Source organism: Tepidibacter mesophilus, from assembly GCF_002724055.1.
GTDB classification, from domain to species: domain Bacteria; phylum Bacillota; class Clostridia; order Peptostreptococcales; family Peptostreptococcaceae; genus Tepidibacter_A; species Tepidibacter_A mesophilus.
On record NZ_BDQY01000008.1, the window covers coordinates 1 to 109398 of the forward strand.

Sequence of the window (109398 nt, forward strand, 5' to 3'; positions counted from 1 at the left end):
AACCTCCTTTGTAATGGTTTTGGTCGGCAAACCTAATTCCATTTTACATTGGAGGTTCTATTTTTTTCTACTCATAGCTATAAGCTTTTTTGAACCACGGGTATAACCCGTGGTATTCCTTATACAACTAAAATATAGGGTTTCAATATTAAAACCCTATATTTATTCCTGTATTTAAATTTATTTCATCATTTATTATTCCAGTTCCCTTAACCTTAGTTGCTTCCTCTAACTTAGGTTGTGTAGATGGATTTTTAGGATAAGTAGTTCCATCATACTTCATAACAGCACAAAATGGATTAATTCCTCCGCCTGATACATACATTATCAAATCATTATATCCATTAGTCTTATTATCACTTACCACTACAGGTGTATTAACCAATGTAAATTGTGAAACAATCTCATATTCCCCATTAGATTCTTTGAATATAGCTGCACTACATCCTCCGCTTCCACATGTAGCTGATCCTACTACATATACAAATACTTCAGGTACCCCATCAGAATCAAAATCTATTCTGTTATAGTAGTACCTAGTATTATCTGATTCTTTTAGTTTATACAACTTTATGATAGCCTTTTCCAGCTTTTCATCTTTGATATTTTCAGAATATATATATTTTACTTGTGAAAAATCCGATCCACAAACCTTCTTAACTTCATCTTTTTTTTGCGATCCAAATATACCGATAGTTTGAAAAAACGGCGAAAAATTACTACCATTCCACTCAAGAGATGTTTGCACATACCCTATCCCATCTGCATTATATCTTCCAGCGATTCTCTGCTCAGCATATAAGCCATATACTCCATTTCTGTTAAAATCTATTGGATACAATCCTCCAAGAGGATTTACCCATCCGCTAATGCTCTCTTTCAATGTTCCATCTTCATTATATATCTCAGATAAATATTCTTCTCCCTTGTATTCAAGATTTATTATATATCTCTCTTTGTCACTCTCTTCTATAACTTCAGCCTCATAATAATCCATATAATTTACTTCATACTCATTATCTTTATTGAATTTTTCAAAATCAAATATCAGCTTGGGTTTGTTCTTTAGAAATGAATATATATAATAAAAAGCATATCCTCCACTTCCACCAGAATCTATAGCTACAAAGATGTTATTTACTCCGTCATTCGTAAAGTCTCCTAAAAATATAGTCGGATTATATCCGGCATTTTCTTGAAGTGGAATTATATATTGGCGCCCTGTTTTCCCATCTACTATTTTTATTCGTATATTATCTCTGAATGGGCTTCCATCTCCATAAGGTTTATCTCCTATTAGATATACATTATCAACCACTTCATCTCCATTCACATCTCCCTTTTCAAAATCTAGTATATAACTTTTATTGTTGTTTTTTCTCATAGGTTGTGGAAAAAACATAGGATGAAAATACATTATATCCCCCCTTAAATATTTCACTTTATTCATATAATATGCAAAATACTTAATTAGGTTTACATTACCAAGCCTTTTAAATAATAAATATAAACTATAAAAAATAGGTTGATGTCAATACAATTGACATCAACCTATTTTTTACACATCAGAAACTATATGATTTTGAATCTATAGATAGCATTGCCTGAAGAGCTACACTTGCAACTATTTTTAAGCAACGGAGCCCATTAGGGATCGTTGGCGATATGAGTCAGCGCGTAGCGACTAGACGAATTTTTTTATAAATCTTTTTTCATAAGTATAGTATATTTTAACTCCCTATAATTAGGAGCTTCTTTAAAGCCTCTTTTTTTATGAAATTCTATGGTTTTAGGATACTTCAAAGACTCTATATATATTTCCGTTTCTCCTATACTTCTAAGAAAATTTTCGCGCAAATCACATATTTTTTGAGCATATCCAGATCCTCTATAATCATGTCTTATATGTAAGGTCTTTGCAAAATATCGCCCATCTTGTTTAACCACCATACCGCATCCTATTATCTCGTTTTTTTCATTTGTTAAATATACTAAATAAGACTTATTTATTAATTCTTTCATCGATTGAGCAGTCTTATTTGTTCCTAATTTTTGTATTTCATCTTTTGAGTAAGTATCAGTGCTGTTTTCATATTTCATATTCGAGTTTACCAACTCAGCTATTTTAAAGCTCAATTCATCTTTATCATCTATCTCAGACAATGAATCTAAATTATTTATTTCATGTATTTTTATCATACGGCTCTCTCCTCGAATAAAATAAAGTTAGTTGTATATACCAAATCTTATTTTCAAATACTTAAAAATTTCTTTAGCTACATTTATATCACAGCATGATTCAATTCCTCTAAACCCAGGTGATGAATTAATTTCACATATTTGATAGTGATCACCATCAAACAATAAATCTACTCCCGCTATCTCAAGCCCCGTAACTTTACACGCTTCCGTAGCCAACCATTCTATTTCAGGAGTTAATTCATATTCTTTAACAGTTCCTCCATCAGAAAAATTAGATTTAAACCCTTCAGCTGGAGCTGTTCTCTCCATACATGCAATAGCACGCCCTCCTACTATTAATACCCTCAAATCTCTTCCATAGCTATCTTTTACAAATTCTTGAATTATTATATTTAATTTAGAATTAGTTATCTCTATTAATTGCATTAAATCCTTAAAAGAAGATTTTGTATTAGTTAAAAATACACCTTTCCCTTGAGTTCCTGATAATGTTTTTATAACAGCTGGAAATCCAATATTTTTTTCTATTAAATCAATATTTATTGGAAACTTAGCCAACATAGTTTTGGGAACAGGGAAATTTTTTTCAGCTAATATCTGTTGTGTATACAACTTGTCCTTTACTATCTCTATCGGATGAGATGAATTTATACATGGCACACCAAGTCTCTCTAAGTGTCTAATAACAGCTAAAGCAAAATATGTAGTACCAGCCCCCATCCTAGGTAGCACAAAATCTGGTAGTGTTGTTATCTCTCCATCTACCAATATACTTTTCCTATTTTGACTAGTTACAAACAAGTCTATTTGTTCTGGTCTTAAAACGGTAAGTTGAATTCCCTCAACTTCAGCCTCCTCAACAAATCTATTGACTTCATTTCTTTCTGAAACAATTTCTGTCTCATTTTCACTATAAATAATCCAGCCTTTCATCGATCTTCTCCTCTATACACTAATATAGCAAGCTCAATTTAAATAATCTTTGTTATTCATGCTTATTCTTTAAAATACTCGCTATACCTATTATATACAATAAATTAATTTTTATCTATATAATATTTATAACAGTATTATATTTTTCTATTAAAAAAATAGATATTACAGTTAATATTATTACTTAATATAGTAATTCTTAACCTTAATATCTATTTTTATTCTTATAAGCTACAGATTCAGTTGGATTAAGATACCCAACTAAATTGAGCTCGCTTTATATAATTTTATAAATGGTCTAATTATCTAAGCTTTTACTTTAGAATAGAACTCAACAACAAGATGATCACTTACCTCTATAGGTATACTCTTTCTATCAGGTAACTTTGTAAGCTTGCCGCTAAAATTGTTATTATCGATTTCTATATAATCTAATTGAGAGGTATTAAATTTATTAAAATTTTCTACAAACATCTCATTTTTTCTAGACTTTTCTTTAAGAGTTATAACATCCCCCGGAGTTACCTCATAAGAAGGTATGTCCACCCTTTCCCCATTAACTAGTATATGTCTGTGGGTTACCATCTGTCTTGCTTGTCTAATAGAAGATGCCATCCCAATCCTATACACTATATTATCAAGTCTACATTCTAGCATTTGAGCTAATGCCGTACCTGTTAATTCAGTAGATTTAACGGCTCTCTTAATATATCTTAAAAACTGCTTTTCTAAAACTCCATAATAAGCTTTTAATTTTTGCTTTTCGTTAAGTTGTAGTCCATAATCAGACATTTTCTTTTTTCTAATATTCTTATCTTGACGATTCATAGCTTTAGGATGGCCATATAAATTAACTCCGAATCTTCTGCATAGCTTAAATCGTGGTCTTCTATCTTTTGCCATAAACTTTCCCTCCATATATTTTAATTATCTTTGCAGCCGCGATAATATTTCGTTTATCTTTCACAAAAACAGCCTCTCTTAGTGGTGCAGACCAAGAGAGACTGTTAGCCCAAGAGTGCAAAACAATGGCATTAATATACAGATAATGTGTATGTATCAATAATGTGCAGTGTTATCGATATCAATATTCATTATCAATTAAATTATACCCTACTTGATTTTGATTGTAAATACTTTTTGTGAAAATTATTATCAATTAGAATTTTGCTACAAAAGAAGTTGAGGCTATTATTGATGAAATGTATAAGCAAATGTAAACTATAGAATTAAATATTCAAAAATCAAATATACTAGTACATGAAACAAGTAATTCTTTTGAAGATGTAGTTAAATCATTTAATAGAATTGACGATAGATTTAGATTTTAATCAACGAAATTTCATATAAAAAACTCGTCTAATAGCTACGCGCTGACTCATGTCGCCAAGCAAGTGTAGTTATTTCATCAATGTTCTCCACAGATTTAAAACGATATACTTCCTATAGAATAAAAAATAACGCTTATTAAATTTAATAAGCGTTATTTTTATATTATGATATTATCAATGCCATCTCTCTTAATATCTTACATGCAACCGCATTTGAAACTCCACTCGTATCGTACTGTGGTGCAAGTTCTACAATATCAGCTCCAACTATATTTAACGAACTCATAGTTTTTATAGCTTTCATCATTTCATTAAAAGTAATTCCTCCAGGCTCAGGAGTCCCAGTTCCTGAAAAAATAGATGGATCTAAAATATCTAAATCTATTGTTATATAAACAGGTTTATCTCCTATTTTTTCAACCGCTTCTTCAAGGCCTTCACAAGAAAATTTAGTCAAATTAGTATGTTTCTTTGCCCATTCAAACTCTGTTTTTTCTCCAGATCTTATGCCGAATTGATATATTTTATTATCACCCATGAAATCCCAACATCTTCTTATTACCGATGCATGAGATAATGGTTCTCCTAAATAATCATCTCTAAGATCTGTGTGTGCATCAAAGTGGATTAGGTACATATCATTATACTTTTCGTATACTGCTTTTATACTTCCCAATGATACTAAATGCTCTCCTCCTATCATTATAGGAGTTTTATCATCTTTTAATATTTTTGATGTGAAATTATATATCTCATCTAATACCTTTTGTGTGTTCCCAAATGGGAACTCTAAATCGCCTGCATCAAATGCTTTAACATCTTCTAAATCTTTATCTAAATAAGGACTGTATGTTTCAAGTCCATATGATTCGTTTCTCATTACATTACAAGCAAATCTAGTTCCAGGTCTAAATGAAGTAGTCCCATCAAATGGACTTCCAAATAAGACTAACTTAGATTCTTCATATTCATTATCGAAACCTAAAAAAGTAGATACATTCTTAAATAGATTCATCTTCCAGCATCTCCTTAACGTATGTTGGAAGAGCAAATGCTCCTATGTGAATATCTGTGTTATAGTATTTAGTCTTTATTCCAAGACTATTCCACTTTTCTTGATCTAAATCTTTTATAGGATCTAATTGTTTTGATGCAAATCCAAATAACCAATGGCCAGATGGATACGTAGGCATATGATATTGATATGCCTTTGCTATTGGAAATATCTTTTTAATCTTTTTATGAGCTCTACTCATTTCTCTTGCATTCTCTGAGTAGTATGGACTTTCATTTTGATTTATTAGTATACCTTTTTCCGTTAAGGCTTTATAGCAATTGGTATAAAATTCTGTTGTAAAAAGACCTTCTCCAGGTCCTATCGGGTCTGTAGAATCCACGATTATCAAATCATAAGTATTCTCTTTACCCTCTACAAACTTAATTCCATCTTCAAAGTACAGGTTGACTCTAGGGTCATCTAATTTACAAGCTGTTATAGGTAAATATTCTTTTGACGCTGTAACTACTAGTTCATCTATTTCAACCATATCTATTTTCTCTATACTTTTATATCTTGTAAGTTCTCTTACTGTTCCTCCATCACCAGCTCCTATTACAAGAACATTTTTAATGTCTAAATTAGTAGCCATGGCAACATGAGTTATCATATCATGATATATAAACTCATCTTTTTCTGTAACCATTACAAGCCCATCTATAGTAAGCAATCTTCCAAATTCGTGTGTATCAAAAACATCTACTTGCTGAAATTCACTCGCCTCTGAAAAAAGGTGTCTTTTTACTTTTATTGAAAATTTTACGTTATCTGTTTGTTCTTCCGTATACCATAATTGCATTTTTTGCCTCCTTTATTTATTTCGTATTTTTTACTCTGCGTCTGGCTTAAATTTAATCTCTTCAAATTTTTCTTTTGAATTATGTCTTATTCTATCTACAAGTCCTCTTGCAACTTCCGATGCTTCACTTTTTTCTGCTTTAAGATTCTTTTCAAGATAATCAAATGCTACCCAAGGATTTACAGAATCACCACAAGTAAACAAGTCAACAGAAGCATATCCATACTCTGGCCAAGTGTGTATTGTCAGGTGAGACTCTTGAATTATAACAGCTCCACTAACTCCCCATGGATTGAACATATGAAAACAGCTAGTAACTACAGTAGCATTTGCCTCTTTAGCTGCCTCAACCATATACTTCTCAACTAAAGCATGATTATTTAAAATTTCCTTATCACAATCATAAAATTCAACCAAAATGTGTCTTCCTAATTGTTCTATTTTCATATATATCTCTCCTTTTCATGTCAAGTTTAAAATCTTTAAAATATATAAATTCCGTTTACTATTTGTAAACTCAAAGTTTATTTTTGTTCTAAAGTTTATTATTTGTAAACTTAAAATTGATTTACATTACTGTTTACTATTTGTAAACTTAAAATTGATTTATAGTAAATACATTATCTACTATACTCTTTTTTTTGAGTTTGTCAATAATTTTTTAAAAACTTTTATAGTTTTGTAACTCAGAAAAATAATCCAATAAATATTGTGTAAATTAGTTATTTAATATTTTAGCTAATTTTTAATCATCATCCAAAATATAGAAATTTTATAACTTATTCATGCATAAAAAAAGAGCCTATATTTAAATATAGTCTCTTTTTTCTTATAATTATATTCCTAAAACTTTTATATTTTCAACATACGGATCCTCAGTATCAGTCATCATACTATGTTGATTTTTAATAAATTTTATATATTCTATAATTTCTCTACTTATTCTTTCGCCTGGTGTAATTATAGGTATTCCAGGCGGATATGCCATTATAGATTCACCACTTACTTCACCTTCTGAATCTTCGAGTTTTATTATTCTTTTTCTAGTATAAAAAGCATCTCTTGGTGATACTACAATTTGAGGATTATCTAATACAACTCTATCAAAATTAAGCTTATCTTTTCCATATTTATCCTTCATATCTTTAAGAGCATCTATAAGTTTTTTTATAGAATAATTATCATCTCCAACACTTATAATTGCTAATATATTATATACATCTCCAAGTTCAACTTGTATATTATATTCATCTCTCAATGTATCATACGCCTCAAATCCAGTCATTCCAATACCTTTTACACATACACCTAGCTTAGTTTCGTCAAAATTATGCACGCCATCTTGCCCTATTAATTCATTACCAAAAGCATATAGTCCTTCAATTTTATTTATTTCATTTCTAGCTTTTCTTGAAATTCCCAATACTCTTGTAAGCACTTCTTCTCCTTGAGTTGCAAGCATTTTTCTGGCTACGTCAAGGCTAGACATCAGCAAGTATGATGCACTAGTAGTTTGAGTAAGATTTAATATTGTTTTTACTCTATTTTTATCTATAAACCCTTCATTTAACAATAAAGCTGAACTTTGAGTTAAGGACCCTCCTGTTTTATGGATACTAACAGCAGACATATCTGCTCCTAGCTCCATAGCCCCCATCGGAAGCTCCTTATGAAATCTAAAATGAGCTCCATGAGCTTCATCAACTATAACTGCAATATCGTTTTCATGTGCTATTTCAATTATTCGTTTTAAATCTGATGTTGCACCGTAATAAGTTGGATTTATTATAAATACAGCTTTAACATCAGGGTTTTCTTCAATAGCTTCTTCAATACTTTCAACAGAAACTCCCATTGCTATTCCAAGTTCATCATTAGTCTGTGGCTGAACATATACAGGTATTCCTCCACTTAATATAAGTCCATTTATAGCAGATTTATGTGCATTTCTTGGAATTATAATTTTATCACCAGGATTACATACGCTCATTATCATAGCTTGAACTCCAGATGATGTCCCATTAACTAAGAAAAATGCATGATCTGCACAATATGCTTGAGCCATAAGTTCTTCTGATTCTTTGATAACACCCACAGGATTACTTATATTATCCAAACACTTCATAGAATTCACATCAACTTGCAAAACTGTTTCACCTAGATAATTTGCAAGTTCAGGCAATCCTCTTCCATGCTTATGCCCAGGCACATCAAAAGGAACTACTTCCTTTTTTTGGTACTCTTTTAAAGCATCAAATAATGGAGTTACATTTTGATTTCTTATCATTTTCAACCACCTTTTCTAGGAAAATTAGCATTAATGCTTATAATAACTGATATATTACTATTTAATATTCATTTTTGTCAATAAGATATTTTTTGAATCTATTTATATTCTTCTATTTATAATAGTGTCTCATTCTTATATTTTAAAGAAATTAATCTCATCCCTTTTATGAAATAAATCAATTGTTAAATTTCATAATTAGTTTTATTCAAATTTTAGTATCATTTATTAATAATATAAATAATCTTAAAATTTATGCCAATAATTAATATTATATTGTAAATATATCAAAATATATATTAAAAAAATCTAAACTTTCTTGTTAACATACAGTGCTTTCACTCACTGTATACTGATTCACTCTAAAATTCAAAAATAATAACCATAGGATTTTTTACCACAATATAATTATTTGTATAATCATTCTATGTCTGTAAATAAACAAAAAAATGCAATTTTAATAATTTAAAATTGCATTCTTGTTTATTTTATATTTTTTTATTTTTTGAAAATTATTCTATGACAAATTCTTGTTCATCCATATACCCAGGTGCTATTTCATACTTGTCAAATACAATTACTACTTTTCCATCCTTATTTATATAAAAATTAGGCACTTCTTTTATTCCATTAAATCCCATATCACCCTCAAAGAAAATGTTATTTTCATCTTTTTTTCTTTCTTCTATTTGAAAATATACGCTCTCATCTATTGTTTTTTTATAGTCTTTTCCTAGTATATTGTCTATGCTTATTATTTTATTATTTGTAATATCTATATTGTAATAATAAGTCTGCGCGTATGAACTGGCCAATGATTCGTACTGATATACAATAAAAGATATCGTATTATCATTAACTGATTTAAGCTCATAATCTACCTTAACTATTATCGGTCTATAGTCTTCTTCTGTTCCTCCAGTCGCTATATATGCCTCCTTATATTCCAATGCTCTTTCTTCTGCTTCTTTTACTCTTAACTTCATTTTTTCATATATTTCATCGTTTATTTTTTGCTCAAGTTTTTTATCTGATAACCCCTCAACCTTAGGTATTTTAATTTCGGCATCTATTAAATCACTATGAATTTCATAATCTTTAAATGTCAATAATTTAGCTATACTTCCTATAATAGGAACCTTGCTGATGCTTTGGGCAAAAGATTTATTAGTATTTAAAGTTGCTATAAATATTCCTGTAAACACAATAAATACAGAGGCTGCCATTACAAGCTTTCTTGTATAAAATGATTTATTTTTACTATTTTTTTCATGATTTTTTATAGTAGAATTAACTATATTCTCTAGTTCATCAGGTATTTGTATAGAATCATACTTTTGTTTTAAATCTCTAAGTTTATTATCCATATTTACACCCCTTCGTTCATAATTATTTTAAGCTTATCTAAAGCACTGTATAATCTAGATTTAACAGTGCTTATATTACAATCTATAGTTTTAGCTATGTCTTCTATTTTCATATCTTCAAAGTACCTTAATACTACTATTGTTTTTTGATTTTCATCCAGTTTATCTATCGCTTCATATAAATCTATATTGCTATCTAGGTCATCTTCTTTACATTCATATTTATCATTTAATTCATCTATAACTATTACTCTTTTAGTTTTTCTTATATGGTTTATACTAGTGTTTATTATTATTTTGTACAGCCAAGATTTCATATAATCTATATTTTTCAATGTATTGATTGAGGATAATGCCTTGTATATAGATTCCTGAACTATATCTAATGCCTCTTGCTGATTCTTTACATACGTATATGCAAATTTGTATAAACGCTCTTGGTTATCAGTTATATACTTTACAAGTTCATTGTAATTCTTGTTTTTGCGTCTTATCATAACCATATTCCTCTCTATATTTTTATTATTTATTCTCACTATAATACTTAGACGTTTTACCAACTTAAAAAGTTTAAATTTATATATATATTTAATTTTTCATTTTTTATAATTTATAATTTATAATAGCAAAAAAAATTATAGTACCCCATATATGGAGTACTATAATTCTATTTTAATATAAGTTCAACTGGACAGTGATCTGATCCCACAACTTCTGTATGTATATTAGCTGAAATCAACCTATTTTCTAGATCTTTAGATGCTAAGAAATAATCTATACGCCAACCGGCATTATTAGCTCTAGCATTGAATCTATAACTCCACCAAGAATATACCTCTGCTTTATCAGGATTAAAATATCTATAAGTATCTATAAAACCACACTCTAAAAGATTAGTCATCTTTTCTCTTTCTTCATCTGAAAAACCTGCATTTTTTCTATTCGACTTAGGATTTTTAAGATCTATTTCTTTGTGAGCTACATTTAAATCTCCACAAACTACAACAGGCTTGGATTTTTCTAGGTTTTTAAGATAATCCTTAAAAGCATCTTCCCACTTCATTCTATAATCAAGTCTTGCAAGCTTAGTTTGAGAATTTGGAGTATATACAGTTACAACATAATAGTCTTCAAGCTCTATAGTTATAACACGCCCTTCTTTATCATGTTCCTCTATTCCTATTCCGTATTCTATAGATATAGGCTTATATTTGGTAAATATAGCCGTTCCTGAGTATCCCTTTTTTTCAGCATAATTAAAGTATTGTTCATACCCTTCAAGCTCAAGATCTATTTGCCCTTCTTGTAGCTTTATTTCTTGTAGACAAAATATATCTGCATCTATTTCTTCAAAAAACTCCATAAAATTCTTTTTAACTATAGCTCTTAAGCCATTTACATTCCAAGATATAAGCTTCATAATAATCTCCTTTTCTAAAAATTGTTTTTAATTATATATAGATTATACCAAATATTATTGTATCCAAAACAAATCAAATTTTATAAATAAAAAATGAAGCACTATATCCATAAAGGATTAGTGCTTCATTTTTATTTATTTATAATAATTCTTATCGTCTCAATTGCAATTACTGATTCTAATACCATCAATGTATAAGCATATATGTTTAATTCCTTAATATAAGGAATATGGAATGCTAAAATTAAAACAATGCCATATACACTAAACATAATCATACTTATTTTTCTATTAGAACTTACTCTTTTCTTGCATATTATTAATAATACTATAAGCAAAATTAATAATATCATAGAATGCATCATCATTGCATCTTGAGTATATACTTTAGCTAGATACTCCATTTTTTTGAAATATAAATGTTTCATAACACCAGCTTTATATCCCGATAAATACTCTAAAACAAATAGTGCTATAAATAATATAAGCTCAATTCCATATAATATAATATTAAAAATCTTATTTTTCAAAAGTCTTTCCACCTACTTTTTAGGCTCTCCTGTTTCAATTGGATTGCTAGGATCATTACTCCATCCGATCCATCCATCACTAAATATAGATATATCGTCAAGTCCAACAACATCAGCATAAGTATATATCTCAGCAACTCTCCATCCACTACCACACATGAACGATAAGTGCTTAGTTGTATCTATACCTTGTTTTTTCCAAAGATCAAGGAATTCATTTGCATTTCTCATAGTCTTGTCTATATTTCTATAATAATCTAGAGAGATAGAATCTGTTTTCCCTGCATATCCAAATATTGATCCAGGTACTCTACCCATTTTATCATGGTATGAATATCCACTTATCTTACCTATATGCTCATCCCAAGTACGATTGTCCACTAATGTGAATTTATCAGGTGTCTTTAATCCTTTTCTAGTTTCTTCCATTGTATCTATAACATCTGGATTTCCAGGTATAACTCCACCAAAATCTTCAACTGGTATAGCTTTGTTACTTGTAGTTTCTAATTCATATCCTGCCATAGTCCAAGACATTGTTCCACCATTTAAAACTCTTACATCATTAACTCCTATATATCTAAGTACTGTAGCTACTCTATATGCAGCCATCTGTTCTTCTCCTGTAATTATTACAGTATCATCTTTTGTAAATCCATATTTAAGAGCAACTTTTTTAAGAGTTTCATCATCCGCTAACATCCACATTGGAGGAGGTTCAATTTCATCTGTATCTATATGGAATGAAGTAGGAATATGTCCCTTAGCATAAGAAGTTTTTCCTTCTCCCCAACTAGCTTCAACAATTTTTATATTTTTACTATTCTCAAACGATTCTGGTTTCTTTCCATCAATAATATCTTTTGTAATTGATGCTGGTACTATCAATTGATAATTTTTATATTTTTCCATTGGTAATTTTTCATCATCTGACCATTTATTAACATCATATAAATATAAATTATTGTATCCTTTTCCTTTTAAATAATCAGCCACTTCTTTAGAATCTTTTCCATTTGCATCGTATAAAACTATATTTTTATCTTTAGTTATTCCCTTTGTTTCAAGTGCTTCATTTAAAACCTCTTCTTTATTAACCTTTTCTTTATCAACTTCAACTTTTAACCAATTAGCAGAGAAATCTACAGCACCTTTAATTCTTCCACCTCTGCTAATACCATCTAATTTCCATCCATTAAAAGCATCATTTAAGCGTGTATCTACAACTACCCAAGAATCATCTTTAAGTGCATCTTCAACCTTTTTAGTATCAACAATATTATATTTACCTTCAGAATTATTATTTACCTCTTTTTTCTTATCCTCATTCGAACATCCAACAAGCCCTAATATAAGCATCATCAGGGATAGTATAATTATAAGTGCTTTTCTCATGATAGTTCCAACTCCTCTGACTGTTTTTTGCACTAGTATATCATTATATGTTAGTTAGTGTAAATCTTTATAGTTTTTTTTTATAATCAAAATTTTTGTATAATTTTTTTTAATGATAGATATAGACAATTTATCAAGTGAAACTTATCTTCAGCTGGAGTTTGTAACTCCATCTGAAGGTTAGTTGAACTTATCCAGAAGTTGTAGAGTTCTTATCTCCAACCTGAAGAGGGTGGAGTGTTAGAACTCTTAGCTTTCGGATAAAAGATTACTAAATATTAAATTAGTAAATACACACTCATTATTATTATCCCATATATTAGTATTGTAAAAATAAATTTAGCTTACTGGAGGTAGTACAATGTTATCTAATTATGAATATGTTAAACAATCTTTAGATATAAACTTATTTTTCTTACGTATATTAAAGGAGCATGCCATATTTATTGAAGCTTCCTTACCACCTAAAAATCATGATATTGCTGAACAAGCACGTATAATTACTAGAAATCTTGAATTTCTACTTAGTGAAACAGCAAATCTATCTTATGGTATTGTATCTCTAAACAATGATATGCTTACTCAGTATACTTATGAAGCTGAAAAAGCAACATCATTTTTAACCGGTATCCCTATTAATACAAATATTACTAAGGCTGAAATGTCTCTAGATAATAAATATAATTCCCATAATATAAACCCTAAAATAGTTAATTATGTCTGCAATCTAAATAATAGTGCTATTAAAGTAGCACAAGATATAATTAAACTTAAAACTTATATACTAGACAATGTGTTATCCTGTAGACTTTTTACCGCAAATTATCCATTACTCATTGAGCATATTCTTAGGGAAGCCAAATTTTACGTAAACATCCTTAGAAAATTACAAACTAGAACTAATCCTAACACGGTAGAAACCGCTCTTAAACAAGAAGCATTTTGGAATCAGATTATGGCTGAACACTCCAAGTTCATTCGCGGTCTTTTAGATCCTTCTGAGGAAGAACTATTTAATATATCTAATGATTTTGGCAATGAGTTTGATGAATTAACGAAAGACGCATTAAATGCTGTAAACAATATATCTAAACTTCCAACACTAACAAAAGAAACTAAAGAAGCTACTGAAAAATTAAGGGATTTTAAAGCACAAGGCACAAAGGGAATACTTGACTGTAAGATAAAATCAATTATACTTCCTCTATTAGGAGATCATGTTTTAAGAGAGGCGAATCACTATCTAATATTATTAGATTCATATACACAAAACTTTAAATAAATAACAAATTTATAAAAATTCGCTTTATGCTAACGCATAGCTCATGTCGCCAACGAGTCCTACGGGCTCCGTTGCTCAAAATAGTTGCGACTTCAGTTCACTTATCAATATTATACACAAGTCGAAAACTATATAATTCCTTGTTTATAAATAAGTATCTAATTAAAAATGTGCAAATTTTATATTTTAATCTAAATATAAAATTTACACATTTTAATAGATAGGTACCTTTATGTCTATGTCCAGCATATATCTGCTTTTTTTCTTGGTACAGTTCTTAAATATTTTACATTAGGATATCCTATAACCATGCATGTTACAATTTTTTTACCATCTTTGACTCCAAGAAGATCCATAATTTTTTTGTTTTCCTCAGCTGCTTTTACAAAAAATCCACTAAAAAATGTTCCAAGACCTAAAGCATTAGTCATAAGTTCCATATTCGAAGAAGCTAAGGCTCCATTTAATGGTGAATTAGCTGTAACTATTATTACTGCTGGAGCATTAAAAAATAGTTTGTCATTTTCAATAGGATTTTTTTTATACTCTTCATACATTTTTATCCACATCTGTCCGTATTTCTTAAATGGCATAGTTTCTGGGGTTAAATTATCTAATAAGTTCTTTCCAACATTGCTCAAAGTTTGAAATGTTAAAGACTTTAATTCATCCAATCCTTCTCTTACTACTATATAAGACACATCCTGAAGATTAATACCTGTTTGAGTAAATCTTCCACTCTCTATAATTTTAGTAATTTTCTCTTCTTCTACTTCTTTATTTGTGAATTGCCTTACACTCCTTCTGAATTTTATAAGATTTAATAAATTATCAGCATCCACTGTAAATTCTTCTTTGTTATAATCCTTTACATCCTTCATATTGTACTCATCTGTTGATACAGCACCTTTGGGACATACGGCAATACAGTGTCCACACTTAATACATGTTATATTATTAACTTTTGCTTTACCATTAATCATTTGTATATCATTTGGAAAACAATCTTTAACACATTGCATACATCCTATGCATTTTCCGGAATCTACCTTAATCATATAATAATCTACTCCTTATATTTTTGACATATACATAAATAAAATTTATAATAATTTTATCTAATTGTATAATTTAATTGTTATTTATTCTGATTATATCACCATATAATTAATCGAGTCCAATTAATATTATTCATGCAATTATAACTTTTAGTTATATATAATAAGCTATAAATAACTTAATCAACAAGGAGGACAGTTATGAATTTACAACAATTACAGTATTTTAGAAAGCTAGCTGAAACTAAAAATTTTACTGCTGCAGCAGATTCAGTTTCAGTTACTCAACCAGCTTTAAGTAAAGCTATCTCTAACTTAGAGGCTGAATTGAATGTACCTTTATTTGAAAGAAATGGCCGTAATAATATTGAGATCACCTCTTTTGGCAAAGTATTTTTAAAGCATACTAACCTAGCTCTAATAGAAATCGAAAAAGGGATCAATGAATTAAAAAATATGTTAAATCCTGATGAAGCAATTATCTCAATTGCATCTACCCACTGTATTGGTACCTATTTCATGCCTTTTATAATTAGTGATTTTTTAAACTGCTACCCTGATACAAAATTTCAATTTAATCATGAATCTACACAAGAAATATTAAGAGATTTAAAACATGGCAAAATCAATTTAGGCTTTTACGATAGTATTGCTGATATTCATAACCATCCTGAGATTGAGTCCATCCCAGTAAAGAAAGAGGAGTATGTTTTAATTGTTCCCAAAAATCATCATCTTTCAAGTGAGACAGAGGTCTCTTTAAAAGACTTGAAAGATGAATCGTTTATTGTATTTTATGAAGGAAATAAAGATAAAAAGCTTTCTTATTCTGAATTCATAAACTATGCTCCAAAGATTTCTATACACCCTAACGAAGCTAGTATGCTTGGAGGGTTAGTAACTGCTGGTGCTGGTATTGCCATAGTTCCCAATACTCCATTTATTAATACAAATACTCTTTCTATTGTAAAAATAAGTGATAACATTGGATATAAAACCATTTACATGGGATGGGCTAAGGATTCTTATATGTCTGTTAGTACAAAAAAATTTAGAGATTATGCGAAATCATTAAATAAAATATAATTCTTATAATACTTTGATAAAGAATAGTTATTTATATAAATAAGACTATTGATATTTTTCAATAGCCTTATTTTATGAAATTCACTGCTAAATTCAAGTTAGCATCTATTTTTCAAGTATATCTTTAAGCTCCATTAAATTAGAAATTTCATAAGTAGGTTTTATTCCTGTTTTGTTCTCAACCTTATTAGGATTAAACCAGCACGTATCTATACCGAAATTTATCCCCCCCTGTATATCAGACGTTAAACTATCTCCTACTATTAATACCTTGCTTTTGTCAGTATATTTTATATTATTTAGAGCATGTTCAAATATTTTGGAGTCAGGCTTTGACACCTTAACCTCCTCAGATACTACTATATCCTCAAAATATTTTGCTATAATAGATTTTCTTATTCTATTATCTTGAACATCTTTAAGACCATTGGTTATTATAGTAAGTCTATAATGTTTATTTAGGCTCTCTACAAGGTCTATACTATTATCATATAAAAATGATCCTAAAGATAAATGTTTCATATATGATTTAGCAAATTCAAATTCATCAAATTCAACATTTAATTTTTCTGATAGCCTTTTGAATCTTTCAGTTTTTAACTTTTTTTGAGTAATAAGTCCCTTCTCAAGGTCTTTCCATATAACATCATTTATTTCTTTGTATACTTTCAAATGATGATTTTCATCATATTCTATATCAAATTCCAGTATAGTATTTTTAAGAGCCTCTCTCTCAGATTTCTTAAAATCAAATAAAGTCTCATCTGCATCAAATATTATAATTTCGTACTTCATAGTAATCCTCCTAATGTAGTTAATTCCTTTTATAGTAACATAAAAAATTTTTATAAATTTCCGCGTTCTGAATAATTTAACATGTTTTAATATTCTAGGTTAATTTAAGATTTCCTAGTTCATACTTGTTATCAACTTTTGCATTAATTATAAGCCCTATAAGAAATATGACTCCACCTATCATCTTTCCTTTAGAAAAAATATCTAAGTATATATAATCTATAATAGCACTTGTAAGTATTTGTCCTATAAATCGAAGTATAACTATATAAACCGCTGGTACTCTAGGAACTATAATATTAGACATATATGTTGTTAAAACTCCTATAAAACCTCCTATAAAATACGGTAGTGGAATAGATTTTATATTCAAGAAAGATGGCATAGACTCCATCATAATACCACACAATATAATAGAAGATATTATACCCATTAAATAATTTATAATAACTCCATTTATCATGCCTTCCCTTTTAGCAAGATTTCCATTTAACATCATATTTATAACTATTGTTATCCCAGCTAGAAACGATAATAATATATATCTCATCTTACTCCCCCTTACATAATAACCATAACTATTATTCCAAGTGAGATTATCAAAAATCCTAATAGTTTTTCTTTCTTCACTCTATTGACTGGCATTCCAAATAATCCAAAATGCTCCACCAAGCTAGACATTACAAGTTGCCCAAATAAACTCACTCCTATAGCAAGTGTTATTCCTATTTGAGGTATACTTATATTGTTTAAAAGTATAGTTATAACACCTAATATCCCTGGTATCAAAAGTATAAGCGGTACTTTCTTTATATTTGGAAGTCTATTTTTCTTTATTATAGATATAGTTATAATCAATACAAATGCTATTACATTAAATATTAAAGTGCTCATATAAGGCCCTGTTATATTAGCTAGCATACCATTAAAAAAAACCATTATAGCAAGTACAACTCCATTTATAATAGCTAAGTTTTTATACATATATAACTTCCTCCTTTGCTTTACAATAATTTATAAATATGATAACTTATTTATATTAATCGATACATGACATATGTCATTTTTAGGAGGTTTTATGAAAAAAATTTTAAATAATGACCTTTTAAACAATTATATTACTAAGCATAATTTAGAAACTATATTTAATGAAGATTTATTAAAACACGCGCAACTTCATTTTTATCTAAAAGGGGAATATATATTAAATACAGACTTTAATCTTGAATACTACTATTTGATTGTCGATGGAAAAACAACAGTATCTTACCTTTTAGAAAACGGTAAATCTATACTTTTAAAGTTTTATGATGCATTTAATACTTTAGGTGATATAGAACTTTTAAAAAATATTCCTATATGCTGCAACGTCCAAGCAATAGAAGATTCATATTTGATAGCAATCCCGATAGATATAATCAAAAACGAATATTTTCACAATACAAAATTTTTACACCACCTAATAGATTCTTTAAGCGAAAAGCTTTACGCAACCTTAAATAATAGTTCATACAATCTTACCTATCCCCTTATAAATAGACTGTCTAGCTATTTGGTTGAGTATATAACTGATAAAAATTATATAATTTTAAGTTCATCATTCAATGAAATTGCTCAATTCTTGGGAACAACTTATAGGCATTTAAATAGAACTTTCAAAGAGCTTGAATCAAGGTCAATTATAAAGTGTGAAAATAAAACAGTATATATATTAGACAAGGATACACTTCTAGAATTATCTAAAAATGATTATATAAAATCACTTTAATCCTAAAAAAGTTAACGCATATAAAAAAAGCCTACCGTTCCTTGTGAATCAAGGAAAAGTAGGATTTTATATATTTACGCCTTTTTAACAACACTAGACTTTAATTTCATAGCTCCAAAACCATCAATCTTACACTCGATATCATGCTCTCCATCAGATGGGTCATGAATTAAACGTATATTTTTTACTTTTGTACCTATCTTTATACTTGATGAACTTCCTTTTACTTTAAGGTCTCTGATTACTGTTACAGAATCACCATCGTTTAAGATATTTCCATTTGAATCTTTAATAACTTTTGTATCTTCATTTTCTGATTCTAAAGTCCATTCATGAGCACATTCTGGACAAACAAGAAGACTTCCATCTTCATAAGTATATTCTGAATTACATTTTGGGCAATTTGGTAAACTAAGCATTATTTATTCCTCCATTCATTATTGTTAATTCTAATATATAAACATTATTTTCAGTTTCTTTTTTATAAAAACATATATCAGTTCCTTATCGGATTATATACTATCATAGTTTTCTAGTATTGACAAACCTTTAATATCTAATTTGATTCCGCCCATTTTCCTTTGCCTCGTAAAGTTTTTTGTCCGCTTCAATGATTGCATTCGATATCCTATCTATATCATATTTAGCCATACCCGCCGAAAATGTAAAGTTTAAATCATGTTCATTATCGGCTATCTTCTTCCTGAATGCCTCCAACTTTATAAATACCTTATTCAAATCATCATCCTGAATAAACATGGCGAACTCCTCTCCTCCATATCTACATACCATATGATCTTTAAAAAAAGATTTAAATTCAGCTCCAAAATAGCTCAGTACCTTATCACCTTCAACATGACCAAATTTATCATTAATCTCCTTGAAATTGTCAATATCGATTATTACAAAAACTCCGCCAATTACATTGCTTTCAATTTTCTCCATAAAATACCGTCTATTATAAATCCCAGTCAACTTATCCGTAGTTGCTAGAATTTCAAGCTGTTTTTTTGCCTGTTCCGATTCTGTTATATCATTTACAACATAAATTCTACCTCTGTTACTTTTCATTTCTATAACCTTGAAACTGTATATCTTGTCATATATTTCGTACTTACTTCTATTTAGCTCAAAATCATAATCATTCAATTCTCTAATCAAGTGAATAGATTCTCCAGCCATTATGTTTTCAAGAGATGGAAAAAACTGTTTTGACGCTTTATTAAAACTTATAAGCATACCCTTCCTGTCGACAACTAAAACAGCTTCATCTACAGCATTAAATACCATTTCATGAGTAATAGGTGTTAAAAAAAGTATATCATACCTAAAAAGTCCAACTCCAATTAAAAGACCCATAAATATATATGAGAATGGCAGTAAGTCAATATATGCTGGTCCCAATCCCAAAATATAAACAATAAAAACCACCGCCGGTATTGTGACTCCTATAAGCATAAAAAAAGCCCTTTTTCTATAGTCTCCTTTTGACCTTTGAGATTTTGCAACAAAAACCACAATGCTGTATATATGTGAAAAGCATAATGCAGCCACCTGAACAGAATACCAAATGCCTTTTTCCAATTTCAAAACATTAAATCCTAATGAAGACTCAATGCTAACTGAAGTATAATAAAGCAAGTGATAAAAATTTGTGCTTACAAAAACTAAAGTTGCAGTATTAACCGTAATCATCAAGCTCAATACATATCTATTAGCCAGTTTTCTCTCATCTGTATACTCACTTGCAAACAACATAATAAAAAATTCGTCTACTCGCTAACGCGGTGACTCATGTCGCCAACGATCCTTCCAGGCTCCGTTGCTCAAAAATAGTTGCAAGTGTAGCTTTCTCAATAAGTTATCCACAAAACAAAAAATGATATAATTTCCTATAGAATAAGAAAAGGATAAAAAGCTACTCCTATATATTCAATTCTTACCCAAAAATACATCTTTTCTACAGTATCACTTAATAACTCAAACGTATAACCTAAAGAATGCAATGTCATGGCCATTAAAATAATAGAAAACGCAAAAGCTCCCGGTATTTTTTTTCTTTTAATTGCATAAATAGCTAGATTGCTAAGAAATATTGAAGACATAATTAGCAGAATACTTAATAAAGCTTGGTTCATCAATCATTCTCCTTTAGACTCATTTTAAAGAAATATTTGAGTCCATTATATCAAAACTTTCTAACTATTTTATTGTAAATTTAGTTAAATTTGTATCTATAGTACGTTTCAGTGTAATAGCTATAACTATATTCTTTATTTGTAATATAATTTTTAAGATAACAAAGCAACCGCCTTTTATTCATTTATAATTAACGATGTAATATAGTAATACCCTGATGGTGATTTTTCTTCTTCTTCTTTATCAAAGGTATATTTTAAGTCTTTCTCAAAATGTCTTGCAGCTACCCATAAATGGCAGATTGCAATACCCATATCAATTTGATTCATCTTCTTGTACATTATAGCTTTAATGAAATTTGATTTCACACAATAAACATTGATTTTATAATTATCTATACTAAAAAACCACGGTTGGCTATTGGTTGCAGATGGAGCAAGACGAGCTAATTCTATAAGTTGATCTTTTCCATTAGTATCTCTAATTTCTTCAATACTCTTTCTTTTAAATTGTGATATGTCTTTTCTATGTAGGGTCTCTGCTGGATTTCCAAAGGCTAAAGCAATTACATATTCTAATTCAGATTCATTTACTATTCCTTTCTTAGGTTGTGCCATCCCAACCCAACAACTTCCTATTCCATTAGCCGAAAGAAATAAATCTACTTGTTGAATCATAAAACCTGCATTTGTTAGGTATCCTTCTTTATTTTCAGATGATACTAAAATATAATAAGGGGCTTTAATAGGAAGTAAGCTTTTAACAGACTCCTGTGTCACAATTTTCATTTCAATTTTAATATTTTCATACATAGGTTTTACTGTATTCATATAAGTTGAAATATCTTCAATTGTCTTTTCATCAACTGGTGTTAAATCATATTTTCTAACAGACTTTCTTTTAAATATAACATCGTAAAAATCATTATGTTTCATTTTTTATCTCCTTTATTTTGGATTTAAATAAATTGATAGCATATTATACCATTATTATTGCCTTAGTTATAAAAATAATTACTTCAAATTATATCAATTACATAAGTTTACCGCTCTTGTTTCTTTCAAAGATTGTACCTGATTACATTATTTTAAGAATGAGAAAAGAAGTCAAAAACGTTCCTTTTGACTTCTGCTATACACACATCATAACAATCCTCAACAATATGATAAATTGAGAAAATTTAATATTATAATTTTATTTTTTACTTTCTTAATCTATATCTGGCATAATATAGACAATTTGTTGTATACGTACAAAGAAAGTTGTGTCATTACCATGAGGTTTTACAACAATATGATCAGGCTTCACATCTACTAATATTCCCTGCAAATTTCCTCTAACGGTCTCAATAACTACTGAACGATCTATAACCATTTTTAATGCTTCAATAACAAAGGGATCTATTACTGTAGTATAATTTGTCGTCATTATATTATGTTTTTGCATCATTGGATTCCTATATGGCTGATAATACATTTTTTATACCTCCTATTTGTGGAGTTTTACTTCATTACATATTATGATTATATTAGAGGTAGGGTTACCGTTTTAAAGTAGTCTCGTATGTCGCTAATAGAACCACTTAGGTCAGCCTCCTTTGTTGTACGTTGTGTGGACGGAGAATCATAATCTTTTTCTGCTTCCTTTGCAAGCCTATTTGCCTCTTCGTCACTTATATCTTGGTTTGATCTTATTTCAACTGTAATCTATTAAATTTTATCTATTTACCAATCTATCTGAAATGATATAACGAATAAAAAAAGAACCTGATTATATCAAGTTCTAATTGTTATATTTCATATGATTTTTATACGAACTAGTATTTAACACTTAATAAACAAAGTGCTCCTGCACTAGCTTTATGACCTACATCATTCATATCCTTAGATTTAAAAGCTTTCTCAATTGTATTTATAGGTAATTGACCAAGACCCACTTGAATCAGTGTACCTACTATTACTCTTTCCATATTTAATAAAAATCCATTTGCTGTCATAGTAATAATAATTTCATTTTTAGTTTCTCTTATATCAAGAGAAACTATTTTTTTATTTGATTTTCTTGTTTTCTTATTAGTAGTAAAAGCTAAGAAATCATGTTCTCCTACAAGGTCCTTTGCAACTTTTTTCATTTTATCTACATCTACTGTTTGATTCATTAAGTTAACGTATTGTCTCTCAAACAAAGGGCGATTAGGAGCATCTTTTTTCCATAAGCGATACTCATAAGTTAAGCTTTTCATTAAATATCTACTATGAAACCTTTCATCAGCAGTTTCTACTGATAATATAATAATATCATCAGTTAAATATTTTTCGAAATAATCAAAGATTTCTTTTTCATTTAAGCGACTATCTGGTGCTGTAAAATTAACAATTTGTCCTTTAGCATGTACCCCAGCATCAGTACTAACTGCACTAATAACTTCTACTTCTTCTTCATAAAGCTTTGATAATATTAATTCTAACTTTCCTTGAATACTCTTTTCTAATTTACCTTTTGATTTATTATACCCTATATAGTTTCTACCATCATAAGCTATCATCATCTTATAGTTTTGCATTTGAATCCTCCTTTTTCTAAATACCAATCAGTACATTTTATCATAGATTAAAATAGGTTTATATATGTAAATTTCATTATTAGAAATACTTTATACTATTTTCTCTCTTTAGAAAGAGATCACTTATTTCACCTAATTATACAGTCTCCTTGTTAAAATCATTCATTTGGCTTGTTTTCAAAGAAGACTCAGTTATTTGTGATACGGTTCTCCGTACATACTACAACATAGGTTTTTTATTTTAAATTTGTATTTTGCTTATAATAATTTACCACCTTACGCCGTTAATACGATTAACATATATTGTTTTATAAGATTTTGAAAAAAAGACTACTTCATACGCAAAGTTTTTGAACTCAGTTATAAAGTAGTCTCATATATAATTTATTTAATATAACCTCTTAGGTCAGCACTGTTAATCACTCTATGCATTTCTTCTTTATTAACTCCCGTGAAAATCAAATTATACGATATATTGTTAATATCGGTCGTAGCAATAATCCCTTCTTCTTCCTTTAATATTGTATATTTAGTACCATATGGAGTCGTATACTGCCCTTTACGAACTGCATCTGTTACTGTTACAACTGTGCTGTCTTCAGGCTGATCTTGTGTTGCTATTGTCACATCCAGCGATCGATTATTTTTCGCATTTGACTTATAGCTAATATAGATATTATGATTATTATTAAATGAGTTCTGAACCATTATATCTTTTTCCATTTGAAAATCTTTTGGGATATACAAAGGTAAAATAACTTTTATACCTATAGTTTCTTCAACCTCTTTTATGCTAGAGAATGTTCTTAGTTCAGCCTCCTCCGTTGTACCTTGTGTGGACGGAGAATCATAATCTTTTTCTGCTTCCTTTGCAAGCCTATTTGCCTCTTCTTCACTTATATCTTGGTTTGATCTTATTTCAACTGTTGTTTTTTGATTATAAAATTTGAAGTTTTTAAATATGCCTGTTCCATAAACTGCTGTTACACCTATAGTTAACATTAAACAAGCTGCTACGATTCCTGATTTCTTTATGTTCTTTCTCATACACCCTTGTCCTTTCTTATTCTGCTTTATAATCCTTTTTGCGAAAATCTTACTATCTTCTATTGCATAAGGTAATGGTTTTACCTCCGATAGTTTTTCAAGTTGTCTTTCAACTTCTGATATATCCATTTGGTCGATAGCCTCATCAAGTTTACTATTTATAGTTTGAAATTCTGGAGTCTTTTTTAAATTTTCTTTCATTAAACATCCTCCTTTTGATTAAGATTGAGCTCATATCCAATCACTTAATATATGTCATTAGTATTCATCTGTAACAAATTTTTCTTTAACTACATGATGTGTTACTTTTTTTATTTCACGTCTTAATCGCACATACCTCATACGTAAGCTTGCTTCATTTATATTGAGTATTTTAGCTATTTCTTTATAACTTTTATTTTCAACATAATACAGTTTATAAAGTTGCTGCTTTTCTTTTGAAAGCAGTAATAATACGTTATCTACATACTGACTTTCATCAATCTTGCTGTCATAAATCATTATGAGTTTTTCATATAAGTCTGTTTCTTTACTTGATATTTCTATATTAATGGAAGTTTCCTTTAATGTTTTTTTAAGATTTTTCCTTTTAAAATTAGCTCCTAAAAATTTTGCTGTTTGATAAATGAATCCACCTATATTTTCATGATTTTGCAATTCCTCTATACGATTGTAGACGATAACAAATACTTCTTGAGTAAGATCTTTAGCATCTTCTATATTTCCTATGGAATAATAGAGATATTTTAAAATTTTTGAATGATATCTTTCACATAATGTGATAAAAAGCTTATCCAGAATAGCTCACCCCTCTCTATTTTGTTTATGTTCATATTTGCTAATTGTAACATTTATTTAATAACAGTTTGATTAGTATTATTAATTAGTACAGTTATAAATTGATAGTCTCCCAATAAAATTCTCTTTTTATCGTTTTCTTTTTTTTAGCATAATTATGTTATAATTGTAATAAAAACACATTTATACTTAATAAAAGTGATATGTTTTAGTAGATTTAAGATAATTTATGTTACTTATAATAAGATATTTGCATGTAAAAAAAGAAAATCTCCTTGTGTTTAAATGAGGGTGACACGTAATAATTAACAAGGAGATTTTATTATGTTGTTTAATAAAAATAATAAACTAGTTTTATTCGATATATAACAAATTAACCGTATATGATTAATTAGCATTAAGGAGGAGATTATTATAGCTATTATTGGAATAGATTTAGGAACAACAAATAGTTTAGTTGCTATATGGAAAGATGGACAAGCACAAATTATACCAAATGTTCTAAAAAAACATTTAACACCATCGATTATAAGTGTTGATGAGAACAATGAAATTTTAATTGGAGATGTAGCAAAAGAAAGACTTATTACTCATCCTGAATCAACAGTATCTAACTTTAAAAGATTTATGGGATCATCGAAAAAGTTTAATCTAGGAACTTATACCTTTACACCCGAAGAATTATCTTCATTTATCTTAAAATCTTTAAAAGAAGATGCAGAAAAATATATATGTGAAGAAGTTATAGAAGCAGTTATCAGTGTTCCTGCTTATTTTAATGATGCTCAGCGAAAGGCGACTAAAAGAGCAGGTGAACTTGCAGGGCTCAAGGTTGAAAGGTTAATTAGTGAGCCAACAGCATCTGCTATAGCCTATGGACTTCATCAGGAAAATGAAGACACACAGTTCTTAGTATTTGATTTAGGTGGAGGAACCTTTGATATATCAATACTAGATCTTTTTGAAGGTGTAATGGAAGTAAAAGCTATCGCTGGAGACAATTATTTAGGTGGTGAAGATTTTAATAAACTGCTTGTTGATTATTTCCTACAAGAAAATGATTTAGATTTTAATGTATTAGATAAAAAGACGTTATCAGCTTTATGCAAACAGGCTGAGCTTTGCAAAAAAGCATTATCAGAACAAGAAAAAGCAAGTATGATTTTAACTATAAACGAGGAATCTTTTGAAACTGAAATCGATAGAAATAAATTTGCAAAAATATGTTCAGATATATTTTTAAGGTTACGTCATCCCGTAGAAAGAGCTCTTAGAGATGCTGACATATCACCAGCAGAAATTGATACAATTATCTTAATTGGCGGAAGTTCAAGGATGCCTTTGGTGAGATCCGTAGTTAGCAAAATGTTTAATAAATTACCATATTCTAATATAAATCCAGATGAGACAGTAGCCTTAGGGACAGCAATACAAGCAGCTCTAAAAGAAAGAAATTCTGATTTGAAAGAATTAGTATTAACAGATATATGTCCATATACTCTTGGAGTGGAAATAGTAAATAATTTAGGTAAAGATAATTACGAATCAGGATATTTTCTACCTATAATTGAAAGAAATTCGCCAATACCAATAAGTAAAGTTGAAAGCTTAGCAACTATTAGGGATAATCAAACCAAGATGGTAATCAAAGTATATCAAGGTGAAAGTAGACGAGTTGAAAATAATATAAAGCTTGGAGAATTAAAGATTTCAGTACCACGTGGAAAATCCGGAGAACAAATGGTAGATCTTAGGTATACATATGATATAAATGGGTTATTAGAAGTAGAAGCTACTTTGCTAAGTACAGGAGAAAAGAAATCATTAATAATTCAAAACTCCGAAAATTTAATGTCAGAGGAAGAAATAAAAAAGCGTATGTTAGAGCTTAAAGATATAAAAATTCATCCAAGAGATAAAATTGAAAATAGGTTGTTTTTAGCTAGAGGAGAAAGATTATATGAAGAATCACTTGGTGCGAAACGAGAATATATAGCAACTTTATTGGATAATTTCGAAAGAATTCTTTTGACCCAAGATCCTAAGCTTATAGAGAAAAACTTAAAGTTATTTTCTGAAAAATTAGATGAATTGGAGAAGTATTATTAATTATGAATTGGTGGGAAATTTTAGATATACCATATGATAGTGATTTAAAGACTATAAAAAAAGCCTATGCAAAATTATTAAAAATATACAATCCTGAAGATGATCCTGAAGGGTATCAAAGGCTTAGGGAAACATACGACACAGCTATAAAATATGTTAAGAATAATAAACAACAAGATTTGCATATTGGCTTAGTTGAAAATATTAATGATGAAGTAAGCATTGTGGAAGATAAAGCAAATATAGATAAAAAAATCATTGAAAGACAATATCAAAATATTAATAATAGTTATGACCAGCACACTAGTAATGATGTAAATCTACAAATAGAAGAATTTTTAGATAGGCTAAATGAACTTTATAATGATAATTCCTTAAAAAGTGATATTAATGCATGGGAAAAATTATTAAACAATAATGTAGTTTGGAATGTCTCTAGTTCACTTATTATAGAAGATTATATATTTGAATTTTTATTAAATCATGAAGATTTGCCTCTAAATATATGGTATATATTAAATTATCATTTTAATTGGACTAATAAAGAAAGAATGTTATATGAAAAATATGATGAACAATCAGTTGAAAAAGTTCTTAAAATCCTACAAAATATTGGTCAAATTAAATATGAATATATAAAAGAAATAGATCCAAATTTTATTGAAAAATATTTATCATTATATAGTCAAGGTTGTGAGGCATTAAAAACTAGAGATTATTACCAAGCTCAAGAATCATTACTTGAGGCTTATAAAATATTTAATCATGATGAAGAATTATTGAAAATATTAGGACAATTCTATTATCAGTTTAGAGATTTAGAAAAATCATTGGAATTCTTTGAATTAGCTTTTAAAATAGATTCATTTGATTTAAGGATGAATTTGTTTATTGGAAGTATTTTAACAAATATGGGGCGTTATTCAGAAGCATTACCATATATTGAACCATATTTAGCTTCTGCTCCTGATAATGAATTAGCATTAAATAATATAGGATACTGCTATTATTTTACGGACAACTTAGTAAAGGCGAGAGAACGATTTAAAAGACTTATAGAACTTCAACCTAATAATAGAGTAATAAAAAAATATCTAAGCAATATAGAGGCAAAGTTAGAAGGAAATAATGTTAAGACGTTAAAAGTAAGAAAGTATAACCCTAGGATGAAAAAGGCTATTAAGAAGAAAAAAGTTATAAAGAAGAAAAAACAAAAGCCAAGAACAGAAGCTTCTATGGAAAAAGCAAGATTCAAACTAATTATAATTTACCTAATAGCAGCAGTTATAGCCTTTAAATTATCTTTCATGTTTCAATCACCAGATAATAATAATGATACTAAAAAAAGTATAGAATTTCAAAATGATAATAAAAATGAACTTCTTAATGAAGATGAGACAGTTTTTAAAACAATAAGAACTATGGAAGATTTGCGTAAAGTAGACTACTATATTAATGTAAGGCTATATTTAGATGAGGTGAAACCAACAAAGTATTTTAAAATATCAGAGGAATTCAACGGTAAGAATATACTATCAAAAAAAGAAATTGAGGACAATAAGCTTCAGGAAAAGATTGAAAGTAGGATATATGTAGGAATTTTTGATACGGGTTTTATATTATTCGCGGATAAAAACTATGCTCTGAATAAAAAGATTAAATATAAATTAGAAGGAGCTATATGTGCAATTGATAGCAACACTTATGAAAACATTAAAACACAAAATAAAAATTACAAATTTGGGGAACACGGAATATATATAGATTGCTCCCAAAAAGAAGTTGAAAGGTTAAAAAAACATAATGAGTCTTTAGAGGTACATAATGGTACGAGGATTAAAGTTGTCAAGACATTAAAGGAACTTGAAGAAAGCAATTCTGTATTGTTACATCATATATATTTAAAAAATATTATACCTCTTAATATTTACGTTTATGTTGATGAAAATGGTAAATTCGATTTTCGTAAAAAAGAAGAACTTAATGAAAAGAATTCTAAGAACAAAACATATACTAAAGCATTTGTTGGCCAACTTGAAGGGAAAAATATTATGTTTATAGATAATAATTTTTCAATGAATAATGCAGATAGTAATATGGAATATACTATTGAAGGCTACCCGTACAGATTTACAGTAGAAGAAGTTATACATTTACCAACTGAGAAGGGACAAAATGTTGATTCAGTGGAGATTGAATCACATTTTATATATAATCCAAATTAAAAGAAATAATTATTAGCATATAAAAAGCAACTGAATTGTATACTATAGGGTGCTACCAACACCCTATTTTTATTTTGCTTATTTATTATACTTATATTGCATATGTTATTTCATTATTTTTGAGTATCTTAGATACTTGACTAATATTCTGCAGTCCATATCCAATTCAAGTAACTAATATAATAAAATATTTGATTTTATTTAAAAGATTTTATAAATTTTTGGATTTTACTTATGATCCCTTTCTCTTGTTCTTTATTTAATAAACTATCTATCCATTCTTCTACTTCTTTTTCTGTGAGCTTCTCTAAAATTTCTATATGAGGTGATAGTCCATCATGGCATTTAGAAGAAAAATTACTATCCCAGCTTCTACGTCCCTTTATGTTATCTTCCTTCATAACAATGATAGGACATCCTTTAAGCTTTGGAAGATACTCTGGAGGCATTTCTCCAAAGATCATGTTTCTTAAATTTGATTTTTCTTCTTGTCCTTTTATTGCAAGATAAGTTTGATAAGAACAATGAGCTTCTATTGTATATACTTTCTTAGGATAAAAAGTCCCTATAGCAGTATTATAAATTTCCTCATTAAAAATGTAATCTTTAAGTCCATAATCATTATGCCAGCCTTTTTTATATAACTCTGCTTCTAATAATGTAAAAAGATAAAAACAGTTATGAATGTCATGAACCTTCATCCAAAAACCTTTTTTTGTTTCTGGCGCTAATAATAATACCTTAAAATCATAACAAGCATCATGTACAAATGTTACATATACTATAGATCTTATATATGGCTCTAAAAGTTCTAATTTTTGATATAGTTTCTTTTCTCTCAAATAATAACGGCTTTCCGAAGTTCTTGTAATAACAGCCATAATTGCAAGTGTTAATAGCTCACTTCCATGATAAGCCTTAACTTCATTTGGGAAGTTTTTAAATAGTATATTCCAATCTACATTATTTATATCTGGCATTTTAGTTATACATTCTGCACTTAAATTAATCACTTTTTCAAATAAATCTATTAAATTATTTTCTATATCAAATACATTATTACTTTCAATTAATGCTCCACAAAAATGGGCAGTCGCACATGCCTTTGATATATCCATTTTGTTTAAAAAACTACCTAATATTTTTAATACATCCGCTACAACATTAGGATTTTCCTCAGTATATTTATATAATTTTTGAAACCTTTCATTTTCATAAAGATTCTTAATTTGTATAGCTTGATTTTCTTTGCAAGGCTCCTTACACCATTCAATATAATCGGATAAAACTTCGTTCAATCAAATCACCCCTAATTAATTTTCTTTTCATTGGTATCTATAATATATACATCGTCACCGACTCGAATATCTGAACCGTTTACTATACCAACTACAATACGGCTTACTGTTTTATTAGGCAAAAGCTTATCATCCTAGTTATATCAACAATTCAAAAAAAACACCTTTATTTATGGTACGGCTCACCGTACCTGCTACAACTACGATTTTTTATAACATTAAAATTTAGTCTCTTTTTAACCAATACCACTAGTTTTACAGATATTCTATAATCCTAAATTTACAAGGGGCATTTACTTCTAATTCAACTTTTCAACCCAATACAGTCTTGCTAAAATACACTTTCATTTTACAAGTTTACCTAGCTTGTACACACTTTCCACATTGAATAATGTTTCTATATTTACAATTGGATTTTCATTTAGTACTAATATATCTGCCTTTTTACCAACTTCAATACTTCCATATTCTTTTTCTATTACTAATAATATAGCAACTTCTGAAGTAGTAGTTTTAATTGCATCCATAGGAGTCATTCCATTTTCAATCATTAATTTAAGTTCATATGATGTTTTTCCATGAATGTTACAAGGTGTTCCAGCATCTGTTCCACATGCAATTTTCCCGCCTCTTTTGTATGCTTTAACAAAACTATTGCAATGACTTTCTAACACTCTTTCTGTTTTATCAAATACATCCTTTAAAACTCCACCTTCAATACCAGCTTGCTTTATAAAATGTAATGCTGAAAGTGTTGGCACTAAAAAAGTTCCTCTTTCAATCATTAAATCAATTATCTCGTCTGTTAAAAATATTCCATGTTCAATTGAATCTACACCTGCCATTACTGCATCTCTTATTCCGATTTCGCCTTGAGCATGAACTGCAACTTTTCTGACCGCCTTATGAGCTTCCTCTACTATTACTTTCATTCCTCAAAATTTCCAATTCCATTAATTAATGTGGCTCCTCTGAATAATGTTCTATTCATTTATCTATCTTCTCCTTTATAGTTAAATATGCATTTTAATGCTCATTGTTTATTCAAAAAGGAACCACACTCTTTTAATAAGACTATCTTCAATCTCATATATTGCAACTGCTTTCACTATTTCATCTGATATAAGTCCAGTTACATGCTCATGGTCAATTACTTTGTTTCCAATCACAATACGGTTTACAAGTTCTGCATGTACTTTTAAAACCTCAAACCTTTCATAATACTTTTCCTTTAATGTTTCTTTTCCCTTAAGCATAACAGTATTATCGATTAAATTATAAATGGTAATATCATCAGAATATGTAGATATAAAACCTTCTAAGTTATGTGCATTATAGAAGTCTAATTGATTTTGTACTATTTTTTCGCAATTCATTCCAATCCACTCCTTTTCATTAAACTAAATATATCTATTGCTCTCCTATAGTTTTATGGTAAAATAATATAATTAATTTATGTTTTATACAAGTACAAACATTTATGATATATAGTATCAAAAAACATACTATGGAGGTAAATATAAGAATGCGAGAAAAACTATTAACTACACATAATTGTCCCACTACCCTTGCTCAAAATTTAATCTCTGGAAAATGGAAAATATTAATCATATGGCATTTAAAAAGCGAAGTAAAAAGATTTAATCAGTTGCAAAAGGATATGCGTCAGGTAAGACAAGCCTATCTTACAAAGCAATTACGAGAGCTTGAACAAGATGGGCTTATTCATAGAGAGGTGTATAAGGTAGTTCCTCCAAAAGTTGAATATTCTTTAACCCCAATTGGTAAAAAATTATTACCTGTTTTAATGGAACTTAGAAAATGGGGTGTGGATTATATGGATTCTATCAATAATAAATGATATTTAAATAATCTTTAGTTTTTGGCAAAGATTATCTGATGAACTCTTTATCTTCTATTCTAAATTTGTATTTGAGTATACATTATTGCCGATTCATTTACTGCTGTATTTTCTAAAACAACTTACTTTGTTTCTAATATCTTGCTAATTCAAAAACCGCCGTTACTTATGGTATGGTTCACCGTAACCACTCTAAATGAGGTTTTTCCATTTTATTATTCTGTATGCATTCTACACAAATATGGCATAGTTCTAGAGTAATATTTTGAAATCCGTAGTATGACTGCGGAGGCTTTGAATGTTTTATCTCCCTGAAACTATTGGTGACATATCATCGTAGTTAAGTGGTGGTATTGGATATGCTAGAGTTGATTATGAAAAGCTTTGTTGCTATCTATATAATTAGATTAACTTTAAAACATAATCTTTTTATTCATTATTTAAAGATTTCAATAAAGTTAATTTGTCTTGATATTGAAATCAAAAGCAAACAAAAGGATGCCCCATCCTGCAAAGATTAGCATCATTTTGTTAATATCTTGGTTAAAATCCAATGGCCCTAAAACAAAATAAAAGTTACTTAATCATTAATAAGTATTGACTAAAAGTATAAACGGGTATATTATAGATAAATACAGTCTGTAATGTCTGATTAATGATACATGGAGGATTAGTATGAAATATACCAAAGCTACTAATTATGCATTACATATAGTTGCATATATGGTTAAGTATGATAAAAGAGATAATTTAAGTTTGCATCCTTTGGCAAGCCATTTAAATATTTCGCCCAGTTATTTGTCAAAGATTTTAACACAGTTAGTAAAAGCTAATATAATTCAATCAACCCCCGGTGTAAATGGTGGTTATGTTTTACGTAAAAACAAAGAAGATATTTCACTTTTTGATGTAATTCAGGCAACTGAAGGAAGTAGTCCTATGTTTACTTGTGAAATGGATGAAAATCACGCGTGCAAAATCCAAGAAGCAATGGAAGAAGCGGAGAATGCAATGGAAACTTATCTTAAAAATAAAAAACTATTTGATATTATATAAAAACACCTTAATTTCATAGGTGTTTTTATACTCTAATTATAGATAAGTACAGTCTGTAATGTATTTGATTTAAATAATTATATTCCTGTTATAAATAGCTTATTAACAGTATTTATTTTAAATTAAGATTTATGTTAATAATAAAATTATAAAAATTTTAAAGGAGATGTTTATATGTCAGAATTTTGGGAAAAAAGTTTTGCAGAAAAGCAAGCAATGTGGGGGGTTGAGCCATCAAGCACTGCAATTATAGTGGCAGATTACTTTGCTGAAAATAATCTAAAGGATATCTTAATACCAGGTATTGGATATGGAAGAAATGTAAAACCATTTATTGATAATAACATGGAAGTTACAGGAATTGAAATTTCTCAAACAGCAATTAATATAGCAACGCAAAATGGAATTAATAATAAAATTTATCATGGGTCAGTATCAGATATGCCTTTTGAAAATAAACTTTATGATGGTATAGCTAGCTTTTCGCTTATTCATTTGTTAAATGAAGATGAAAGAAAAAAATTTATTAATGATTGCTATAACCAATTAAAACCAGGTGGATATATGATTTTTACCTCCGTTTCGGAAAAAGCTCCAATGCACGGTAATGGCACAAAGCTTGCTGAAAATTATTATGAAACAGCGTATGGGGTAAAACTGTTTTTCTATGATTCTAAGTCTATAGAGAAAGAGTTTGGAAATTACGGGCTTGTAGATTTTGTAGAAATTGATGACATATATAAGGATAATCCAGATAAACCTCCGGTAAACTTTTTAATGATAAAATGTAGAAAAGAAATATAAAGCTGATAAAGTTCTCAAATAAAATCATAGAATATAAAACCTATGATAGATTAATCATGTAAGAAAATAATATACTATAATAAAATGAAAAATAGCCTTAGGCTAGTTATATAAATACCTAAGGCTATAAACCTCCGTTACTTATGATACGGTTCACCGTATCGATGTAACTGCGGTTTCTTTATCAATAACATATATTAAAAAAACTTGTCACAAGCTAAGCCCTATCTATTGATATTTTTTTAACCCAATTCTGTATCTTGTTTTCCCTTACAGTCCTATTTTGCACAAATGAAATTTATCTACTAGAACCTATATCACTGCTCTTATTAGTTAAACCTTTGTTCATACTTATTAAGTACATAATTTATAGATTCTTCTAAGTTAGTATGAGTTTCATTTGTTATACAAAAATGGGAACATAGCACATCCCCAACTTCAGATAATAAGTCAATTATTCTAACCTCTACCCTTGCATCTATTCATTTATCTTTTTTTAATTGTGTATAATTAAAGCATTAAAACCCAAGTTGTTCATCAATTAAAACAATTTCCATATCAATATCATTCATTTTTTTAAAGTGGATGATCATGCCATTACAAATCCGGTCTGGACTGGAACAATCATAACAGCGATTTCCCTTTTGAGCACAAGGTGTTCTTAGTTGTAATCTCATAGCATTTTGAGGCGCTACAATATTTCGAACACGCCAGATGGCATCTTCAAGTGTGGGAACAAGTTTATTAATTCCAGTAACAAAATAAACCTTTTTATGGCCAAATATAGATCCAGCCACACGATTACCAGTACCATCAATATTCACTATCTCCCCTGTTTCTGACAGAGCATTTATTGAAGTAATATATATTTCTGTTGTCAAACATTTCTTTGCAGTATCAATGAAGTTGGTACCAATCTGGCAATGTTGTGGATCGAAAACTTCATTATGAGAAGAAAGTCTTTCAAATAATTCCATACTCAGTAAAGTAGCTGAATCACCAAACCCAACTGATTTATTATCTATTATATTATCTAAGTATACAGCGGCCTCTTCTATATTTTTAAAGTAAGAAACGGTATAGCCTTTAAGTTTTAGTAATTCTATAACTTTTTTAATATCCATTTAAAAATTCCTCCCACAGCAAAATATAAATCATTTTATTTTTCATCATAATCCTACACAGTTATTGATATAACCCCTATTAATTGAAAGAATATAGATATATTGATACACTTATTATATAATTTCAATACTATTAAGCAAAAATGATTCTGAATTCTTTTTAACATGTTACTTAGACTATACATATTGGTATCACTTAATTCTAGAGAAAACCACAGTCATTTATGATACGGTTCACCCTTAATTATCCTAAAACTTCTATAAACCTGCTCAAGAAGTATAAGCCTCATAAGCTGGTGAGGAAACGTCATTTTTGAAAATGAAAGTTTAAAATCAGCTCTCTTTAACACTTCATCAGAAAGACCTAATGATCCTCCTATTATAAATGTCACATTGCTCTTTCCCATTATACTAAGGCTATTTAATTTATCAGCCAAGTCCTCTGAAGATAGATTCTTTCCATCAATAGCAAGTGCTATAGCATAAGTAGTATCCTTTACATGGGACAATATTTTCTTTCCCTCTTTATCCTTTATCATATCCATCTCTTTTTCACTTAAATTTTCAGGAGCCTTCTCATCGCTAAGTTCAACTATATCTAATTTACAGTACTTAGATAACCTCTTAGTAAACTCATCTATTCCAAGCTTTAAATATTTTTCCTTAATTTTTCCTACAGTAACTATTTTTATATTCATCTTTAAATCCTTTCTTTAAATAACTTAATTCTATTCACAAAAACAGGTCTATGTAAATGTTAGTGATTGCTTTTAGATATTTTGTCTAAGAAACTTCGCTTTTATCGTTTAATAATACGTTAAAAAGTTTCGTTGTTTGAGCATAGCGAGTTTAGAAACTTTAGTATTATTCATAAGATGAAAACTTAGTTTCTTCAAAATATCTATTGCATTAACGTTATTTTTATAGACCTGTTTTTATACCTTCTACATCTTGTATTTCATCATTACATATCCCTTAAGTTGCTCAAATTTTATCTTATTATATCCTTTTCTAATAGACTCTAATAAATAATCTCTAGCCTCTAATTCATTGTCATGTATAAGTTTTATTATTGCTAAATTATAATAAGGTATACAAAACAAATCATCTAGTTCTATGGCTTTGTTAAAGTAATTAGTAGCCTTTTTATAGGACTTTGATTCTAAATAGCATATTCCTATATTGTTATAGCACTGAGCTTGTAAGTTGTGAGTATATATTCCTATATTGAACATTCTAAGGTTGTTAAGCCATGGCTTTTCCTCCAACTCCTTTAAAAAAGCCTCGAAGCTTCCAGCAGCACTCTTAAACTGCTTCTTATAAAGCATCTTCTTTCCATCATAGAAAGTTTTCCAATATACTCTCTCAACTAACAACCACATTATAACAGGTATTGCTATGATATAGTACATATCGTTAATAGCTAAGAAAACTCCAATGACTATAAGTACCAGGTATGTAAGTCTATTTATTATAACTCGTTTCATATATATCCCTCCTAAATACAATCTATTAATATATTATCCTAAAACCTATTTTTTTTCAAAATACATATTTTATTTTTTAGTTGCTATGTACTAACTTATATCACCACATCTCAAGAAACTTCTATTTGCCAATGTATTTAAAGGCTAAGTTTTGGAAACCATCATATTATAATATTATAATTAAAAGGAGAGTATAAAATGACTGAAATAACAAAAGAAATTCTAACTGTTCTAGTAAGAATAATTACTATATTACCTATATTATTGTTTATTACAATCTTCATGGGTAAACGATCAATAGGTGAATTGCCAGTATTTGATTATTTAATTATCATCACTTTAGGATCAGTTACGGGGGCAGATATTGCAGATCATAATGTTAAACAGCTTCCTACTATTGTAGCAATAATTGCTATTGGAATTCTTCAACGTATAGTAGCGAATTTCAAAATTTCTAATCGTAAATTTGGAAAGTTAATAACATTTGAGCCAACTGTTGTTATTCAAGATGGGAAATTTATTAATAAAAACCTAAAAAAAGATCTCTATTCTATTGATAATATACTTAATATGCTTAGAGAAAAAGATATCTTTGATATTAGTGATGTTGAGACAGCAATTATAGAATCCAATGGTTCTTTAAGCGTTTTAAGAAAATCTGAAAAACACTTCGCAACTTTGGAAGATATAGGAGTTACAAAAAAGTCATCTTCTATTGCTTTTCCTATTATCATGGAAGGAACAATTTATTCAAATGTATTGAAAAAGTTCAATTTGAATGAAACATGGTTATACCAGCAGTTATCTCTACAAGGAATCAATGATATAAAAGATATTTTTTTTGCCTCTTTGAATTCTAATCTTCAACTACATATTTCTTTAAAAAATGATATTGGTATAATAATTCCACCTATAAAAAACTAATTTCTAACTTATACTACTTATCTACTATAAAAAAATTCGCTTTATGCTCCCGCATAGCTCATGTCGCCAACGAGTCCTACGGGCTCCGTTGCTCAAAATAGTTGATGCTGTAGTACTTTTATCAATGTTATCCACCGATTAAAAATTTTATAATTTCCTAGTAAGTAAAAAAATAATACTTGGATATAAATATCCAAGCATTACTTACTAAAAAGTTACCTTTAATACTTTTTCTTTTCCACCTCTATTAACCATAACATCAACAACATCACCTGGTCTATGCTTATAAAGCTCCCTAGTTAGATTACCCATTGTCTTTATATCAGTTTTCCCTATTTTAACTATTACATCTCCTGCTTCCATTCCTGCCTTTGATGCTGAGGAATCCATCATTATTTGATATACATATACACCTTGATCTGCAGCTAATTCTTCGCCCATTCTATCTTCAAAATACTTAGCATCTACAGCTTTTATTCCAAGAGAAACTCGCTTAAACTCACCTTTTTCTATAAATTGATCTACTATAGGTTTTGCAGTATTTATAGGTATAGAGAAGCCTAATCCCTCTCCAGTTTGAATCTTAGCTGTATTTATACCTATAACCTGTCCTTTAGAATTCAAAAGTGGTCCTCCACTATTACCAGGGTTTATAGATGCATCAGTTTGAATCATATCGTCTACAGACTCATACTCATTCACCCTAATACTTCTATTTAATCCACTTATAACACCTTGAGTTAAACTTCTTTCAAATTCAAGTCCAAGAGGATTACCTATAGCTATTGCTATATCTCCAACTTCTACCTGATCACTATTCCCTAGTTCTGCTACCGGAAGTCCTTTTTTATTGACTTTTATTATCGCTAAATCTAGAGTTGAATCATTCCAAAGAACCTCTGCCTTATCATTACTTCCATCATAAAAAAGTACATTAACCTCTTTTGCATTACCATCTCCTATAACATGAGAATTAGTAAGCACATAACCTCTTTCATCTACAATAACACCTGTTCCTACTCCACTTGACTGTCTTTCTATTCCAAAAAAACGGTCTTTTTGAACAGTTACTGTAGTTATACCTACAACAGATGGCATAGCTTTTTTGGCTACTGCCTTATATACACTTTCCTCTTTACTTGAATTTGCTACTATTTGAGTAGTATTTTGTGATTCATTGTTAGTTTTAATATCATCAAATATAAAGTTTGGAGCTATATATAAAGTAAGCAAACTTCCTATAATAGCGCCTATCAAACCTGTTATAAAATGTCCTCCTCGTTTCACCTAAATCACTCCTTACACTGCATATAAATTTGATATTGTACCTCTCCTTAAGACCTCAAGCTCTAGATTCTTTCCTATTGATATGTTTTTTTCTTTTAAAACACTTTTTACTGTTTCAAATGCAAGTTCGGGAAAATTATTTTCTTTGCTTAAATGGGCAAGTAATATCCTTTGCGTTCCTCTCTTTACAAGTTCCACGCAAAACTTACCCGCATCTTCATTAGATAAATGTCCTTTATTAGACATTACCCTTTGTTTAAGATAATAAGGATATGAACCCATCTTTAACATCTCTACATCATGGTTAGACTCAAGAACTACTAACTTTGACTCAAATAAATTATTCTTTATATTCTCACATACATGACCTAAATCTGTAGCTACACTTATCTTAGTAGTATTTCCATTGTCTAAAGTATAACCAACAGGGTCAGCTGCATCATGATGAATAGAAAATGCCTTTATACTAATATCCCCAATAATAAAAGGAATATCATTATCAAAAAATTTAACATTATCTTCTTTTAACTTTCCGAGTTTGTCTATCATACAGTCCCAAGTATTTTTATTTGCATATATAGGTATATTATATCTTCTAGACAAAATTCCCGCACCTTTTATATGATCCGTATGCTCGTGAGTAATCAGTATTCCTGAAGTATTTTCAAGGTTTTTGTCTAATTTTCTTAAATTTTCTTCGATTTTCTTACCACTAACACCTGCATCTATTAAAATTTTAGTATCTTTATACTCTACGTAATGACAATTGCCACAACTGCCACTAGCTACTGAAGCATAATTAAAACTCATCTTTAACCTCCAATTTATTATTTTAAAATATATTATATCATTAATATTTATGGAAATATAAAAAAGTCTTACTTTTGAATCTTTCAGAGGCAAACTTTTAAAAAATTGCATAGTGCCAACGAGTCTTATCAGACAAAAATTCGTAACGAAAATTATAAAAGCCCTCAATTATAAATCAAAGGCTTTTATATATATATATTCATTATTCACTTTTAGTCTCCAAACAGGACCTATATCACCTTGTTCTATATCCATATTATTAGATTCAAAATAATACCCCAATTTTATTTCATTTATAACAGAATCTTGTTCCATCTGATTATAAGCAGACATAATAGCTTCTACACTAGTTATGACTCTTTTTTTCTGTTTTTTTTCCTCTATTGGAAGTAACCATAATCTTTCAAATGAAAAATCTTTATTATCATAAAATACAAAAGTCATATAGCTTTCTTCTAGAAAATAATTTCTATATTTTCCAGTATATACAATCTCGATATGATCTGCTTTCTTAATTGTAGCCTTTAAATACGTATCCTCATCAAATTTGTATTTTTTAAGAAATTTTTTAGTAAATAATGTACATTCTTTTATATCAAGATTGTTGATATTAGACTTACCTTTATATATTATATTCTTATCCTCAATCTTGTATATTCCATTTCCTTTAAATAAATGGTCTAAATCAGATTTACTTAAATCTTCATACTTTATACTCAACTTGCTAAGACTAGGTGTCTCTTTAGGTATTTGAGTATTTATGGATATATTTTTAGTACTTAATAACTTGTTTAAATTATTTATAGAGCTATCACTAAAAATATCCTCATTATCATATCTAAATACATTTATATAAAGATTATATCCTAAAACTATATTAGTTAATATAAATCCAATAATTAGTATTGTTTTAGATTTTGACCAATCCATTTTATAAAACATCCCCTTTATAGGCATCAAATATATATACCTTACTGCCTATAGTCACTTCCCATGATGGAATAAAGTATTTATCCTTAGAAAAATATATAAGCTCTACACTCTCTATGTTTTTCCATACTTCTGCACCACTTTGATATTTAAGGTCTTGTTTTAACAAAGAAAAATTCATATTAAGTATTTGTTCAGGTGGTATTATATTCTTATCTTGATTACCATCTATAAATTCGTCTACCTTTTTTAAAACCCCTTTGTAGCTATACACATCTTCTCCAGCTATTTTTATTTGTATAGGATTAAATAAACTATTAGACTTTACCTTAAGATTATTTACTTTATAATAAAAATTAAATTCATACGAATTTACGTTATTTATAGAATTTTGTCTTACACTATACAATGATAAATTGTCTATATCTATATTCTGATTACCTAAAAAATTTAAAGCTATATTTAAAGATTGATCCAAGCTTATATTTTTATTTTCTATATCTTCATTCAAAAACTCTATATATCCATCATTATATACTCTTAATGTTTTTTCTCCATATCCATATATAAATGTATTATTTCCGTTTTTTTCTACAATTCTATTAGTAAAATCATATTTTTTTCCTAATATATTTTCTCCTATTTTTTGTACTGTCTTATCATCTTTAACCTCTATAATATTTTTTGAACTGATATTATTATATGAAATACCATCTGGTTTAATAGGAATTAACGTGTTGTTATCTATAGTAAATAAGTGATTTACAGTAAAGTATTCCGTATACCCCTTTTTCTCAAGCTTATCTACTAAATCTATATGCTTTATTTTATCTAAATCTACTTTATATACTTTTTGTTTATTATTCAAAAAATATATAGATTTATCATCTACCAATGGTATAAGTATCTCACAAATATCTCCAATACCACTTATAGCACTTTCATTTAAAAATATACTCTTATTTATTAACTCAACATCTAATCCTTTACCAAAATTAGCTTCTATAGCTTTGGTATTTTTTTTACTTAAATAATCGTCGTATCTTATCTCGCTTATCTTTCCTTGTTTTGACAATTCCTGTTTCAAAACTATTTTTATTTGATTCCAATATTCATCTTGTGTATCTAATACCTCTGTATTATTTTTCCCACCTCCAAAGTATACAAATACTCTATAGGGTCTTACAACTGAATAAATATTGTATTTTATATTTGAACTTCCATATATTTTTTTAAAATCAAATTTAAATCCCACTAGACTTATATTGAGCAATAAAAGAAAAGCTGACATAAAAAACAATATTACTAACGTAAATGTTTTAAATTTTTCTCTATTCACAATCTAACACTCCAAATTTATTTTTTTGGCGTAATTATATCTTTAAAAATATCCTTCATTCTCTTATCTGTTATTTTATCCATATTGTTTTGTATTTCTTTTTTACTTTCTATCTTTGTATATTTTACAACTTTAGTTTTTTCTTTATTATTGTTTTTTATAACTATTTTATTTTCACCAGGAGTTAATTTTATCTCAGTTAAAAAGAATCCCATAGCCCCTATTTTTAATGTTTTTGAATTTTCATTTTTTTTCAAAGCACCATCTTTATTATTTTTTGAATATACATCTAGATAAACAGTGCTACCTTCTTCTCCCGTTCCAGATACTACAACTTTATCACTAGTTGTAACTGTATAATCAGAAACAGGTTTCATTATCTCAATAGATTTTTGTTCTTGTTTCACATTATTTTCAGCTACTTGTTGAGTATTTACTTGACTATGTACATCTTTTGTATTACTTGTATCTGCAAAAGCAACAATATTACTTGAAGCTAACATTCCACAAATAATTAAAGATGTTCCTAACTTCTTCATTTCTAAGCCTCCTTAATATTCTATTTGTCCCAAAGGGCACTTGCATAACTATGAATTCAGTTAAAGTACAAACTCCATCTGAATTTAGTTTTACTTTTTATATGTATAATTTAATGTTATCCCCATATTAAACCTTTAATATAAATTATACACAAAGAATATTACAGAATCATTACATGTTAAGTAAATAATAATTATATATCCACAGATTTATCCACAGGCAATTTTATTTCAAATTCAGTTCCTTTTCCAACTTCGCTTTTAACAGATATATCGCCACCGTGCTGTTCTATTATATGCTTTGCTATAGAAAGACCCAGCCCAGTTCCTCCCATATCTCTAGATCTTGCTTTGTCCACCCTATAAAATCTTTCAAATATCCTATATATATCTTTTTTAGGAATACCGATTCCATTGTCTTTTATTAATATAATAGCTTGTTCATCTTCCTCTCTTATATCTACGCTTATGATTCCATTATCCGGTGTATATTTTATAGCATTAGTAAGTATATTTTGGATAACCTGTTCTATTCTATCTTTATCTCCATTTATTATTATATTTTTGTCGCAAAGTCCCATTTTTATTATATGATTTTTTTCTTTAAATGAAATATCTAGTTTATTTACTATATCCTTAATCAAATTATCTATATCAAATCTGGATGAATTAAAGTTGTTCTTTTTATGATCCATCCTTGATAATTGAAGCAAATCACTTACAAGTCTTGCCATCCTATCCGATTCTTTGTCTATTACACTTAAGAATGAATTACATATTTCATTGTCATCCATTGCTCCATCAAGTAAAGTCTCAGTATAACTTTTTATAGTTGTTATAGGCGTTTTTAATTCATGAGATACATTAGCTACAAACTCTTTTCTCATATTATCTAATTTTTCATGTTCTGTTATGTCTTGAAGAACTAATATAAGTCCTTTTACCTCTTCTTTCTCATTTTTAAGATATACAAAATTAGCTCTTAGTATATCTTTGTTTTCAATCTTTATTATCTCGCTTCCCTGAGATATGTTTTTATTTTTTATATACTTCAAAGTCAAATTCTTATTATATTTACTAACCATATCATCGTATACAGGTTTTGTAACATCTATTTCTTTTATTCTTAGCATTTGTATAAATGTTGGATTTACATGTATTATGTAACCCTCATTGTCAACAGCTATCAATCCATCACCCATTTGATTTATTATTGCGTTGAGTTTACTTTTTTCACTAGATATCTCCTCTAGTGTATTTTTAAGCCTAGCAGTTAAATAGTTGAACATCTCTCCTAATTGTCCTATTTCATCATCTGATTTTATATCTACCTTTTGATCAAAATCACCCTTTGCCATTTTAGAAGCTTTACTAGTTACATCCTTTATAGGGTTTGTTATTGTCTTAGATATTAAAAATCCAAGTATTATAGTTACTATTAAAGCCATTATTATAGCTTGTAAAAATATTTTCTTAGATTCATTTAAAACTTCATATATGTTTGCAAGATATGCTTTACCATATATTATTATCTTTTGGTTTTTTTCATTGGTATATATATATCCTATATTCTTTACAGTCTCTTCATCCTTCATATATCCATTCTTAGATGCATTCGATATTATCTCTTTATTAAGATTATTAAGAGCATCTTTTCCTATTAATCTACTATCATTTTTAGTAGAAGCTATTACTTTATACGTATTAGCATCTATCATCAGTATCCTATAATCTCCAGGAAGTACTGGTATTTTTTGAATTTCATATCTTAAATCCTCGTAGTTTGTAAAGTCTACATTACTAATTTCAGGTTTTATTATGTTATTCACTATTCTATTTAATGTATTTGTAGCAGTATTTATATGCAAAGTTTCAAACTGATTTATCATAAATATACCTACTAATGCCATGGCTATAAAAACCAACAAAAAATATATTACTATTATCTTCGATCTTATACTTTTAAACAAAATCTATTCCCCCTTAAAGTAATAACCTACTCCTCTTTTAGTTATTATATAATTAGGGTTTGATGAGTTATCTTCTATTTTCTCTCTTAGTCTTCTAACAGTAACGTCTACAGTCCTAATATCTCCATAGTATTCATATCCCCATACCTGTTCAAGCAATTGTTCTCTTGAGAATACTTGATTTTTTTGAGTTATCAAAAACTTTAATAATTCAAACTCTCTTACAGTCAGATCTATATTATCTTTATTTTTATTAACCTCATATTTAACTAAATCAACACTTAAACTTCCATATGTTATTATATCCCCGTTTTTATTATCTGTATTTAATACCTGGGTTCTTCTAAGATTAGCTTTAACTCTAGCCATAAGTTCTCTTACACTAAATGGCTTAGTTATGTAATCATCTGCTCCAAGTTCAAGGCCTAATACCTTATCTACTTCTTCTTCTTTAGCTGTAACCATTATTATAGGAGTTGATAAAGATTCTCTTATTTTTTTACACACTTGAAATCCATCATAAATTGGTATCATAACATCAAGAAGTATTAAATCTGGCTTAAAACTATAGGTTTTGTTTATTCCTTCCTCTCCATCAAATGCGGTATCAATCTCATAGCCTTCCTTCTTAAGGTTGAACTTTAATATATCAGATATAGGCTTCTCATCCTCTATTATTAATATCTTACTACTCATAAATTTACCTCCAAACTATTATTATAGGTAATACTTTATTTTAACCATATTATACAAAATTATTATATAACTAAATTATACATTCGCCAAATTTAAAAGTATATAATTTACTGTATATAAAAAATATGATATATTTTATAAATATAAATGTGCACAATGTACATAATAAAAAATAAATTTCAATATACTAGTATATTGAAATAAAATGAAAACTTGATTTATAAGAAGTTTTTATTGGAGGTGAATCAATGTACTCATATATGTTTCCAATTAAAGTAGCTTTTATAACATTTCCTTTTTTAGCTTTTTTATTTACATTTCCATTTGTAATATATCAGTACAGGAAACATGGATATATAAATAAGTTTAGAATTTTAATTTTATATTCTTTTTTACTATATTTGATGGTAGCTTATTATCTTGTAATACTTCCTCTTCCAAAAACACGTGATGTAAGGAGTCTACAAAGCCCTAATACAATTTATTATCAATTATTGCCTTTTAATTTTATTTTTGCTTTTTTAAGAGAAACAGAAGTTTCATTTTTAAATCCTTTAACTTTCAAAAACATACTAAAAGAAAGGGCATTTTTGCAAGCCGCATTTAATGCAATCTTACTCACTCCACTTGGAGTTTATTTAAGATATTATTTTAGAAAAAATTTAAAAGAGACTTTATTAATAACTTTTTTAGTCTCATTATTCTTCGAGATAACACAATTAACAGCCCTATATGGTCTATATAATGCTCCTTACAGGGTATTTGATTTAGATGATCTTATATTAAATACTTTTGGTGGTTTTATAGGTTATATTATAGCGCCTATATTTACTTTTTTTCTTCCTAAACCAAATGACCTTGATAAAGATATAAACTCTGAAGATATACAGGTAGGTTATTTTAGAAGACTTTTAGCTTTTTATATAGATTGGTTTATACTTGGATTAATTCCTTTTATAAAAAATGACATTTTTATAGAAGGTATAGCTGTATTTATATACTTTATTTTAATTGTTTATTTGACTAATGGTAAAACATTTGGCAAATCATTGTTGAGGATAAAGATAAAAGGTAAGAATAGTAAACTATCTTTCAAAGAAGTATTTATAAGATATGCGCTTTTGTATTATTGTATTTTCGGCTTTAATAAATTAATTTTTCAAGTTATAGAAATAAATAAAAATGAATTTTTTAATTATATTATTATTGCTATGATTATAACAGTAATAATAAATATAATTATATTTTCACACGTTGTTCTTTGTATATTGAAAAAAGATAAGCTACTATTTTATGAAAAAATAAGTAAAACAAAGAATGTTGCTATATCGCCTAAATAAAAAAGATTATGGATTAGTACTTACTAATCCATAATCTTTTTTATTTTATAATATAACCTCTATTTCAGTTCCTTGTCCAAGTTTACTATTTATTTTTATGTCTCCCCCATGTGCTTTTACTATCTCCTTAGCTATGGCCATCCCAAGACCTGAACCTTTATGTCTTTCTCCTGTGTTTGTTCCCCTATAATATCTATCAAATATATACTTAATATCTTCTGGTCCTATTCCTTTTCCATTATCTTTTACAAATATATGTACTTTTTCATCTTTAATTATTTTTACTTTTATATTAACTTTTGCATCATTGTGAATAAGAGAATTGTATAAAAGATTGTTAATTACCCTTTTTATTAAAATATTATCTACGTCCTTTAAAATAATATTTTCTTTACAAGAAAAATCAATATAGCTATCACTATATTTAGGGTCATTTAATATATCTATAATGCTTTCTCTAACAAGTTTGACTAAATTAATTTCTTTTTTATCTATCATAGATTTTTCATTTTTAAGCTTTGTACTTAAATTCAAATCATCTACAAGTTCATTTATATAATTAGATTTTTTATGAATTATATTTGCATAAGATGTAATCTCTTCTTTAGAAAATTCATACTCATCATCACTTAAAATTTCTGCATACCCTTTAATAGATGCCAAAGGCGTCTTTATATCATGCGATATATTTGCTATCCAGTCCTCCCTCATTTTGTCTAGTTTCTTACGTTCTATTTTATTGCTTTTAAGAGTCTGTGAGAGATTATTTAAGTTGTGGTAAACATCACTATATACTCCTTTAGGTGAATAATAAATATCATAATCTCCGTCTCCCAATTTTTCTACTCCACTAATAATGTTACCTATTGGATTTGTTAGTCTTCTACTAAACAAGTATCCAAAGAATAGAGCTATTATAGAATCAATTAAAAGTACAGTACCCGTAGCATTCTTCATGAATATACCTATCTCACCGTTATTATATATTAGTATTTGTTTTTCAACCTTTCGCATAGGAAATCCTATAATATAACTATACTGCTTATTCCCAACTATTTTTTCTCCTATAAATATAGTTGATGCACTACCTACTCCACCACTATACTTATATCCATGTACAATCTGAAACGGTGTATATTTAAATGGAACATTCTTTGGTCTTTTGTAATTATATATCTCTTTACCATTTCCATCTAAAATTTGTATCCAAGTTTGTTTACCATCAAGCTCCTTTTTTCCTTCATCATCTACATACATATTTTCTTTAGTTACTAATATATGATTATGAAAATTTCTTACGAATCTCTCTGTACCAAGTACTGTTGAAAACTTTTTATCTTTCTCATTTACATTTTGTCCTGCGAAAAAAACCATCACTAAAGCTATTATATTTATAATCATAACTATAATAACTACTGAAATTATAGTAGTTACAAATTTTAAGGTTAACTTCCATTTCATATATTACTCACCCTTTACTATTAACTTATAGCCAAGACCCTTAACATTTATTATATAATTAGGACTTGATGGATTGTCCTCTATTTTCTCCCTTAGTCTTCTTATATGTACCATTATTGTATTATCAAATCCTATGTAATCTTCGCCCCATACTTCATCACAAATTTTCTCTTTACTTATAATTTGATTCGGGTTATTTGCCATATATAAAAATAACTTAAGTTCTTTAGGTTTAAGTTCAATAATTTGTCCATTCTTTTTAATCTCTAATTTACTTTCATTTATTTTAAAAGGCCCAAATGATATATCTTTCTCGTTCTTTTTATCCTGTTCAAAATTAATACAACTTCTTCTTAATTGAGCTTTTACCCTGTACGATACTTCTTTAGGACTAAATGGTTTTGTTATATAATCATCTCCTCCTAAAGCAAATCCGATTATTCTATCCATCTCTTCTGATTTTGCAGACAAAAACAAAATAGGTACCATAGATGTTTCTCTAATTTTTTTACAAACCTCATATCCTTCCTTGTCTGGAAGCATTATATCCAAAAGAATAATATCAGGGTTTATAAATTCAAATAATTTAAGTCCTTCATTACCTGTTTCTGCTGTATATATATTTTCAAAACCTTCCTTAGTTAACACCGTCGATAGTAATTTCAATATATCTTCTTCATCATCTATAATTAATATTTTTTTTCTTTTTATTAAGCCTTCCACAGCCTCACGCTCCTATCACATTATATATATACTATCCTTCACTTTATAGTTAGTATAACAAAAAACCTGATATTTTTCAGATCAGGTTTTTTAGTAGCATTATAATCTTATTTCTTTTTTTATTGCTTTTGTAGGACATTCTTTAATACAATCACCGCATCTAATACACTCTGTACTATTAGGTTTTTTGTGGATTTCTATATTCATCTTACATTTTCGCATACAAGCATTACAGTTTATACATAAATTTTTATCTAATTTAAATTTATAAAAACTTATAGGATTAAACAATCCATAAAATGCTCCTAAAGGACAAATATATCTACAAAACGGTCTGTATATAAAAATTGCACCGACAGTAATTCCTAGTAAAATAAACATTTTCCATAAAAATAAAACCCCAATTGTTTCTCTTAAAGATTTATTTAATAAGACTAGTGGAATTCCTCCTTCTAAAGTACCTACAGGACAGATATACTCACAAAAATAAGGAGGACTCATTCCAAATTCATTTACCAAAAACATTGGTAATAATATTACAAATAAGATTAGTATAAGATACTTAAAATACCTTAATACACTATTTATTTTTTTACTAACTTCAATCTTTCTAGATGGTATTTTGTAAAGTAAGTCCTGAAATAATCCAAAAGGACATAACCATCCACAAATGAATCTCCCAAATATTATTCCAATTAGTGAAATAAGTCCTGTTATATATAGTGAAACATTGTATTTTATACTCCCTACAACAGCTTGTATAGATCCAATAGGACACGAACCTATAGCTCCAGGGCACGAATAACAATTAAGTCCTGGAACACATACTTTTTTTGTAGACCCTTTATATATGTTCTTTTCAATAAATCCATTTATATTTGCATTGGTAATTATAGTAGTAATTATTTGACTTAACCCTCTTTTATCCAATTCCTATGCACTCCAAACATATATTTATTGCTTTTCTAAAAACAACATCCACTTCTTTTCTATATAGACCTAAAAATATAAAACTTAAACTAGTAAGTAGTATTCCATACCTGTATAGTCTTTCTTTCATCCATATCACTCCAGTGCAGCAATAATAATTTATTTTAAACTCTCTAATATTTTATCTATTTCTTTCTTATATTCTTCTTTACTGCGACTACCTACTATAGGCTGTCCAACCATATTTCCTTTACTATCAATGAATATAGTTGTTGGAACCCCAGATATATCTTTTAATATTCCTTTACTTAATTTTTTATCTGGTATTATATTTGTATATTTCACACCTTTTTTATCAAGTATTTGTTTTGCAAGTACTTCATTTTCATCATCAGGTGTATCTGAAATAATACCAACTACATTTATATCTTCCTTTTTCACTTCTTCATAAAGAGATTGAATATCAGGCATTTCTGAAATACAAGGTCCGCAAAATGTTGCCCATACATTTACCATTGTTAGTTTATAATCTTTGAATATACTACTCTCTATTTTATCCCCTTCAATAGTTTTAGTTTCGAATTGTATGTTTTTGTTTTCTTCTATTTTCTTAGTTATATCAATTGGTGTAAATAATTTCAAACTACCCTTAAGATCCGCCATGCTCTCTCGAACTTCTTTGAATTCTTTCTTTTCTTCATTAGATAAATTGCTTTCATCATATTCATCATTATATAGTATATAACATTCTAAATTATCTGTTTCAGCTACCTTTTCCCTATGTTTATATTCTGAAAAAACTTTTTCTTTTCTTTCTATATCCTCACTTGGAGCATTTTTCTCTTTATTTTTATCAAGTACCATAATATCAAAGAAAACCTTTGACTTTTTTTGGTATTCTTGAAATACTCTTTTTTGTTCTTCTTCAGTTTTTGCATTTTCACTATCTTTAGTTAACTCATTAATGAATTGGGTTGATAAAAATTCATACGGAATTTCTCCTACTATATAAGCCTCTCCATATTTTCCTGGTATTGCACAAGTTGGAGATACACCATCTTTTTTAGCCCATGCCTGTGGTTCATAATATTCTAGGCCCATTTCTTCAAATTTCATCTTTTTCCCTTTTAAAGCTTCATCATTTTGTTCTGGTTTACTACATCCCACTATCGATGCACAAATAGCTATAATCATGAATATAGCTAAATATATTTTTTTCATATCAATTCCTCCATTTATATATTATTAATTTTTTATAAAAGCCTTATATGTCAACTTTGGAAATATAATCATTCCTACTGTAAAGATTCCTAAAAGAACAAAAATAGTTATACTTCCTGTCTCATATCTTATAAGCTGACAACTCATCATTCCCCAAAGGGGTGTAAATCCCAAATATTTTGTATATCCAATCCCTTTTAAAAACCCTTCTAATATATATGGAACTCCCATAATAAGTCCTCCAAATATAAAAGGAACTGTAGCTGATTTACTTATAGATGATAAAAATAATCCTAATTGTGCAAAGAAAAACGACCATATTGTGATGGTTAAAATCATAATTAAAATCATTTGAATAACAGTTATATTCGATCCACTTTTCCCAAAGTACCAAAGCTTTTTTAAAGGCATATCTAATCCAGCAAATTTATGCTTTGTCAACGCAGATAGACATACAGTTAAAAAAACTGAAAGATTTATTATAGCAGCACCTATCCCTGCTGCTATTGATTTGGCTAGTACAATTTTTTTCTTACCATTTTTAGTTGTTTTAATTAACCCTGATATATTTGAGCTATATTCTAAAGTATAAGACCCTGAAAACATAATAAACATCATAATTCCCATTAAAGGAACTAGTCCATAACCTTTACTAAATATATCCGCATAAGTTTCTTCTATTGAAAAAGCTCTTATTGAAATAAAGCTTAAAAATAATGATACTACGAGAATTATCAACATTCTTTTTTTTAAAAGTATTTTTCTAAGTTCCAAATTTATAAGCGTTCCCATTAATTACACCTCCCTAGTGTTTTCTAAGTCAAAGTAAAACATATAAACATCTTCAAATTTAGGTTCAATAGGTTGTACTCCTGAATATGGTGGCATCTTCTCACTTATGACTCTAAGTTCTACCTCATTAACACCACGTTGAATATTTACTACTTTATAATTATTTTGTATTTTGGAAACCTCATCTTCATCAGAAGATTTTATACTATACACTTTACCTTGCATTCCTAAAAGTATATCTCTATGGATTCCTTTCATAAGAACAGCTCCATCTTTTATCATAATAGTTTCCTTCGCTATAGATTCTATATCTGAAATTATATGAGTAGAAAGTATTATAATTTTGTCCTTAGAAATTTGTGAAATAAGATTCCTAAATCTTGCTCTTTCCTGTGGATCAAGCCCTGCTGTTGGTTCATCTAATACTAGTATCTTTGGATCATTCAATAAAGCTTGAGCGATTCCTACTCTTCTTTTCATTCCACCAGAGAATTTACCAACTGCCTTATTTCTTACTTCATATAAACCTACAAGATTTAAAAGCTCATCTATCTTTTTAGTAGCATCCTTTTCTGTTAATCCCTTTAATGCCGCTACATACTTTAAAAAATTCTTTGCTGAAAAGTTTTCGTAGACCCCGAACTCCTGAGGAAGATATCCAATTATATTTCTGTAATTCTCATCTAACTCTTTTATATTCTTTTCATTGTATATAATGTCTCCATCTGATGGCTCTATTAAGGTTGTTATCTGCTTCATAAGAGTTGTTTTCCCTGCTCCATTGGGCCCTAGTAGTCCATATACACCACTTTCAAGAGTAATATTTATATTATCATTTGCTCTTTTTCTACCATAAATTTTTGTTAAATTTTTTATTTCAAGTTTATTCATCAATTATCCCTCCTAAAATTATTTGTTTAAAATATTTTTAAACGTTAATATACAAAATGCTAATCCAGTAAATAACATTAATATTAAGATACTATTACATAAATTTATAACATCTAAACTTTTCCCTAAAAAATTAACATCTCCAGAGTATATCCCTATAAATCTATCAGGATAGAATATCAAATCTACGTAATTTACTTTACTTAATATAATTAATAATTGTTGTGGCAAAAATTTAATCAATATAAATGCTTTCCCTAGTACTAAGAACATTACTGTTCCACTTATAGATGTCAAAGAGTTCTTTGAAATAAACGAAAAGAAGCTTGAGAATACAGATATGCTAATAAATATTAATGCCATTGTTAAAATTTTGAGTATCAAATACTCATTGATAGTATAAGTTCTACTTAAAAATATGGCTCCACTATCAATAATTCTAAAAGCTTCTAATTCTCCATTTATTGGAGTTCCATATTGAACTAAAGTTACTAAAAATTCTATTCCTAAATACAATCCATAGATTATAAGAGGTAAAATTATAGCTAATGCTAGCTTCGAATATAAAGCCTTAAACTTATTTTTAGATGAAAGAATTATATTGTCTACACCTGAAATTTTTTCATCTGTATATATATTTGAAAATACTAAGATTAAAATAATAATCATAATGACTGATCCAAATGGATGGCTTGCTCTATGGTTAAAAACCTTATAAAAATCAATATTCTTATATTCTCTATATTTCATAAATCTTAAATTATCTCGTGATACCTCTATAATTTTGTTCATAAATTTATCATCTACATAGGTATTTGCTATTTGCTCTATTTGATTTATTTTTTCATCAAATTTTTCTTTTGCTATTTCATTTCCAGGTCTAGTATCCACTATTAGTTCATATTTATTATTTCTATATGAATTTTCTGTTTCTAGTGTAGGCTTTAAAAAACTCATACAACCAGAAAGAAAAACAAATAATACTAAAATTATTAATCCTATATTAGATTTAAATATTTTTTTCAATTCCCAAAAAATCATTATATTTATACCTCCTCTTCTTTTCTATACGTTTATTATACATACCTAAACTTACACCATTATAAATTGAACCTTAATTAAATCTTACAAAATAATATTAATATATGAATTTATTTTTATTCTTTGTTATTATTCGTTTTTTTTGTAAGATATTTCATAACATTGTATATATTCTTTGTATATCGTATAATTAAAGAAATAATATATATATTTTTTAGAGAGGAGTTTAAAAAAAGTTCGTATTTAAGTTATTAAAAATCAAATCGAAATAAACTAATAAAATGTATTATATTTTTATAAAAATTTAAAAAATGATGTACTTGAAAGGAGAATTTAAATTGAAAAAATGATGTACTTGAAAGGAGAATTTAAATTGAAAAAATTTAGAGACTTAAAAACAGGACATAAAATAATGACTTTAGCACTAATAACTATCTTATTAAGTACTTCTTTACATATAATTTCTCTTAGAGGCCTTAAAAGGATTACAGAACAACAAACCAAATATATTGTTCAAGAAACATCTACACTTGAAAAAGAGGATGTTAAAAGAGAACTAGATATAATAGATTCCTATGCAAGAGAAATATCAATAACTTTAGCTACCTTAGCAGAAAAGGACGATATTTCTAGAGAAACAGCCATTCAAATTATATCAGAAAGCTTAAAGGATAATAAAAACATTGTAGGTTCTGGAATGGTATGGGAAGCTAACTCATTTGATAGAAAAGATGCTGAATTCAAAAATTCTATAAATTTTGCAAGTGATGAAACAGGTAGGTTTCTTCCTTATATATTTAAAGATGAAAATGGAAATATAAGTGTAGAACTCATTACAGGATATGATATAGAAGGAGATGGAGACTGGTATTTGGTCCCTAAAAAAACTAAGAAACCTATACTTACTGAACCTTATCTGTATCCTATAGGTGGAAAAGACGTTCTTATGACAACAATATCATATCCTATTTTAAATTCAAGTAATGAATTTTTAGGAGTCGTTACTGCTGATATTAAATTAGATTATCTTCAAGAAAAAGTTATATCTATGGATAGAATTTTAGAGTTTAATGGAAATGGTATGATAGTTAGTAATGATGGATACTATGTTGCAAATGGGATGGATAAAGAACTGATAATGCAAAGTTCTCTCGAAAAAGGAATTATAGATGAAGATATCTTGCAAGAAATTAGAAATAATAATATAGGAACTACTTTGAAAAACATTGAAGGTCTTGGGAAAATATTAATCAGCTATACCCCTATGCATTTTGATAATTTAAATGCTACGTGGGGAGTAGTTACTTATGTTCCATTAACAAAAATATTAGAGGAATATTCTAATGAATTTAAAAGAACATCATTTATGGGATTAGCGGCTCTTATTATAATTATTTTACTTTCTATTAGAATTACTAAAAGTATCACTATACCTATAGGTAAGTTAGTTAAAGCAATGCAAAGTGGAGCTTCTGGAGATTTAAGATCAAAAGTAGATATAAATAGTAAAGATGAACTTGGATACTTATCTACAACTTATAATAATATGATGGAGAATATATGCAGTCTTGCTGTAGGAGTTAAACAATCCTCAGAAGCTAATTTATTTCAATCAGAAAATCTATCTGGGATATCTAATCAATCAAATATAGCATTATCTGAAATTGCTAATGCTATCGATCAAGTTGCCTCAAGTTCAAGTGAGCAAGCTAAAGAAGTTGAGATAGTTGCAGAGATAGCTCTTGAATTAGATCAAAATATTAAAGAATCGACTGGATTGATTAAAGGATTATTCCAAATAATTGAAGATACAAACTCCTTAAGTTTAAAAGGAACTGAGATGATGAAAGTTCTTAATGAAAAAACCAAAGAAAGTAGTTCAAAGGGAAATGAAGTTAATAGAATAATAAATACCGTAAATGAATACTCTAAAAATGCAGAATCGATAACAAATATAATAAATAATATAGCTGAACAAACAAACTTACTTGCGCTTAATGCTTCTATAGAGGCCGCAAGAGCAGGAGAAGCTGGAAAAGGCTTTGCAGTAGTTTCATCAGAAATAAGAAATCTTGCTGAACAAACAAGAAAATCTACTGAAGAAATAAAAACAATGATTTTGGATATACAAAAACAAGCTGAGGCGGCAGTTGAAAATTCCAATGAAATGACTGAAATTGGAAATGAACAAAATCAACTAATACAAAATACCGGAAATGTATTTAATCAAACAGCCTCTTCACTACAAAATATAGTTCAAAAATTAGATGCTGGAATATCAAAGAATGAAAACATTGAAAAAGGAAAAGATAAAATTATAGAAGCTATAGAAAATGTATCTGCAATAACTGAAGAAAATTCAGCTAGCTCTGAAGAAGTATCAGCTAGTACTCAGCAACAGTTATCTTCTATAAACGAACTATCTTCTTATGCAAAAGATATGAAAAATAATGCTGAAAATCTTATGAATCAAATAAATAAATTTAAGATGTAATAATAAATAGTCTGAACCTAATAGGTTCAGACTATTTATTTTAACTTTTCTTTAAAATCCTTTTTTATTAAAATTAATAATCTTGAACTAGTTTTGCAGATAAATTATTATTTTTAACTAAATATATTCCTATAATAAATGTCATAAATTCAGCAAATGGAACTGTAAGCCATACTCCTTTGATTCCTATAATCATAGGTAATATATATATACCTAACACTATAAATATTATCCCTCTACTAGCTGCTATTATAATAGAGGCTCTAGCATCTCCTATTGCTGTAAAGTATCCAGAATTAATTATATTAAATCCACTCAATAAAAATGCAAATGCATATATTCTTGATCCGCTTACTGCTAAATTTATAATGCTCTTATTTCCATTTGCAAATAATGATACTAATTGTTCTCCAAACTCAAATAATATAAAAAATAGAGCTACTCCAACAACTAAATTCACCTTTGATGCTAGTTTTAGTGTATCATCTAATCTATCATTATTTTTATTCCCATAATTATAACTAAGTATAGGTCCTATTCCATCTGATATACCAAACATTATCAGCGTTCCAAATTGTGATATATAGTTTATTGTTGTAAATGCAGCTATGCCAGCTTCACCAGCTACTTTCATAAACGTCATATTAAACAAATATGCAGTTGTAGCAGTTGCAATTGAAATAACTCCTTCTGATGAACCATTATATGCCATTGGTATTATTACTGATTTATCAAACTTACCACTAAATACATTCACTATATTATTCTTATTTAGCATAGGATGTGCTACTACAAATAATGCTGATATGTATGCTATTCCTGTAGCAAATGCTGCTCCCCTTATTCCTAAACTTAATTGTTTTATAAGTATATAATCTAAGCTTATATTAGCAATTACACTTAAAATCATACCTCTTAAATATAATTCTGGCTTTCCTACTACCCTATTAATAAATCCAAATAATAACATTAAAGAGATCACTGGAGCAAACATAGCTATAGTTCTCGTATACATTGATACCCCTTGTAATAATACATCATTTGCTCCTAATAGTACTGCAATTTTTTCACTAAATAATATTCCAAGTAGCATTATAGATGACGATATTATTGTAATAACTATAAATGCTGTTTTAAATATATTTTGAGATTCTTCTTTTTTACCTTCTCCTAAACACCTTCCAATAAAGCTTAAGGAACCAACGCTTATTATCATACAAAAACCTATTATGACTTGCATAAATGGCTGAACTATATTTACACTAGCTAATGCATTCGACCCAACAAAATTGCCTAAAAATATTCCATCTATTATAGTCTGTGCTCCTGCTATTACCATAGAAATAATTGCTGGGATTGAAAATTTAATGAATAATTTAGATATTTTTTCTGTTCCTAATATATTTTCGTTCATTTATTCTACCTCCAAAACATAACAAAATATACATTTACTATAAATTGTATATATTTTACTCTAATAGAATATATTATAAACCTTTGTGTTGCACAAAGGTCAATATTTTTTTACCTAAATTAAGTTCGCTTTATAGGTATTTGTATTTCGTATAATAACTCTTCTCTTTTATCTGTAACACTAATATCTATTTGAACTATTTGGAGGACGTCTCCACATACTTTATATCCATCTTTTTCAATATACTCAATCATTTTTTTTAAATTAACTTCTATATCCCAAATACTTCCTTTATAGTACATGCATGCGTAATTTCCTTCAGGAATCTTTTTTATATAATTTTCATCAATGTTTTCTTTCTCTTTAATAAATAAAAATAAAGCAACTGATTCTGTATACTTATTTGTTTTTATATCCTTTTCTTTTATAATTGCTCCAATACGATTACTTGCAAGTATAGGAGCTATTTCTTTTAATGAGTTCTCTAATTCAAGACATGCGTAACTTAGATCAATTTCATTTTTTATGTATTTGTCAAAAGTAATTATTTCTCTTTCTTTAATTTGTTTAATATCTATATTCTCAAAATCTAATACCTGAGAAATATCTTCTAGATGATTTAGTTTTTCCTTAATACTTTCTTCTAATTGTTGTAATTCTTTTATCCTATTTTTAAGTTCATAATATTTATCTTTTAATATATTGACCGATTGTTCTAAATTTCTATTGTTAAAATATTTCTTAATTTCATCAATACTCATACCTAGTTGTCGAAGCTCCTTTATTGTCCCTAACTCTTCATACTGTAAAATAGAATAATATCTATATCCCGTCTTAGTATCTACTTTAATAGGCTTGAGTAATCCGATTCTATCGTAGTGTCTTAATGTTTCAGTGGTAATATTTCTTAATCTTGCAAATTCACCAATTGATAATTTATCTTTCATTTTCTCTCTTCAACCCCTATCTATATATATTATATTTGTGTATTAAAAAAAGCTGTTGAATTTCAACAGCTTTAATACTTAACATATCCACTTGGATTTAATGGTACATTATTCTTCCTAACCTCAAAGTGTAAGTGATTTCCAGTAGACCTTCCTGTGCTGCCTACCTTAGCTATAATATCACCTTTAGCAACTTTTTGGCCCTTACTAGCTACTAGCGAACTGCAATGTCCATAATAAGTCTTGTACCCATTATTATGATCTATTATTATAAGTTTTCCATATCCATTTTGAGTACCAGAAAAAACTACAGTTCCACCATCAGAAGCTTTAATAGGCGTTCCTTTAGGAGCGGCTATATCTATGCCAGTATGATTTTTACCCCATCTTCTCCCATATTTTGAAGATAGTGTTCCCCTTGTAGGGTTAGAAAACGCTCCAGAAGCTATATAAGTAGGCTTATTCTTTGTTCCCTTTAATACTATCTTATCTTGAACATCTTCAACTATTTCTTCTTCTAATATATTAGTAGAGTCTACCTGTCCATTTATTCTAGTAACTTCTGCAATTACTTTCTTAGACCCCTCTTTACCTTCGGCCTTTACCTTTTTATCTCCTTTATAAAGAGACTCCGTCTCCTCATATATTGTATTATAAGGTATTCTTTCATCATAAGAAGCTAAATTGACTACTTTTACATTTAAGTATGATTTAGGAATAGTTATATTGATTTCTTGGTCTATATCTAATTTTTCTATATCTATTTCAGGATTAGCTTTTTCAATATCATCTATATTCAGATTGTATTTCCTAGATATGTTCCATAGATTATCTCCATCTTTTACTGTATATTTTCGTACATCATCTGTGCCTGTTAATAAGTATTCATAAGCAGATTCTTCATTCTTTAGCTTAGATATTTTTATATCTTTCTCTGCCAAATCTACTTTTTCTACAAATTTTATTTCCTTTACATCTTCTATTCCTTCTTTATGTTCTTCTTTAATTCTATTTAAGACATTTTCTGCAGACTTTTTATCTTTTACATATACTATTTCTTTTCCTTGTATCTTAATAGCATAAGCTTGTATGGTAAGATCTATAACCTCATTTAAGTTTTCATTAAATTGCTCTGGTGATGTTATCTTATCTTTTCCTACCCTACACTTAGTAAATACTATTTCTTGATCTATTTTAACGTCTTTTTGAAATTCTTTCTTTATATTAGATTTTTTCTTTTCTATTAATTGATACACATCTTTCTTACGTTCAACTATACCTATATCTTTTCCATCTATGCTTACTTCATATGATAAAGTCGCAAAATATAATACACTACAAGTCATTATAGTTATAGATAAAGCTATGTAATGAAGTAAGTATTTTTTCTTAAGTATATTGTTTAGCTTATTCATAAGTAGGCTCCTTTCAAGACAGTTACCCCTACATTATATCAAACAAACCCTTCATCTTTCAAGTTAATTGTTTCCATTTATTATTTTTTCAGTATTAACACCTTCTTTTTCCCACATATTCATAAATTGAGAGCTTGTAACATTCTTATAAATATTTTCATTATAGTATTTCCTTAATGTGTCAAAAAATACATCATCTCCAACTTTTTTTCTTATATCGTCTATCATAAGAGCTCCTTTGCTGTATACGCATAAGCTGTAATCTATTGAATTATCAAATTCTGTAGTACTTTTGAATATATTTTTGTTCTGTTTAGTTATAGTTCTAACTTTCATATTCTTTATTAATCTATCCTTTACTTCTTTCCCATATTTTTGTTCAAAATATAGTATTGTCGAATATTCAGTTAAAGCTTCATCAAGCCATGGCTCACTTATCTCGTCATTTCCAACTAATGAATACCACCATTGATGCGCTGTTTCATGCGCAACCACATACTCAAGATAAAACTTGGAATTTTGATCATAAAGACTTTTATCAATCATTACAAGATTAGGATACTCCATTCCTCCTATAAAAAAATCTGACTCTACAACTGAGTATGTTTTGTAAGGATATTTTCCAAATAAATCATTAAATACTACCAAAGAATCCTTAGCTACCTCTAAAGCTTCTTTTCCATATTTATCATCAAAAAAATAGCTATATATGTTTGTATCTTTTATATTAGTCGATAATATAGAAAACTTATCACTTAATATAAAAGCAAAATCTCTTACGTTTTTAGCATCTACTTTGAAGATATTTCTATTATTGGATTTTTTCTTAGTTTTTATTACTCCTGTTGATGCTATTTTATACTTATTTGGCATATTTATACTAACTTCAAAATTACTTATATTACTATAAAAAGGGTCTCCTATTTTTTCATATCCCTTTTTATTCCATCCTCTTTCGTCATATACGCACGCTATTGGATACCAATTTGTGATGTTTATAGTGTTATCTCCATAACCAAATCTACCTATTGAATTAGGTAATTTTACATCATATTCTATATATATATCTATTTTTTCATCAGCCTTTAATTCTTTGCCTAATTTAACCATTAATATATCTTCTTTTTCGCCTGATATAGAATAGTCTAATTCTTTTTTATCATTTAAAATGTCTTTAATCTTTATATATCCTTTACTAAATCCATTTGGATATGCATCTTTTAATTCATCTTTGGTAAATGGTGCATATTCCTCTTTAGAGAATGCATTAGGATATATATGAAAATATACTTCGTTCAAATTATTTTGAGTATTATTTACATATACTACATTTTGACTGCAACTTAATATATTTGACTTATCATCAAAAGATGCATTTATAGTGTACGAATTTAAATTATCATTTTTTTCTCCTTTGAATGCTTGAAGATCTATGTTTTCAAAGCACGTAATTATAGAAAAGAATAAAAATAATACAATAAATAACTTAACAAGCTTTTTTTTGTTTAAAATAACTAACAAGAATACTACCCCCTTTGTAATACTGAAAACTTAAAGTTCTATGACCCTTTTTCATCCAAAGTGAAAATTTTGTCTTAATTAAGTTTCGCTTTATCCGAAAGCTAAAAGTTCTAAAGTTCTATATTTTTAATGTTAGAGCTAAGAACTTAATAGTTTCTGGATTGGCTCAGTTAAAAATTCAGTCGAAAGAAAATTCCGTCTGAATTAAGTTTCTCTTTATTGTGATATAATTAATCCGAGGTGATTTTATGTTTTTTAAAGAAATTAATGAAATAGATTTAGGAGATACTCCTATTGATAATATATTTATAGATATATTTATGCCAATGGCTAATGGTACATACGTAAAAATTTATTTATTAGCTTATAAATATGCCTTTGATGCATCAAAGGCAGAAGTATCAAATCATACCTTGGCAAAGAATTTAAATATACCTCTATCAGATGTTTTATCAGCTTGGGATTTTTGGGAAGATAAAAAAATAATAAAAAAACATTTTAAAGAAGAAGATCAACAATGGGATTATTCAGTTGAGTTTTTAAATTTAAAGAAATTATATATAGAAAATATTATTAAAACTAATGATCCTAAAAAAGAAAGAACAACACCGAACGAACTTATATCTGTAACTCAAAATCCTAATATAACTAAGCTTTTTAATTATATAAATGAAATTATAAGCAGACCTTTAGTTCCAAATGAAAAAATTCAAATATTAGATATAATGGATAGATACAATATGGGACCAGATATGATAAAAAGTGCTTATGCCTACTCTAAGCAAAAAAGAGGGATAAAAAGTATAAAATACGTAGAAGGAATAATCAGAAATTGGTATGACAATAAGATATATACGATTGAAGATTTAGAACAATACTTTGCAAAAAATACAGAGAGATTTGGTTTGTACAAAAAAGTTTTTAAAGAGCTAGGTTTTTATAGAGAACCTACTATGGAAGAAAGAAGAATCATGGATAAATGGATTGACGAATTTAAATTTTCTAATGATTTAATAAGTTTTGCTTGTTCCAAATCTAAGAATACTTCAAATCCTACTATATCTTATATAGATGCTATACTTAAAAACTGGAATGAAAAAGGATTTAAATCTTATCAGGATATAATCGATTATGATTCAAAACGCTCAGAAAGACTAGAGATATATAAAATTATATTCGAATCATTAGGATTTAAAAAACAACCTTCTAAAGAGGAAGTCCGAACTATGGATAAATGGGTAGATGATATGAATATTCCTATAGACTTAGTATTACATGCTTGTTCTAAGTCAAAGAATACTTCTAATCCATCTATAAACTATATTGATGCTATTTTAAATGATTGGAATAAAAAAGGATTCAAAACTATAGAACAAACTCAGCAAGAGGTTAAACAGACAAAATATGAACCTAAGTCTTATAGTTCTCCTAAAACAAAGCTTCATAACTTTGAACAAAGAACGTCTAAATATACACCAGATGAACTTGAAAGAATGATTTTAGAGAATCAAAAAAATAGATTTAAGTAGGTGATTATATGGATAATAATAAATTAAGAGATGTATTTATAAAATACGAAAACAATAGAGATAAGGCTAGAATAGATTTAGAAATGAGAAAAAATAAAGTATATAATAAGATTCCTCAAATCAAAGAGATAGACGATAAAATATTTCAAGTAGGGCTATCTTTAAGTAAAGCTGTATTGATGAATGAAAATGATAGAGAAGAAATAGTCCAAAAGTGTAAAATAGACATGGATAATTTAAAAAAACAAAAAGAAGATATATTAAAACAAAATGGAGTTCCACTTGATTATCTTCAAATGCATTATAATTGTTATAAATGTAAGGATAAAGGATTTACTAATGATGGATCAAAATGTGAGTGTCTTAAAAAAGAGCTTCTAAAGGATGCTTATAAAATTTCTAATTTTTCAAATCTTATTAAAAAGCAAAATTTCGATACATTCGATATAAATTTATTTCAAGATGAAATAATTCCTCCTGAGGGATTATCTCAAAAACAAAACATGCTTAAGATAAATACTGATTGCGAAAGCTTTACTTTAAACTTTAATAAAGATAATGAGGAAAATTTATTGTTTTATGGTCCAACAGGAGTTGGGAAAACCTTCATGTGTAGCTGTATAGCTAAAAAACTTCTAGATAAAGGTTATACAGTTCTTTATGAAACATCTTATAATATAATCGAGATTCTTAAAAATTATAGATTTGAAAAAGACCATACTTATGAAGATAAAGGAAACTATAGATTATTATTTGAATGTGATCTTTTAATTATAGATGACTTAGGATCTGAGATGACAAATGCCTTCACTATAAGTGAGATCTTTAATGTAATAAACTCAAGATTAATACATGGAAAAAAAACTATAATATCTACCAATCTATCTCCTATGGAAATAGCTAATACCTATACAGATAGAATATTCTCTAGAATATCATCTCACTATACATTCTTAAAGTTTATCGGAGAAGATTTAAGATGGGAAAATAAAAAACTAAGGATTAAAAATCCTTAGTTTTTTTATTGAAGCTAGTGATAGGAATCGAACCTACAACCTGCTGATTACAAGTCAGCTGCTCTACCGTTGAGCCACACTAGCATGATAGTTTTTTATATAATAAAAGCTCAAAGATATTTAATATCTATGAGCTTATTCTTTGAATTATTTGGCGACCTGGAAGGGACTCGAACCCTCGACCTCCAGCGTGACAGGCTGGCATTCTAACCAACTGAACTACCAGGCCAAATAATTGGTGGGCTCAACAGGGCTCGAACCTGTGACCCCCTGCTTGTAAGGCAGGTGCTCTCCCAGCTGAGCTATGAGCCCAATTATTAATGGTGACCCCTAGGGGAATCGAACCCCTGTTACCGCCGTGAAAGGGCGGTGTCTTAACCGCTTGACCAAGGGGCCATGCTTTGGTGACCCATCCGCGACTCGAACGCGGGACACCCTGATTAAAAGTCAGGTGCTCTACCGACTGAGCTAATGGGTCAAAATATTGTTTAGTTTGCTTTATTAATCAGCCTAGTCTTAGTACTTAATGTACCACTACCGACCGAGCTAATAGGTCGTGTTTTTTCTTGCTGACAAGTATATATAATACTAGCTTTTTCTACATATGTCAACACTTTTTCCTATTTTTTTATTTTTTTAGATTATTTATGTTAATTTAAGTATTCGTAGTCTTATTCTTAAATATATTTTCTGTTTGAATATATCCAAAATTTTATAAAATACCTATTTGTTTAGTCGAAAAGTAACTGTATTAACATATTATTACTACCTCTTATTTAGTAAAAATATAATGTCCATTTAATTTACTTGTATTTCCACTTAAACTTATATTTCCATCAAATTTATTTCTATCAAATTTTAATTCGAAATTCTGATTGTCTTTTTCAGTTTTGCATTTAATATCATTGTCATTCAAATAACCTACATATGAATTATAGTATTGATTAATAAAATTACCTGTGCTTTTTTCAAATTCATTATAAATCATAAATCCCACAACAATTCCTTCTTTAGAAACTATAAACTCGTTTGATTTTTCTATTATATTGTTTTTATCCCTTATTTTACTTTCACTTTTCCAAACTCCAACTTTGTTTTGAGATACTATGTTTTTATTACTCATGCTCTTTTGTACCAAATTAGAATCATACCAATCTAACCTTATTTTATCATTCTCTTTACCTATTTTAGTTACAATAAACCTAGGCTTCTCACTACTTAAAAGAACTTTTTGACTACTATTAATAGCAAATGTATCTTGGTATCCAAAAATATTACATACCATTTTATTTTTATTAACAAATATTATTTGCATCATGCCCTCATTTGTTGTTTCTGTTATACCGCCACACCTAAATCCAATAGTCTTAAAAATATCCTTTTTAGAACTATATGGTGCGAAAAAGTATACTTTTTCCCACTCAAACGATGTAATATCATTCAACGATATAGTTGTATATTCTGTACATTTTTCTGTTATATTTTTCTGTAATGAAATAATATTATTTGAATCAATGTTATTATTTAGATTAAAATAAACAAATTTAGTAATCATACAAATAAAGAGTATTGCTAAAATTATAAATGCTTTTTTTAAATATTTATTCATTTCCATAGACCTCCACATAAAAATATATCTTTCTTTTAAATTTACTTAACTATTATGCGTGAGGCTGGTGCTATGATTCCTTATAAACTAAGCCCTCATTAATCACATCTAATATTAGCTTATGTATTCGTTTCATCAATTGCATCATAAACTGTTTTTTCTAGATCATTGGTATCTTCATGTTGTACATAAAATATGTAATTGCACCCTTTAGTATCTTGCTTCTCCATTTTATAATTAAAACTTAAATACTTTTAAATAGCTTACCTAACTCTATTTTTTCTATTATAAATTTATTATTTTTTTGTTCTAAACCACATATCGATTTTTTCTACTTTTTTAGTTGATTTTTCATTGCTTTTTAATTTTTTATAAATACGATCAACTCTTACATTTAACAGTTGTACTATTTCCTCAATAGTTTGCTTTTGAATATAATACATCTTTATTTGCTCTATATCTTGATTCGATAGCTTTTTGTTTCTTCCAGCCTTTCTTTCATTCTTGGTTTTATTGTTTAACTTGTATTCTAATTCTTTTATGTAAAGTATCTGTAGTAACAAATTTAAAATATAATTTTATATAGAATATATGAAATTATACCACCTATTACCAATCCAATCATGAAAATATACATTTGCAAATATGTTTTTTTTAAATTATCATAGTAGCGCTCAAAAAATATAGGAAGATTATAATTTTTGTGTTTTTTATAATATAATCTGACTAATAAATAAAAACTATATCCTAAAGCAAAAGTGATTAAAATAAATAATTTATGCATAGTAAAACGCCCCTATTCTCTATATAATATATGTGTTTTATAAACATTATTATATGAATATAATAATGTTTATAAAACACAATAATTCAATGATTATTAAACTATTTATTAAAAAACAAATAGTTCTTGTTCTAATTATAAAATATATACTAAAAATAAAACATATAAAAAATATTAGAGAACTAATGTTTAAAATGAATTTTAAACATTTATTTTTAATTATTTTATCATGCGCTATATCTTGTACTAGATAATGTTTTACATATGTTTTGTTTTTATAGTTAAATTTGCAATCTATATAAACTTTTTTATAGTTGTTTTCAAATATATTTAAATCTTTTTCATTTAAATTATCCTCGTTTAAACAATTCATTTTATATGAAATATTGATTTCGGTAGGTTTTTTATTTATATAAGACGTATGTATATTAGCTAAATTTCCTGTAAGACTTACATACGAATACATTTGTTTATCTAATTTTGCTGTCAATTCAAAATCTTTTAATTTTTGATTTTTTTTGTTAGAAATTGATATGCTATATTCTAGATTTCTATTGAAAATACTATCATTTAAATTTTTATTATCTACATCAAATAATTGAACATCAAATTTTTCTAATTTGAAAAAATCACTTTTTGATATTGGTTCGTATGTATAATTATCATTGATAAAATTATTTATTTTTTTATTAAATTGTGTATAATCTGCTAAAAACACAATAGATACCATAAGAATTAGTAAAACTATATATTTAACTTTTATTTTTTTATTTATTTTCACAATTATATCCTTTCTAAAAATTAAATAGAAGTATAATTAATTATACTTCTATTAATTTCTATAATTATTATTTTCTTCTTACTCCAGGAATGTCTGGCTTATACTCTCTTGAATATCCACCGCGGGTTTTATAATCTTCTGAATAATACCCTCCTGTAAAATATGCTGTTATAGCTTGTTGTCTAATAACCTCTTTATTGTTTTTGTTAGGTGCTATTTCTATATATACTGGACCATAATCTTTTCCATTGCTTTTTACATTTTGATTTCTATCTATTAAGAATAAAGTTGAATGAACAAATTTTTCTTCACTAAATGAATCCGCAAATGTTAACCACTTTTTACCCGATGTAGAATATTTCTTTTTAACATCTTTAACTTTTCCACGCAATGTATAAAAATGATAAGAATCCCTAGTTTCAACTCTTCCTGATTTTATCTCAGGATATTTTTCGTCAAAAAGATCTCCAGCATTATATCCTAGTGCTCCTGCAAGTGTAACTGCTATAGATTTTGCTGGAGCTACAAAAGCGGTTCCTACGCCAATCCCAGTATTTACAAGTGTAGATAAACTCAATACTCCAGTATCATCAATAACAGTTCCCATAGTATTTCTTTTAATAACCTCAACTTTACTTTCAGATTTTTTCAGTATATCATCATATGGGGATGTATACGATGCAGATCTCTTTTTTCTGCTAGATGTTTTTAAATTTTCATCAACCATGTACTCTTCATCTACATCTTTTCCAAAATATTTCTCTGCGATTATATCTCTTTCTTCTGGTGTTTTTGCATTTTTCATATCTTCAATATAATCTTGTGATAAAGTTTCTTGTCTGTTTATATCTTTATAATAATATTCATCAGAAGCAAAACTTATTAAACTACAACTTAATATCATTGATGCAGTTATTGCAAAACTTATTAATCTTTTTGTTTTTTTCAATATTAAAACCTCTTTTCATATAAATATTTTTTGTTATTATATAATCAAGATTCTCAGTCTCAAATGGCCATTTAAAAACTTAATAAAATCCTTTACATAAATAAAGACAAATGAAATTCAAAAAAGTTTCACTTTTTTTATATTTTTTTGAAACTTTTTCTAATTTAATTTGTCTTTATTTGTAGAAAGAAAAAATAAGGAGGATTTTTATTATGAGAAAATTAGTTGCAATGATTTTGTGTAGTGTTTGTTTTTTATCATTTAGTTTAGTAAGTTTTGGCGAAGAGATTAGTTCTGAAAGTAATAACATCGAATTAGAAAATACACGAATTAATCGTTCTAAAAGATCGGCTGATTATATTTCCTCAACAGATTGCGAAATAGATTTTTATTATAGCAAGGGAAAATTAGTGGTAAGTGGACATACAAAAGCATATGATAATGTAGATAATGTGTCTATTTTAATTTATGTTCAAAAATATGATGAAAGCTCAAGAAAATGGAAAAATATTTATACAATATCAAAGAATGAAAAAAATTCAGATTCTATAAGATGTTCACAGTCTTATACTGTTTCCTCTGGAAAATATAGAGCCCAATCTTATCATGAATTAAAAGAAGGGTCTTCAACTGAAACAGAAAGAAATACTACAAAAACAATAAAAGCAAATTAAAAGGGGGCTTAGGCCCTCTTTTGATTTACTCTTATTTTAATGAGTTTATAATATTGATAACTTCTTCTTTTGTTATAGAATAATTTGTAGTTATACAATATTTTACTCCAAAAGAAGACCATATAATTTTAAAATATCTATCTTTTGTATTAATTAATGTATAATCTATATCCTTTATTTTGAATGATTGTATAGTAGACTGTTTAGCCATGGTCATTACTTCACTAGATTCATCACCTTCAAGATTTTGAATAAATTCAACATCTCCTTTTTCATTAATATAATTCAGTATAATAGTATGCTCATTCTCAACAATTACATCTTCTAATTTATAAGGTAATTCTCTAAAATCAAAATCTATAAAATTACGAGCTTCTTCAATATTATTTATTTCAACAGATGAGTTATCTATTTCGTGATCTTGTTCTAATTCTTGTGAAGAAGATTGTTCTTCTATGCTTATACTTCCTTCTGTTTTTTTATTTATATTCTTTTGCTTAAATATTTTCCATGAATATGATTGAGTTGATGAAAAAGAATTTACCATCATTAAAGAAATAGTTATTATAGCTGCTATTGAGGCTATTTTCTTATAGCTTTGTTTATTTTCTTTTTTACTTTTTTCTAATCCTTGTAGCTTTCTCCATTCAAATTCAATTTCACTATTTGAAATCTGTATATCTTCTACATCTTCTTTTAAAATTTCTTTTATTAACTCATCCATTCTATCTTTTTTATTCATTATAATCACCTTCCATCTTAAGTAGATTATATAGTTTTTCTTTTGCTCTATTTACTCTAGATTTGACCGTATTTACATTTAAATCTAGTTTTATGGAAATATCATTATATGATAATTCTTTATAATACCTCATAAATATAATTTCTTTATATTCTACATCTAATTCTGATATAGTATTTCTAACCTTTTGCCTTATATGTTTTTTATGTATTTTGTCGATTACTTCATCTTCCATATTTTCAGATACCAAATTTAGTTTTTCAGTATCATCTACTAAAGTTATCTTATTATTTCTAACAACATAATTTTTAGCTATATTAAGCCCTATCCTACATATCCATGGCTTAAACTTATCTATTTCGTCTAGATTATCATACTTTTCAAAAGCCTTAATATAAGCTTCATTAGTCAGTTCCTTAGAAACTTCTTTATCCTTTGTAAAATAATAAATGGTTTTAAAAACATCTTTATAATAGGTTTTATACAAAATATACTTTTGATCTTTGCTTAAGCTACTAGATTTATTGCTACTTTTTAGTACTGCCAATTTGAGACCTCCTGTTTAGAACATTATTTTTTACTATATCGAATTTCTAACAATAACATTCTTAATCTACCATAATATAGAAAAAATAAAACCTTTTAAAATTTTTGTGTATATTAGATGTCTATTTATATATAAGTAAAATCGGAAAAAGTTTCACTTTATATGTTATCTAAATAAGTAATATTTAAATGATATTAAGAATATTAAATAGAAAGTAAGTTTTAATAAATAAGAAATTAAAGTGGAGGATTTTAATGGATAAAAACGTTAAATTTGTTATTAAGAAAAAAGTAGAAAGGACTATTCAAAACTTAGAAATAAACAATATTAATGGCTATTTTGTTCAAACTGAAGAGGATGCTTTAAATAAAATAAAAGAGTTAATAAATGAAGGAGATACTGTATCTGTAGGTGGCTCTATGACACTTTTTGAAGTTGAAGTCATAAATTTATTAAGAAATGAAAATTATAACTTTCTTGATAGATATGAAGAAAATTTAACTTCAGAAGAAATTAAAGATATCAATAGAAAAAGCTTTTTTTCTAATGTATTTTTAACAAGTAGTAATGCTATTACAGAAAATGGAGAACTTTATAATGTCGACGGTAGAGGAAGTAGAGTCGCTCCTATGATTTATGGTCCTGATAAAGTTATTGTTGTAGTTGGAGTTAATAAAATAGTTAGAGATTTAGATGAAGCTATTATGAGAAATAAGGAATTAGCAGCTCCTGCTAATGCTAGAAGGTTAAATAAAGAGACTCCTTGCGCTAACATAGGACATTGTGTAGATTGCAATAGTAAAAACAGAATTTGTAATAAATATGTAGTTATAAAAAGAGAAATAGATTTAGGAAGAACTCATGTGATTATAGTAAACAAAGAACTAGGGTATTAAACCTTATAAAAACATTCTATGAAAATATCATCGTATTCGCGGTATTTTCATAGAATGTTTTGATTACCCATCAAAACAAAAAACCTAAATCTCGTATAAACGAAATTTAGGTTTTTATAACTATTTTAATTACTATAATAATTCTTGTCTTATAATAGTTTGAGTTCTCTTAGGTCCAACAGATATTATACTAGCCTTTACTCCTGTTAAATCTTCAATTCTTTGAATATATTTCTGAGCATTAACAGGTAGTTCTTCAAATGTTGTAGCTGAAGTTATATCTTCATTCCATCCATCTAACTCCTCATATATAGGTTCACATTTCTCTATCATTTCTAATGATGCTGGAAATTCTGTTATAACTCTATCTCCTAATTTATAACCTGTACATATTTTAACTTTTTCAAATCCACTCAATACATCTAAAAGCATTAAAGACATAGATGTAAGTCCATTAACTCTTGCTGCATATCTAACTATTACAGAGTCAAACCATCCACATCTTCTAGGTCTTCCAGTAGTTGTTCCAAATTCATTTCCATTCTTTCTTATTTTATCTCCAGTTGCATCGAATAATTCTGTTACGAAAGGTCCTTTTCCAACTCTAGTAGTGTAAGCCTTTACTATTCCAAGTACATCCTTAATCATATTTGGTCCTACTCCTGAACCAACACAGAATCCTCCTGATGTCGGATGAGAAGAAGTTACATATGGATACGTTCCTAAATCTAAATCAAGTAGTGTTCCTTGAGCTCCTTCAAACAATACTTTTTTTCCTTCTTTTAAAGAATTATATAATATTACTGATGTATCATCTACATACTCTTTTATTTTTTCTATATAAGATAAGTTCTCTTGATACAACTTTTCAAAATCAAATGTTTCCCCACCGTATATCTTCTCTATTATTTCATTCTTTTTCTCTACTTGTTCTTTTAATTTTTCTTTAAATATTTCTTTATCTAAAAGATCACATATTCTTATACCAGATCTTTCTGTTTTATCCATATAACAAGGACCTATTCCTTTTTTCGTAGTCCCTATTTTATTATCTCCTCTTGAGTTTTCCGCTAATTCATCTATTTTTTTGTGATATTCAAATATAACGTGTGCTCTATCACTTATTTTTATATTTTTAGTGTCTATATTATCTTTTTTAAGCATTTCTATTTCATCTAGAAATCCCTTAGGATCAAATACAACACCATTTCCTATTATGTTTATAGTTTTAGGGTTTAATATTCCTGAAGGAATTAAATGAAGTGCATATTTTTTGTCGTTAACTACTAACGTGTGCCCTGCATTGTTTCCTCCTTGTCCTCTTACTACAACATCTGCTTTTCTTGCTAAATAATCTATTATTTTACCTTTTCCTTCGTCTCCCCATTGAGATCCTATTATTGCTACGCTTGACATTAAAGATCACCTCTTCATATATATAATAACGAACACTTTACTATTTATTCTATCAAACATACGTATTTAAATCAATCTTTTTGACTTTTTTGATTCTAATTTAATCCACAGGTATCAACAGCTTTTCTGTGGATAATGTGGATATCTTTGTTCATATTTTTATTTTTTTGGTTATCAACAACTGTATACAAGATTATCCAAGTATATTCATATTAGTCAATCTCATTTACATTTATCCACAGTATAATAACTTATTATTTCTCAAATATATATATATTATTATATTTGTTGATAATTTATACGAAAATTAATGCAAAGTTAAAGCCAATATCTTTTGTGGATTAATTCCACAGATATTGGCTTGATTGTATATAACTATAGATTTATATAGATTTATATATATTTATTAAGTTCTCTAAATGTCCATTTTCTTCTTCGATAAGTTGCTTTAAATATTTTTTACTTTGCTCATATTTAGCAACTTTTAATAGGTTAGTGTAGAAAAGTATTGCATCTTTTTCTGCTTGCATTCCTATTATTAATGCGTCTTTAGAGTCTTTAACGTCTTTTATTTTATTATTAGTTAATCCTTGAGTATTAAATATAGCTGTATCACTTATAGCTTTTAAATACGCTGCTGTTTGCTCGTCAAATATATAATCATCATCATTTAAATTTTCTTCTTTAGCGTATGAATATATTTTTGAGAATAAATTAGCATGAGCTCTTTCTTCTTCTGCTAATAATTTAAATATTTTTTTTATATCTTCATTTTCTGCATCTTTCATAGCTTGTGTATAGAATCTAAATCCCTCTTCTTCAATATCTCTAGCTACCTTTAATAATTCAAGTTCATTTAAGTATAAGTTCATAATATTAACCCCCTATATTTGTTATATTGATTTTATACCCAGTTCAAATTATTTCTAAACATATATACTATATATTTCTAGCCAAGTTGTGAAATTTTTGAAATTCTCCTAGCCAAGCAAGCTCAACTGTTCCAGTTTCTCCATGTCTATGCTTTGCAATTATTACTTCACCAATACTTTTCTTTTCTGAGTCAGGATGATAGTACTCATCTCTATAAAGAAACATTACTATATCTGCATCCTGCTCTATGGCTCCAGATTCTCTAAGATCCGAAAGTATAGGTCTATGATCTGCTCTTAATTCAGGTGCACGAGAAAGCTGAGATAAAGCTATTACAGGACAGTTTAGTTCTTTAGCAAGAATCTTTAAAGATCTAGATATCTTAGATATCTCCTGTTGTCTACTTTCTCCTTTAGTATCACCTTCCATAAGTTGAAGATAATCTATTAATATAAAATCAAGTCCTTTTTCCATTTTAAGTCTTCTGCACTTTGATCTCATCTCCATTACAGTTATACCAGGGGTATCATCTATATATATATCTGCTTTTGACAAGGCTGCCATGGCTTCTATAAGCTTTGGCCAATCATCTTCATCTAAATTACCAGTCTTTAGCTTATTAAGTTCTACATGAGATTGAGCAGACAGCATACGCTGAATCAATTGTTCCTTTGACATCTCAAGACTAAAAACAGCTGCAGATATATTATCTTTCATAGCTGCATTTTGGACTAAATTAAGAGAAAAAGCCGTCTTTCCCATAGCAGGACGAGCAGCTATTAGAACTAAATCCGTTCTTTGAAGTCCATTAGTCTTTCTATCAAGGTCTATAAATCCAGTTGTAATTCCTGTTATCTTACCCTTATTTTTATACAAATCTTCTAAGCTGTCATATGCAGTCATAAGAACTTCACTTATAGACTTAAAATTATCTCCTGTTTTTTCTTGAGATATATCAAATATCTTTTTCTGTGCTATTTCAAGAGTATTATTAACACCCTCTGCATTATTATATCCTATATCAAGAATATCAGAAGAAGCTTTTATAAGCTTTCTCATTATAGATTTTTCTTTGACTATGTTTGCATAGTTTCTAACGTTCGATGTTGTAGGTACAACAGTCGATAATTGAGTTAAATAAGTAATTCCACCGGCAATATCGAGGGTATTTCTCTTTTTCATTTCCTCTGTCAATGTTATTATATCTATTGGTTCACTATTCCTATAAAGGTTTAATACAGCTTCATAAATTTCTTTATGTGCGTCTTTATAAAAATCATCTGGTTTTATTACCTCAGAAACTGCTACAACAGCATCTTTGTCTAACAATATAGACCCCAAAATAGACTGCTCAGCATCTATACTGTGAGGAGGAATCCTTCCTGCTTGCTCCATTTTGACCCCTCCTAAAAATTAATTTTTTTCTTTTATATCTACTCTAATTTTAGTAACTACCTTAGGGTGTATTTTCATTTCAACAAACCTTGAGCCCAAGCACTTTATAGGTTCTTCTAATAATATTTTTCTCTTATCTACCTCTATCTTATGCTTTTTCTTTAATTCAGTAGCTATATCCTTTGACGTTATAGATCCAAATAATCTTCCGCCTTCTCCAGACTTAGAATATAAAGTAACAACTAGTTCTTCCATTTTAGCTCCTAATTGTTTAGCTTCTTCATATTCTTTATCTGCTTTTATCTTTTTAGCTGTATTTTGCTCATTAAGTACCTTCATATTTCCTTCAGTTGCTTCTTTAGCTAATTTTCTTGGAAATAAGTAATTTCTTGCATATCCATCGCTAGCATTAATTACTTCTCCTTTTTTCCCTGTTCCTTTTATATCTTTTAATAAAATAACCTTCATATTTACTCCTCCTTTAAATATTCTAATATTGATTCTTTTAACATTTTTACTGTATCTTCAATAGAAATATCCTTAAGTTGAGCCCCCGCAACATCTATATGTCCGCCTCCACCTAGTTTTTCCATGAATATATGTACATTTATATCACCTAGTGACCTTGCGCTTATAAATATTGTATCATCATTTCCTTTTCCTAACACGAAAGATGCCCTTATTCCTTTTATATTCAAAAGTTCATCTGCAGCCTGAGCTGATATCAATTTAGAATTTTCAATTCCATCGTCACAAACAGAAATGGCTATAATACCACCTATTATTTGAGAATTTTTTATTATTTGAGCTTTAGCTATAAAGTTATCTAAATCCCCTTGGAATAATTTTTTTACAGATGTTGTATCTGCCCCTAGCTTCCTAAGCATTGCGGCAGCTTCAAAGGTTCTAACGCCTGTCTTAAAAGTAAAATTTTTAGTATCTAGAGTTATTCCAGCAAGTAATGCGTCTGCTCCTAAATTATCTATACTAGTTTTGCTATCTATATACTGTATAAGTTCTGTAACCATCTCACACGTAGATGAAGCATAAGTTTCATGATACATTAAAACAGCATTATCTATAAATTCTACACCTCTTCTGTGGTGATCTATAACTGCTATTTTTTCAGATATTTTAAGCAATTCTTCGCATTCAGTAAAATTAGGTCTATGTGTATCAACAACTATAACTAAGCTATCTCTTCTACAATTTCTTATAGCATCTTCTCTTGATATAAACACATCTTTATAGCTTTCATTTTCTTTGACTCTTTCCATAAATAAATCTATAGAAGAGTTTGATGATTGAATGACTATATTTGCTTCTTTATTTAACAATTTACATATATCATAGATTCCTATCCCTGCACCTATAGCATCTAGATCTGGGTATTTATGACCCATAATATAGATATCCTCTGCTTCAAGTATCAATTCTTTTAGCGCATAAGCTATAAGTCTAGCCCTAACCTTATTCTTTTTTTCTACAGCCTTGGATTTTCCACCATAGAAGATAGACTTATCTTTTCTTTTTATAACAGCCTGATCTCCACCTCTTCCAAGTGCCAAATCAAGAGCACTAATGGCGTACTTAAGATTTTGTTCATGTGTATCTCCCATAGCCCCTATTCCAATACTAAGAGTCAAAGGTAGCGTATTCCCATAATCTACATCTCTTATTTGATCTAGTATAGTGAACTTATCTTGTTCTAGATCTCTAAGCTGCTTAGAATCTATTATCAAAGTATACTTATCTTTGCTATTTCTTCTTAAAGCTCCATTTAAGCTTATAGCCCATGTATTTAACTTTCTCTCTAATTCAGCATTAATGAGAGGTCTAACATCTTGATTTGCACTTTCTAAAACCTCATCATATCCATCTATTTGTACTAAGGCTATAACTGATTTTTCATCTTCGTATTTATTAAATAGTTTAACATATTCAGTTTTGTCTAACCAGTATAGAACTATCAAATATTTAATATCTTTATCTTTTTTAGTCTTCACTATATTATACACTACAGTATACTTTTTATTATTAAAGTCAACTTCAGTATAAAATTCTTTCGTTTCATTTAACTTTTTCCTTAAACTTAAATTAGGCATAAGTTCTTTTATATTTTTATGAAATATATTATCCTTGTTAACCATATTATAAAATTTCTTATTATACCAACTTATACTCTCATCAAATTCCAAAATACATAAAGGTATAGGTAATTTAAGTATAGTTTGCTTTATAGTATCATCAATTTCAAGAGATAAGTCCTCGATAGTTTGAATCCATTCTATCTTTTTTTTGTGCTTAATTTTGAAATTATAATATGTTATATAAAACAATACTACAAAAGAAATTCCTCCTAAATAAAAATTATAATATAGTATTATTAAACTCATTAAAAATATAATTATTATATTTATATTAAATTGTTGATCTTTAAATTTTAAATACAGCTTATCTTTCATAAGCCCCTCCTAATTACCTTCTTATCTTTCTAAAATTCATCGCAGAATCCAACATACCTATTATGGTTATAATAAAGACTATAGGTTTTATAATAAAAGATGTTATAAGTAAGAATCCTTTAACTCCTCTTTTTATATTAATTTTATCTAAGAAGTAACTATAAACACAGGCTCCCTGAATTAGAAATAAAGTAAGTATAATCATTTCCAAATTCATAACTATAGACTCATAGTAAATTCCATCTACATATTTTATAACCAAAGTAGATAAGTATATTAAAACTATTCCAAAAGGTATATTTCCTGGTAAAGAAAATTCTTTTATTTCAGGTAATAAACTTTCATCTTTTTTTGTTTTTCTCAATATAAATACTGATGCACAATAATTAATAAATGAAATAACTATAGATGGCATGATAACTAATGTACTAGGAAGATACACTGAAAAATATTCCAATATACTACTTAATCCTTTCTCGTCTATCTTAACTCCCAAACCATTTAGAACATCTTTTTGAATCTCTATAGATTCAATTAATATATCATTAAATCCTTTTACAATATCTACATTAAATATAATTATAGATATCTTAATATATAACATCATCATAACTATAAAAATTAAACTTCCAAGTGCTATATTTTTAAATGGATTCTCATTTTTATAAATGTTATGTCCTATAAATATAGAAGGGATAATTACTAAAGCAGATATAAATGCAGATATAGGATTTGTAGTCATAATTAAAATTATTAATGATATAAACGAACCCATAATTGAATATCTTATCCCACATCTAGCTGTTATTATCGTATATGGTATTCCATTAAATATGAAAAACATACCCAAAACCGGAATATAAGTAGATGCTAAAGCAAATACGATTCCTATACATGAAAGTATAGAGGCTTCCATCAATTTCTTGCTATTATTAATTTGCATAAAAAACTATCACTCCCTAAGCTTTATATAATCTTTAAGCTCACTTAAATCTCCATACCACTTTTCAACCTTATGATCATCATTTATAGCTCTTACTATTTTCTCTTTTATTTTTCTATCTATATTAGAAAAGCTAAAGCCTAGCCTTTTTCCAAGTAAATAAGTAACCATTATTATATTAGCTAGAATATCTTGAATAGTCTCATCTGTATAGCTAGCTCCTTTTAGCATAATTTCATATAAAGCTGATATGCTACTTAAAATCTCTGTTTTTAACCATTCTATTATCTTTATATTTTTAGTTACATCAAGATCTCTATCTATTTTCAAGTATATCCCCCCTTAATATACAATTATACCATATAAAACTAAACTTAATTAATATTATGTATAGATTAAAAAAACGAGCCATAAAGGCTCGTCTATTATTAATCTATTGTGTATGGTAAAAGTGCTATATTTCTAGCTCTTTTAATAGCTACAGTTAATTCTCTTTGATGTTTAGCACAAGTTCCAGAAATTCTTCTTGGTAATATCTTACCTCTTTCTGTGATATACTTGCCTAATTTTCCTATGTTTTTGTAATCTATTTTAACGTTCTTGTCAGCGCAGAAAGAACAAACCTTTTTTCTACGACGTCTTTTTTTATTCATCATAATAGTTTCCCTCCTTCTCTCTAGAATGGAATATCATCATCATCTAATGCCTGGAATCCTCCTGTATCTAGACCAACAGGTTCAAATGTTTTTTCAAATCCAGTATTTGAAGGAGCTGGATTTTCAGATCTACCTTTAGATTCTAAAAATTCTACTCTTTCTGCAACAACTTCTGTCACATACCTTCTATCTCCATTTTGAGCCTCATAAGATCTAGTTTGAAGCGAACCTTTAATTGAAACTAATCTTCCTTTAGCAAGGTAGTTTGCACAGTTCTCTCCTGGTTTTCCCCAGACTACGATATTGAAGAAATCAGCTTCTCTTTTTCCTTCTTTATTTACATAAGATCTATTTACAGCTATTGAAAAGGTGGCAACAGGCTTACCTGTTCCTGCAATGTACCTAAGTTCGGGGTCTTTAGTCAACCTACCCACCAATACAACACAATTCATAAAAACACCACCTTATATTAATTACTAAGCTTCAATATTTACGATCATGTGTCTTATTGAATCTTCACTAATCTTTAGGTTTCTTTCGATTTCCTTTGGAACGTCAACACCAGCAGTGAAGTTAACTAATACATAGTATCCTTCAGTACGCTTTTGTATAGGATATGCTAATTTCTTATTACCCCAAACATCAAGCTTATCTACTTGTCCGTTACCAGATTCAATTATGTTATTAATTTTATCTTGTATCTTTTGCTTAGCCTCATCTTCTATGTTAGACTTTAATACATAAATTAATTCATACTTTTTCATTACAATTCACCTCCCTTTGGACTTAGACGGCTCTAATATTCATTAGAGCAGAGAAATGAGATTAATCTCACATCTTTAAGATTGTATCATTTATTATAATAAAAGTCAATTGTATTTTATTTAATATTTGTTTTTTCAATTAATTATCATATGATTTTTACTTAGAATTTAAAAAATAAGGAAGTTTAAGGTATATTAATACTACTTTATGTCAATTATATTAGTAAATAACCCCACAATTTAATATTTTTCATCCCAATCTCCCCCTTATTAAGTGCATACTTAAGTATAGCACAAAAAAGAGTGGCTAATTAGCCACTCTTTTTAATTCTATACGAATGCTTTTAATACTTTTGCAAGTCTCTTTATTCCATCAACTATTTTTTCATCTGTCATGTTAGAGTAGTTTAATCTAAATGTATTGTCTTTTCCACCATTAGGGAAGAAAGATCCTCCTGGAACAAAAGCTACATTGCTCTTTATACACTCAGCCATTACATCCTTAGCATCTATTCCTTTAGGAAGTTCTACCCAAGTAAATAATCCTCCCTCTGGGTAAGTAAACTTTAACCCTTCTGGGAACTCAGCCTTCATAGTATTTAACATTAAATCTCTACGAACTCTGTAAACATCTATAATTTTATTAACGTGAGCGTCTAAGTCATATAACTCCATGAATTTAGCAACTTCTCTTTGTCCTACTGTAGAAGTTTGTAAATCTGCACTTTGTTTTATCATTATGTATTTTTCTAAGATTTCCTTATCAGCAGCTACCCAACCAATTCTGAATCCAGGACAGAATATCTTAGAGAAACTTCCAAGGAATATTATTAATCCTTTTTCATCCATAGACTTTAATGAAGGTAATATTTCTCCTTCAAATCTTAATTCTCCATATGGATTATCTTCTAATACTGGTATTTCAAATTTATTTACTATTTCCATGAACTTTTTACGTCTTTCTAAAGGCCAAGTTCTACCTGTAGGATTTTGGAAATCTGGAATTACATACATCATCTTAACATTTTCAGTTGTTTCAAGTATTTTTTCAAGTTCTTCCATTATCATTCCATTTTCATCTGTTGGAACTTCTATAAATCTAGGTCCATATGCTTTAAATGCATTTAATGCTCCTAAGTAAGAAGGACTTTCACATAAAACAACATCGCCCTCATTTAAGAATATCTTTCCTGAAAAATCTAATCCTTGTTGAGAACCACTTGTTATTAATATTTCATCAGCACTAACTTTAGTGTCGAATTTTTCATTCATTCTATTTGCAATTACTTCTCTTAATGGGCCGAATCCTTCTGTGGCAGCATATTGTAATGCTTGTTGTCCGCCTTCTTCAAGAACTTTAACAGCAACCTCTTTCATTTCTTCAACTGGGAATAATTCTGGTGCTGGAAGTCCTCCTGCAAAAGATATTATTTCTGGTTTTTCTGTTAACTTTAATAATTCACGAATTTCAGAAGCTTTAAGATTATCCATACGATCAGCAAATTTTACAGCCATTTAAAAAACACCTCCAAAGATTATAAATACCAAGGAAAACTTTTTCCTGCATTTACTTGAGATTAATTATACCATTTTTATAATTATTTGCATACTTATAAAGAAAATTGCAGAATATTCAAAACTATTGTCTTCGTTAATTTTTTTTCTATCTTTACTCTGATTTCTTTATTAAATTTTTTATTCTCTTTTCCAATTCTGATCTTTCTATCCATAATTGCTTATTGCAATTTTCGCACTTTATTCTAAAATCCATCCCACATCTCATTATCTCAAATGTATTTCCTCCACAAGGATGATTTTTTTTAAGTATTACCTTATCTCCTATTTCTATTTTTATAGGCATTAAAATTCCTCCTAATACAGCTTAGTTAATTCTTTGTTACCATCATCTAATTTTTTTATATTGAACACCCCGTAATAATCTATTTTCAGGTCATCTATGTTGTTTTTAATAGTGTCTATATTATCTTTTTGAAACATTATAGATAGTCCACAACTAGAAGTTACTTCTCTTGGAGTAGGTATTGTTTTTATATTTAGTTCTAATTCTTTTAATCTTTTTTCAAATCTTATTGCATGATGAGTTGAATTAAAGCTTATTACATATATATCGTGCATTTTATTTCTCCTTCTGTATTTTTATACGTGTAGTACTATATAGATATAGTATTACTAGACTTTCTAAGCCTCTCTACGATGTCATACATGTTAGATATTTGTCCAACTTTTAACAAACTTTTTAGGTTTAAATAGTCTAAACATGTCCCACAAGACAATATTTCTACCCCTTCTTTTTCTAATAATATTAAATTATCTATAGTATTTTCATTTTGCGTAGTTAATTTAACTGCTGAATTAACAAATATTATAGATTTTGGATACGGAGTTGTTTGAGATAATGTATATATAAAACCATTAATAAGAATTTCTCCTAATTCATCTGACCCTTTTCCCATAACATTTGATGATATAAATACAACTGTATTATCATCAACTTCTTGCTTTTGAATAATATCTTCTTGTATCGATTGAATTTCTTCAAGCTGTCCCTTTGTAATTTCTATATAGTAAGCATTTTCTTTTTGATTTATTTTCGATTCACATTTCATTGAATTCACTAGCTTTAATATATTTTCTTTCGCTATTTCATTGTCAACTATAGTAACTACTATGCCATCATTAATATTATCTAATTCTTTTTTAGTTTTTATAACGGGAAGTGGGCAATTAAGCCCTCTTGCATCTACTTGTATTCTCATAAATACCTCCTATGGATAAGTTTTAATAATTATTATAACATACTCCACCCTTTGTAATTATTGAATATTTCAATGAAATCATTGAAATATTTAAATAAAAAATTATACATATATAAGTATTTAAGTAAAAATGAATTATTCAAATCTACTATAAGCTGCTGTTTTTCAAATATAATTAAAAAAGGATGACTTAAAGTAAGTATTATTAATAAAATCAAGAATCCTTTTAATGCTCCAAACAAAAAACCTAGGCTTTTATTTAAAATATTAAGTGGAGCAAATTTAAATATATCATCTATAAAGTTTATTGCCATTTGTATAACCATATTAATTATAGCAAACATGATAATAATTAATATTACTTGTATTAATATCTTGGTTGTTGATTGAGCTAAAGCATCATTTTTTATTATATTGATCACTATATTATTTATAACGGTACTTAAAGGCCTATATATATTCTCATTATGAACAATATAATCGACTACACTCGGATACCACATTTTGCATATAAATATTGATATAAAATATTTCAATAGATTGAATAGTGATTTTATAAATCCTAAATAAAATCCTTTAACAGCAAATAAACCTATCAATATTATTATTATAAAATCTATATAATTCAAATTCATAAACTCCCCGCCTTAATCTATATTTAAAAACTTAATATATCCTCTGAAAATGACTATAACACTGTTATCATATATTGTAAATACATCCAATATATCTTTTGTGAAGTCCTTTTTCTGTTTATTTTTAGAGAGATATATACTTCTATCAGAGTATACTATATTTTCATTCCCTATATTTTTAATACCCTTTATGTTTTCTATACTATATTCTTTGATCTTTTCTTTTCCATACTTATCAATAGATATTATATTTTTATTTGAATCCATAACTATTATTTCATCGTCTATAATATCTACATATGCAATTTCTTCATCTAAATTTATTTTTTTAGCATTTTCATCATTTAAGTTTTTAATCTCTATATATTTTGGATCTACAAAAACTAGATTATCATCTAAAAACATAGTTTTTACAAAAACTTTATTTTCTATATTATATGAAAAAATTAACTCTCCTTTTTTGTTATAATAAAATATATTGTTATAAAGCCTATCATCTTTAATACTAATTCCACTTACTACAAAGTTGCTAGTATTTTTGTCTACCTCTACTAAGTTTATTATTATTTGAGGTATTGATATATCTTGTATTTCTTCTCCTTTATAACTATATAGCTTAACACCTTCAACCTCTACATCAGTTGTATAGTGAATCAAGAAATCATCATTATATAAAGCTTTTATCATCAAAGCATTTTCTTTTAGACTTAATTTATTCATTAAGGATCCTTTTTTATCTATTATATATACTTCTTTTTTCATCTTATCTAGTAAATATATATTTGAATTATTAGTATCTATACTATAATTCTCTATTCTTATATTTAGATCAAATTTTCTTTGAGCTTCACTATCCATATACTTTAAGGATTTACCATCATACATTAAAAATCCATCTCTATATTTTATAAATGAAGTATTATTAGAGTATCCATATGATATCTCTTTTGTTTCCTTTATACTTACTTTAGAATTGTTCATTTTGCTCCTAATAATGTTTATGGTTTTTGGATTTAAAAATATTATTATTAATATAATTGAAATTATTATAATCTTATTCTTCTTCATATAAATCATTCCTTCTAATTTTCTTAATACTTATATAATACTACAAAAAATAGACTCTTTTTAAAAGAGTCTATTTTTCTATTATATCTAATTCTTTATATATACTTATACCTTTAGTATAGTATTCTAATTCTCTTTCTTTAGATATATTAGAATATGTTTGGGCAAGCTCTATATATAAATCAGCTAAATCTTTTTTACTCCCTATTTCTTCTATTATATATGAACATTTCTTTAAATGTTCTATCGCAGTATTTAAATCACCTTGTTTTTTATATATTTTTGCATAGTATTTTAAAGACCTACATTCCAATTTCTTATTTTTCATTTTTATAGCTATAGATAATGATTTTTTAGAATATTTTTTAGCATTTTCGAAATCATCAATTTCTATTAGCACTTTTATATATTCAAATAATATTTTCATCAATTCTACATCTTCATACTCTCTCTTTGTTATATAAGCTTTTTTTACACATTCAAGAGCATCTTCATATTTACCTATTTTTCTATATATTCTAGACATAGTTATTTGTATTCTTGCATATTCATTCTTCTTATCTTCTTCTTCATATATTTGTAGGGCTTTATTTAAGTAAACTTTAGATTCATCCCATCTTCCCATATCCAAAAGATTGCTTCCTATTAAAAATAGACTATCTGCTTTTTGTTTTATATTTTTTTCTTTTTCTTCTATTTCATGTATCTTTTGAGCATATAATAAAGACTTTTCATTATTTTCAAGCCTTATATAGCAAAATGATTTATATGTATATATTTCCTTTTGTATTTCATTATTGTCTATATAATGCTCTAGAAAAAGGTTTTCCCCTTGTATGAATTTATCTAATGCTACTTTTATAAATCCTTCTTCTAAATATATTTTACCTAATTGTATGTAACATTGTATAACTTTTTCATAATTAGCTGTTTTTACATTTAATACTAAGCTTCTCTCGAAATTGTCTATAGCTAATTCATATTTTTTCTCATTAAAATAAACTATACCTAATAAATATTTTGCCTTACCATACGTATCATATAACTTATATTCCTTACATATTTCTATTACTTTACAGATTTCTTCTCTAGCAACTTCCATATCATTAGATTTTATGTAGATCTCACTCTTTGTCAATAAATTATTGCTTATCTTTTTAGCCTGCATATCTTTACTTTCTAATAAATAATCTATGCTAACATCTAACTTATCTACAAAGTATTCTAAAAGATCTTGACTTGGATATGATTTATCTCTCTCTATATGACTTATCTGAGCAGCAGTTATTCTGTTTCCTGCTAATTCTTTAAGAGTTAAGTTTTTTTCTTTTCTAAGCTTTTTTATTTTTTCGCCTAAGCTAAGTATTTCCATATATATATTCCTCCACAATAAATTAATATACTAACTTTGAATTTTAATACTCCTAATTTGTCATAGGATAATACCAATTGTACAACATGTTATTTTTATGTAATTTTGTCTTAATTTAATTATAACTTAATATTTGATTAAAATATAGTATTTTATAATTATATTTAATAATATTTTAAAATTCTCTTCATGCTATTCCATGGTCCATGTTATATGCTCTTATCAATAATATCCATAATTTGAAAATTATACGACTTGATTAGTAATTAAAAACGACGCTTATTGGAATGTTAACCAAAAATAGTTAACATTCCAATAAGCGTCGTTTTACAATCAACTCCTACTATTATTTACTTTATCTCATTAACTATGCTTTTTAAAGCTTTAATAGCTTTATCTATATCTTCTTTAGTATTGAAGTATCCTATGCTAAATCTAACTGTTCCCTGTTCTAATGTATTCATTGTTTTATGAGCTAGAGGACCACAGTGAAGTCCTGATCTTGTAGCTATATCAAATACAGAATCTAATATGAAGCTTACTTCAGATGAGTCTTGATTTCCTATATTAATAGATATTACAGATGCCTGTTTTTTTGCATCTTTAGTCCCATATACTTTTATTATAGGTATTAAGCTTAATTCATTTAAGAAATACTCAGTCAATGCTTCCTCATGTTTTCTTATATTATCAATACCCTCTGCTAGTATAAACTCTATTCCTGCATTAAGTCCTGCTATACCTGGAGTATTTGGAGTGCCTGATTCATACTTATCTGGTACTATATTAGGCTGAGTTAATTCCTCTGATTTACTGCCAGTTCCACCCTCTTTTAACTGATTAAGAGTTATTCCTTCTCTTACATATAAAATTCCTGTTCCTTGAGGCCCTAATAATCCTTTATGTCCGGGTAGTGCTAGCATATCTATATTCATATTTTTAACATCTATGTTATAAATCCCTGCTGTTTGAGAAGCATCTACAAGATATGCTATGTTCATTTCCCTGGCAATTTTTCCTACTTTTTCTATATCAACTAATGTCCCACATACATTAGACGCATGTGTTGTTACTATAAGCTTTGTATCTTTATTTATGGCATTTTTTATATCATTTACATCTAATTCTCCAAATTCATTGCAATTTACTATAGTATTAGTAACACCTATTTTTTCCAAAGTTTTAATAGGTCTTATTACTGAATTATGCTCCATGCTTGTTGTTATTATATGATCGCCCTTATTTACAAATCCTTTTATTGCAAGGTTTAATGAATCTGTTGCATTATTTGTAAATACTACATTCATAGGATTGTCTATATTAAACAGCTTGCATATATTTTCTCTTGTTTCATATATTGTTCTACCGGCTTCTAAAGCTAGCTTGTGTCCTGCTCTTCCAGGATTTGCTCCATAATTTTTCATGCAGTTTAAAACTTCTTCGTATACTTTATCTGGTTTTGGAAAAGTTGTTGCAGCATTATCTAAATATATCATATGGATCCTCCTAATGTTGACTTTATAATATTTGTTCCAATATTCCTTCAAGTTCTTCATCACTATAATACTCTATTTCTATTCTTCCTTTTTTCTTACCTTTTAGTATATTTACTTTTGTTCCAAATAAGTCTCTTAGCTTATCCTCTATATTTACTATAAAAGGGTCTTTATTAACCTTTTTACTTTTTGTTTCTTTTTTATCAGTCATACTCTTAGATAGATTCTCCACTTCTCTAACAGATAGCCTTTCCTTTATTATTCTAAGTGCTATCTCATATTGAATGTTTTTATTTTCTATTCTAAGGAGAGCTTTTCCATGGCCTGGAGTTATCTGGCCTTCTTCTATTAACTTAATAACCTTATCATCTAAATTCAAAAGCCTTAGAGTATTAGTTATATGTGGTCTACTTTTACCTACTGCTTCTGATATTTCTTCTTGTGTCACCTTGTAATTTTCTATAAGACTTTTATAAGCTATAGCTTCCTCTATCGCATTTAAATCTTCTCTTTGCAAGTTCTCAATTAAAGCTATTTCCATTATATCTTTGATAGGTAAGTCTTTTACAACTGCTGGCATTTCTTTTAACTTTGCCATTTTAGCAGCTCTAAATCTTCTCTCACCTGCAATTATCATATATCCATCTTCTTCTTTTTTCACTACTATAGGTTGTAATATTCCGTAGTTCTTTATAGATTCAGATAATACACTTAGTTTTTCTTGATCAAATATCTTTCTAGGTTGCTCTTTGTTTGGGTAAATCTCTTTTATGTTTAAATTTAATATTTCTTTGTCAGATGAAACGGTCTTATTATTTGGTATCAATGCACTTAGTCCTTTTCCTAATCTATTTTTAGCCATTTATATCACATCCTCTTCCAAGTCTATAAATTCTTCAGCAAGTTCTATATATGCTAAAGAACCTTTACACTTTGAATCATAATATACCACTGGCTTTCCATGGCTAGGAGCTTCAGCTAGTCTAACATTTCTTGGAACAATGGTTGTATAGACACTTCCTTTAAAGAATTTCTTGACTTCTTCAACTACTTGAATAGACAAATTGGCTCTTCCATCAAACATACTTAGAACCACTCCTTGAATTTCAAGATTTGGATTTAGATTTTCTTTAACTAATGATATTGTCTGCATTAATTGGCTAACGCCTTCTAGCGCGTAATATTCACATTGTATAGGTATTAATACACTGTCTACTGCCACAAGAGAATTTATCGTCAACATTCCAAGTGAAGGTGGACAATCTACGAATATGTAATCATAATCATCTTTAACTGTATCTAGCACATTTTTTAATATAAACTCTCTGTTTTCTATTCCTGTAAGCTCTATCTCAGCTCCAGCAAGTTCTGTTGAAGATGATAATAGACTTATATTATCAAATTCGGTATCTATTATAGTGTCTTTTATATCTTTTTCTCCTAATAAAACATCATATATAGTAAAATCAAGTTCTGTTTTATCTACTCCAAATCCACTAGTCGTGTTTCCTTGAGGGTCTAAATCTATTACCAATGTTTTTTTACCTAACCTTCCTATACATGCACTTAGGTTTACATTTGTAGTGGTCTTACCCACTCCCCCTTTTTGATTAAATACAGCAACTATCTTCCCCACTGTAATTCCCCCTTTAATTCCTTACAAGTTTGAAAAAAAGATTACCGTATAACAGTAATCTTAAGCTTTAGGGATTTTAACTACGACTTCGATATGATCTCCCTTATCGTTTTCTTTGTACTTAGCGTTTATTCCTGTGTCTACTATTGCATTATAAGCACCTTTTAATGTATTTAAATATATCTTAAAATTAAGAGCTGCTTTTATAGTTTGTCTTTTCTCTGGTTCTTTAGGTGTAGCAAGGTCTTCTAATATATCCTTTATTAATTTTTCTGTCTTCTTAACAGTCAACTCATTCTTAATTATTGTATCTAAAACTTGATTTTTATAATCATCATCTGGTAATTTCAAAAGGGCTCTAGCATGTCTTTCAGTCAATCCATTTTCGATAAGCTTTGTCTTTATATCATCTGATAATCTAAGTACCCTAAGCTTATTAGCAATAGTTGATTGATTTTTTCCAACACTTTGTGCTAGTTCTTGTTGAGTAAAGTTATGATCTTTTATCAGGTTTTCATATCCTAAGGCTTCTTCTATAAAATTTAAATCTTCTCTTTGTAAGTTTTCAATAAGTGCAAGCACAGCTGAAGATTCGTCCGATAAATTATTTATTATAGCTGGTATATACTTAAGTCCTGCTTTTTTAGATGCTCTAAGCCTTCTCTCCCCTGCTACTAATTCATACATGTTATCATTTATTTTTCTAACTGTAATAGGTTGGAGTATTCCAAAATTCTTTATAGATTCGCTTAATTCATTCAATGCAAACTCCGAGAAAACCCTTCTCGGCTGATATGGATTTGGAATTATCGTATCTATAGGTATTTCCATGACTTTTCTATCTTCCATAATATCCCTCTCTCTAGAAGAAATATGATAAAATTTGTTTTGAATTTTATTTATCAAATAATACTTTCTCCAAAAATATTCATATCCCTTCTATATTCTTAATATTTTTATATTACAACTTAATTTATTTCTCGGGAAATATGAGTCTTTTTTGACACCCTTTTCGCTACTTTATAGGAGTTTTTGATGGTTTACCTGCTTTTCGCGGATATTTTGTTGGTGTATTTTTTACTTTTTTCAAAATCACTATATTGTGTTTTATGTCTGTAAAAGGAAGATCTACATCTATTTTCTGTATAAATTCAAGCCCTAAAACATCAATTGCCTTTTCAGCCTCTTTTAATTCTTCATTTAGGTAAGGTCCTTTTAAGCACACAAAATATCCTCCAACTTTTATAAAAGGTGTACAATACTCTAAAAGAACAGGCAACGATGCAACTGCTCTTGCTGTTGCTATATCATATTGTTCTCTATAATCTTCATCTTTTCCGAAATCTTCTGCTCTTCCATGAACAAACTCTACATTATCAAGTTCTAGATTATTACAAACTTCTTTTAAAAAGTTGATTCTTTTGTTAAGAGAATCAAGTAATGTCAAGTTTAAACTTTCCATACATACTCTTAAAGGAATTCCCGGAAATCCAGCTCCTGTTCCAACATCTATTATTTTATCATTTTCTTTTATATATCCAGAATTAATACATGCTAAAGAATCTATAAAATGCTTTATATAAATTTCTTTCTCATCTTCAATTGCTGTAAGGTTCATATGTTGATTCCACTCAAGTAGTATATCTTTGTACTTTTCAAATCTATTTATATTAGTTTCACTTATATCTATATTAAGCTGTTTAAGACCATCTTTTATAATACTTCTATTGCTCAATATTATCACCTCTGCCTCTTCTAAGTTGTTCAAGGTGTATTAATAAAACAGATATATCAGCAGGAGATACTCCAGATATACGAGATGCCTGTCCTATTGATATAGGTTTTATACTATCTAGTTTTTGTCTAGCCTCAAGTCTTAGTCCGCTTATTTTAGAGTAATCTAAATCTTTATTTAACCTTTTGTTTTCTAACTTTTTGAATTGGTCTATTTGCTTTAGCTGCTTACCTATATAACCTTCATATTTAGATATTATTTGACACTGCTCTTTTATGGCTTTAGATAGTTCTAAATCAGATTTTTTGCCTAATTTTTCTAATAATTCATAGTCGTACTCAGGTCTTTTTAGGAATTCATATAAGCTCATTCCTGTATTGATTCCAGGAAGATTCATTATTTCTAATTGTTTGTTTACCTGGCTTGGAGTAACTCTCTCTTCCTTTAATCTTTCTATTTCTTTTTCTAAATTTGATTTTTTTTGCTTAAATTTATTATACCTATTATCTTTTACAAGACCTATATCTCTACCTATTTCAGTAAGTCTTAAATCTGCATTGTCCTGTCTTAAGTAAAGTCTGTATTCACATCTTGATGTCATCATTCTATAAGGTTCATTAGTTCCTTTAGTAACTAAATCATCTATTAAAACGCCTATATAAGCTTGAGATCTATCCAATATTAAAGGATCTTTTCCTTGTACTTTTAAGGCTGCATTTATTCCAGATATAAGTCCTTGTGCTGCAGCTTCTTCATATCCAGATGTTCCATTAAACTGGCCTGCACTAAATAAATTTTCGACACCTTTTATTTCAAGAGAAGGATTAAGTTGTGTAGGATCTATGCAATCGTACTCTATTGCATAAGCCGGTCTCATTATCTTACAATTTTCAAGTCCCGTTATTGATCTATACATATCTATTTGAACTTCATATGGAAGAGATGTAGATATTCCTTGTATATACATTTCTTTAGTATGATTTCCTTCAGGCTCTATAAATGTTTGATGTGATAGCTTATCGTGAAACCTTACAACCTTGTCTTCTATAGAAGGGCAGTATCTAGGTCCAACACTATCTATTTCTCCGCTATACATTGCAGATCTTTTTATATTATCATTTATAATCTTATGAGTTTGCTCAGTAGTTCTTGTTAAATAGCAAGGTTCTTGCTTTAGCTCTAATTCATCATTCATAAATGAGAAAGGAGTTATAACTCCATCTCCCTTTTGTTCTTCCATTTTAGAAAAGTCAACAGTGTCCCTATGAACTCTTGCAGGGGTTCCTGTTTTAAATCTTCTCATCCTAAGACCTATTTTTTCAAGACTTTTAGTTAAGTGCTTAGAATAACCTAATGCATTAGGTCCCTCGTAGAAACTAACCTCTCCTATATATATCTTGGAATTTAAATATACTCCAGTTGATAAAACTAAGGATTTACAATCATAAATAGCACCAAGCTTCGTAGATACTCCTTTTATAACATTATTCTCAGCTATTACATCTACAACCTCATCCATTATAACTTCTAGATTTTGTTGATTCTCTAGCTCTTTTTTCATTTCTTTATGATATTCATACTTGTCAGCTTGTGCTCTTAAAGAGTGTACAGCAGGTCCTTTAGCTGTATTGAGCATTCTGCTTTGTATATAAGTTTTATCTATGTTTATTCCCATTTGACCACCAAGCGCGTCTATTTCTTTAACTAGATGTCCTTTTCCTGTTCCTCCAATAGATGGATTACAAGGCATTAAAGCTATAGAGTCTAAAGACATTGTTATTATTAATGTCTTACAACCCATTCTAGCAGATGCTAAAGCAGCTTCACACCCCGCATGTCCAGCTCCAACAACTATAACATCGTATTTTCCTCCGTTAAACTTCATGTTCATCCTCCTCATGTTTCACATATAATGTTTCACGTTAAACATTATACTACAATTATTACTATATATATCTAAAATTCGATTTATCCGAAAGCTAAAAGTTCTAAGACTCCATCCTCTTAAGGCTGGAGATAAGAACTTAACAGCTTCTGGATTAGCTCAACTAAAAATTCGGTTGGAGTAAAAACTTCATCTGAATTAAATTTCGCTTTATTAATATTTATTTTCCTATACAGAAATCTCTAAATATAGTATCTAATAAGTCTTCAGATACAGTATCTCCACTAACTTCACCAAGGTAATCCCAAATATTCTTAAGATCTACCTCTATAAAATCAAGAGCCATATTATCTTCAATAGCATTTATAGCATCATTTATAGAGCTTATAGCCTTTTTTAGTGAATCTTTATGTCTAACATTAGTTATCATAACACTGTCACCTTGTGAAACATTTCCCTTATATACCATATCGGCAATTTCATCTTCTAATTTATCTATACCCTTTCTCTCTAGGGCAGATATTTTTATTATTCTTTTTTCATCTACATATTCTTTTATCTTATTTTCATCTATTTTATTTTCAAGATCAGTTTTATTTACTAAAACTATAGTATTTTTATTTTCAGTATTTTCAAGTATATCTATATCTTCTACCGATAACCCTCTTGATGCATCAAGAACAAGTATAACAAGATCTGCTGATTCAAATGATTCTCTTGATCTTTGTACTCCTATTTTTTCTACAACGTCTTCTGTATCTCTAATTCCTGCTGTATCCATTATTTTAAGAGGTATTCCCTTTATATTTACAAATTCCTCTATCACATCCCTTGTAGTCCCTGGAATATCTGTAACTATAGCACGAGATTCTTTAAGTATTGCATTTAATAAAGATGATTTACCTACATTCGGCTTACCTACTATAACAGTTTTAAGACCATCTCTTATTATTTTTCCAGTTTCAGATGTTTCATAAAGAGTTATTATCTCTTTTCTCAACTCTTTTGATTTGTTATATAAATTTTCATAAGTTATATGTTCTACATCTTCATCAGGAAAATCTATTGCAACTTCAACATGTGCAAGAAGTTCAGTTACTTTATTTCTAAGTTCTTTTATCTTAAATGAAAGGCTTCCCTCTAATTGACTTTGAGCTACATTGTAACTAAGATCTGTCTTAGCCTTTATTATATCTATAACAGCTTCTGCTTGAGATAAATCTATTCTTCCATTTAAAAATGCTCTTTTTGTAAATTCTCCAGCTTCTGATAGTCTAGCTCCTTTTTTCAAAACTAATTCTAATATTTTTTTTACAGATATAAATCCACCATGGCAGTTTATCTCTATAACATCTTCTTTAGTATAAGTATGAGGTCCTTTCATATAAGCAAGTAACACCTCATCTATAATTTTGCCATCATCAATTATATTCCCATATATCAAGGTTCTTGGATTATAATCTTTTATACTTTTTTTATTAACCGATTTAAATACACTCTCAGCTATATCAAGCGCTTTTTCTCCACTTATTCTAACTATTCCTATTCCACCTTCTCCAGGTGCTGTAGCAATAGCCGCAATAGTATCATCTATATACAAGTAATTCACCTCTTTATTCTTAAAATTATATTTATCATAATTAATGTCTCACATCATCAATGAATAATTTATACTTTATTTGTGAAAATAAATATTCTTATCTCTTAGCTTTAGGATAACCTTAATCTAATAATTATATAGAAAAAATAAGCAAAAATAAACCCCCTTGACTAACTAGGAGGTTTTTATGTTTACTTATTTTTAATCGTTATAACAACTTTTCTATTAGGATCTATTCCCTCGCTATAAGTGTTAACATATCTATCGTTTTGAAGTGCTGAATGTACAATCCTTCTTTCATAAGGATTCATTGATTCAAGTTTTATAGTCTTTCTAGTTTTAGCACACTGCTTTGCTAATTTTCTAGAATATCTTATCAAAGACTTTTCTCTTTTTTCTCTATAATTTTGGATATCGATTAAAACTCTCATCTTTGTATCAGAGCTTTTATTTACTACTAATCCAGTTAAAAACTGAAGTGAATCTAAAGTATATCCTCTTTTCCCTATTAAAGAAGTAGCATCTTCGCCTGTTAAATCTATTTTTATTTCATTCTTATTTTGAGTTATTTTTATTTCACTTTCTATATCCATAGAATCCAATATATCTTGAACAAATTTTCTTGCCAATTCTTTAGGATTCTCCTTTAAAGTTACTTTTATTTTAGCTAATTTATTTCCTATAATTCCTAAAAAACCTCTACTTGGCTGTTCTATAACATCTATTTCTACATCTTCTTTAGTAACATTTAACTCTCCCAAAGCTTTGTCTAAAGCCTCTTCTATTGATTTCCCTGTTACCTCTAAGAATCTCATTCTTTTACTCCTCCTTGGCTTTAGCAGGTTTAATAATAAACTGCTGTTGAATAATTTGGAATATATTACTTACTACCCAGTATAATGTAAGTCCTCCTGGAAAACTTTTACCCCACCACAATATCATAAGTGGGAAAAAATAAAGCATCATAGTTTGAGTTGAATCTTTTTTACCCCCTTTTGGAGTCATCATAGCAGATGATATGTAAGTAGTAAGAGCAGCTATAATTGGTAATATCCAAGGTAAACCAAATCCACCTACCATTATTACATCTGGGTTTGATAAATTAGGAAGCCATAAGAAACTTGTATCTATAGCATTATAAGCAGCTTGTGATCCAAATACGTATTTAGCTGGATCTCTCAATGCAGAGAAAAGTCCTATTAATATAGGCATTTGAACTAACAAAGGAAGACACCCTGCTACAGGATTTACTTTATGTTCTTTATATAGTCCCATAACTTTTTCATTCATCTTTTGCTGATCATCTTTATATTTTTCCTGTATTTCTTTTATTTTTGGTTGTATATCCTGCATTGCCTTCATCGATTTTGTTTGAGATAAAGTAAGTGGAAGCAATGCGCCTTTAACTAATATAGTAAATATAACTATAGACCATCCATAGTCCCCTACTATATTGAATACAATTTTTAATAGTGTACCTAGAGAGTTTGGAAACAAATCCATATAAAAACCTCCTAAATTTACATGTATTGATTATTTGACAGGGTCATATCCTCCCTCATGGAAAGGATGACATTTTAAAATTCTCTTTATAGACAAATAAGACCCTTTTAAAAATCCATACTTTTCTAAAGCCTCTATAGCATATTGAGAACAAGTAGGATAAAATCTACAGGTCTTACCTTTAATAGGAGATATGAACTTTTGATAAAATCTTATAATTAACTTTAACAAACCAATTATATATCTACTCATTTGTAATCTCCTATCATCTTACAATATTTGCTTTTTTAAATAAATTTATCATTGATTTTTGAGTTGATACAAAATTTGATTCACTAATTGGCATTCTTGCTATAAATACAAAGTCATAGCCTAATTTAAGCTTGTCATCATTAGAATACAGTCTAAAACTTTCTCTCATTCTCCTCTTAACTTTATTCCTAACTACAGCTTTTCCAATTTTTTTAGAAACAGAAAAACCAACTCTATTTATATCTAAGTTGTTTTTTACAACATACATAACCAATAGCCTATTTGCAAATGACTTTCCGGTTTTATAAACTTGTCTAAAATCGGAGTCTTTTTTTATTCCATTAGCATTTACAAAATCCATATTTTAATTTCCTCCAGCCTGTAAATTGCACAAAAGGACCACATCTAGCGGCCCCTAATAAACTAAGCTGTTAATCTTTTTCTTCCTCTGTCTCTTCTCTTCTTAAGAATTCTTCTTCCACTTGTAGTCTTCATTCTCTTTCTGAATCCATGTTCTTTCTTTCTTTGTCTCTTTTTTGGTTGATAAGTTCTTTTCATCCAAAACACCGCCTTCCATTGTATATTCTTCTATTTAAAATTTTTAAATTAGATCACCTTATTTGAAAGTGAGCATACTACCTATAAAATTATATAATTATTGCTTTTTATTGTCAACGAATTTTTGTATTAATTTTAATTTATATAATGGTAAAAAAACTAATTTTTGAAATAATGCAAACTTATACGTCAATTATTTATTATAAACAACATAGTCTAAATTATTCATTTGCCTATTATCTTTCAATTAAACTCTATCTTTAAAATCATTAAATAAATACTTAAATATATTCCTCATAGTTTTTACTTAAACTTTTAATTTTTGAATACAATAATACTTTTCTATAATAAAATTACTGTTTTTAGATATATTTTATGTAATTTAAGTCAATATTTAAATAATGCCTGAAATTAATTGACAGGTGAGCTTTTCTTTGCACTTTTTTTAGATGTTTATATATGTTTTTTTACAAAATAAATCAATAAAATATAATCACTATCTGTATAAAATTATCCCCATAGAGTTGATAATGTGGATAATTTGTATTTATTGTATTGAAGTTTACAACAATATTTGATATTATATTTTTACCTGTTGATAATGTGAATAAAAAAATAGAAATTATTATAGTTATACACATTCTGTGGATAAACCTGTGTATAAACTTGTTTTTTTAATCAATTCTTATTTATATACTATAAAAAGTAAATTGTTGATACTTATAATAACTTTATCAACAATTTTTATTATTGCTCAAATTTATATAAATTTATATTTTTTTATACATGTTTATCCACAAAAACACTTCAAATATCCTCATTAAAATATATCATGTTTTATTATTTGACATATATCATTTTAAACTAAATTATTGTTAATAACTTTGTGGAAATTATTAAATAAACCTAGGAGGTAATTAATATGGATTTACTTTCCTTATGGGAAAATTCTCTTAAATTAATAAAAACAGAATTAACTCCTGCGAGTTTTAATGCTTTTTTTAGCCCTATCGAGCCTTTGAAAATAACCGGTAATACTATATTGTTATCCGTTCCTAATGATTTTACTAAAGGAATTTTAGAGGCTAGGTATATGAATTTAATAGAAAGCTCTATAAACCAAATATCTTCATCTAAATATAAAATTAAATTTATATTAGACGAAGAGGAATTAAGAAATTTCGAAAATGAAAATGTATCTAAAATAGAGATCCCAAGCTATTCAAATCTAAATCCTAAGTATACTTTTGATACATTCGTTATAGGAAATAGCAATAGATTTGCACATGCTGCATGTGTTGCTGTTGCAGAAGCTCCAGCAAGAGCTTACAACCCTCTTTTCTTATATGGAGGCGTCGGTCTTGGAAAAACCCACTTAATGCAAGCTATTGGACATCATATTTTGTCTCATACAAAAAATGCAAAAGTGGTCTACGTATCATCTGAAAAGTTTACAAATGAGCTTATAAACTCTATAAAAGACGATAGAAATGAAGAATTTAGGAATAAGTACCGAAATGTAGATGTTTTATTAGTTGACGATATTCAATTTATAGCTGGCAAAGAAAGAACTCAAGAAGAGTTCTTCCATACCTTCAATACTCTACACGAAGCTAATAAACAAATTATAATATCTAGTGATAGACCTCCTAAAGAAATACCTACTTTAGAGGATAGATTAAGATCTAGATTTGAAATGGGCCTTATAACAGATATTCAGGCTCCTGACTTTGAAACAAGAATTGCTATTCTTAGAAAAAAAGCTCAAATGGAAAATATAACTGTTCCAAATGAGGTTATGTCTTATATAGCTAAATATATAAAATCTAATATAAGAGAACTAGAAGGGGCATTAACTAGAGTTGTAGCCTACTCATCTCTTACTAATAAGGAAATTTCATTTGAACTTGCTATTGAAGCTTTAAAAGATATAATTTCTTCTTCTAGACCTCAGGAATTGAATGTAAATCTTATAAAAGAGAAGGTCTCTGAGTATTTTAATATAAAAATGGATGATTTTAGTTCTAAAAAAAGAACTAGAGCAATTGCCTATCCAAGACAAATAGCAATGTATTTAACTAGAGAACTTACAGATTTATCTTTACCTAAGATTGGAGAGGAATTTGGGGGTAGAGATCATACTACTGTAATTCATGCACATGATAAAATTGTTAATGATATAAAAACTAACTCAGATATAAAAGATAGAATAAATAAAATGATTAGTGATTTAAAGGAATAGTTATTCACAATTGGGCGTTGATAATATCTTAATAGATTGTGAATATTTTTTTTGATGTTTTATAATGTTAATAAAATGTATAAAGTAATCAACATTCTATTAACACCTGAATTTCACACGTTTAAACTCTTAAAGTAACTTATCCACAAATCAACAGCCCCTATTACTATTACTACTATCTTTTTTATTATATTTTTATTATATTTATTCAAAGGAGGTTATCCACATTGAAAATAATTTGCAGTCAAAAACTATTGGCTAATAAGGTAAGTACTGTTCAAAAAGGAGTTTCAAATAAAACTACATTACCTATTTTAAAAGGAATTTTTATTGAAACTGTTGATAATAAAATAAAATTGATTGGTAATGACTTAGACTTGGGGATAGAAACTTTTTTAGATGCAGATGTAATAGAAGACGGTTCTATAGTCATTGATTCTAGATTATTTGGAGATATTATAAGAAAATTACCAGATTCACTGGTTGAAATAACTACAGACTTAGATAATAATATATGCATTAAATGTGAAAGTTCTGAGTTTAAAATAAAAGGTCATGATCCAAGTGAATATCCTAAACCTGAAGAAGTAGATGAAAATAGATTTTATGAACTTCCTGAGGAATTATTTAAGAATATGATAAAACAAACTGTTTTTGCTATATCTCAAGATGAAAGCAAGCCTATACTTATGGGAGAACTTTTAGAAGTACATGATAATGATATAAATTTAGTCGCAATAGATGGATATAGGCTGGCTATTAGAAGTTCTAATATAGAAAATAATGTTGGAAATAGTAAAGTTATAATACCAGGAAAAGCATTAAATGAGGTTAATAGAATATTATCTGAAGAAGAGGGCAGTTTTAAAATAGCTTTCACAGACAAGCATTGTCTTTTCTTAATTAAGGATACCAAGATAATTACTAGATTATTAGAAGGCGAGTTTATAAATTACAATCAACTAATACCAAGAGAATATAATCTAAGAGTGAAAGTTGATACTAAAAAATTACTAAATAGTATAGAGAGAGCATCTCTTTTGGCTAAAGAAGGTAAAAATAACCTAGTTAAATTCTCTATAAGAGACGATAATATGACTATAACTTCTAATTCTGAGATAGGTAATGTTCATGAAGAAATTCCTATTGTATTAGAAGGAGAAGATTTAGATATTGCTTTTAACTCAAGATATTTTATTGAAGCTTTAAAAATTTTAGATTCTGATGAAATATACTTAGAGCTTACAACTAGTGTAAGCCCATGTATTTTAAAACCTGTAAGTGATGATAATTATATATATTTATTATTACCAGTAAGAATTTCTGCTAATTCATAAACCCAACTATAGGTTGGGTTTTTTTATTTTAAACAGATTTTTTTTGTTTTTCTATATCATTTTTTATTTGTATATATGATATAATAGACAGATGCATTAAATATGTAGGAGGCGTTTTTTATGAAACAAATTAAAATAGATTCAGATTTTATAAAGTTAGATCAGCTTTTGAAATTAGCTGATATGGTAGGATCTGGAGGACATGCTAAGAGCATGATACAAGAAGGAGAAGTTAAAGTTAACGGAAAAGTTGAATATCAAAGAGGAAAAAAAATAAGGTCAAATGATACTGTAGAAGTTGAAGGATTTAAGATAAAGGTACTATAGGATAGGAGCGCTTTTTGTGTACTTAAAAAGTATCAAGCTTGTTAATTTTAGAAATTATGATCAACTATATTTACATTTCGATAAAAAAATAAATTTATTGTTAGGAAAAAATGGACAAGGCAAGACAAATGTATTAGAAGCTATATACTTAATGAGCATAGGAAAATCCTTTAGAACTAACAAAGACAAAGAATTAATACGATTTAATAGTGAAAATACTTACATTGGTGGAATATTTTCCAAAAAAAACGATGATAATATAATAGAGTTAGTTATTGGAAATAATATGAAAAAAGGTATAAAGGTAAATAAAGTTTCAATAGATAAAATTATGCAATTGTTAGGAAATTTAAATATTGTTATATTTTCGCCAGAAGACTTAAAACTTGTAAAAGATGGTCCAAAAGAAAGGCGAAAATTTATAGATAGAGAAATAAGTCAAATAATTCCCTTGTATTATAATTACATTTCTAATTACAACAAAATACTAATTCAAAGAAATAAGCTCTTGAAATCTAATTATATAGATGAAAATTTACTTGATATATATGACGAAAAATTAAGTGAGTATGCTAGATATATATATTTGTATAGAAGAGATTTTATAAAGAAAATAGAGTTGTTATCTAAAAAAATTCATAAGAATTTAACAAATGATTTAGAAGATTTAAAAATAGAATATATAAATCAAATTCAGCTAAGTGATGATGATGATTTAGAAACTTTAAAAAATAATTTTTTAAAAAAAATAAAATCTAGTCGAAATTTAGATAAGCAATACAGAACAACTAAAATTGGACCTCATAGAGATGATATTAGTATTTTTATAAACTCATTAGATGTTAGATTATATGGATCTCAAGGTCAGCAAAGAACAGCATCTATATCGTTGAAGTTATCGGAAATAGAGCTTATAAAAGAAGAAACCTCAGAATATCCAATACTTTTATTGGACGATATATTTAGTGAATTAGATCAAAGAAGACAGAAATTGTTAATCGAAGAATTTGAAGATATTCAAATTTTTATAACTAGCGCTGAGGAGAATCATAAATTGATTTTTGAAGATAAAGATGTAAATATAATTTATATTGAAAAAGGAAGGGCTAGCCAGTAGGAGGATTTTATTATGTTTTTGCACTTAGGAGGAGATTGTGACATTTTGATTAGTGACATTATATTTATACTTGATTCAAAGTGTTCTTATGATTTTAAAAAATCAAGTAAAGGAATATATGAAATAATTAATTTAACAGAACAAAATCCTAAATCTATTATAGTTACAGATTGCAACAATAAGTTTTATGTATACTATTCACCTATTTCATCAATAACCCTTTTAAAAAGAGCTGGAGCAAGTAATCCTGCTTTCTTGGAAACGGAGGTAATATAATGAACAAAGAATATGGAGCAAGTCAAATTCAAGTACTAGAAGGATTAGAGCCTGTAAGAAAAAGACCTGGTATGTATATAGGATCTACTGGACCAAGAGGACTTCATCATTTAGTTTATGAGGTAGTTGATAACAGTATAGACGAAGCTTTAGCCGGATATTGTAGTGATATATATGTATCTATAGAAGACGATGGAAGTATATGTGTTATAGATAATGGACGTGGAATTCCTGTAGAAAAACATCCACAAACAGGTAAATCTACTGTAGAGACAGTTTTAACTGTGCTTCATGCAGGTGGAAAATTTGGATCAGGTGGTTATAAAGTTTCGGGAGGACTTCATGGGGTAGGCGTATCTGTAGTGAATGCTCTTTCTGAATGGATTGAAGTAAGAGTTAAAAGGGAAGGAAAAATTCATTCACAAAGATATGAAAGAGGAAATCCAATATCAGAATTAAGTGTAGTTGGAACTACTGATGAAACAGGTACTACTATAAAATTCAAACCAGATGATACTATATTTGAAGAAGTTATATTTAAATATGAAACATTAGAGCATAGACTTAGAGAGTTGGCTTTTCTAAATAAAGGTATCAAGATTGTATTGGAGGATAAAAGAGCGGATAAAGAAAAGAAAAAAGAATTTCACTATGAAGGTGGAATTATTGAGTTTGTAAAGCATTTAAATAAAACTAGAACAGTTCTTCATGAAGAAACTATTTATTTCGAGAGAAAGGTAGAAGATTATATAGTTGAAATAGCTATGCAGTATACAGATGCGTATACTGAAAATATATACGCTTTTGCTAATAATATAAATACTCATGAGGGTGGAAGTCATTTAAGTGGATTTAAGAGTGCATTAACTAGAACTGTGAATGACTATTCTAGAAAGAATAGTTTTATAAAAGACAAAGATGCAAATCTAGTAGGTGAAGATATAAGAGAAGGTCTTACTGCTATTATTTCTATAAAGCTTCCTGATCCTCAATTCGAAGGACAAACTAAGACTAAGCTTGGCAATCCAGAAATTAGAAGTATTGTAGAGGGTGTTACTGTTGAGGCTTTTGGAGCTTTTTTAGAAGAAAATCCAGCAAGCTCTAGAATAATAGTTGATAAATCACTGAGATCTCAGAGAGCGAGAGCTGCAGCCAAAAAAGCTAGAGAGCTTACAAGAAGAAAAAGTATTCTTGGAAGTACATCTCTTCCTGGTAAGCTTGCTGATTGTTCAGAAAAAGATCCAGCCAAAAGTGAAATATACTTAGTCGAAGGGGACTCAGCCGGTGGCTCTGCTAAGCAAGGTAGAGATAGAGAGACTCAAGCTATTCTTCCACTTAAAGGTAAAATATTAAATGTTGAAAAATCAAGGCTTGATAAAATATTAAATTCAGAAGAGATAAGGAATATGATAACAGCATTTGGTTGTGGTATATCAAATGAATTTGATAGTGAAAAACTTAGATATCACAAAATTGTCATAATGACCGATGCCGATGTCGATGGAGCACATATAAGAACGCTTCTTCTTACTTTATTATTTAGATATATGAGACCTCTATTAGATAATGGATATGTTTATATAGCTCAACCTCCATTGTATAAAATAAAAAAGGGTAAGACAGAAACTTATGCTTATTCAGATAAAGAGATGAACTTAACTTTAGACGAAATAGGAAGAAAAGGAATAACTATCCAAAGATATAAAGGTCTTGGAGAGATGAATGCTGAACAATTATGGGATACTACTATGAATCCTGATACAAGAACATTACTTCAAGTTTCTATTCAAGATGCTGCTATGGCGGATGAGGTCTTTTCAACGTTAATGGGAGACAAGGTTGAACCTAGAAGAAACTTTATACAAGAAAATGCAAAATATGTAGATAATTTAGATGTATAAGAGAGGAAGGGGATATTTAAATGAGTGAATATAGAGATAGGATAGTCCCTGTTGAGATAGAAGATGAAATGAAAAAATCGTATATTGATTATGCGATGAGTGTAATAGTTGGACGTGCACTTCCTGATGTAAGGGATGGATTAAAGCCAGTTCATAGAAGAATTCTTTATTCTATGAGTGAACTTAATTTAACTCCTGACAAAGCGTATAGAAAATCAGCACGTATTGTCGGGGATGTACTAGGTAAGTATCACCCACATGGAGATAGTGCTGTATATTTTGCTATGGTTAGAATGGCTCAAGATTTTTCCACTAGATATACCTTGGTTAATGGTCATGGTAACTTTGGGTCAGTAGATGGAGATTCGCCTGCTGCAATGCGTTATACAGAAGCTAAAATGCAAAAGCTTACAATGGAGCTTTTAAGGGATATAGATAAAGAAACTGTAGATTATACAGCTAACTTTGATGATACATTAAATGAACCTTCAGTTCTTCCAGCTAGATTCCCTAATTTATTAGTTAATGGATCTAATGGTATAGCTGTTGGTATGGCAACTTCCATTCCTCCTCACAATTTAAGAGAAGTTATAGATGCTGTTATCCATTTGATTGATAATCCAGATTGTGATATAGATGATCTTACTGAGTTTATAAAGGGACCAGATTTCCCAACAGGATCAACAATAATGGGTAAAGAAAGTATTATGAAGGCTTATAGAACTGGTAGAGGAAAAGCAAGGGTAAGAGCTAAGGCTGAAATAGAAGAAAATAGTAGAGGTAGAGAACAGATAGTAATAACAGAGATTCCGTATCTTGTTAATAAAGCTAAACTTGTTGAAAAGATAGCTGATCTTGTTAAAGATAAGAAGGTAGAGGGAATATCAGACCTTAGAGATGAAAGTAATAGAAAAGGTATGAGGGTTGTTATAGAAATTAAAAGAGATGCTAATGCAAATATAGTTCTTAATAAGCTTTATAAACATTCTCAACTTGAAGATACTTTTAGTATAATAATGTTATCTCTTGTAAATGGAGAACCTAAGGTTTTAAATTTAAAGCAGATGTTATACTATTATTTAGAGCATCAAAAAGATGTTGTAACTAGAAGAACTCAATATGAGTTAAGAAAAGCAGAGGAAAGAGCTCATATATTAGAAGGATTAAAAGTTGCTCTTGATAATATTGATGAGGTAATAAGCCTTATAAAGGCTTCTAAAAATGGTCAAGAAGCTAAGTTAGGTCTTATTGAAAGATTTGATTTTAGTGAAATTCAAGCACAAGCTATACTTGATATGAGACTTCAAAAGCTTACTGGTCTTGAAATAGAAAAGATTCAAGATGAATATGAAGAATTAATAAAGATTATAAATAGATTAAAAGAGATATTATCAGATGATAGAATACTTTTAAATCTTATAAAAGACGAAATAAACCTTATAAGAGATAAGTATGGTGATGAAAGAAAGACTGATATACAAGCTGTTGCTGGTGAAATAGATATTAAAGATTTAATTGAAGATGAAGAAATAGCTGTAACTTTAACTCACTTTGGATACATAAAGAGACTTCCGTCTGACACTTATAAGAGTCAAAAAAGAGGTGGAAAAGGAATATCTGCTTTAACTACTAGAGAAGAAGACTTTGTAGAGCATCTAATAACTACAACTACTCATAGTAGGCTTGCTTGTTTTACTAATAAAGGTAGGGTATATAGAATAAATTCTTATGAAATACCTGAAGGAAAGAGACAAGCTAAAGGAACAGCTATGGTAAACTTAATACCTCTTGACAAGGAAGAAAAGATAACAGCTTTAATTCCAATGATTGATTCTCATGATGAAAAGTACCTTGTTCTTTGTACTAAGAATGGTATAATCAAAAAGACTGCTTTAAGTGAATTTAGAAAAAGTAATAGAAATGGATTAATAGCTATTAACTTAAGAGAAGATGATGAGCTTATAGGGGTTAAGATAACTAATGGAGATCAAGAGATTATGTTAGTCAGCAAAGATGGTATGGCTATCAAATTTAACGAGAATGATGTTAGAGAAATGGGAAGAAGTGCCATGGGAGTTAAAGGTATAAGTTTAAATAAAGACAATATAGTGGTTTCTATGGAACTTGTAGATGAAGGAAGCGAGCTTTTAGTTGTAAGTGAGAATGGATATGGAAAGAGAAGTTCAGTAAATGAATATAGGATACAAAATAGAGGCGGAAAAGGCCTTAAAACTTATAATATAAATGACAAAACAGGAAGTTTAATAGGAGCTAAGGTAGTAAATGAAGAAGATGAGCTTATGATGATTAATTCTGATGGAGTATTAATCAGAATTGATGTAGCACAAATATCTAAACTTAGCAGAGTAACTAGCGGTGTTAAACTGATGAGAACAGATGATGAATGCCATGTAGTATCTATGGCTAAAATAGTTGGAGAAGAATAGGGGTTAAATCCTATTCTTTTTTCATATGAAATCTGATAAAATAATTTTGAAATTAATAACTTAATTTCTATAAAAAAGGGGGCTTTAAGTTGAGCAAAAAGAGTGGATATTTTGTATTTGGAGGTATAATAGGAGCTATAATAGCATTATTATTTGCGCCAAAGAGTGGTAAGGAATATAGAGATAATATTGTAAGCACTACTAGGGATATAGTAAATGAACCTGAAGAATTTAAAGCAAAAACTAAAAATTGGATAAAAGATATAATAAATAAATTAAGTGAAGAAGAAATCATCCAAACTCAAGATGAAATAGTCATAAGTAAGACCTTTGATGAGGAGGAATAAATTATGGAAATTAGTGTATGGCAATTAGGAGTATTGTTAATGGCTATAGGATTTGTATTCGTTTGTATAAACTTAGGTAATGCAATAAAATCATCTACTAAAATAATATTGAATCTAAATAAAATTATAGAACAAAATGAAAAAAAAGTAGACAGTATAGTGACTAATTTAGATAGCATAACTGGAGATGTAGAAAAAGTAATCTCCTTTGGAAGCAATATATCGGGATTTATAGAAAGCGTAAAATTTGTAAACAAAATATTTTTTAAAAAAAATAAAAAGGAGTGTTGAATATGTCAATTGTAATAAATAAAAATTTTGATGATAATAAAGATGTATGGAACATAGATGTACATGGAGAAATTGATATATACACAGCTAATGAACTAAAAGAGAGTTTAATAGAATCTATATCTTCAAGACCAAAAGATATAATTTTAGATGCTTCTAATTTAGAATATATAGATTCTACAGGGTTAGGAGTATTAATCGGAATATTAAAAAGATTAAAAATAGATGAAAAGGATATATATATAAATAATGCAAAGCAAAATGTAAAGAAGCTTTTCAATATAACTGGTTTAGATAAAATATTTAAAGTGGAGGGATAGAGTTGACACCAGTAATTAATAAAGAAGATAAGGAAGATAATGTAATAGACACAATAGAGATGACTATACCTAGCAAACCTGAATATGTAGGTGTTATAAGATTAACTGTTTCGGCAATTGCAAACAGAATGGGATTTGACATAGAAGAAATAGAAGATATAAAGGTTGCTGTGGCTGAAGGATGTACTAATGCTATAAAACATGGATTGGATAAAAATTTCTATATTAATTTTTTAGTATCGTCTAATAGATTAACTATATTAATAAAAGATGATGGAAAAGGTTGTAATCTATCTCAAATACAAGAACCAGATTTATTAAATCCTAAAGAAGGTGGATTGGGTCTTTTTATTATTAAAAGCCTTATGGATGAAGTAGAATTTACATCTGAAGAAGGATCTGGCTCAATAGTAAAAATGACTAAGTATTTAGGAGCTGATATTTAATGAAGAATGTAGCACAGGCTACAAACAACAAAAATAATTTAATAGATACTAAAGAATTATTCATAAAATACAAGCAAACAAATGATATAGAGATAAGAAATATACTAATTGAAAACTATATGTATATTGTAGATATATTATCTAGGAAATTCATTAATAAAGGGATTGAGTATGAAGATATTTATCAAGTAGGCTCATTAGGCCTTATATATGCTATTGATAGATTTGATGTAGAAAAAGGATTCGAATTTTCAAGCTTTGCAACGCCAACTATAGTTGGAGAAATAAAAAAGTACTTTAGAGACAAGGGTTGGTCTATAAGAGTACCGAGAAGAATACAGGAATTATCAAAAAAAGTTAATAAAGCTAAGATTGAACTTCAGCAGAAAAATCAAAGACCCCCTAAGGTTATAGAAATAGCTAATTATTTGGGTTGCTCGGAAGAAGAAGTATTAGAAGCTATGGAAGCATCTCAAGGATATAATACTACATCATTAGATATAACTTATGATAATGATGGAGGCGATAAACAAGTAAAATTTATAGATTTAATGGGAGATGAAGACAAAAACTTTTCTAATATAGAGAATGAAGATTTTTTAAATAAGTTTATGAAATCTCTCGATGAAGTTCAAATAAAAATTATGAAAGACAGATTTTTTGAAAATAAGACACAAAGCGAATTGGCAAAAGAATTAAACGTATCTCAAATGACAATATCTAGAATAGAGAAGAAAATAGTAACCAAATTAAGACAAGAATATGAAAAAATATAATAAAATACTTAAGTTGTACAAAATGATTTGGACAACTTAAGTATTTTTAATTTGTATAATAAAAATTAAAACTATAAATATTATAAACTCGATAAACCAGCATTTTAATATATATTTAAGAAATTTGTAGAAAAGTGTTGACACATATAATTATAAGTGATATATTATTACTTGTAGCCGATACGGCGACATAAAATGAACTTTGAAAATTAAACAGTAGGTTATAAATAAATCACAACAGTGATTTTCGGAATAAACAAACAAAAAGTCAGTTTACTGAGTACTGACAAACTTTTATTTAAGAGTTTGATCCTGGCTCAGGATGAACGCTGGCGGCGTGCCTAACACATGCAAGTCGAGCGGAGATTAAAAAGCTTGCTTTTTAATCTTAGCGGCGGACGGGTGAGTAACGCGTGGGTAACCTGCCCTATACACACGGATAACATATCGAAAGATATGCTAATACGAGATAATACATTTTTAAGGCATCTTAAAAATGTCAAAGATTT

At 28.2% G+C, this 109398-nt stretch carries 113 protein-coding genes, 5 tRNA genes and 1 rRNA gene; 28 read left to right on the forward strand and 91 right to left on the reverse strand.

Annotation, left to right across the window (positions count from 1 at the left end; translation table 11 throughout):
* Positions 1–148 precede the first annotated feature (148 nt).
* The 13 genes from Tmeso_RS17065 to Tmeso_RS06905 form a co-directional block, all read right to left on the reverse strand.
* The gene (locus Tmeso_RS17065) at positions 149–1417 is read right to left on the reverse strand and encodes a hypothetical protein (protein ID WP_330400317.1); all 1269 of its coding nucleotides are present in this window, start codon (positions 1415–1417) and stop codon (positions 149–151) included.
* 281 nt (positions 1418–1698) lie between these two features.
* Positions 1699–2199, reverse strand: a complete 501-nt coding sequence (locus Tmeso_RS06850) for a GNAT family N-acetyltransferase (RefSeq protein WP_099189558.1) — start codon at positions 2197–2199, stop codon at positions 1699–1701.
* Positions 2200–2226: 27 nt separating this feature from the next.
* Positions 2227–3135, reverse strand: a complete 909-nt coding sequence (locus Tmeso_RS06855) for an ATP-grasp domain-containing protein (RefSeq protein WP_099189560.1) — start codon at positions 3133–3135, stop codon at positions 2227–2229.
* A gap of 306 nt (positions 3136–3441) precedes the next feature.
* Positions 3442–4038, reverse strand: coding sequence for a 30S ribosomal protein S4 (gene rpsD / locus Tmeso_RS06860; protein ID WP_099189561.1), 597 nt, complete (start codon positions 4036–4038; stop codon positions 3442–3444).
* Positions 4039–4629: 591 nt separating this feature from the next.
* On the reverse strand, positions 4630–5481 hold the full coding sequence (gene speB / locus Tmeso_RS06865) for an agmatinase (protein WP_099189563.1): 852 nt from the start codon (positions 5479–5481) through the stop codon (positions 4630–4632).
* Positions 5468–6322, reverse strand: a complete 855-nt coding sequence (speE, locus tag Tmeso_RS06870; protein WP_099189565.1) for a polyamine aminopropyltransferase — start codon at positions 6320–6322, stop codon at positions 5468–5470. The genes speB and speE overlap by 14 nt, the downstream gene beginning before the upstream one ends.
* Positions 6323–6352: 30 nt before the next feature.
* Complete coding sequence (gene speD, locus Tmeso_RS06875; RefSeq protein WP_099189567.1) at positions 6353–6769, reverse strand: adenosylmethionine decarboxylase; 417 nt, start codon at positions 6767–6769, stop codon at positions 6353–6355.
* A 388-nt stretch (positions 6770–7157) separates the two neighbouring features.
* On the reverse strand, positions 7158–8609 hold the full coding sequence (locus Tmeso_RS06880; protein WP_099189569.1) for an aminotransferase class I/II-fold pyridoxal phosphate-dependent enzyme: 1452 nt from the start codon (positions 8607–8609) through the stop codon (positions 7158–7160).
* A gap of 512 nt (positions 8610–9121) precedes the next feature.
* On the reverse strand, positions 9122–9976 hold the full coding sequence (locus Tmeso_RS06885) for a DUF3298 and DUF4163 domain-containing protein (RefSeq protein WP_099189570.1): 855 nt from the start codon (positions 9974–9976) through the stop codon (positions 9122–9124).
* A gap of 2 nt (positions 9977–9978) precedes the next feature.
* On the reverse strand, positions 9979–10473 hold the full coding sequence (locus tag Tmeso_RS06890) for a sigma-70 family RNA polymerase sigma factor (RefSeq protein WP_242967889.1): 495 nt from the start codon (positions 10471–10473) through the stop codon (positions 9979–9981).
* Positions 10474–10643: 170 nt separating this feature from the next.
* Positions 10644–11396, reverse strand: coding sequence for an exodeoxyribonuclease III (locus tag Tmeso_RS06895; protein WP_099189573.1), 753 nt, complete (start codon positions 11394–11396; stop codon positions 10644–10646).
* 131 nt (positions 11397–11527) lie between these two features.
* Positions 11528–11926, reverse strand: coding sequence for a hypothetical protein (locus Tmeso_RS06900; protein ID WP_145993136.1), 399 nt, complete (start codon positions 11924–11926; stop codon positions 11528–11530).
* A gap of 12 nt (positions 11927–11938) precedes the next feature.
* On the reverse strand, positions 11939–13321 hold the full coding sequence (locus tag Tmeso_RS06905) for a sulfurtransferase (protein ID WP_099189577.1): 1383 nt from the start codon (positions 13319–13321) through the stop codon (positions 11939–11941).
* A 361-nt stretch (positions 13322–13682) separates the two neighbouring features.
* Here Tmeso_RS06905 and Tmeso_RS06910 point away from each other — a divergent pair, with 361 nt between their 5' ends.
* Entirely contained in the window at positions 13683–14603 is a 921-nt protein-coding gene (locus tag Tmeso_RS06910) for a DUF2935 domain-containing protein (protein WP_099189579.1), read from the forward strand.
* Between the two features lie 236 nt (positions 14604–14839).
* Here the strand turns inward: Tmeso_RS06910 and Tmeso_RS06915 are convergent, their stop codons facing one another.
* Positions 14840–15661, reverse strand: coding sequence for a nitroreductase family protein (locus Tmeso_RS06915; RefSeq protein WP_099189581.1), 822 nt, complete (start codon positions 15659–15661; stop codon positions 14840–14842).
* Between the two features lie 201 nt (positions 15662–15862).
* Here Tmeso_RS06915 and Tmeso_RS06920 point away from each other — a divergent pair, with 201 nt between their 5' ends.
* Positions 15863–16747 carry a LysR family transcriptional regulator gene (locus tag Tmeso_RS06920; protein WP_099189582.1) on the forward strand — a complete coding sequence of 295 codons (885 nt, stop codon included), beginning with the start codon at positions 15863–15865 and terminating at the stop codon, positions 16745–16747.
* Positions 16748–16852: 105 nt separating this feature from the next.
* Here Tmeso_RS06920 and Tmeso_RS06925 read toward each other — a convergent pair whose 3' ends face one another.
* The 3 genes from Tmeso_RS06925 to Tmeso_RS06935 all read right to left on the reverse strand — a co-directional run bounded on the left by Tmeso_RS06925 (position 16853) and on the right by Tmeso_RS06935 (position 18526).
* Positions 16853–17542: a YjjG family noncanonical pyrimidine nucleotidase gene (locus Tmeso_RS06925; protein ID WP_099189584.1), complete on the reverse strand. Its 690-nt coding sequence runs from the start codon at positions 17540–17542 to the stop codon at positions 16853–16855.
* A 94-nt stretch (positions 17543–17636) separates the two neighbouring features.
* Positions 17637–18092: a DMT family transporter gene (locus Tmeso_RS06930; protein ID WP_099189586.1), complete on the reverse strand. Its 456-nt coding sequence runs from the start codon at positions 18090–18092 to the stop codon at positions 17637–17639.
* 11 nt (positions 18093–18103) lie between these two features.
* Positions 18104–18526, reverse strand: a complete 423-nt coding sequence (locus tag Tmeso_RS06935) for a DMT family transporter (protein ID WP_099189588.1) — start codon at positions 18524–18526, stop codon at positions 18104–18106.
* A 94-nt stretch (positions 18527–18620) separates the two neighbouring features.
* Between Tmeso_RS06935 and Tmeso_RS06940 the strand changes: the two genes are divergently transcribed.
* Complete coding sequence (locus Tmeso_RS06940) at positions 18621–19310, forward strand: Crp/Fnr family transcriptional regulator (protein WP_099189590.1); 690 nt, start codon at positions 18621–18623, stop codon at positions 19308–19310.
* Positions 19311–19384: 74 nt separating this feature from the next.
* Here the strand turns inward: Tmeso_RS06940 and Tmeso_RS06945 are convergent, their stop codons facing one another.
* The 8 genes from Tmeso_RS06945 to Tmeso_RS06980 form a co-directional block, all read right to left on the reverse strand.
* Positions 19385–19729, reverse strand: a complete 345-nt coding sequence (locus Tmeso_RS06945; protein WP_099189591.1) for a zinc ribbon domain-containing protein YjdM — start codon at positions 19727–19729, stop codon at positions 19385–19387.
* A gap of 130 nt (positions 19730–19859) precedes the next feature.
* The gene (locus Tmeso_RS06950; protein ID WP_099189593.1) at positions 19860–21068 is read right to left on the reverse strand and encodes a histidine kinase N-terminal 7TM domain-containing diguanylate cyclase; all 1209 of its coding nucleotides are present in this window, start codon (positions 21066–21068) and stop codon (positions 19860–19862) included.
* Between the two features lie 134 nt (positions 21069–21202).
* Complete coding sequence (locus tag Tmeso_RS06955; RefSeq protein ID WP_099189596.1) at positions 21203–21448, reverse strand: histidine kinase N-terminal 7TM domain-containing protein; 246 nt, start codon at positions 21446–21448, stop codon at positions 21203–21205.
* A 177-nt stretch (positions 21449–21625) separates the two neighbouring features.
* The gene (locus Tmeso_RS06960) at positions 21626–22384 is read right to left on the reverse strand and encodes a nitroreductase family protein (protein WP_099189599.1); all 759 of its coding nucleotides are present in this window, start codon (positions 22382–22384) and stop codon (positions 21626–21628) included.
* 274 nt (positions 22385–22658) lie between these two features.
* A complete protein-coding gene (locus tag Tmeso_RS06965) occupies positions 22659–22925 on the reverse strand; it encodes a YuzF family protein (protein WP_207653833.1) in 267 nt (88 codons plus the stop codon).
* A 340-nt stretch (positions 22926–23265) separates the two neighbouring features.
* Complete coding sequence (gene truA, locus Tmeso_RS06970; RefSeq protein ID WP_099189601.1) at positions 23266–24012, reverse strand: tRNA pseudouridine(38-40) synthase TruA; 747 nt, start codon at positions 24010–24012, stop codon at positions 23266–23268.
* A gap of 384 nt (positions 24013–24396) precedes the next feature.
* Entirely contained in the window at positions 24397–25260 is an 864-nt protein-coding gene (locus tag Tmeso_RS06975) for a hypothetical protein (protein ID WP_099189603.1), read from the reverse strand.
* 57 nt (positions 25261–25317) lie between these two features.
* Positions 25318–25860 carry an RNA polymerase sigma factor gene (locus Tmeso_RS06980; RefSeq protein ID WP_099189605.1) on the reverse strand — a complete coding sequence of 181 codons (543 nt, stop codon included), beginning with the start codon at positions 25858–25860 and terminating at the stop codon, positions 25318–25320.
* A 426-nt stretch (positions 25861–26286) separates the two neighbouring features.
* Here Tmeso_RS06980 and Tmeso_RS06985 point away from each other — a divergent pair, with 426 nt between their 5' ends.
* Together Tmeso_RS06985 and Tmeso_RS06990 are read left to right on the forward strand one after the other, a co-directional pair.
* The gene (locus Tmeso_RS06985; RefSeq protein WP_330400320.1) at positions 26287–27966 is read left to right on the forward strand and encodes a molecular chaperone HscC; all 1680 of its coding nucleotides are present in this window, start codon (positions 26287–26289) and stop codon (positions 27964–27966) included.
* A 2-nt stretch (positions 27967–27968) separates the two neighbouring features.
* On the forward strand, positions 27969–30191 hold the full coding sequence (locus tag Tmeso_RS06990; RefSeq protein ID WP_099189609.1) for a J domain-containing protein: 2223 nt from the start codon (positions 27969–27971) through the stop codon (positions 30189–30191).
* Between the two features lie 197 nt (positions 30192–30388).
* On the opposite strand, the gene Tmeso_RS06995 is transcribed toward Tmeso_RS06990, so the two are convergent.
* The 3 genes from Tmeso_RS06995 to Tmeso_RS07005 all read right to left on the reverse strand — a co-directional run bounded on the left by Tmeso_RS06995 (position 30389) and on the right by Tmeso_RS07005 (position 32865).
* Positions 30389–31489 carry a hypothetical protein gene (locus Tmeso_RS06995; RefSeq protein ID WP_099189611.1) on the reverse strand — a complete coding sequence of 367 codons (1101 nt, stop codon included), beginning with the start codon at positions 31487–31489 and terminating at the stop codon, positions 30389–30391.
* Between the two features lie 344 nt (positions 31490–31833).
* Positions 31834–32421, reverse strand: a complete 588-nt coding sequence (locus tag Tmeso_RS07000) for an amidohydrolase family protein (RefSeq protein ID WP_099189613.1) — start codon at positions 32419–32421, stop codon at positions 31834–31836.
* A 108-nt stretch (positions 32422–32529) separates the two neighbouring features.
* A complete protein-coding gene (locus Tmeso_RS07005; RefSeq protein ID WP_099189615.1) occupies positions 32530–32865 on the reverse strand; it encodes a nuclear transport factor 2 family protein in 336 nt (111 codons plus the stop codon).
* A 149-nt stretch (positions 32866–33014) separates the two neighbouring features.
* On the opposite strand from Tmeso_RS07005, the gene Tmeso_RS07010 reads away from it, so the two are divergent.
* The 3 genes from Tmeso_RS07010 (at position 33015) to Tmeso_RS07025 (ending at position 35210) form a co-directional block, all read left to right on the forward strand.
* Positions 33015–33350 carry a winged helix-turn-helix transcriptional regulator gene (locus Tmeso_RS07010; RefSeq protein ID WP_151170555.1) on the forward strand — a complete coding sequence of 112 codons (336 nt, stop codon included), beginning with the start codon at positions 33015–33017 and terminating at the stop codon, positions 33348–33350.
* A gap of 675 nt (positions 33351–34025) precedes the next feature.
* Positions 34026–34406 (forward strand): RrF2 family transcriptional regulator, encoded by a 381-nt coding sequence (locus tag Tmeso_RS07020; RefSeq protein WP_099189618.1) that lies wholly within the window; start codon positions 34026–34028, stop codon positions 34404–34406.
* Between the two features lie 174 nt (positions 34407–34580).
* Positions 34581–35210 (forward strand): class I SAM-dependent methyltransferase, encoded by a 630-nt coding sequence (locus Tmeso_RS07025; RefSeq protein WP_099189620.1) that lies wholly within the window; start codon positions 34581–34583, stop codon positions 35208–35210.
* 329 nt (positions 35211–35539) lie between these two features.
* Here Tmeso_RS07025 and Tmeso_RS17145 read toward each other — a convergent pair whose 3' ends face one another.
* From Tmeso_RS17145 to Tmeso_RS07040, 4 genes are all read right to left on the reverse strand, one after another.
* Entirely contained in the window at positions 35540–35692 is a 153-nt protein-coding gene (locus Tmeso_RS17145; protein WP_145993138.1) for a MazG nucleotide pyrophosphohydrolase domain-containing protein, read from the reverse strand.
* 36 nt (positions 35693–35728) lie between these two features.
* Positions 35729–36334, reverse strand: coding sequence for a lactate utilization protein (locus Tmeso_RS07030; protein ID WP_099189622.1), 606 nt, complete (start codon positions 36332–36334; stop codon positions 35729–35731).
* A gap of 218 nt (positions 36335–36552) precedes the next feature.
* Positions 36553–37032 carry a 23S rRNA (pseudouridine(1915)-N(3))-methyltransferase RlmH gene (gene rlmH / locus Tmeso_RS07035; RefSeq protein WP_099189624.1) on the reverse strand — a complete coding sequence of 160 codons (480 nt, stop codon included), beginning with the start codon at positions 37030–37032 and terminating at the stop codon, positions 36553–36555.
* A 246-nt stretch (positions 37033–37278) separates the two neighbouring features.
* The gene (locus Tmeso_RS07040; RefSeq protein ID WP_099189626.1) at positions 37279–37821 is read right to left on the reverse strand and encodes a tetratricopeptide repeat protein; all 543 of its coding nucleotides are present in this window, start codon (positions 37819–37821) and stop codon (positions 37279–37281) included.
* Between the two features lie 198 nt (positions 37822–38019).
* Here Tmeso_RS07040 and Tmeso_RS07045 point away from each other — a divergent pair, with 198 nt between their 5' ends.
* The gene (locus Tmeso_RS07045; RefSeq protein ID WP_099189628.1) at positions 38020–38745 is read left to right on the forward strand and encodes a DUF421 domain-containing protein; all 726 of its coding nucleotides are present in this window, start codon (positions 38020–38022) and stop codon (positions 38743–38745) included.
* A gap of 207 nt (positions 38746–38952) precedes the next feature.
* Here Tmeso_RS07045 and htrA read toward each other — a convergent pair whose 3' ends face one another.
* From htrA to Tmeso_RS07080, 7 genes are all read right to left on the reverse strand, one after another.
* A complete protein-coding gene (htrA, locus tag Tmeso_RS07050; RefSeq protein ID WP_099189629.1) occupies positions 38953–40032 on the reverse strand; it encodes a serine protease HtrA in 1080 nt (359 codons plus the stop codon).
* A 12-nt stretch (positions 40033–40044) separates the two neighbouring features.
* Positions 40045–40842 carry an MBL fold metallo-hydrolase gene (locus Tmeso_RS07055; protein ID WP_099189631.1) on the reverse strand — a complete coding sequence of 266 codons (798 nt, stop codon included), beginning with the start codon at positions 40840–40842 and terminating at the stop codon, positions 40045–40047.
* A 168-nt stretch (positions 40843–41010) separates the two neighbouring features.
* The gene (yycI, locus tag Tmeso_RS07060; RefSeq protein ID WP_187296265.1) at positions 41011–41772 is read right to left on the reverse strand and encodes a two-component system regulatory protein YycI; all 762 of its coding nucleotides are present in this window, start codon (positions 41770–41772) and stop codon (positions 41011–41013) included.
* A gap of 1 nt (position 41773) precedes the next feature.
* On the reverse strand, positions 41774–43111 hold the full coding sequence (locus Tmeso_RS07065; protein ID WP_099189635.1) for a hypothetical protein: 1338 nt from the start codon (positions 43109–43111) through the stop codon (positions 41774–41776).
* A gap of 17 nt (positions 43112–43128) precedes the next feature.
* Positions 43129–43650 carry a hypothetical protein gene (locus Tmeso_RS07070; protein ID WP_099189637.1) on the reverse strand — a complete coding sequence of 174 codons (522 nt, stop codon included), beginning with the start codon at positions 43648–43650 and terminating at the stop codon, positions 43129–43131.
* Between the two features lie 194 nt (positions 43651–43844).
* A complete protein-coding gene (pnpS, locus tag Tmeso_RS07075; RefSeq protein ID WP_099189639.1) occupies positions 43845–45620 on the reverse strand; it encodes a two-component system histidine kinase PnpS in 1776 nt (591 codons plus the stop codon).
* A gap of 3 nt (positions 45621–45623) precedes the next feature.
* On the reverse strand, positions 45624–46316 hold the full coding sequence (locus tag Tmeso_RS07080) for a winged helix-turn-helix domain-containing protein (protein ID WP_099189641.1): 693 nt from the start codon (positions 46314–46316) through the stop codon (positions 45624–45626).
* A 248-nt stretch (positions 46317–46564) separates the two neighbouring features.
* Between Tmeso_RS07080 and Tmeso_RS07085 the strand changes: the two genes are divergently transcribed.
* Entirely contained in the window at positions 46565–47656 is a 1092-nt protein-coding gene (locus Tmeso_RS07085; protein WP_099189643.1) for a VanZ family protein, read from the forward strand.
* Positions 47657–47701: 45 nt separating this feature from the next.
* Here the strand turns inward: Tmeso_RS07085 and Tmeso_RS07090 are convergent, their stop codons facing one another.
* From Tmeso_RS07090 to Tmeso_RS07125, 8 genes are all read right to left on the reverse strand, one after another.
* The gene (locus tag Tmeso_RS07090; protein ID WP_099189645.1) at positions 47702–49117 is read right to left on the reverse strand and encodes a sensor histidine kinase; all 1416 of its coding nucleotides are present in this window, start codon (positions 49115–49117) and stop codon (positions 47702–47704) included.
* 3 nt (positions 49118–49120) lie between these two features.
* The gene (locus Tmeso_RS07095) at positions 49121–49840 is read right to left on the reverse strand and encodes a response regulator transcription factor (RefSeq protein ID WP_099189647.1); all 720 of its coding nucleotides are present in this window, start codon (positions 49838–49840) and stop codon (positions 49121–49123) included.
* Positions 49841–49939: 99 nt separating this feature from the next.
* Positions 49940–50770 (reverse strand): 4Fe-4S binding protein, encoded by an 831-nt coding sequence (locus tag Tmeso_RS07100; protein WP_099189649.1) that lies wholly within the window; start codon positions 50768–50770, stop codon positions 49940–49942.
* Positions 50763–50900 (reverse strand): CD1871A family CXXC motif-containing protein, encoded by a 138-nt coding sequence (locus tag Tmeso_RS16390; RefSeq protein ID WP_099189651.1) that lies wholly within the window; start codon positions 50898–50900, stop codon positions 50763–50765. The genes Tmeso_RS07100 and Tmeso_RS16390 overlap by 8 nt, the downstream gene beginning before the upstream one ends.
* A gap of 29 nt (positions 50901–50929) precedes the next feature.
* Entirely contained in the window at positions 50930–51991 is a 1062-nt protein-coding gene (locus Tmeso_RS07110) for a TlpA family protein disulfide reductase (protein WP_099189653.1), read from the reverse strand.
* 24 nt (positions 51992–52015) lie between these two features.
* Positions 52016–52783 carry a hypothetical protein gene (locus Tmeso_RS07115; RefSeq protein ID WP_099189655.1) on the reverse strand — a complete coding sequence of 256 codons (768 nt, stop codon included), beginning with the start codon at positions 52781–52783 and terminating at the stop codon, positions 52016–52018.
* 3 nt (positions 52784–52786) lie between these two features.
* Complete coding sequence (locus Tmeso_RS07120; protein WP_099189657.1) at positions 52787–53674, reverse strand: ABC transporter ATP-binding protein; 888 nt, start codon at positions 53672–53674, stop codon at positions 52787–52789.
* 18 nt (positions 53675–53692) lie between these two features.
* Positions 53693–54715, reverse strand: a complete 1023-nt coding sequence (locus Tmeso_RS07125; RefSeq protein WP_099189659.1) for a hypothetical protein — start codon at positions 54713–54715, stop codon at positions 53693–53695.
* 373 nt (positions 54716–55088) lie between these two features.
* Between Tmeso_RS07125 and Tmeso_RS07130 the strand changes: the two genes are divergently transcribed.
* On the forward strand, positions 55089–57209 hold the full coding sequence (locus Tmeso_RS07130) for a methyl-accepting chemotaxis protein (protein ID WP_187296266.1): 2121 nt from the start codon (positions 55089–55091) through the stop codon (positions 57207–57209).
* 73 nt (positions 57210–57282) lie between these two features.
* On the opposite strand, the gene Tmeso_RS07135 is transcribed toward Tmeso_RS07130, so the two are convergent.
* From Tmeso_RS07135 to Tmeso_RS07150, 4 genes are all read right to left on the reverse strand, one after another.
* Positions 57283–58623, reverse strand: coding sequence for an MATE family efflux transporter (locus Tmeso_RS07135; RefSeq protein ID WP_099189663.1), 1341 nt, complete (start codon positions 58621–58623; stop codon positions 57283–57285).
* Between the two features lie 119 nt (positions 58624–58742).
* Complete coding sequence (locus Tmeso_RS07140; protein WP_099189665.1) at positions 58743–59570, reverse strand: MerR family transcriptional regulator; 828 nt, start codon at positions 59568–59570, stop codon at positions 58743–58745.
* Between the two features lie 71 nt (positions 59571–59641).
* Positions 59642–60985 (reverse strand): LysM peptidoglycan-binding domain-containing M23 family metallopeptidase, encoded by a 1344-nt coding sequence (locus tag Tmeso_RS07145; protein WP_099189667.1) that lies wholly within the window; start codon positions 60983–60985, stop codon positions 59642–59644.
* Positions 60986–61048: 63 nt separating this feature from the next.
* Positions 61049–62506, reverse strand: coding sequence for a M1 family metallopeptidase (locus Tmeso_RS07150; protein ID WP_242967890.1), 1458 nt, complete (start codon positions 62504–62506; stop codon positions 61049–61051).
* 248 nt (positions 62507–62754) lie between these two features.
* On the opposite strand from Tmeso_RS07150, the gene Tmeso_RS07155 reads away from it, so the two are divergent.
* Both Tmeso_RS07155 and Tmeso_RS07160 read left to right on the forward strand, forming a co-directional pair.
* Positions 62755–64035, forward strand: coding sequence for a DnaD domain protein (locus tag Tmeso_RS07155; RefSeq protein ID WP_099189669.1), 1281 nt, complete (start codon positions 62755–62757; stop codon positions 64033–64035).
* 8 nt (positions 64036–64043) lie between these two features.
* Entirely contained in the window at positions 64044–65051 is a 1008-nt protein-coding gene (locus Tmeso_RS07160) for an ATP-binding protein (RefSeq protein ID WP_099189671.1), read from the forward strand.
* 12 nt (positions 65052–65063) lie between these two features.
* Here the strand turns inward: Tmeso_RS07160 and Tmeso_RS07165 are convergent.
* From Tmeso_RS07165 to Tmeso_RS07210, 9 genes are all read right to left on the reverse strand, one after another.
* Positions 65064–65135, reverse strand: a tRNA-Thr gene (locus Tmeso_RS07165).
* A 68-nt stretch (positions 65136–65203) separates the two neighbouring features.
* Positions 65204–65280 (reverse strand) — tRNA-Asp (locus Tmeso_RS07170).
* 7 nt (positions 65281–65287) lie between these two features.
* Positions 65288–65363, reverse strand: a tRNA-Val gene (locus tag Tmeso_RS07175).
* Positions 65364–65372: 9 nt separating this feature from the next.
* Positions 65373–65447 (reverse strand) — tRNA-Glu (locus tag Tmeso_RS07180).
* A gap of 6 nt (positions 65448–65453) precedes the next feature.
* Positions 65454–65529 (reverse strand) — tRNA-Lys (locus Tmeso_RS07185).
* Positions 65530–65823: 294 nt separating this feature from the next.
* Positions 65824–66660 carry a hypothetical protein gene (locus Tmeso_RS07190; RefSeq protein ID WP_099189673.1) on the reverse strand — a complete coding sequence of 279 codons (837 nt, stop codon included), beginning with the start codon at positions 66658–66660 and terminating at the stop codon, positions 65824–65826.
* A gap of 296 nt (positions 66661–66956) precedes the next feature.
* Positions 66957–67223, reverse strand: a complete 267-nt coding sequence (locus tag Tmeso_RS07195; RefSeq protein ID WP_099189675.1) for a hypothetical protein — start codon at positions 67221–67223, stop codon at positions 66957–66959.
* 270 nt (positions 67224–67493) lie between these two features.
* A complete protein-coding gene (locus Tmeso_RS07205; RefSeq protein WP_099189679.1) occupies positions 67494–68225 on the reverse strand; it encodes a hypothetical protein in 732 nt (243 codons plus the stop codon).
* 67 nt (positions 68226–68292) lie between these two features.
* A complete protein-coding gene (locus Tmeso_RS07210) occupies positions 68293–69174 on the reverse strand; it encodes a hypothetical protein (protein ID WP_099189680.1) in 882 nt (293 codons plus the stop codon).
* Positions 69175–69386: 212 nt separating this feature from the next.
* On the opposite strand from Tmeso_RS07210, the gene Tmeso_RS07215 reads away from it, so the two are divergent.
* Positions 69387–69848, forward strand: coding sequence for a DUF6147 family protein (locus tag Tmeso_RS07215; protein ID WP_099189682.1), 462 nt, complete (start codon positions 69387–69389; stop codon positions 69846–69848).
* A 31-nt stretch (positions 69849–69879) separates the two neighbouring features.
* Here Tmeso_RS07215 and Tmeso_RS07220 read toward each other — a convergent pair whose 3' ends face one another.
* The gene (locus tag Tmeso_RS07220; protein ID WP_099189684.1) at positions 69880–70590 is read right to left on the reverse strand and encodes a DUF4367 domain-containing protein; all 711 of its coding nucleotides are present in this window, start codon (positions 70588–70590) and stop codon (positions 69880–69882) included.
* Positions 70583–71137 (reverse strand): RNA polymerase sigma factor, encoded by a 555-nt coding sequence (locus Tmeso_RS07225; RefSeq protein ID WP_099189686.1) that lies wholly within the window; start codon positions 71135–71137, stop codon positions 70583–70585. The genes Tmeso_RS07220 and Tmeso_RS07225 overlap by 8 nt, the downstream gene beginning before the upstream one ends.
* 254 nt (positions 71138–71391) lie before the next feature.
* Between Tmeso_RS07225 and Tmeso_RS07230 the strand changes: the two genes are divergently transcribed.
* Entirely contained in the window at positions 71392–72033 is a 642-nt protein-coding gene (locus Tmeso_RS07230; RefSeq protein ID WP_099189688.1) for a lactate utilization protein, read from the forward strand.
* A 132-nt stretch (positions 72034–72165) separates the two neighbouring features.
* Here the strand turns inward: Tmeso_RS07230 and Tmeso_RS07235 are convergent, their stop codons facing one another.
* From Tmeso_RS07235 to rpmH, 29 genes are all read right to left on the reverse strand, one after another.
* Positions 72166–73449 (reverse strand): adenylosuccinate synthase, encoded by a 1284-nt coding sequence (locus Tmeso_RS07235; RefSeq protein ID WP_099189690.1) that lies wholly within the window; start codon positions 73447–73449, stop codon positions 72166–72168.
* A 383-nt stretch (positions 73450–73832) separates the two neighbouring features.
* Positions 73833–74321, reverse strand: a complete 489-nt coding sequence (locus Tmeso_RS07240) for a ferritin-like domain-containing protein (RefSeq protein ID WP_099189692.1) — start codon at positions 74319–74321, stop codon at positions 73833–73835.
* A gap of 67 nt (positions 74322–74388) precedes the next feature.
* Complete coding sequence (dnaB, locus tag Tmeso_RS07245; protein ID WP_099189694.1) at positions 74389–75717, reverse strand: replicative DNA helicase; 1329 nt, start codon at positions 75715–75717, stop codon at positions 74389–74391.
* A gap of 18 nt (positions 75718–75735) precedes the next feature.
* Positions 75736–76185 carry a 50S ribosomal protein L9 gene (gene rplI, locus Tmeso_RS07250; RefSeq protein WP_099189696.1) on the reverse strand — a complete coding sequence of 150 codons (450 nt, stop codon included), beginning with the start codon at positions 76183–76185 and terminating at the stop codon, positions 75736–75738.
* A 2-nt stretch (positions 76186–76187) separates the two neighbouring features.
* Entirely contained in the window at positions 76188–78182 is a 1995-nt protein-coding gene (locus tag Tmeso_RS07255) for a DHH family phosphoesterase (protein ID WP_099189698.1), read from the reverse strand.
* Between the two features lie 13 nt (positions 78183–78195).
* Entirely contained in the window at positions 78196–79125 is a 930-nt protein-coding gene (locus Tmeso_RS07260; RefSeq protein WP_099189700.1) for a DUF2232 domain-containing protein, read from the reverse strand.
* A gap of 9 nt (positions 79126–79134) precedes the next feature.
* The gene (locus Tmeso_RS07265; protein WP_099189702.1) at positions 79135–79455 is read right to left on the reverse strand and encodes a MazG-like family protein; all 321 of its coding nucleotides are present in this window, start codon (positions 79453–79455) and stop codon (positions 79135–79137) included.
* Between the two features lie 98 nt (positions 79456–79553).
* Entirely contained in the window at positions 79554–79781 is a 228-nt protein-coding gene (gene rpsR, locus Tmeso_RS07270) for a 30S ribosomal protein S18 (RefSeq protein WP_099189704.1), read from the reverse strand.
* 20 nt (positions 79782–79801) lie between these two features.
* Positions 79802–80233 carry a single-stranded DNA-binding protein gene (locus tag Tmeso_RS07275; protein WP_099189706.1) on the reverse strand — a complete coding sequence of 144 codons (432 nt, stop codon included), beginning with the start codon at positions 80231–80233 and terminating at the stop codon, positions 79802–79804.
* 24 nt (positions 80234–80257) lie between these two features.
* A complete protein-coding gene (gene rpsF, locus Tmeso_RS07280) occupies positions 80258–80545 on the reverse strand; it encodes a 30S ribosomal protein S6 (protein WP_099189708.1) in 288 nt (95 codons plus the stop codon).
* Positions 80546–80875: 330 nt separating this feature from the next.
* A complete protein-coding gene (locus Tmeso_RS07285; protein WP_099189710.1) occupies positions 80876–82060 on the reverse strand; it encodes an aminotransferase-like domain-containing protein in 1185 nt (394 codons plus the stop codon).
* Positions 82061–82214: 154 nt separating this feature from the next.
* The gene (locus Tmeso_RS07290; RefSeq protein WP_099189712.1) at positions 82215–82406 is read right to left on the reverse strand and encodes a DUF951 domain-containing protein; all 192 of its coding nucleotides are present in this window, start codon (positions 82404–82406) and stop codon (positions 82215–82217) included.
* A gap of 11 nt (positions 82407–82417) precedes the next feature.
* A complete protein-coding gene (locus Tmeso_RS07295; protein WP_099189714.1) occupies positions 82418–82681 on the reverse strand; it encodes a DUF3343 domain-containing protein in 264 nt (87 codons plus the stop codon).
* Positions 82682–82716: 35 nt separating this feature from the next.
* On the reverse strand, positions 82717–83322 hold the full coding sequence (yedF, locus tag Tmeso_RS07300) for a sulfurtransferase-like selenium metabolism protein YedF (protein ID WP_099189716.1): 606 nt from the start codon (positions 83320–83322) through the stop codon (positions 82717–82719).
* A gap of 32 nt (positions 83323–83354) precedes the next feature.
* Positions 83355–83957 (reverse strand): CvpA family protein, encoded by a 603-nt coding sequence (locus tag Tmeso_RS07305; protein ID WP_099189718.1) that lies wholly within the window; start codon positions 83955–83957, stop codon positions 83355–83357.
* A gap of 12 nt (positions 83958–83969) precedes the next feature.
* Positions 83970–85025, reverse strand: a complete 1056-nt coding sequence (locus Tmeso_RS07310) for a DUF5711 family protein (protein WP_099189720.1) — start codon at positions 85023–85025, stop codon at positions 83970–83972.
* A gap of 70 nt (positions 85026–85095) precedes the next feature.
* Positions 85096–86397, reverse strand: coding sequence for a tetratricopeptide repeat protein (locus Tmeso_RS07315; RefSeq protein WP_099189722.1), 1302 nt, complete (start codon positions 86395–86397; stop codon positions 85096–85098).
* 350 nt (positions 86398–86747) lie between these two features.
* On the reverse strand, positions 86748–87893 hold the full coding sequence (locus Tmeso_RS07320) for an aminotransferase class V-fold PLP-dependent enzyme (protein ID WP_099189724.1): 1146 nt from the start codon (positions 87891–87893) through the stop codon (positions 86748–86750).
* Between the two features lie 22 nt (positions 87894–87915).
* Entirely contained in the window at positions 87916–88755 is an 840-nt protein-coding gene (locus Tmeso_RS07325; protein WP_099189726.1) for a ParB/RepB/Spo0J family partition protein, read from the reverse strand.
* Positions 88756–89529: a ParA family protein gene (locus tag Tmeso_RS07330; RefSeq protein ID WP_099189728.1), complete on the reverse strand. Its 774-nt coding sequence runs from the start codon at positions 89527–89529 to the stop codon at positions 88756–88758.
* A gap of 60 nt (positions 89530–89589) precedes the next feature.
* Positions 89590–90378, reverse strand: coding sequence for a nucleoid occlusion protein (gene noc, locus Tmeso_RS07335; RefSeq protein ID WP_099189730.1), 789 nt, complete (start codon positions 90376–90378; stop codon positions 89590–89592).
* A gap of 166 nt (positions 90379–90544) precedes the next feature.
* Positions 90545–91264 carry a 16S rRNA (guanine(527)-N(7))-methyltransferase RsmG gene (gene rsmG / locus Tmeso_RS07340; RefSeq protein WP_099189775.1) on the reverse strand — a complete coding sequence of 240 codons (720 nt, stop codon included), beginning with the start codon at positions 91262–91264 and terminating at the stop codon, positions 90545–90547.
* Positions 91254–93155 (reverse strand): tRNA uridine-5-carboxymethylaminomethyl(34) synthesis enzyme MnmG, encoded by a 1902-nt coding sequence (mnmG, locus tag Tmeso_RS07345; protein ID WP_408646053.1) that lies wholly within the window; start codon positions 93153–93155, stop codon positions 91254–91256. Before mnmG ends, rsmG begins: the two co-directional genes overlap by 11 nt.
* A 214-nt stretch (positions 93156–93369) precedes the next feature.
* Positions 93370–94749, reverse strand: coding sequence for a tRNA uridine-5-carboxymethylaminomethyl(34) synthesis GTPase MnmE (mnmE, locus tag Tmeso_RS07350; protein WP_099189734.1), 1380 nt, complete (start codon positions 94747–94749; stop codon positions 93370–93372).
* A gap of 191 nt (positions 94750–94940) precedes the next feature.
* Positions 94941–95564, reverse strand: coding sequence for an RNA-binding cell elongation regulator Jag/EloR (gene jag, locus Tmeso_RS07355; RefSeq protein WP_099189736.1), 624 nt, complete (start codon positions 95562–95564; stop codon positions 94941–94943).
* A 4-nt stretch (positions 95565–95568) separates the two neighbouring features.
* Positions 95569–96252, reverse strand: a complete 684-nt coding sequence (locus tag Tmeso_RS07360; protein WP_099189738.1) for a YidC/Oxa1 family membrane protein insertase — start codon at positions 96250–96252, stop codon at positions 95569–95571.
* A 30-nt stretch (positions 96253–96282) separates the two neighbouring features.
* On the reverse strand, positions 96283–96504 hold the full coding sequence (gene yidD, locus Tmeso_RS07365) for a membrane protein insertion efficiency factor YidD (RefSeq protein WP_099189740.1): 222 nt from the start codon (positions 96502–96504) through the stop codon (positions 96283–96285).
* Positions 96505–96517: 13 nt separating this feature from the next.
* A complete protein-coding gene (gene rnpA / locus Tmeso_RS07370; protein WP_099189742.1) occupies positions 96518–96865 on the reverse strand; it encodes a ribonuclease P protein component in 348 nt (115 codons plus the stop codon).
* A gap of 62 nt (positions 96866–96927) precedes the next feature.
* The gene (gene rpmH / locus Tmeso_RS07375; RefSeq protein WP_099189744.1) at positions 96928–97062 is read right to left on the reverse strand and encodes a 50S ribosomal protein L34; all 135 of its coding nucleotides are present in this window, start codon (positions 97060–97062) and stop codon (positions 96928–96930) included.
* A gap of 922 nt (positions 97063–97984) precedes the next feature.
* On the opposite strand from rpmH, the gene dnaA reads away from it, so the two are divergent.
* From dnaA to Tmeso_RS07440, 13 genes are all read left to right on the forward strand, one after another.
* A complete protein-coding gene (gene dnaA, locus Tmeso_RS07380) occupies positions 97985–99304 on the forward strand; it encodes a chromosomal replication initiator protein DnaA (protein ID WP_099189747.1) in 1320 nt (439 codons plus the stop codon).
* Positions 99305–99531: 227 nt separating this feature from the next.
* Complete coding sequence (dnaN, locus tag Tmeso_RS07385) at positions 99532–100641, forward strand: DNA polymerase III subunit beta (RefSeq protein WP_099189749.1); 1110 nt, start codon at positions 99532–99534, stop codon at positions 100639–100641.
* Positions 100642–100761: 120 nt separating this feature from the next.
* Positions 100762–100968, forward strand: coding sequence for a S4 domain-containing protein YaaA (gene yaaA / locus Tmeso_RS07390; RefSeq protein WP_099189751.1), 207 nt, complete (start codon positions 100762–100764; stop codon positions 100966–100968).
* Positions 100969–100984: 16 nt separating this feature from the next.
* A complete protein-coding gene (recF, locus tag Tmeso_RS07395) occupies positions 100985–102085 on the forward strand; it encodes a DNA replication/repair protein RecF (RefSeq protein ID WP_099189753.1) in 1101 nt (366 codons plus the stop codon).
* A 12-nt stretch (positions 102086–102097) separates the two neighbouring features.
* The gene (gene remB, locus Tmeso_RS07400) at positions 102098–102361 is read left to right on the forward strand and encodes an extracellular matrix regulator RemB (RefSeq protein ID WP_099189755.1); all 264 of its coding nucleotides are present in this window, start codon (positions 102098–102100) and stop codon (positions 102359–102361) included.
* Entirely contained in the window at positions 102361–104262 is a 1902-nt protein-coding gene (gene gyrB, locus Tmeso_RS07405; protein ID WP_099189757.1) for a DNA topoisomerase (ATP-hydrolyzing) subunit B, read from the forward strand. The genes remB and gyrB overlap by 1 nt, the downstream gene beginning before the upstream one ends.
* 20 nt (positions 104263–104282) lie before the next feature.
* Entirely contained in the window at positions 104283–106709 is a 2427-nt protein-coding gene (gyrA, locus tag Tmeso_RS07410) for a DNA gyrase subunit A (RefSeq protein WP_099189759.1), read from the forward strand.
* A gap of 89 nt (positions 106710–106798) precedes the next feature.
* Positions 106799–107056, forward strand: a complete 258-nt coding sequence (locus Tmeso_RS07415; protein ID WP_099189761.1) for a YtxH domain-containing protein — start codon at positions 106799–106801, stop codon at positions 107054–107056.
* A 3-nt stretch (positions 107057–107059) separates the two neighbouring features.
* Complete coding sequence (locus tag Tmeso_RS07420) at positions 107060–107347, forward strand: hypothetical protein (RefSeq protein WP_099189763.1); 288 nt, start codon at positions 107060–107062, stop codon at positions 107345–107347.
* A 2-nt stretch (positions 107348–107349) separates the two neighbouring features.
* Positions 107350–107667, forward strand: coding sequence for an STAS domain-containing protein (locus tag Tmeso_RS07425; protein ID WP_099189765.1), 318 nt, complete (start codon positions 107350–107352; stop codon positions 107665–107667).
* Between the two features lie 59 nt (positions 107668–107726).
* A complete protein-coding gene (locus Tmeso_RS07430) occupies positions 107727–108113 on the forward strand; it encodes an ATP-binding protein (RefSeq protein WP_099189777.1) in 387 nt (128 codons plus the stop codon).
* Positions 108113–108889, forward strand: coding sequence for a SigB/SigF/SigG family RNA polymerase sigma factor (locus Tmeso_RS07435; protein WP_099189767.1), 777 nt, complete (start codon positions 108113–108115; stop codon positions 108887–108889). Before Tmeso_RS07430 ends, Tmeso_RS07435 begins: the two co-directional genes overlap by 1 nt.
* Positions 108890–109183: 294 nt before the next feature.
* A 16S ribosomal RNA gene (locus Tmeso_RS07440) occupies positions 109184–109398 on the forward strand; the annotation flags it as partial.

Coding starts and splice junctions, on each gene's coding strand:
- rplI (WP_099189696.1), bottom strand. CDS start 76,185: ATGAAGGTTATTTTATTAAAAGATATAAAAGGAACAGGGAAAAAAGGA.
- dnaB (WP_099189694.1), bottom strand. CDS start 75,717: ATGGAGCAAGCAGGAAGGATTCCTCCTCACAGTATAGATGCTGAGCAG.
- Tmeso_RS07255 (WP_099189698.1), bottom strand. CDS start 78,182: ATGAAAGATAAGCTGTATTTAAAATTTAAAGATCAACAATTTAATATA.
- Tmeso_RS07220 (WP_099189684.1), bottom strand. CDS start 70,590: ATGAATAAAAAAGATAGAATGGATGAGTTAATAAAAGAAATTTTAAAA.
- Tmeso_RS07320 (WP_099189724.1), bottom strand. CDS start 87,893: ATGATATATTTAGATAATGCTGCAACAACTTTTCCAAAACCAGATAAA.
- jag (WP_099189736.1), bottom strand. CDS start 95,564: ATGAGATTCTTAGAGGTAACAGGGAAATCAATAGAAGAGGCTTTAGAC.
- Tmeso_RS07115 (WP_099189655.1), bottom strand. CDS start 52,783: ATGGGAACGCTTATAAATTTGGAACTTAGAAAAATACTTTTAAAAAAA.
- Tmeso_RS06905 (WP_099189577.1), bottom strand. CDS start 13,321: ATGAGAAAAGCACTTATAATTATACTATCCCTGATGATGCTTATATTA.
- Tmeso_RS07145 (WP_099189667.1), bottom strand. CDS start 60,985: ATGAATAAGCTAAACAATATACTTAAGAAAAAATACTTACTTCATTAC.
- Tmeso_RS06855 (WP_099189560.1), bottom strand. CDS start 3,135: ATGAAAGGCTGGATTATTTATAGTGAAAATGAGACAGAAATTGTTTCA.
- rpsR (WP_099189704.1), bottom strand. CDS start 79,781: ATGATGAATAAAAAAAGACGTCGTAGAAAAAAGGTTTGTTCTTTCTGC.
- Tmeso_RS07240 (WP_099189692.1), bottom strand. CDS start 74,321: ATGAACTTATACTTAAATGAACTTGAATTATTAAAGGTAGCTAGAGAT.
- Tmeso_RS07070 (WP_099189637.1), bottom strand. CDS start 43,650: ATGAAGAAGTTAGGAACATCTTTAATTATTTGTGGAATGTTAGCTTCA.
- Tmeso_RS07295 (WP_099189714.1), bottom strand. CDS start 82,681: ATGCACGATATATATGTAATAAGCTTTAATTCAACTCATCATGCAATA.
- Tmeso_RS07040 (WP_099189626.1), bottom strand. CDS start 37,821: ATGAAACGAGTTATAATAAATAGACTTACATACCTGGTACTTATAGTC.
- Tmeso_RS06930 (WP_099189586.1), bottom strand. CDS start 18,092: ATGAGATATATATTATTATCGTTTCTAGCTGGGATAACAATAGTTATA.
- yycI (WP_187296265.1), bottom strand. CDS start 41,772: ATGGATTGGTCAAAATCTAAAACAATACTAATTATTGGATTTATATTA.
- Tmeso_RS06885 (WP_099189570.1), bottom strand. CDS start 9,976: ATGGATAATAAACTTAGAGATTTAAAACAAAAGTATGATTCTATACAA.
- Tmeso_RS07430 (WP_099189777.1), top strand. CDS start 107,727: ATGACTATACCTAGCAAACCTGAATATGTAGGTGTTATAAGATTAACT.
- Tmeso_RS06950 (WP_099189593.1), bottom strand. CDS start 21,068: ATGTTGTTTGCAAGTGAGTATACAGATGAGAGAAAACTGGCTAATAGA.
- truA (WP_099189601.1), bottom strand. CDS start 24,012: ATGCAAAACTATAAGATGATGATAGCTTATGATGGTAGAAACTATATA.
- Tmeso_RS07315 (WP_099189722.1), bottom strand. CDS start 86,397: ATGGAAATACTTAGCTTAGGCGAAAAAATAAAAAAGCTTAGAAAAGAA.
- Tmeso_RS07030 (WP_099189622.1), bottom strand. CDS start 36,334: ATGGATATTAAAAAAGTTATAGAATTACTAAAACTTAAAGGCTATACC.
- noc (WP_099189730.1), bottom strand. CDS start 90,378: ATGGAAGATAGAAAAGTCATGGAAATACCTATAGATACGATAATTCCA.
- Tmeso_RS07420 (WP_099189763.1), top strand. CDS start 107,060: ATGGAAATTAGTGTATGGCAATTAGGAGTATTGTTAATGGCTATAGGA.
- Tmeso_RS07435 (WP_099189767.1), top strand. CDS start 108,113: ATGAAGAATGTAGCACAGGCTACAAACAACAAAAATAATTTAATAGAT.
- Tmeso_RS07260 (WP_099189700.1), bottom strand. CDS start 79,125: ATGCAAATTAATAATAGCAAGAAATTGATGGAAGCCTCTATACTTTCA.
- Tmeso_RS06920 (WP_099189582.1), top strand. CDS start 15,863: ATGAATTTACAACAATTACAGTATTTTAGAAAGCTAGCTGAAACTAAA.
- Tmeso_RS07025 (WP_099189620.1), top strand. CDS start 34,581: ATGTCAGAATTTTGGGAAAAAAGTTTTGCAGAAAAGCAAGCAATGTGG.
- Tmeso_RS07230 (WP_099189688.1), top strand. CDS start 71,392: ATGGATAAAAACGTTAAATTTGTTATTAAGAAAAAAGTAGAAAGGACT.
- rpsF (WP_099189708.1), bottom strand. CDS start 80,545: ATGAAAAAGTATGAATTAATTTATGTATTAAAGTCTAACATAGAAGAT.
- Tmeso_RS06890 (WP_242967889.1), bottom strand. CDS start 10,473: ATGATAAGACGCAAAAACAAGAATTACAATGAACTTGTAAAGTATATA.
- Tmeso_RS06990 (WP_099189609.1), top strand. CDS start 27,969: ATGAATTGGTGGGAAATTTTAGATATACCATATGATAGTGATTTAAAG.
- Tmeso_RS07110 (WP_099189653.1), bottom strand. CDS start 51,991: ATGAAAAAAATATATTTAGCTATATTCATGATTATAGCTATTTGTGCA.
- speE (WP_099189565.1), bottom strand. CDS start 6,322: ATGCAATTATGGTATACGGAAGAACAAACAGATAACGTAAAATTTTCA.
- dnaA (WP_099189747.1), top strand. CDS start 97,985: ATGGATTTACTTTCCTTATGGGAAAATTCTCTTAAATTAATAAAAACA.
- Tmeso_RS16390 (WP_099189651.1), bottom strand. CDS start 50,900: ATGAAAGAAAGACTATACAGGTATGGAATACTACTTACTAGTTTAAGT.
- rlmH (WP_099189624.1), bottom strand. CDS start 37,032: ATGAATATAAAAATAGTTACTGTAGGAAAAATTAAGGAAAAATATTTA.
- Tmeso_RS07360 (WP_099189738.1), bottom strand. CDS start 96,252: ATGGATTTGTTTCCAAACTCTCTAGGTACACTATTAAAAATTGTATTC.
- Tmeso_RS07045 (WP_099189628.1), top strand. CDS start 38,020: ATGACTGAAATAACAAAAGAAATTCTAACTGTTCTAGTAAGAATAATT.
- Tmeso_RS07000 (WP_099189613.1), bottom strand. CDS start 32,421: ATGAAAGTAATAGTAGAGGAAGCTCATAAGGCGGTCAGAAAAGTTGCA.
- Tmeso_RS07215 (WP_099189682.1), top strand. CDS start 69,387: ATGAGAAAATTAGTTGCAATGATTTTGTGTAGTGTTTGTTTTTTATCA.
- Tmeso_RS07090 (WP_099189645.1), bottom strand. CDS start 49,117: ATGAAATGGAAGTTAACCTTAAAATTTGTAACTACTATAATTTCAGTA.
- Tmeso_RS07010 (WP_151170555.1), top strand. CDS start 33,015: ATGCGAGAAAAACTATTAACTACACATAATTGTCCCACTACCCTTGCT.
- gyrB (WP_099189757.1), top strand. CDS start 102,361: ATGAACAAAGAATATGGAGCAAGTCAAATTCAAGTACTAGAAGGATTA.
- Tmeso_RS07275 (WP_099189706.1), bottom strand. CDS start 80,233: ATGAATTGTGTTGTATTGGTGGGTAGGTTGACTAAAGACCCCGAACTT.
- Tmeso_RS07155 (WP_099189669.1), top strand. CDS start 62,755: ATGTTTTTTAAAGAAATTAATGAAATAGATTTAGGAGATACTCCTATT.
- Tmeso_RS07160 (WP_099189671.1), top strand. CDS start 64,044: ATGGATAATAATAAATTAAGAGATGTATTTATAAAATACGAAAACAAT.
- Tmeso_RS06850 (WP_099189558.1), bottom strand. CDS start 2,199: ATGATAAAAATACATGAAATAAATAATTTAGATTCATTGTCTGAGATA.
- Tmeso_RS07425 (WP_099189765.1), top strand. CDS start 107,350: ATGTCAATTGTAATAAATAAAAATTTTGATGATAATAAAGATGTATGG.
- speB (WP_099189563.1), bottom strand. CDS start 5,481: ATGAATCTATTTAAGAATGTATCTACTTTTTTAGGTTTCGATAATGAA.
- Tmeso_RS06945 (WP_099189591.1), bottom strand. CDS start 19,729: ATGCTTAGTTTACCAAATTGCCCAAAATGTAATTCAGAATATACTTAT.
- Tmeso_RS07080 (WP_099189641.1), bottom strand. CDS start 46,316: ATGAGTAGTAAGATATTAATAATAGAGGATGAGAAGCCTATATCTGAT.
- Tmeso_RS07135 (WP_099189663.1), bottom strand. CDS start 58,623: ATGAACGAAAATATATTAGGAACAGAAAAAATATCTAAATTATTCATT.
- Tmeso_RS07305 (WP_099189718.1), bottom strand. CDS start 83,957: ATGAATTTGAATTATATAGATTTTATAATAATAATATTGATAGGTTTA.
- yedF (WP_099189716.1), bottom strand. CDS start 83,322: ATGAGAATACAAGTAGATGCAAGAGGGCTTAATTGCCCACTTCCCGTT.
- rnpA (WP_099189742.1), bottom strand. CDS start 96,865: ATGGATTTTGTAAATGCTAATGGAATAAAAAAAGACTCCGATTTTAGA.
- Tmeso_RS06910 (WP_099189579.1), top strand. CDS start 13,683: ATGTTATCTAATTATGAATATGTTAAACAATCTTTAGATATAAACTTA.
- Tmeso_RS07020 (WP_099189618.1), top strand. CDS start 34,026: ATGAAATATACCAAAGCTACTAATTATGCATTACATATAGTTGCATAT.
- Tmeso_RS07085 (WP_099189643.1), top strand. CDS start 46,565: ATGTACTCATATATGTTTCCAATTAAAGTAGCTTTTATAACATTTCCT.
- Tmeso_RS07140 (WP_099189665.1), bottom strand. CDS start 59,570: ATGAAAGATAAATTATCAATTGGTGAATTTGCAAGATTAAGAAATATT.
- Tmeso_RS07235 (WP_099189690.1), bottom strand. CDS start 73,449: ATGTCAAGCGTAGCAATAATAGGATCTCAATGGGGAGACGAAGGAAAA.
- mnmG (WP_408646053.1), bottom strand. CDS start 93,155: ATGAACATGAAGTTTAACGGAGGAAAATACGATGTTATAGTTGTTGGA.
- Tmeso_RS06975 (WP_099189603.1), bottom strand. CDS start 25,260: ATGAAAGAAAATTTAAAAAAGACTCCAGAATTTCAAACTATAAATAGT.
- Tmeso_RS06955 (WP_099189596.1), bottom strand. CDS start 21,448: ATGAACCAAGCTTTATTAAGTATTCTGCTAATTATGTCTTCAATATTT.
- Tmeso_RS06925 (WP_099189584.1), bottom strand. CDS start 17,542: ATGAAGTACGAAATTATAATATTTGATGCAGATGAGACTTTATTTGAT.
- rpsD (WP_099189561.1), bottom strand. CDS start 4,038: ATGGCAAAAGATAGAAGACCACGATTTAAGCTATGCAGAAGATTCGGA.
- Tmeso_RS06965 (WP_207653833.1), bottom strand. CDS start 22,925: ATGTATTATCAGCCATATAGGAATCCAATGATGCAAAAACATAATATA.
- Tmeso_RS07120 (WP_099189657.1), bottom strand. CDS start 53,674: ATGAATAAACTTGAAATAAAAAATTTAACAAAAATTTATGGTAGAAAA.
- Tmeso_RS06895 (WP_099189573.1), bottom strand. CDS start 11,396: ATGAAGCTTATATCTTGGAATGTAAATGGCTTAAGAGCTATAGTTAAA.
- Tmeso_RS17065 (WP_330400317.1), bottom strand. CDS start 1,417: ATGTATTTTCATCCTATGTTTTTTCCACAACCTATGAGAAAAAACAAC.
- remB (WP_099189755.1), top strand. CDS start 102,098: ATGTTTTTGCACTTAGGAGGAGATTGTGACATTTTGATTAGTGACATT.
- yidD (WP_099189740.1), bottom strand. CDS start 96,504: ATGAGTAGATATATAATTGGTTTGTTAAAGTTAATTATAAGATTTTAT.
- Tmeso_RS07055 (WP_099189631.1), bottom strand. CDS start 40,842: ATGAGTTTTAATTATGCTTCAGTAGCTAGTGGCAGTTGTGGCAATTGT.
- yaaA (WP_099189751.1), top strand. CDS start 100,762: ATGAAACAAATTAAAATAGATTCAGATTTTATAAAGTTAGATCAGCTT.
- Tmeso_RS06880 (WP_099189569.1), bottom strand. CDS start 8,609: ATGATAAGAAATCAAAATGTAACTCCATTATTTGATGCTTTAAAAGAG.
- gyrA (WP_099189759.1), top strand. CDS start 104,283: ATGAGTGAATATAGAGATAGGATAGTCCCTGTTGAGATAGAAGATGAA.
- Tmeso_RS06935 (WP_099189588.1), bottom strand. CDS start 18,526: ATGTATAAAAACTTAGCTATTATAAATGGAGTTGTACTTGCTATAATG.
- Tmeso_RS07125 (WP_099189659.1), bottom strand. CDS start 54,715: ATGATTTTTTGGGAATTGAAAAAAATATTTAAATCTAATATAGGATTA.
- Tmeso_RS07290 (WP_099189712.1), bottom strand. CDS start 82,406: ATGCCTATAAAAATAGAAATAGGAGATAAGGTAATACTTAAAAAAAAT.
- rpmH (WP_099189744.1), bottom strand. CDS start 97,062: ATGAAAAGAACTTATCAACCAAAAAAGAGACAAAGAAAGAAAGAACAT.
- Tmeso_RS07005 (WP_099189615.1), bottom strand. CDS start 32,865: ATGAATTGCGAAAAAATAGTACAAAATCAATTAGACTTCTATAATGCA.
- Tmeso_RS07310 (WP_099189720.1), bottom strand. CDS start 85,025: ATGAAGAAGAATAAGATTATAATAATTTCAATTATATTAATAATAATA.
- speD (WP_099189567.1), bottom strand. CDS start 6,769: ATGAAAATAGAACAATTAGGAAGACACATTTTGGTTGAATTTTATGAT.
- Tmeso_RS07325 (WP_099189726.1), bottom strand. CDS start 88,755: ATGGCTAAAAATAGATTAGGAAAAGGACTAAGTGCATTGATACCAAAT.
- Tmeso_RS06940 (WP_099189590.1), top strand. CDS start 18,621: ATGAAAAAAATTTTAAATAATGACCTTTTAAACAATTATATTACTAAG.
- Tmeso_RS07285 (WP_099189710.1), bottom strand. CDS start 82,060: ATGGCTGTAAAATTTGCTGATCGTATGGATAATCTTAAAGCTTCTGAA.
- Tmeso_RS06960 (WP_099189599.1), bottom strand. CDS start 22,384: ATGAAACATAATGATTTTTACGATGTTATATTTAAAAGAAAGTCTGTT.
- Tmeso_RS06915 (WP_099189581.1), bottom strand. CDS start 15,661: ATGATTAAGGTAGATTCCGGAAAATGCATAGGATGTATGCAATGTGTT.
- Tmeso_RS07190 (WP_099189673.1), bottom strand. CDS start 66,660: ATGAATAAATATTTAAAAAAAGCATTTATAATTTTAGCAATACTCTTT.